The 81,254-nt window shown below is 57.2% G+C and carries 75 protein-coding genes and 4 tRNA genes (1 of these 79 only partly in view); 51 read left to right on the top strand and 28 right to left on the bottom strand.

Translation table 11 applies throughout. From position 1 onward, the window contains the following. Nucleotides 1-1,413: 1,413 nt before the first annotated feature. Nucleotides 1,414-2,700 (top strand): ATP-grasp domain-containing protein, encoded by a 1,287-nt coding sequence (locus BLT77_RS09770; protein ID WP_218126922.1) that lies wholly within the window; start codon nt 1,414-1,416, stop codon nt 2,698-2,700. A 34-nt stretch (nt 2,701-2,734) separates the two neighbouring features. Further along, nucleotides 2,735-4,744, top strand: a complete 2,010-nt coding sequence (locus BLT77_RS09765; protein ID WP_090365077.1) for a CocE/NonD family hydrolase — start codon at nt 2,735-2,737, stop codon at nt 4,742-4,744. Nucleotides 4,745-4,830: 86 nt separating this feature from the next. On the opposite strand, the gene BLT77_RS09760 is transcribed toward BLT77_RS09765, so the two are convergent. From BLT77_RS09760 to BLT77_RS09750, 3 genes are all read right to left on the bottom strand, one after another. After that, a complete protein-coding gene (locus tag BLT77_RS09760; RefSeq protein ID WP_090365076.1) occupies nt 4,831-6,033 on the bottom strand; it encodes a DEAD/DEAH box helicase in 1,203 nt (400 codons plus the stop codon). A 141-nt stretch (nt 6,034-6,174) separates the two neighbouring features. Then, nucleotides 6,175-7,173: a DUF2955 domain-containing protein gene (locus BLT77_RS09755; RefSeq protein ID WP_218126921.1), complete on the bottom strand. Its 999-nt coding sequence runs from the start codon at nt 7,171-7,173 to the stop codon at nt 6,175-6,177. Further along, complete coding sequence (locus tag BLT77_RS09750; protein WP_090365075.1) at nt 7,163-8,323, bottom strand: HlyD family secretion protein; 1,161 nt, start codon at nt 8,321-8,323, stop codon at nt 7,163-7,165. Before BLT77_RS09750 ends, BLT77_RS09755 begins: the two co-directional genes overlap by 11 nt. A 373-nt stretch (nt 8,324-8,696) precedes the next feature. Between BLT77_RS09750 and BLT77_RS09745 the strand changes: the two genes are divergently transcribed. After that, nucleotides 8,697-9,623: a C-GCAxxG-C-C family (seleno)protein gene (locus tag BLT77_RS09745; protein ID WP_090365087.1), complete on the top strand. Its 927-nt coding sequence runs from the start codon at nt 8,697-8,699 to the stop codon at nt 9,621-9,623. 9 nt (nt 9,624-9,632) lie between these two features. Continuing rightward, the gene (locus BLT77_RS09740; RefSeq protein WP_090365074.1) at nt 9,633-10,106 is read left to right on the top strand and encodes a hypothetical protein; all 474 of its coding nucleotides are present in this window, start codon (nt 9,633-9,635) and stop codon (nt 10,104-10,106) included. 103 nt (nt 10,107-10,209) lie between these two features. Here BLT77_RS09740 and BLT77_RS20275 read toward each other — a convergent pair whose 3' ends face one another. After that, nucleotides 10,210-10,365: a hypothetical protein gene (locus tag BLT77_RS20275; protein ID WP_176819266.1), complete on the bottom strand. Its 156-nt coding sequence runs from the start codon at nt 10,363-10,365 to the stop codon at nt 10,210-10,212. A 371-nt stretch (nt 10,366-10,736) separates the two neighbouring features. Between BLT77_RS20275 and BLT77_RS09735 the strand changes: the two genes are divergently transcribed. Together BLT77_RS09735 and BLT77_RS09730 are read left to right on the top strand one after the other, a co-directional pair. Then, nucleotides 10,737-11,024 (top strand): hypothetical protein, encoded by a 288-nt coding sequence (locus tag BLT77_RS09735; RefSeq protein ID WP_090365073.1) that lies wholly within the window; start codon nt 10,737-10,739, stop codon nt 11,022-11,024. A gap of 79 nt (nt 11,025-11,103) precedes the next feature. Next, nucleotides 11,104-12,117, top strand: coding sequence for a helix-turn-helix transcriptional regulator (locus BLT77_RS09730; protein WP_090365072.1), 1,014 nt, complete (start codon nt 11,104-11,106; stop codon nt 12,115-12,117). 89 nt (nt 12,118-12,206) lie between these two features. Here BLT77_RS09730 and BLT77_RS09725 read toward each other — a convergent pair whose 3' ends face one another. Both BLT77_RS09725 and BLT77_RS09720 read right to left on the bottom strand, forming a co-directional pair. Continuing rightward, the gene (locus BLT77_RS09725) at nt 12,207-13,481 is read right to left on the bottom strand and encodes a metal-dependent hydrolase family protein (RefSeq protein WP_090365071.1); all 1,275 of its coding nucleotides are present in this window, start codon (nt 13,479-13,481) and stop codon (nt 12,207-12,209) included. 26 nt (nt 13,482-13,507) lie between these two features. Next, complete coding sequence (locus BLT77_RS09720) at nt 13,508-14,968, bottom strand: pyridoxal phosphate-dependent decarboxylase family protein (protein WP_090365070.1); 1,461 nt, start codon at nt 14,966-14,968, stop codon at nt 13,508-13,510. 308 nt (nt 14,969-15,276) lie between these two features. Between BLT77_RS09720 and BLT77_RS09715 the strand changes: the two genes are divergently transcribed. Further along, on the top strand, nt 15,277-15,909 hold the full coding sequence (locus BLT77_RS09715; protein ID WP_090365069.1) for a trimeric intracellular cation channel family protein: 633 nt from the start codon (nt 15,277-15,279) through the stop codon (nt 15,907-15,909). A gap of 165 nt (nt 15,910-16,074) precedes the next feature. Here BLT77_RS09715 and BLT77_RS09710 read toward each other — a convergent pair whose 3' ends face one another. Together BLT77_RS09710 and BLT77_RS09705 are read right to left on the bottom strand one after the other, a co-directional pair. Beyond that, complete coding sequence (locus BLT77_RS09710) at nt 16,075-18,117, bottom strand: OPT family oligopeptide transporter (protein ID WP_090365068.1); 2,043 nt, start codon at nt 18,115-18,117, stop codon at nt 16,075-16,077. A 77-nt stretch (nt 18,118-18,194) separates the two neighbouring features. Further along, nucleotides 18,195-19,397: a cation:proton antiporter gene (locus tag BLT77_RS09705; protein WP_090365067.1), complete on the bottom strand. Its 1,203-nt coding sequence runs from the start codon at nt 19,395-19,397 to the stop codon at nt 18,195-18,197. A gap of 160 nt (nt 19,398-19,557) precedes the next feature. Here BLT77_RS09705 and BLT77_RS09700 point away from each other — a divergent pair, with 160 nt between their 5' ends. Further along, complete coding sequence (locus BLT77_RS09700) at nt 19,558-19,731, top strand: TRIC cation channel family protein (protein ID WP_090365066.1); 174 nt, start codon at nt 19,558-19,560, stop codon at nt 19,729-19,731. Here BLT77_RS09700 and BLT77_RS09695 read toward each other — a convergent pair. Continuing rightward, on the bottom strand, nt 19,668-20,669 hold the full coding sequence (locus BLT77_RS09695) for a ChaN family lipoprotein (RefSeq protein WP_176819265.1): 1,002 nt from the start codon (nt 20,667-20,669) through the stop codon (nt 19,668-19,670). The genes BLT77_RS09700 and BLT77_RS09695 overlap by 64 nt on opposite strands. Before the next feature lie 312 nt (nt 20,670-20,981). Between BLT77_RS09695 and BLT77_RS09690 the strand changes: the two genes are divergently transcribed. Continuing rightward, complete coding sequence (locus tag BLT77_RS09690; protein ID WP_090365064.1) at nt 20,982-23,453, top strand: cation:proton antiporter; 2,472 nt, start codon at nt 20,982-20,984, stop codon at nt 23,451-23,453. Here BLT77_RS09690 and trpB read toward each other — a convergent pair. Further along, nucleotides 23,450-24,646: a tryptophan synthase subunit beta gene (gene trpB, locus BLT77_RS09685; RefSeq protein WP_090365063.1), complete on the bottom strand. Its 1,197-nt coding sequence runs from the start codon at nt 24,644-24,646 to the stop codon at nt 23,450-23,452. The genes BLT77_RS09690 and trpB overlap by 4 nt on opposite strands. Before the next feature lie 302 nt (nt 24,647-24,948). Between trpB and BLT77_RS20270 the strand changes: the two genes are divergently transcribed. The 4 genes from BLT77_RS20270 (at nt 24,949) to BLT77_RS09670 (ending at nt 27,728) form a co-directional block, all read left to right on the top strand. Then, nucleotides 24,949-25,113, top strand: a complete 165-nt coding sequence (locus BLT77_RS20270) for a hypothetical protein (protein ID WP_176819264.1) — start codon at nt 24,949-24,951, stop codon at nt 25,111-25,113. Nucleotides 25,114-25,277: 164 nt separating this feature from the next. Further along, the gene (locus BLT77_RS09680) at nt 25,278-25,997 is read left to right on the top strand and encodes a YebC/PmpR family DNA-binding transcriptional regulator (protein ID WP_028112942.1); all 720 of its coding nucleotides are present in this window, start codon (nt 25,278-25,280) and stop codon (nt 25,995-25,997) included. A gap of 133 nt (nt 25,998-26,130) precedes the next feature. Next, nucleotides 26,131-27,105 carry a phosphotransferase gene (locus BLT77_RS09675; protein WP_090365062.1) on the top strand — a complete coding sequence of 325 codons (975 nt, stop codon included), beginning with the start codon at nt 26,131-26,133 and terminating at the stop codon, nt 27,103-27,105. Between the two features lie 101 nt (nt 27,106-27,206). Next, nucleotides 27,207-27,728 (top strand): cysteine hydrolase family protein, encoded by a 522-nt coding sequence (locus tag BLT77_RS09670; RefSeq protein WP_090365061.1) that lies wholly within the window; start codon nt 27,207-27,209, stop codon nt 27,726-27,728. 40 nt (nt 27,729-27,768) lie between these two features. On the opposite strand, the gene BLT77_RS09665 is transcribed toward BLT77_RS09670, so the two are convergent. Together BLT77_RS09665 and BLT77_RS09660 are read right to left on the bottom strand one after the other, a co-directional pair. After that, nucleotides 27,769-29,640, bottom strand: coding sequence for a methyl-accepting chemotaxis protein (locus BLT77_RS09665; protein WP_090365060.1), 1,872 nt, complete (start codon nt 29,638-29,640; stop codon nt 27,769-27,771). A gap of 411 nt (nt 29,641-30,051) precedes the next feature. Beyond that, nucleotides 30,052-31,923 (bottom strand): methyl-accepting chemotaxis protein, encoded by a 1,872-nt coding sequence (locus BLT77_RS09660; protein ID WP_090365059.1) that lies wholly within the window; start codon nt 31,921-31,923, stop codon nt 30,052-30,054. A gap of 562 nt (nt 31,924-32,485) precedes the next feature. On the opposite strand from BLT77_RS09660, the gene BLT77_RS09655 reads away from it, so the two are divergent. Next, nucleotides 32,486-33,124 carry a hypothetical protein gene (locus BLT77_RS09655; RefSeq protein WP_143026604.1) on the top strand — a complete coding sequence of 213 codons (639 nt, stop codon included), beginning with the start codon at nt 32,486-32,488 and terminating at the stop codon, nt 33,122-33,124. Nucleotides 33,125-33,133: 9 nt separating this feature from the next. Here the strand turns inward: BLT77_RS09655 and BLT77_RS09650 are convergent, their stop codons facing one another. Both BLT77_RS09650 and BLT77_RS20020 read right to left on the bottom strand, forming a co-directional pair. After that, nucleotides 33,134-34,111: a tyrosine-type recombinase/integrase gene (locus BLT77_RS09650; protein WP_143026603.1), complete on the bottom strand. Its 978-nt coding sequence runs from the start codon at nt 34,109-34,111 to the stop codon at nt 33,134-33,136. A gap of 212 nt (nt 34,112-34,323) precedes the next feature. Continuing rightward, nucleotides 34,324-34,740 carry a hypothetical protein gene (locus tag BLT77_RS20020; protein ID WP_143026602.1) on the bottom strand — a complete coding sequence of 139 codons (417 nt, stop codon included), beginning with the start codon at nt 34,738-34,740 and terminating at the stop codon, nt 34,324-34,326. A gap of 249 nt (nt 34,741-34,989) precedes the next feature. On the opposite strand from BLT77_RS20020, the gene ccoN reads away from it, so the two are divergent. The 12 genes from ccoN (at nt 34,990) to ttcA (ending at nt 46,267) form a co-directional block, all read left to right on the top strand. Then, a complete protein-coding gene (gene ccoN, locus BLT77_RS09645) occupies nt 34,990-36,447 on the top strand; it encodes a cytochrome-c oxidase, cbb3-type subunit I (RefSeq protein WP_090365056.1) in 1,458 nt (485 codons plus the stop codon). An 11-nt stretch (nt 36,448-36,458) separates the two neighbouring features. Continuing rightward, the gene (gene ccoO / locus BLT77_RS09640) at nt 36,459-37,070 is read left to right on the top strand and encodes a cytochrome-c oxidase, cbb3-type subunit II (RefSeq protein ID WP_090365055.1); all 612 of its coding nucleotides are present in this window, start codon (nt 36,459-36,461) and stop codon (nt 37,068-37,070) included. Nucleotides 37,071-37,080: 10 nt separating this feature from the next. After that, nucleotides 37,081-37,242: a CcoQ/FixQ family Cbb3-type cytochrome c oxidase assembly chaperone gene (locus BLT77_RS09635; RefSeq protein WP_028112932.1), complete on the top strand. Its 162-nt coding sequence runs from the start codon at nt 37,081-37,083 to the stop codon at nt 37,240-37,242. Between the two features lie 6 nt (nt 37,243-37,248). Further along, on the top strand, nt 37,249-38,211 hold the full coding sequence (ccoP, locus tag BLT77_RS09630) for a cytochrome-c oxidase, cbb3-type subunit III (protein ID WP_090365054.1): 963 nt from the start codon (nt 37,249-37,251) through the stop codon (nt 38,209-38,211). Nucleotides 38,212-38,375: 164 nt separating this feature from the next. Beyond that, nucleotides 38,376-38,852, top strand: coding sequence for a FixH family protein (locus BLT77_RS09625; protein WP_090365053.1), 477 nt, complete (start codon nt 38,376-38,378; stop codon nt 38,850-38,852). Nucleotides 38,853-38,863: 11 nt separating this feature from the next. Beyond that, entirely contained in the window at nt 38,864-41,230 is a 2,367-nt protein-coding gene (locus BLT77_RS09620) for a heavy metal translocating P-type ATPase (protein WP_176819263.1), read from the top strand. Continuing rightward, the gene (ccoS, locus tag BLT77_RS09615) at nt 41,227-41,385 is read left to right on the top strand and encodes a cbb3-type cytochrome oxidase assembly protein CcoS (protein ID WP_028112928.1); all 159 of its coding nucleotides are present in this window, start codon (nt 41,227-41,229) and stop codon (nt 41,383-41,385) included. The genes BLT77_RS09620 and ccoS overlap by 4 nt, the downstream gene beginning before the upstream one ends. Beyond that, nucleotides 41,378-42,067 (top strand): sulfite exporter TauE/SafE family protein, encoded by a 690-nt coding sequence (locus BLT77_RS09610; RefSeq protein WP_090365052.1) that lies wholly within the window; start codon nt 41,378-41,380, stop codon nt 42,065-42,067. The genes ccoS and BLT77_RS09610 overlap by 8 nt, the downstream gene beginning before the upstream one ends. A 61-nt stretch (nt 42,068-42,128) precedes the next feature. Beyond that, complete coding sequence (etrA, locus tag BLT77_RS09605) at nt 42,129-42,875, top strand: electron transport transcriptional regulator EtrA (RefSeq protein ID WP_176819262.1); 747 nt, start codon at nt 42,129-42,131, stop codon at nt 42,873-42,875. 155 nt (nt 42,876-43,030) lie between these two features. Further along, a complete protein-coding gene (uspE, locus tag BLT77_RS09600; protein WP_090365051.1) occupies nt 43,031-43,954 on the top strand; it encodes a universal stress protein UspE in 924 nt (307 codons plus the stop codon). 309 nt (nt 43,955-44,263) lie between these two features. Next, nucleotides 44,264-45,193, top strand: a complete 930-nt coding sequence (uspE, locus tag BLT77_RS09595; protein ID WP_425431731.1) for a universal stress protein UspE — start codon at nt 44,264-44,266, stop codon at nt 45,191-45,193. Nucleotides 45,194-45,340: 147 nt separating this feature from the next. Continuing rightward, nucleotides 45,341-46,267 (top strand): tRNA 2-thiocytidine(32) synthetase TtcA, encoded by a 927-nt coding sequence (gene ttcA, locus BLT77_RS09590; RefSeq protein ID WP_090365049.1) that lies wholly within the window; start codon nt 45,341-45,343, stop codon nt 46,265-46,267. Nucleotides 46,268-46,333: 66 nt separating this feature from the next. On the opposite strand, the gene BLT77_RS09585 is transcribed toward ttcA, so the two are convergent. Further along, nucleotides 46,334-47,089, bottom strand: coding sequence for a Nif3-like dinuclear metal center hexameric protein (locus BLT77_RS09585; RefSeq protein WP_090365048.1), 756 nt, complete (start codon nt 47,087-47,089; stop codon nt 46,334-46,336). A gap of 299 nt (nt 47,090-47,388) precedes the next feature. On the opposite strand from BLT77_RS09585, the gene BLT77_RS09580 reads away from it, so the two are divergent. Next, entirely contained in the window at nt 47,389-47,733 is a 345-nt protein-coding gene (locus BLT77_RS09580) for a hypothetical protein (RefSeq protein ID WP_090365047.1), read from the top strand. 139 nt (nt 47,734-47,872) lie between these two features. Here BLT77_RS09580 and rplT read toward each other — a convergent pair whose 3' ends face one another. From rplT to thrS, 4 genes are all read right to left on the bottom strand, one after another. Further along, nucleotides 47,873-48,232: a 50S ribosomal protein L20 gene (gene rplT / locus BLT77_RS09575; RefSeq protein WP_028108504.1), complete on the bottom strand. Its 360-nt coding sequence runs from the start codon at nt 48,230-48,232 to the stop codon at nt 47,873-47,875. A gap of 20 nt (nt 48,233-48,252) precedes the next feature. Continuing rightward, a complete protein-coding gene (gene rpmI / locus BLT77_RS09570; protein ID WP_028112920.1) occupies nt 48,253-48,450 on the bottom strand; it encodes a 50S ribosomal protein L35 in 198 nt (65 codons plus the stop codon). A 93-nt stretch (nt 48,451-48,543) separates the two neighbouring features. Continuing rightward, nucleotides 48,544-49,086: a translation initiation factor IF-3 gene (gene infC, locus BLT77_RS09565; RefSeq protein ID WP_084144414.1), complete on the bottom strand. Its 543-nt coding sequence runs from the start codon at nt 49,084-49,086 to the stop codon at nt 48,544-48,546. Nucleotides 49,087-49,089: 3 nt separating this feature from the next. Next, nucleotides 49,090-51,018 (bottom strand): threonine--tRNA ligase, encoded by a 1,929-nt coding sequence (gene thrS, locus BLT77_RS09560; RefSeq protein WP_090365046.1) that lies wholly within the window; start codon nt 51,016-51,018, stop codon nt 49,090-49,092. Nucleotides 51,019-51,340: 322 nt separating this feature from the next. On the opposite strand from thrS, the gene BLT77_RS09555 reads away from it, so the two are divergent. Further along, complete coding sequence (locus BLT77_RS09555) at nt 51,341-51,547, top strand: CPXCG motif-containing cysteine-rich protein (RefSeq protein ID WP_090365045.1); 207 nt, start codon at nt 51,341-51,343, stop codon at nt 51,545-51,547. A 6-nt stretch (nt 51,548-51,553) separates the two neighbouring features. Here the strand turns inward: BLT77_RS09555 and BLT77_RS09550 are convergent, their stop codons facing one another. Further along, nucleotides 51,554-52,168, bottom strand: coding sequence for a riboflavin synthase subunit alpha (locus BLT77_RS09550; protein ID WP_090365044.1), 615 nt, complete (start codon nt 52,166-52,168; stop codon nt 51,554-51,556). A 37-nt stretch (nt 52,169-52,205) separates the two neighbouring features. Between BLT77_RS09550 and BLT77_RS09545 the strand changes: the two genes are divergently transcribed. From BLT77_RS09545 to BLT77_RS09535, 3 genes are all read left to right on the top strand, one after another. Continuing rightward, nucleotides 52,206-53,570, top strand: coding sequence for an MATE family efflux transporter (locus tag BLT77_RS09545; protein WP_090365043.1), 1,365 nt, complete (start codon nt 52,206-52,208; stop codon nt 53,568-53,570). Nucleotides 53,571-53,682: 112 nt separating this feature from the next. Beyond that, nucleotides 53,683-53,759 (top strand) — tRNA-Val (locus tag BLT77_RS09540). A gap of 5 nt (nt 53,760-53,764) precedes the next feature. Beyond that, nucleotides 53,765-53,841, top strand: a tRNA-Val gene (locus BLT77_RS09535). A 46-nt stretch (nt 53,842-53,887) separates the two neighbouring features. Here the strand turns inward: BLT77_RS09535 and ccoG are convergent. Beyond that, nucleotides 53,888-55,258 carry a cytochrome c oxidase accessory protein CcoG gene (gene ccoG, locus BLT77_RS09530; protein ID WP_245709913.1) on the bottom strand — a complete coding sequence of 457 codons (1,371 nt, stop codon included), beginning with the start codon at nt 55,256-55,258 and terminating at the stop codon, nt 53,888-53,890. Between the two features lie 112 nt (nt 55,259-55,370). Between ccoG and BLT77_RS09525 the strand changes: the two genes are divergently transcribed. The 4 genes from BLT77_RS09525 (at nt 55,371) to BLT77_RS09510 (ending at nt 59,386) form a co-directional block, all read left to right on the top strand. Then, the gene (locus tag BLT77_RS09525) at nt 55,371-56,780 is read left to right on the top strand and encodes an aminotransferase-like domain-containing protein (RefSeq protein ID WP_090365041.1); all 1,410 of its coding nucleotides are present in this window, start codon (nt 55,371-55,373) and stop codon (nt 56,778-56,780) included. A gap of 159 nt (nt 56,781-56,939) precedes the next feature. Then, complete coding sequence (locus tag BLT77_RS09520) at nt 56,940-57,356, top strand: Hsp20/alpha crystallin family protein (protein WP_090365040.1); 417 nt, start codon at nt 56,940-56,942, stop codon at nt 57,354-57,356. 146 nt (nt 57,357-57,502) lie between these two features. Next, the gene (locus tag BLT77_RS20600; RefSeq protein ID WP_090365039.1) at nt 57,503-58,057 is read left to right on the top strand and encodes a type II secretion system protein; all 555 of its coding nucleotides are present in this window, start codon (nt 57,503-57,505) and stop codon (nt 58,055-58,057) included. 84 nt (nt 58,058-58,141) lie between these two features. Continuing rightward, the gene (locus BLT77_RS09510) at nt 58,142-59,386 is read left to right on the top strand and encodes a multiheme c-type cytochrome (protein WP_090365038.1); all 1,245 of its coding nucleotides are present in this window, start codon (nt 58,142-58,144) and stop codon (nt 59,384-59,386) included. 48 nt (nt 59,387-59,434) lie between these two features. On the opposite strand, the gene BLT77_RS20480 is transcribed toward BLT77_RS09510, so the two are convergent. Together BLT77_RS20480 and BLT77_RS20475 are read right to left on the bottom strand one after the other, a co-directional pair. Then, a complete protein-coding gene (locus tag BLT77_RS20480) occupies nt 59,435-59,869 on the bottom strand; it encodes an NAD(P)/FAD-dependent oxidoreductase (protein WP_245709912.1) in 435 nt (144 codons plus the stop codon). Next, the gene (locus BLT77_RS20475; protein WP_245709911.1) at nt 59,860-60,195 is read right to left on the bottom strand and encodes an NAD(P)-binding protein; all 336 of its coding nucleotides are present in this window, start codon (nt 60,193-60,195) and stop codon (nt 59,860-59,862) included. The genes BLT77_RS20480 and BLT77_RS20475 overlap by 10 nt, the downstream gene beginning before the upstream one ends. A gap of 142 nt (nt 60,196-60,337) precedes the next feature. On the opposite strand from BLT77_RS20475, the gene BLT77_RS09500 reads away from it, so the two are divergent. Then, a complete protein-coding gene (locus tag BLT77_RS09500) occupies nt 60,338-61,342 on the top strand; it encodes an AraC family transcriptional regulator (RefSeq protein ID WP_090365037.1) in 1,005 nt (334 codons plus the stop codon). Nucleotides 61,343-61,417: 75 nt separating this feature from the next. Here BLT77_RS09500 and BLT77_RS09495 read toward each other — a convergent pair whose 3' ends face one another. Next, nucleotides 61,418-62,416 (bottom strand): 2-hydroxyacid dehydrogenase, encoded by a 999-nt coding sequence (locus BLT77_RS09495; protein WP_090365036.1) that lies wholly within the window; start codon nt 62,414-62,416, stop codon nt 61,418-61,420. Nucleotides 62,417-62,586: 170 nt separating this feature from the next. On the opposite strand from BLT77_RS09495, the gene BLT77_RS09490 reads away from it, so the two are divergent. The 8 genes from BLT77_RS09490 (at nt 62,587) to BLT77_RS09455 (ending at nt 70,520) form a co-directional block, all read left to right on the top strand. Next, nucleotides 62,587-62,663 (top strand) — tRNA-Val (locus BLT77_RS09490). 5 nt (nt 62,664-62,668) lie between these two features. Continuing rightward, a tRNA-Val gene (locus tag BLT77_RS09485) sits at nt 62,669-62,745 on the top strand. 196 nt (nt 62,746-62,941) lie between these two features. Beyond that, nucleotides 62,942-65,047, top strand: a complete 2,106-nt coding sequence (ovoA, locus tag BLT77_RS09480) for a 5-histidylcysteine sulfoxide synthase (RefSeq protein ID WP_090365035.1) — start codon at nt 62,942-62,944, stop codon at nt 65,045-65,047. Between the two features lie 94 nt (nt 65,048-65,141). Further along, nucleotides 65,142-67,220 carry a UvrD-helicase domain-containing protein gene (locus BLT77_RS09475; protein ID WP_090365034.1) on the top strand — a complete coding sequence of 693 codons (2,079 nt, stop codon included), beginning with the start codon at nt 65,142-65,144 and terminating at the stop codon, nt 67,218-67,220. A gap of 70 nt (nt 67,221-67,290) precedes the next feature. Then, nucleotides 67,291-67,959: a 5-oxoprolinase subunit PxpB gene (gene pxpB, locus BLT77_RS09470; protein ID WP_090365033.1), complete on the top strand. Its 669-nt coding sequence runs from the start codon at nt 67,291-67,293 to the stop codon at nt 67,957-67,959. Beyond that, entirely contained in the window at nt 67,952-68,872 is a 921-nt protein-coding gene (locus BLT77_RS09465) for a 5-oxoprolinase subunit C family protein (RefSeq protein ID WP_090365032.1), read from the top strand. The genes pxpB and BLT77_RS09465 overlap by 8 nt, the downstream gene beginning before the upstream one ends. Continuing rightward, a complete protein-coding gene (gene pxpA / locus BLT77_RS09460; protein ID WP_090365031.1) occupies nt 68,862-69,599 on the top strand; it encodes a 5-oxoprolinase subunit PxpA in 738 nt (245 codons plus the stop codon). The genes BLT77_RS09465 and pxpA overlap by 11 nt, the downstream gene beginning before the upstream one ends. Nucleotides 69,600-69,659: 60 nt before the next feature. Then, the gene (locus BLT77_RS09455) at nt 69,660-70,520 is read left to right on the top strand and encodes a BrxR family helix-turn-helix transcriptional regulator (protein ID WP_090365030.1); all 861 of its coding nucleotides are present in this window, start codon (nt 69,660-69,662) and stop codon (nt 70,518-70,520) included. Here the strand turns inward: BLT77_RS09455 and dauA are convergent. The 3 genes from dauA to BLT77_RS09440 form a co-directional block, all read right to left on the bottom strand. Continuing rightward, the gene (gene dauA / locus BLT77_RS09450) at nt 70,480-72,243 is read right to left on the bottom strand and encodes a C4-dicarboxylic acid transporter DauA (protein ID WP_176819261.1); all 1,764 of its coding nucleotides are present in this window, start codon (nt 72,241-72,243) and stop codon (nt 70,480-70,482) included. The genes BLT77_RS09455 and dauA overlap by 41 nt on opposite strands. Nucleotides 72,244-72,482: 239 nt before the next feature. After that, the gene (locus BLT77_RS09445; protein WP_090365028.1) at nt 72,483-72,938 is read right to left on the bottom strand and encodes an EAL domain-containing protein; all 456 of its coding nucleotides are present in this window, start codon (nt 72,936-72,938) and stop codon (nt 72,483-72,485) included. A gap of 37 nt (nt 72,939-72,975) precedes the next feature. Further along, complete coding sequence (locus BLT77_RS09440) at nt 72,976-73,371, bottom strand: SWIM zinc finger family protein (protein WP_090365027.1); 396 nt, start codon at nt 73,369-73,371, stop codon at nt 72,976-72,978. 239 nt (nt 73,372-73,610) lie between these two features. Here BLT77_RS09440 and BLT77_RS09435 point away from each other — a divergent pair, with 239 nt between their 5' ends. From BLT77_RS09435 to BLT77_RS09420, 4 genes are all read left to right on the top strand, one after another. Continuing rightward, complete coding sequence (locus tag BLT77_RS09435) at nt 73,611-75,212, top strand: AAA family ATPase (RefSeq protein ID WP_090365026.1); 1,602 nt, start codon at nt 73,611-73,613, stop codon at nt 75,210-75,212. A 1-nt stretch (nt 75,213) separates the two neighbouring features. After that, entirely contained in the window at nt 75,214-76,698 is a 1,485-nt protein-coding gene (locus tag BLT77_RS09430) for a VWA domain-containing protein (RefSeq protein WP_090365025.1), read from the top strand. A 200-nt stretch (nt 76,699-76,898) separates the two neighbouring features. Beyond that, nucleotides 76,899-77,285 (top strand): DUF3069 domain-containing protein, encoded by a 387-nt coding sequence (locus BLT77_RS09425; protein WP_090365024.1) that lies wholly within the window; start codon nt 76,899-76,901, stop codon nt 77,283-77,285. A gap of 8 nt (nt 77,286-77,293) precedes the next feature. After that, complete coding sequence (locus tag BLT77_RS09420) at nt 77,294-77,644, top strand: DUF2750 domain-containing protein (protein WP_090365023.1); 351 nt, start codon at nt 77,294-77,296, stop codon at nt 77,642-77,644. 47 nt (nt 77,645-77,691) lie between these two features. Here the strand turns inward: BLT77_RS09420 and BLT77_RS09415 are convergent, their stop codons facing one another. Then, nucleotides 77,692-78,672 carry a cytochrome-c peroxidase gene (locus tag BLT77_RS09415; protein ID WP_245709910.1) on the bottom strand — a complete coding sequence of 327 codons (981 nt, stop codon included), beginning with the start codon at nt 78,670-78,672 and terminating at the stop codon, nt 77,692-77,694. A 297-nt stretch (nt 78,673-78,969) separates the two neighbouring features. Here BLT77_RS09415 and BLT77_RS09410 point away from each other — a divergent pair, with 297 nt between their 5' ends. The 3 genes from BLT77_RS09410 to BLT77_RS09400 all read left to right on the top strand — a co-directional run. Further along, nucleotides 78,970-79,581, top strand: a complete 612-nt coding sequence (locus BLT77_RS09410) for a LysE family translocator (protein ID WP_090365021.1) — start codon at nt 78,970-78,972, stop codon at nt 79,579-79,581. 268 nt (nt 79,582-79,849) lie between these two features. Then, nucleotides 79,850-80,698 (top strand): lipase family protein, encoded by an 849-nt coding sequence (locus tag BLT77_RS09405; protein ID WP_090365020.1) that lies wholly within the window; start codon nt 79,850-79,852, stop codon nt 80,696-80,698. A 9-nt stretch (nt 80,699-80,707) separates the two neighbouring features. After that, nucleotides 80,708-81,254: the beginning of a DUF4785 domain-containing protein gene (locus BLT77_RS09400; RefSeq protein WP_143026601.1), read on the top strand. 740 nt of this gene lie beyond the right edge of the window; only the first 547 of its 1,287 coding nucleotides appear in the window; it begins with the start codon at nt 80,708-80,710; the stop codon falls past the right edge of the window.

Below are 81,254 nucleotides of genomic sequence, written 5' to 3'. Positions count from 1 at the left end.
CAACGCTCAAGTCACTGTGCTCAAATTGCTTCTTGAGCCTCTTTATTCTAACAACTGAGTATTGCTTCATTGCGATTCCAATAGGCATATAACGCTTGTAACAGCGGGCCGGCCGTAGGCCGGTCCGGCGAGTGAAACGAGCATCCTGATTACTCTTGTTAGTGTGATGGTTCAAAGCCAGTCTCCTGTTACGGCCATGCCGCCAACAAACCAAGTCCACGCTAGGGCGAAGAGTGTCCATAGGTGCAGTAAAAGGAACATCTTAGATCCTCGAAATCGAAATAATGAGTAGAGCAGCGAGGCAATCGCGACCGTCAGGCAGACATACAGTGGGCCAATGTGCGCACTGCTCGTAAATCCAAGACGACCGACCAATAAAGAAGCGGCTAGTACACATAGAAGAAAGATTGAATGCAATGATACTGCTACCCGGTGCATCCACCCTGCATGTTCGACTCGCCAGAATACCAATGACACGACGATACTCATGCCTACATAAAATAAGGCAAATATGATTTCCTGTGGGTCGTTCAGATGTTCCATATCCGTTTCACACTAACAGCTTATTATGCGGCGAATCGCCGCCTTTCATACATGGTAAAAGTGCCGCCTATCATTCCCCACCCGGTTAGTGCGTTTCAGGACAAGTCTTTGAAATTTTGTGACTTATCCAGACTTGGCCCCCAGCTGGCAAAGCAGGAAAGGCGGAACTGGTACAACAAAAAGCGGCGCCACTCGCTAACTGTATAGATTTACAGTATGTATAGAGCAGCCCGATCGTTAGTAAACACAAACCGATAAGTTATTGAAACTATGAGGTAATGTTATTCACTCAATTGGATTTTGGCCGAGCTGCGCCATTATGAGAGTGCTGTTGCTCTCCCATTGACCACTAATTTGTGTATGTGACTGATTTTTATGGCCGTTAACGCTACACCCTTACGCAAAAATTTTAAAGGGTGAAATTATTGGTTCACAAGACGATCTCGAGATTCTCGCTTCTGCGTAGGCATTATCCTCTCGCCTCTATCACCTTACCGGACAAACAATCGACCGGGCGAAGCCGCCGCCTTACGGAACTTGCCCTTGTAAAAAATCTCGGCTGTTATTGCCAACAAGCTGGGTTTAGCCGCCCTGCCCCGCCAGCTCAATGACTCCCTTGCGCCGGGGCAACTCGCACGGTCTGGCGTGTCGTGCTCACGTGCGGCTCCACAGTCTTGTTCCAGGAGTTTTTACAACGGAAAAAACCTTATAAAACCAGAGCGATTCAAAGAGCCCGGCTCTTGAAGGCGTCACGGGTGGTGATTTCAGACTATTCTTAATCGCGGAGCAATTTAGACCTATGTTTCAGATATTGAAGGGTATTCGCTTCAGTTCTGATCAGGCATGATCGCTGAAAAATGAGGATTGGCTGTGAAGAATGTATTTGTTTTTGGCGCAGATGAATTCAATCTCTCCCTAATGCGCTCGTTAAAGCCGAGTCGTGATTGTGTTTTTCATACGCTCTACCATTACCGTGACGTTAAGGCGCGACAAGAGGTACCGGTAAAACAACTTTATAAAGGCGCCCTGGAACAACTCGAAGCCTTTCCTGGCACAGTCGATGCCATTGTCGGCTACTGGGATTTCCCCGTCAGCCTTATGCTGCCGCTGCTGCGCCACCCCTTCGGACTGACCTCGCCCAGTTTCGAGGCAACCCTGAAATGCGAGCATAAGCTTTGGAGCCGGCTGGAACAGCGCAAGGTGATTCCGGAGTACATTCCGGCCTTCTGCGACGTCGATCCTTTCGTCGATAACCCTCGTCAACAAGTCAGTCTCGATTATCCATTCTGGTTGAAGCCGGTGAAATCGGCCTCCTCCCACCTTGGTTTTATGATACGAAACGACCACGAGTTCGACGCTGCCATCACGGAGATCCGCAACAAAATCCATCGTTTTGCCGATCCCTTTAACTACCTGCTGCAGTTTGCACAACTGCCCGATGAGATTGCCGATGCCGATGGCTGCCACTGCATTGCCGAGTCGATAATCTCACAGGGGCGTCAGTGCACCCTCGAAGGCTATGTCTATGGGGGAACCGTTTCGGTTTACGGTGCGGTAGATTCCCTCCGCGAAGGCGAGCATGGCTCAAGCTTTTCCCGCTATCAGTATCCCTCATCAATCCCGTCCGCAACCCTGGATCGGATGACGGCGGTAACCGACCGTTTTCTGACTCATATTGGCTTCGATAACGGGCCCTTTAACATTGAGTTTTATTGGGATGCCGACCGCGACAGCATTCAATTGCTGGAGATCAATGCCCGCATATCCAAGTCTCACTGTCCGCTGTTTATGCATGTCGACGGCCTGTCCCATCACCAGGTGATGATCGATCTGGCTCTCGGGCAAAAACCCGACTTTCCCCACCGCCAGGGGGAGTACCGTTACGCGGCCAAGTTCATGTGGCGGGTGGGTTCCGATGCTAAAGTTAACAAGGTTCCCTCGGCCGATGAGCTTCAGGCGCTCAGTCGCCGCTTTGGCAGCACTGAAATTGAGCTGCATATTCGAGAAGGCATGAGGTTGTCAGAACTTCGCTATCAGGACAGCTACAGCTACGAGATCGCAGAGGTGTTTGTGGCCGGTAACAGTGAGCAGGAACTACTGCAAAAGTACCACGCCGTTCAGCAGGCACTGTCGATAGAGCTGCAACCCCTATCCTGAGTTCGGCTCGATAGCGATAACATGGGGAAGCACTATGGTCGTTACACAGTTCCCGCACAACATTCGTCATATCGAGCACTGCTGGATCCCGATGGCAGACGGAACCCGCCTGGCTGCCCGCATCTGGATGCCCGAAGGGGCCGACAGCATGCCGGTGCCGGCTATCTTCGAGTATATTCCCTACCGAAAACGCGATGGTGTGCGGTTACGCGACGAATCCATGCACCCCTATTTTGCCGGCCACGGTTACGCCAGTGTTCGGGTTGATATTCGCGGCAGCGGCGATTCGGAAGGAGTACTTACCGACGAATACCTGCAGCAGGAACTGGATGATGGCGTCACCATTATCGAGTGGCTCGCAAGCCAGCCATGGTGTGATGGCAATGTCGGCGTCATCGGCATCTCCTGGGGCGGTTTCAACGGGCTACAGATCGCGGCCATGCAACCTCCCCAGCTGAAAGCGGTGATCAGCGCCTGCTCTACCGATGACCGCTATGCCGACGATGTGCACTACATGGGGGGCTGCCTGTTGGGAGACAACCTGTCCTGGGCGTCGACCATGTTTGCCTATAACTCGCTGCCGCCCGACCCCGACATTGTCGGCGACAACTGGCGCGAGATGTGGTTCGAGCGCCTAAAAGGCAGCGGCTTATGGCTGGATACCTGGCTTCAGCACCAGCACCGTGATGAGTACTGGCAGCACGGCTCCATCTGTGAGGACTTCTCCCTGGTACAGACGCCGGTGATGGCGGTCAGTGGCTGGGCCGACGGCTACAGTAATGCGGTCTTTCGCCTGCTCAGTAATCTCAGCGGACCCAGGCTGGGCCTGATCGGCCCATGGAGCCACAAGTATCCGCATATCGGGGTACCCGGCCCGGCCATCGGCTTCCTGCAGGAGTGCCTGCGCTGGTGGGACAAATGGCTTAAGGGGATCGAGACCGGGATCATGAACGAGCCGATGTTAAGAGCCTGGATGCTGGACAGTATGCCGCCTTCCACATTTTACCATCAGCGCTATGGTCACTGGGTCAGCGAGCCCAGCTGGCCTTCACCCAATATCGTTAACCAGTCCCTCAAACTGGACAACCACCACCTGGTCGAGGAAGGCACGACGGTGCAACCGCAGGCGCTGTGCCTGCAGTCGCCGCTCAGCAACGGCTTGTTTGCCGGCAAATGGTGCTCCTACAGTGCCACTCCGGATCTACCCCATGACCAACGGGAAGAGGAAGGCGGCGCACTGGTGTTTACCACCGAACCGCTCGAGGCACCGCTGGAGATTCTCGGGGCGCCGGTGGTCGAGTTGGAGGTGGCGGCCGACAAACCGGGCGCCATGGTGGCGGTGCGCCTGTCGGACGTTCATCCAGACAACAAGAGTGCACGGGTCACCTATGGCCTGCTCAACCTGACCCACAGAGACAGCCATGCCCAACCCCAGCCACTGCAGCCGGGGCAGCATTACCGCGTGCAGGTAAAGCTTAATGATGTCGCCCAGATTTTTCCTGCCGGACACCGAATTCGTATCGCGATATCGTCGTCCTATTTCCCTTTGGCCTGGCCGCCCTGTGAATCCACCAAGTTGACCATCTTTACCGGCCACAGCCGGTTGCTGTTGCCCACCCGTACCCCCCGTAAAGAGACCCTGCACTTTGCACCGGTTGAGGCATCCGCCAGCGGCCCCAAGCAACAGCTGATCGAAGGCCACCATAACTGGCGGGTGATTCGAGAGCTGGACAAGGATCGATCCACCCTGGAAGTCATCAATGACAATGGCACTTACCGGCTTGAAGAGATTGATTTAATTGTTAATCGGCAGGCAAACGAATGGTACTCATACCAGTGCGACGACTTCCAGTCACCGAGAGGCAAAACCCTATGGCGCTGGGGGTTCCGCCGTGGCGACTGGTCGGTAGAAACCGTTACCCGTACCCTGCTGAGCTGCGATCAGGGCTATTTTTACCTTCACGCCGAGCTGGACGCTTATGAGGGTGGCGTGCGGGTGTACTCGCACAACTGGAACCTGCGAATTAAACGCAATTTGGTCTGACGGCAACCCGGGATCACCACACAGGGTGGCTCCCTTCGAAGCCACCCTGTGGTCACCGCCATAGCGCCGCCCGCCAGCGCGGGAGCCTACCGGGTTGGTTTATGGCCGTCGCGCTTGGCCTTGGGAACGTAATTGAGGATCGATACCGGCACCACTTTTCTGGGGGCAAACCCTTCCACTTCCCTGCGCTCAATCAGGTGGTTGAGCCGGCTTTCGATCATGCACAGGTTTTTAAAGTCATCCTTGGACACCAGAGACACCGCTTCGCCGCTGGCGCCGGCCCGGCCGGTTCGGCCGATGCGGTGCACATACTCGTCGGCCGGAAACGGCAGATCGTAGTTGACCACCCGCTCCAGGTTGTCGATGTCGATACCACGGGCGGCAACGCCGGTGGCCACCAGGTAGCGAATCTTGCCAGCTTTAAACTCCGCCAGTATCTGTTCACGCACCGCCTGGGTGCGGCCACTGTGGATGCACTCCGCATCGATGCCGCGCTTGGCCAACTGGCTCACCAGTTTGGCGGCGCCGTGTTTGGTTTCGATAAAGATCAGCGCCTGGTTCCAGGGAGTGGTTTGTATCAGATGGCTTAATAGTGCCGACTTCTTGTCTTTATCCACCGTGGTCAGCCATTGGCTGATGCTGGCTTTGCTGGCCTGGCTGGCGGTAATGCTGATCTCCACGGCGTCGACAACGGCGCTCTTGGCCAGTGCCCGCACCTTGTTGGACAGGGTGGCGGAAAACAGCAGCGACTGCCGCTGGGGGGGCAGCTTGGTCACAATGTCGTTGATGTCGTCGATAAAGCCCATGTCGAGCATCTTATCGGCCTCATCGAGCACCAGCACTTCCACTTCGTCGAAATGCACGGCGCGGCGGCTGTACATATCCAAAAGCCGGCCCGGGGTTGCCACCAGCACATCAATGCCATCCAGCAGCGCTTGTCGCTGGGGCTGAATGTCGACGCCGCCGTACATGGCCATGCAGGTCAGTGGCAGGTGGCGGGCATAACGCTCGACACTCTCGGCCACCTGCACCACCAACTCCCGGGTCGGCGCGATGATCAATGCCCGTACCCGCTTCTTGCGCCCCCGGCTGCCCTGACTCAGTTGCTGCAGAATCGGCAGCACAAAACTGGCGGTTTTGCCGGTGCCGGTTTGCGCGGCGGCGATCAGGTTATCGCCCCGCAGCACCACGGGAATCGCCTTGTGCTGAATCGAAGTAGGCTCGCTATAGCCGGCATCGGTAACGGCGTCGACAAGGGGGGCGGATAATCCTAGGCGGGAGAATGACATCGGTGGTCTCGGTTATCAAAGGAACGGATCGGTCGCCCTCATCACGATGAAGGCGTCTTTAATGGCCCGGGAGTATAACAGAGGCCACGGTGGCAACAAACGAGGGTGGCCCACAGGTTCCCCATTCGGGGCAGAAGCGGCTCACCCCTGGGCACTGCGATCGACCACGCCGGCCGCCAGTACCAGGTACAGGCCAGCCAGGGCAATCTGGCCGATTCTGGCGTAGAAGCTGATCCCCATCTGCTTATCGCCACTGGCAAGTACCGAACCCAGCACCACCAGCATGGCGGAAAAAATGGCGGCATACAGCGGTGCTTTGTCCGGCTCCGAGTAGAGCCGTCGGGACACCACGGCCGCAAACAGGGCCAGCAGAGCCAGCATGAACGGAAACCATGGCACGGTTACCAGCAGTTCGTAAGCCAATACGGCCAACAGGCCGCCAATGACATTGGTGAGCAGCAGAAACTGGCTCAGTTTTTTGCTCCCTGCCCGGGTCAGTTGCAGTGACAAAATGCCGATGAACGCCATGGTCAGCAGCGCACCACTGATCTGGAAATAGTAGAAATAGGCGATTACCGGAAAGCTGATGAACAGCGCATTGACGGCAATGGTCAACCGGGGGCCACTGTTCATTGTGACCCGGGGCGACGTTTCACCCTGTTCCGGCTCGGGGAACAGGCGATACATCAGCCAGTAGATGGCCACCGCACCAACACCCGAGACCATCAACCCTTCCCCCAGAAGCACCGGCAGTGCAGGATCAACCAGGCCCACGTAGGGGATCAGCAAAATGGCAATCATCAGGATCACGGCAAAAAAGTTCCAGGACGGGCTCTGGAACAGGTAATACGCCCACAGCATTACCAGGGCGATCAGCAACAACAGGATCACCGGGTACTGGGTAACGCCTTTGCTCACCACCAGTGCAATCACCACCGTTGCGGTCATGGCACACAACAGCTCTTTAACGGTGCCAGCGCCAGGCGTGGGCCGGTCGGCAAAAAACTTGGCCAAAAAGACCGGCATGACGTAAGACAGAGTCCAGTTCAAACCGTAGCTGATGGCTATGGCCAGAGTGATCCCCAGCGTAAACCTCAGCACCGGGTCGGGCCGATGGCATGAGACCGTGTTAACGCGCATAGGAAAGCCAGCTAAGCAGTCGAATCCAGAGCCGGCCCCAGGTCGCCATCAGTGACGCACCGTCTGTGTAAACGACGACGTCGGCCTGGCCCCCTACCCTTAGCAGGCCGGCGGGCAAGGGTTCATCGAAGCGCATCATCACCGGAAAGCGCTGACTTTGCCTCAGCCAACCGCTTTGATTGTCAACGGTGGCCAGTTGGCCGGAGGTTTGGGCAGACTGCCAGTTAACGCCGTAATCGATGCTGGCAACCCGGCCGCGAAACACCCGGCCCGGAGCATTATCCAGTGCAATCTCCACCGGGTCGTCGGCCTCAATGTTGCCGAGGCTGTTTTCCCGAAAGTACGCCTCTATCCAGACGGCCTCGCCGGAGACGAACGTCATCAAAGGGCGGCCTTTGCTGGCGTACACCCCTTCGTCCAGACGGAAGTTGGACACACCTCCCATGGCCGGAGCCCGAATGACGGTGCGACTCAGATCCAGTTGTGCCTTTTGCAGTTGCAGCAGCGCCGATTGAATCTCGCTATTCTGCTGGCCGCGTTTACCCAGCTGTTTCTTAGCCTGTTCCAATGCAGAGCGCGCAGTCTCGACCCCGGCATTGGCATGAGCAACGGCGGCACGGGTCTTGTCGGCATCGGCCTGGGTGACGATGCCCTGATCTGCCATGGCAAAGATGCGGCGGGCCTGACGCTCGACATTGTCCTGATTGACCAAGGCATCGGACAGTGCCACCTGCGCCGCTTGCACCGATGCCGTGTGAATTCCCACCTGCTTGCCGGCCTGCTCCAGTCCCTGCTCGGCCTGCTTTACCGCGATTAGATAGTCTGTCGGATCGATGTGAACCAGCGCCTTGCCCTGTTGCACCCGGTCGTTGGGGCGCACGCTCACGTCCACCACAGCCCCGGAGACCAGGGGAGTGATGGGAATCACGTTGCCTCTTACCCGCGCCATGTCGGTGCTGGGAATGACTCTGTCGGCAACCAGGTAAAACACAAACAGGCCCAGGCACAGACACAGCAGCGCCAGGGTCATGGCCGAGGGCGTTGCCGGCTTGCCTGTTGGGGACTCGGCGGGTTGGGCTCCGCCTTGCTGGCCGACTTTTGTCGTCGTCTCGGTGTGCCCTGTGCTCGACTGCGACCCGTTATTGCTCATACCCACCTCGTCAGATACTTGATCGCCACGTCACGGGCGAAAACAGGCGATTCTAACGATCAAACCCGATGAAAATTTGCCATTTTACGCCAAGGTTGATCAAACAATCGGGCCGGTTTCAAACGGCGGCATCCTCCATTAACCACCCAATTTTCCGGCACTAATGGGCAATGAGGCACTGGTGGATGAAAATAGGCATTCGTGAGGCCGGTTTAATTTTGAACAATGTGATCGTTGTCACGCCACTTTTATATTTTTGTTCTACCATCTGAATGGCAAATCGCTAAGTTATTGATTTACAAGGATTATGTAATTTAGGTTTGTGTATTCTGAAATGTTGAACTGCGTATTCTTATTTTGTGGAGAACTGATTATGAACGTGGATAGACGCCAGGCAATGGAAAAGATCGTAGGTTTCGCCGGCATGGCAGCCGGAGCCGCTGCGGTATCACCAGCTTTGCTTGCTTCGGATACCTGCCCAACCGATGGAGCCATTGGAATTGGCAGCGCAGGTGGTCAGGAACTTGGCAACAACCTACTCCAGTACGTCAACCTCGATCCAATGAGTGTCGCTAGGCGGGCTTATGCGGGCTATGGTCGAGGTGGTTGCATGTATGGTGTCTTTGACGCAATCATAAAGGAGCTTTCCATCCAGGGGCACGAAGATGCCTGCAATTTTGCGGCAATTCCCACCAATATCACCATTTATGGTGGTGGCGGCGTTAAAGGCTGGGGTTCCATCTGCGGGTGTGTGAATGCTGCGGCCATGGCTGTCAACATCCTGGGGGGGATCGAGCAGAGCGCAGTGGTCGATGCCATCAATCGCTACTACGAAAAAACCCCAATGCCCCGGGGCGATCAGGAATTCCTGACTGCCATTGGTGCGCCTACCCGTCAAACCGATGATGGCAGGCCCCTTAACGCTGAGTTAATTGGCCAATCAGTAGCTAAATCCATTCTCTGTCACACCTCAGTATCAAACTGGTCCAGCGTCAGCAAATTTGGTGCCGGGCATGCAGCCAAGCTGGAGCGCTGCGCCCAGGTCACCGCCGAAGTCGCATTTATCACCGTCGATTTTCTGAATCAATCACTCGCGGGCACGTTGACTGCGGAGCGTAAGGCAAGTACCAACACCGAGTGCGGCTCTTGTCATCAGCCCACAGCACGTGAACCCGAGCAGTACATTGGATCGGACGTTAATGCCAAGATGGAGTGTCAAACCTGCCACTCATCCCATGAACAGCTGGCTGCTATCCCGGATCACGCTGATAATGGAAGTTGTCAGAGTTGCCACAAGTAGGAGGAGAGGATGATGCGAAAACTGCTTATAGTCTCATCACTGTCTCTGCTGTTGATAGGGTGCAACTCCGATAACGATGATGCGGTTAAACCGGAGCCCAGTATTACTCTGGATCAGGCCTCTACCATCCAGTTGACCGTCGATTCTGTCGATCAGGATACGCTGGCCATTAGCTTTTCCCTGGCCGATGACCAGGGCCTGCCCATCACCGATGCCGGGACAAGCTATGAGGTGTTCTATCTGGGATTCCCCGGAGAGTACGATTCATCATTCGCGGTTCCCTGGCACCAGGCTAAACAGGTTTCCTGCAGCGCCGACTCAGAGGCCTGTGACGGAGAGATGGTCGAAGTAAGTCAGGGGGTGTACCTGTTTACCCCGAGCTCGTTACCAGAGTTCATCGAATCCATGGAAACGTTAAAATATGCCATTACGATTCATGGAGCATTAGCGAGCAACACAACCGAGATACATACCCTGCCATAACACTGGGGTCGCTTGTCAGTCAGGGTTCCCGGACCCTGACTGACTTTAAGTCCAGGCCGTAGCCAGCATGAAGGAACCGGCCTTTGATTGAATCATCGCTGTTTCATGACAATTTATTGAACGGTTGGCGCAACAAAACGATGCCCTGACCTGCCATGGCAAAGATGCGGCGGGCCTGACGCTCGACATTGTCCTGATTGACCGAGGCATCGGACAGCGCCACCTGCGCCGCTTGCACCGATGTCGTGTGAATTCCCACCTGCTTGCCTGCCTGCTCCAGTCCCTGCTCGGCCTGCTTTACCGCGATTGGATCGTTGGTCGGATCGATGTGAACCTGAGCCTTGCTGCCCGGCTTTCGACGGCGTCTCGGTGTGCCCTGTGCTTGACTGCGACCCGTTATTGCTCATACCCACCTCGTCAGATACTTGATCGCCACGTCACGGGCGAAAGCAGGCGATTCTAACGATCAAACCCGATGAAAATTTGCCATTTCACGCCAAGGTAGATCAAACAATCGGGCCGGTTTCAAACGGCGGCTTTCCTGCGACAGTGGCGCTAAATGGTAAATCCACCCTGGCGCATTTTTGTACATTAGCCGCCTCAATCAATCGAGATGACAGAGAGGATTCGATGAAAGTTGCCTGGATGAAAATGAAACAGTTCCTGCTAACCCCGTATGGAAAGGCCTACCTGGTGTTTATCACGCTCACCAAGTTGTACCTGGTCTACCGCTGGGCAATGGATTACGTTAAGCGCTGGGGCGGTGAACTGTTTGAATCGATGGGGGCACCAGCATCGTTGGGAGAGGACGTCAGCGCCCTGAGTTTTACCGCTCTCTGTCTGTACTACACCGTAAAGGCCATCATCGGCATCTTTCGTGGCCCGGCTAAAGCCGTTGAGCAGCCGGTTCAAGCCTAAGCGCACTCCCCGCTGCAGGGACGCAGCCCCCAACTCGGTTATACTATTCCGTGTCTGTCCCCCCTGCGGAGCGTAAGGAATGGCCCACGGCCAACTGGTCCCCCTCATCAAAACCATCCATGCCGAAACCCTGATCGAATTGCTGAAGCATTTCGAGGCAGACATCTACCCGCTGCTTGCGGCCGCCGGCCTGCCCGAGGACGTGCTCAATACCGGACACGAATACGTTCCCGAAGGCCCGGTGCGCAACCTGCTTGCCATGATTGCGGAGCGGGCCGAGCCGGAGTATTACGGGGATCTGCTGCGTACCGCGATACGGGAGTACTTCATTCCCCGAATGTTGAAATACCTGCGAGCCCCGGCCACGGTAGGCGATGCCCTCAGGCAGATGGAAACGGCGGTACTGCATGACTCTTCCGCTGCAAAAGTCAGCATCGGCGATTTCAACGGTACGCCCTGGTGTTGCCGCTACAAAGCCGGCGAGTTTACCTCCAGTTTTTTGTGGGCCGAGATCTTTGCGATCCTGTTTATCATCGAGTTTGTCCGCTTCATCAGCAACAGCCGCTGGCACCCGAACTGCGTCACCGTCCAGTCTCCGGATGCCGACAACCTGGTGGCCCTGCTTGAAGACCCGACGGTGGTGCTCTATACCAGCAGAAAACAGGCGGGCGTCGAGCTGTCTAATGAGGTCATGGCCCTTCCCGTCTGCCTGCCGTCCCGGTATACGGCGCCCGAGCACACTGCCAGTGAACCCAGCCCCAGAAGCTATGTCGAAACCCTCTACCTGGCGCTGGCGCCGTACCTGTCGAGGCAGAACTTACCGATTGAGCAGGCCGCCGCCCTGCTGGAGACCAGCCCCCGTACCCTGCAACGCCGGCTGGCGGCCGAAGGCACCAGTTTTCGCAGCGTCCGGGAAAACATCATGCTGGCGACGGCCTGCCAGTTGATGGAGAGCAAGAGTTATTCGTTAACGGACATCGCCTCCGAGCTCGGCTACTCCGACATCGCCCACTTTTCCCGCGCGTTTAAAAAGCTCACCGGATTCCCACCGAAAGAGTATCGGCGCCGATTTCTCCGGCCATCGCCCGGCTAGCGCGGCCTCGCTCAGCAACCCCCGTTCGGCCTTGCTTTCGGTATAAAAAAACCGCCCCTTCAAGGGCGGTTTTGCTCTTTGTGACAACATCAGAGGCTGCGGCGATCTTTAACGATCTCCCCGCCTTTGATCACCACCTTGATGTTATCGGGATCGGCAAGGATATCGAGATTCTCAACCGGGTTACCCGCCACCAGCAGCATGTCGGCCCAGGCGCCCCGGCGAAGTACGCCAATTTCGCCCTGGGGATAGGGATCCAGCAGGCCGGACAGTTTCAGCAGTTCGCCAGCGTCGGAGGTGGCTTGTTTGATGCCGCGGAATGATCCGAAGTATTTTTTACGGGCCGCCAGCTCAAGGTTTTGCTTGGCGTGCACCTCGGGTGTGCCGACAAGATCGGTACCAAAGGCGCACTTCAGACCGTACTTCTCTACCAGTTCAGCTTGTTTAAGCAGCCCTTTGCCGACCCGTTCGGTTTTTTGATACAGAATCTCGCTGCCAAGGGGGATCTGGCGGTTGGCAATCAGCTCGGCGGTCGCGTATTGAGGCACGACCCACACTTGGCTATCCAGGCATTGGCGAGCGATGTCGTCGTCCATGAAGGTGGCGTGTTCCAGGCAACGAACCCCCTCCTCAATGGCAATCTTCATTGCTGGGCCGGCGTGGATATGACTGCAGACGTAGGAGCCATAATTCGCCACGGTTTCGACAATGGCCCGCAACTCCTCCCGGGTGTACTGGATGGTCTCGAGCGGGTCAAACAGCGACGATGCGCCGCCACCGCCAAACACCTTGATCTGGGACGCACCCATGAAGATCTGGTCCCGAGTTCGCTTCAGGCACTCCGGAACGCCGTCGGCCAGAACCAGGTGGCCCTGACGCATGAAGCTCGAGTCCTCCACTCCCCGGGCAAAGTTGGACCGCTGCGCCCGGTTCTGGCGGTAATCCGCGTGACCACAGGTCTGGGAGATGGCACCGTAGCTCGGGTAGATACGGGGACCGGCAACAAAGCCGTCATCGATGCTTTGTTTCAGGCCGTAACAGTTGCTGCCAACGTCCCTTACGGTGGTAAAGCCCCGCTCCAGCATCTGCCGGGCGATCACCGTAGAGCGCACCGCCAGTTGCTCTGACGTCATGGCATCCATGGCGTCGAAGGTGTCGGAAAACGCGATATGGGTATGGGCGTCGATAAGCCCGGGGATAACGGTGTAACCGTGGGCGTCGATGGTGCGATCCACCTCTGCGGGGGTGGAGCTGGCATCGGTTATCGAAGTGATGATGCCGTCTTCAATAATGAGGGCACAATCCGACTGCAGGGTGTCGTTGATGCCATCAAACACAGAGGCATTTTTTACCAGTATTTTCATGGGTGTTCTCCATCGAGTAGTGACAATCAGTCACACAGGGCGGCGGTGGTTTCGGCGCGAAGCTGCGCCAGCTCATCGTTAAAGGTGCGAATGATCGCCTCGGCCGTGTCGTCGATGTCCTCGGTGGTGGTGTGGCAACTAAGAACAGAAAACAGCATGGTTTTCAGTCCCTTGTAGCCTGATGTCGACGGGTAACAGAAGCCGTCCTGTTGAAGGCGGTGCACCACTCTCTCGGTAAGACGGTTGCGGAACGCCTCATTGCCGTTGCCAAACTGGGCCGAGAAACGGTTACTGACCACATCGTTGAGGATGGTGATGCCCTCCACCTGTGACAGTGTTCCCGCCAGTCGCTGTGCCAGGGCGCAGCAATGGTCGAGGTGCGCTTCGATTCCCTGTTTTCCCAGTGCCTTGATGGCGGCATAAACCGGCACGCCTCGTGCGCGGCGGGAGGCCGAGATCCCGAAGTTGATGGCGTTACGATCCGGTTTGGCGATGGCGTCGGTGAGGTAGTCCCCCATGCTGCTGCCGCCCATGGCGGTTACCAACAACTTGGCATCGCGCACGATGACCATGCCGCTGTCGTAGGGCATGTTGAACCATTTGTGGCCATCGGTATCCCAGGAGTCGGCCAGCTCAATGCCTTTGAGCAGATGCCGCTGGCTGTCGCTGACCGCAGACCACAAGCCGATGGCGCCGTCGATGTGCAGCCAGGCGTTGGGGTGGCGCTTCACCTCTGCCGCCAGCGCCTCGAAGGGATCAAAGGCGCCGGAATCGATGCAACCGGCCTGGGCACAGACCAGTGTCGGGCCCTCGCACTGAGCCATTACGTCGGCGATGCTCTCTGGCAGGATGCGCAAGTTGGCGTCTGTTGGCAGGGTCTTGATCTGCTCGACACCGATGCCGATCATCGACAGTGCCCGTTTGATGGTGGAGTGAATCTGGTCACTGGCTACCACAGTGATGCGCGGGGCGTTGTACAGTCCCCGGGTGGCCACGTCCCAGCCGGCGTTATTCAGCAGGCTGTTGCGGGCTGTGATGAGGGCGGTGTAGATCCCCTCCTGGGCACCGGAAACAAAGCCGACGCCGGCGGTTTCAGGCAGCCCCAGCAACTCCAGCATCCACTCGGCAGCCGTCTCCTCGACCACCGAGGTGCCGGGACTGGCTACGTAATAGGGAACGTTCTGATCCCATGCGCTGACCAGCCAGTCCGCCGCCAGCGCAACGGGGAACGACCCTCCGATGGCGTAGCCAAAAAAGCGCGGTCCACCGGAGCCGATAAGGCCGGGTTCGACATTGGCGGCCAACTCCCCCAGTACCTGGGCGGGATCACTGGCCTGCATCGGCAGGCTTCCGCCGATGCTTTGGCGCAGCGATTCGGCACTGATCAGGTTGTCGACGGGGCGATCCGGCAGTGACTCCAGGTACTCCACGGCGTGGGTGAGCGACTGGTTCAGTAGCGGACGGTATTGGGTAAATTTGTGTGACATAAAGTTCCTCTTTAGGGTGATTAGGCTCTGCTGCCATAAACTAGAGAATCTCCCCGTTAAAATTTGCCATTTCGCGCCATGGTGCCGAACCGCCCCCTTAACGACGACGCATCGGCGACCGCCTGAATCCGATCGCGGTTGGCGTCACTGTTCACGCCTCACTCCTCCGGGTTACGGATGGACAGCGTTGTACTGAAACCCGGTTTTACATGAACTCGATTAATCCGAGCCTCGTGAAGTTTCAGTGTCTTAAGCCTGCCCGGTTTGCCACAATCCCGGGCCTGTTCTTCTGACCTCGACGCGATGACATGACTGAGATGCAACTGATTTCTGCCCTGTGGCTGGTGGGCGTATTAACCGAAGCGATCACCGGTGCACTGGCGGCCGGACGCCGCCGTATGGACCTGTTCGGGGTGGTGATGGTGGGATGCGCCACCGCCATCGGCGGCGGTACCGTGCGTGATGTGCTGCTGGGCAGCTATCCGCTGATCTGGGTGGAGCACGTGGAGTTTCTGGTGGCCATTGCGGCGACCTCGCTGTTGACGGTCGCATTTGCTCCCATCATGCGTTACCTGACCAAGCTGTTTCTGACCCTGGATGCCATCGGCCTGACGGTGTTTTCGGTCATCGGTGCCCAGAAAGCACTGACGCTGGGGTTCAATCCGCTGATTGCCGTGGTGGCCGGCGTGGTCACCGGGGTGTTTGGCGGCATCATTCGGGATCTGTTTTGCCAACAGATCCCGCTGGTGTTCAGAAAAGAGCTGTACGCGGTCGTGTCAATCATTACTGCCGGTCTGTACGTGCTGCTGACACTGGCCAACCTCGCCCCCTGGCTGGTTCTGGCGCTGTGTCTGCCGTTTGGTTTCGGGCTGCGGTTGCTGGCGATCAAATTCAACTGGTCAATGCCCACATTCGATTATCAGGAACAATCCGTTCACTGATCCCCCTGTTTTCCCTGGCCGGCGCCTCAGAAGCCGGCCGATTTTTTATAGGCGAACTCGATCTTGATGAAAAATACTCTGGCTTGTGAGTAGATGCTGTAGGTAGGGCAAACCGCACCTCGCTCTGCTTCGGGGCTGAAATCCAGCGGCCCGCTGATTTCTGTTTCAGGGTTTCGTTGCGATAGTTTGCCGATAGAGGTAGACGCAGATCAGCATTAACGACGCCACTCCCGCCAGGCCAGCATATTGCCAAGCCGTGCCCGGCTGGCCGATAAAGGCGACGTAGATAGCGATGACCACCCCCATCAAGGCCTCACCGGTGATCAAGCCGGATGCCAGCAGCACGCCGCGGTTGCTCCTGGCCTGGGCCTCGGTGGCGCCGACCTGGTTGGCGCCCCGCCGGATCGCATCGGCCAGCAGACCGCCGATGAAGATCGGTACCGACAGCCCCAGGGGCAGATAGATCCCCACGGCAACCGCCAATACCGGAAAGCGGAACTCGGCGCCCCTGCGCTCCTGTCTCCTATCCAGCAGGATCAACAGTACCGCCAGTGCACAGCCCATCAGGATGAAGTGCCATTCGATGCCACTGCCGAAGATACCTGTGGCCAGGGTCATCATCAGTCCGGCCTGGGGCGCCGCCAGAAACTTGGTGGGATCCCCGCCCGCTGCGGGTCGACCGATGCCGTAGCCCGCATCCAATACGTCGAGCACCAGAGGGATCAGCAGCGCGGCGGCAATCACCCCAATCACCTGGAACAGTTGCTGTCGCCACGGGGTCGCGCCCACCACGTGGCCGCACTTGAGATCCTGCATGTTATCGCCGGCGATGGCGGCCGATGAGCAGATCAACGCCGCCAGGTAGATCACCGCGATGGGTCCCAAAGTCGATGCGACGCCCTCCTTGCCCATGATGGTGACCAGAATCAGCGCCGAGGTGATCACCGTTGCTATGGTCACGCCGGAAATGGGGTTGTTGGAGCTGCCCACCAGGCCCGCCATATAACCGGCTACCGATGAAAAGATAAACCCCAGAACCAGCATCAACAGGGTCATCAGCGCCGACACCATCAGCTTGTGTTGATAGTCGCCCAGGGCCAGGTAGAAAATGAAAAACAGTGGAATGATCGATACCAGCGCGACCAGAATCACCAGTTGAAACGGGGTGTCGGTTTCGGTTCGGGACGGGGCCTTGGCCCCGTCCGTCTTGCTGGCCCGGTAAGCGGAAAGTGATGCCCGGATCCCGGACGCCAACGGCTTCGCCAGTGCCACCAGCGACCAGAGGCCGCCGACCATCATGGCGCCGACACCGATGTAGCGACACTTCTGCCAGGAGGCGGCGGCGATGGCTGCCCACTGCTGCGGGGTGAACGCCTCAAGTGCCAGGGTGCTGTCTATCCCGGCGGCCACCAGAATCGATTCACGGCTCAGCAGCCAGTTGACCGGTACGCCGATGAGGGTGCCGATCACCCCGCCGAGGAACACCAGCACGGCGATGTTTAGCCCGACGATGTAACCCACACCGATCAGCGCCGGGCTGAGGGTCATACCGCCACTGAATAGGTAGTGGCCACCCAACCCGCTTTTTACCGTGGTGACCCCGCCGGCAAGCAGGCCGAGGCCCGACTCCATCAGCTTGAACAGCCCCCCCAGGCCGGCGGCCTGGACCAGCAATCGGAAGCCCGAGGCGGCGCTCTGGTCCTGCGGCACCTCGGCCGAATTGCTTCTGTCGGTTTCTACCCCGCCGGTTTTCAGCACTTCGGCAGTCGCCACCCCCTCCGGGAATCGAAGCCTTGCTTCAACAATCAAAGCCCGTCGTAACGGTATGGTAAAGCTGACGCCGAGGACGCCGCCGACGATGGCGATGGCCACCATCGGCCAGTACAGGTATCCCTGCCAGGCACCCATCATTACCAATGCCGGAATGGTGAAGATGATGCCAGCCACTAACGACTCACCGGCAGAGGCGGCCGTCTGCACCATGTTGTTTTCCAGTATGTTGGAACGACGAAACAGCCTTAGCAGGCCCAAGGATACGGCGGCGGCGGGAATCGATGCGGACACGGTCATCCCCACCAGCAAGCCGATATAGGCGTTGGCGGCCGCCAGCAGCATCGCCAGTACGATGCCCAGAATCACCGCTTTGACGGTGATTTCCGGCAGGGAGCGTTCGGGGTCCACGACAGGGGGCGGCAAAGGTTGAGTCATAGGGACGGCTTTCTCTGATGCCTATTCACTCAAGCTAGCATAGAGTGCAAAAAACGCACGAATCTGCCCCGGTAAGACTACTTCAGTCGCTCAAGAAGGCGGGCGTTGCTGGTACCCTGCACCAGCAGGCTGAACAGCACCACACCGAACACCATCGCTTGAATGGTCCACCAATAGGGCAACTGCACCGGCAGAGATAACACCAGAGCGATGGCGATCGCCCCCCGCAAGCCTCCCCAGACCAGCAGAAGCTGCCACTTCAGGGTCAAGGTTCCACCGCGACGGCCACGGGTCAGCCAAGCGCAGCTGATCACCGCCAGCGTCCTGCCCACCAGGGCCGCGGCCACCGCAATCAACATCGCCAGCCAGCGCTCAACAAACATGTCCAGGGTGATCACCAGCCCCATGATCACAAACAGCACGCTGGTGAAGGCCAGCCCCAGCCACTCCCAGCCGGCGGAGGCGCCGGCGGCGATGGTGTGCTCAATGCCATTAAGGCTGATTCGGAATGCAATGGCGCAGGCCATCACCGCCAGAATGCCTGACCAGTGAAGCAGGTGCTCCGCCAGATAGAAGCTGCCGAAGGCGCTAAACAGCATCAACACCATGGTGACCGGCGCCGCGGCGCTATAACGGGCGAACCACGCGGCCATAACGCCCACTGCTCCTCCCGCCACCAGGCCACCAAAGAACATCTTGGCAAAGGTGGTTATGGCAGACAGAGACAGTGGCGACCCGCCGTCCAGGGCAAACCCTAGGATAAAGGAGAACAGCACCACGGCGCTGGCATCATTAAACAGGCTTTCGCCCTCAAACACCGTCGTCAGCCCCTGTGGGGCATCCAGTCGCCTGAGCTGGCTGACTACCGCGACCGGATCCGTTGCCGCCAGTATCGCCCCGGCCAACAGCGCCGCGACCCAGGGAAATCCCTGAGGATGATTGATGCCGAGGTAGAGCAGTGCCGCCGTGACCAGGCAACTGATGATGACCCCTAATGTGGCCAACAGCAGCACAGGCGCCAGCCATTGTTGCAACAATCCGGGTTTCAAATGCCAGGCCGCTTCAAAGATAAGCACCGGCAGCACGATGAAAAAGATCAGCTCTTTCAGATTGTGGGCGCGGATGCCGGTGTCGAAAGGCAGATAGGCCAGGCTGAGGCCGGCGACAAACCCCACCAACAGGCAGGCAAGAGTGCGCTCCAGGTGCAGCACCCGGCCGAGCAACAGCCCTGTGATCGCAAGGCCAACGAGAGCCAGCAGCTGGCCCAGGGTGGTGAGCATAGGCAGTGGTCCATGCAGGTTTTACTCCTGATAAACGTTAGACGATGAGACGCTCGGCCACGACGCCATGTGCCGTTATTTGAGATGAGGCAGATGAACCCTAACCGGTTTACCTCTCATTTCTACGTAGCTTAAGGCTCTGGCGGCCGGACGCAGCCGTATGGATCCGTTTGGTGTTGTGACGCGGGGATCTGTGACCGCCTTCGGCGCTGGCACGGTGCGCGACCGGCTGTTGGGGGGCTACCCACTGATCAAGGTGGCCAACCTCCACTACCTGGTCGCCATTGTGCTGTGTTTGCGAAACGCATCGCAGGGATCCTGCAGGGCGTCATGATGGCGCCCTTCGGTCACCCAGTAGATGCTGTGGGCCGGGGCAAACTGAACCTCACCCTGCTTCGGACCCGCTTCGGGACTGAAATCCAACTGCTCCGGCGTCTGGCCCTCGGCCAGGCCGATGTTCAGTTGCCTTAACCCGGGCTGACGGTGCGCCACCCTTTCCACTACGCCCATATCAAACTCGGTATGGCCCTTGCCCAGAATCACCACCACAGGTTGTGCCGCCGTCAGATCGGCACGCATCGCTACGATGGCGTCGGCCATCGCCTCATTACGCAACAAAAACGTGGTGTAGAGCCGCCGTAACGTCTCGTCATTGGCATGATGGCAATGGGCCTGATCCAGAGTCTTCAGCATCAGCTGCTGGTAGGCGTCGGAGTCCAGGTCGTTCGCCGGTAACAGTCGCCGCTCTACGCTAGAGAGCTGTTCAAAGTCGATGCGGCTCAAACGCAGACGCAGGCCGGTATCCAGATCGGCGCCAAACAGCGGCAGTTGATACTGGCGTGCCAGCCTCAACAACGGGGCGTAATAGTGCCACTGGGGCTTGTGAGTCCACCCGAGGCGTCGGCGCAGCGCCCGCTCATCTAGACCGTCCGTGTCAGGGCTCAGAGTTGAGCCCTGGCCGAGACTGTAATCCATCAACCAGCCGGTTTGTTGCTGGAAAAAGAACTCGAAACCGATGGCCGGCCTGATGCCGGCGTCCACCAGTTGGGTCAACGCCAGCAGCTGCATCTGGTGATGATGAGGGTTGTCGTGGGTCTCGCCCAGATAGATCACGTCACTGGCCTGCATTCGCGCCAGCAACTGCTCCGGGCTCAGGGGGGCCCCCTGTTGGCTCATCAGCCGATTAGCGGCCAGTGCCTCATCCTGGTGGGGATAGAAATCGGCGCCGGAGTCATTGCCACAACCACCGGTAACGACTGCCAATAGCGTCATTGTTGCTAAATATATAAATGAGAACACCCACTTCGCCATGGCACCGACCTGCGTCATCACTGTCTGATTCAGTGTAGGCGATACCACTGCGGGTTGACGGCGGATCAAAAAGGGCCGCTGCTGCGAGCGGCCCGAATTACGTCGGTTGTGAAGATCAGGGAAACCAGTCTGACAAGCTGAGACAAGACCTACTGACAATGAGCCAGTAACTAGCATGGCACTGGCCGAAAAGTGGCCTGGTTTTCCGTTTATAACGCAGAGGCGGCAAAACTTAGCACCTATAATTGGGGAGTTATCTGCGAGGTGCCCTCAATGGTTCACGAACCCGCCCTGCTTATTCTGGTTTTCATTATCCTGGCACTGCTGATCGGTGCCGCGGTCCGCCACGCCTTGAAGCAGCGGGGGCTGCCCTATACCGTGGCTTTGTTGGTGGTGGGGTTGGCCATCGGCCTGGCACATCGGGGGGAGCTGCTGATCACCTGGGCGCCGGTACTGGATGAGGCTTTTGAGCTGGTGGCAGAGATCACCCCGCACATCATTCTCTACGTGTTCCTGCCGACGCTGATATTCGAGAGCGCCTTCTCCATGGAGGCGCACCTATTCCGCCGCATGTTTCTGCAGATTGCCATACTGGCCATACCCGGATTGATGGTGGCGGCGGCGCTGACGGCCCTGCTGGTCAAGTGGGCGTTCCCCTGGGAGTGGAGCTGGGCGGTGTGTCTGCTGTTTGGCACCCTTATTAGCGCCACCGACCCGGTGGCAGTAGTGGCACTACTCAAGGAGGTCAGTTCGCGAAAACGGTTGGAAACCCTTATCGAAGGCGAGTCACTGCTCAACGACGGTACCGCCATCGTCCTGTTTTCACTGTTTTACGCCCTGGCCACCCTCGGTGGTCAAGACTCCGGCCCTTCGGCCCATGTGGTTCTCGAGTTCGGCCAGGTGGTGCTCGGGGGACTGGCGGTCGGGATTCTGGTGGGGGGGCTGGCGATCTGGTGGATCGGCCGGGTATTCAATGACCCCATCATCGAGATCACCCTGTCTGTGGTGGCGGCCTACCTGGTCTACTTTGTGGCCGAGCGGTTGCACGTCTCCGGGGTGGTGGCTCTGGTAAGCCTGGCATTGATGTTTGCCGGCAGCGGCCGTACGCGAATATCCCCCGAGGTCACCGGCTTCCTGCACCATTTTTGGGAGATGATGGCCCACATCGCCAATACCGTTATCTTCCTGGTGGTGGGGATACTGATCGCCACCCGGGTGCCCCTGGACCAGCCGGCGTTATGGCAGGCACTGGTGCTGCTCTACTTGAGCCTTATCGTCATCCGCGCTATCACCATCGGCTTGTTTCTGCCGCTGCTGCAAAAGGTCGGTACCCCCCTAAGCCGGGAAAAAGCACTGGTGTTGCTCTGGGGGGGACTGAGGGGGGCGGTGTCCCTGGCCCTGGCACTGACCATTGCCGCCGACGGCCTGCTGGATCGCCAGTTGGCGGATCAGATCCTGTTCCTGTGTGCCGGTATCGTGGTGCTGACCATCGTGGTCAATGGCGGCACCATGGGGCGCCTCCTCGGCTGGTTGAAGCTGGATCGGCTCCCCGAAGCCAAGCAGGCCACGGTGGACAGAGTCGTTACCGAAGTCACCAGAGAGCTCAACGAGATGCTCCCCGGCATGATGACCCACGAGTTTTTGAGCGGCTCCGATTGGAAAGCGGTGCGCCGTCAGGTGCGCCTGGAGGATCAACTGGCCGAGACCTCCAACACCGAGCTGCCAGCCCAGGAGCTGGAGGTGGCGTTCCGTCGAAGGCTGCTGGAAACCGAGCGGCGCAGCTACTGGCTGCAGTTTGAGCAGGGAACCTTGGGGCGCACCGCCACCGAGCAACTGGTCCACGTGGTCGAGCGTGCCCTGGACGGGCCGCCGGCTATTGGGCCTCGTGACGGATTGTCGACCGTATGGCGTACCCCGCCCTGGCTCGACTGGTTGAGGAGCATCGCCGGCGTTCGCCGGCTGGTCAATGCCTTGCTCTACCGCCGGTTGGCGCTCGGGTACGATCTGGCGCGGGGGTTTATTCAGGCTCAGGAGGAGTTGCGCTCCCACATCGATCCCCTGGCGCCCTCCCCAACTTCCGCCTGTGAGGTCCACCGCCAGGTGGATCTCAACTGCACCCTGGCCGCCGATTACATCACTCAGGTTCGCGACTGCCATCCGGAACTGATACAGGCACTCGAAACCCAGGCTGCCAGCCGGCTGTTGCTTAATCGAGAGCGGGCGGTGGTGCAGCAGCAGTTGCGGCTGGCGGTGTTGGACCAGCCGGAAGCCGCCAGGCTGCTATACGATGTCGAGCAACGGATGGTGGCACTGCAACGCAGTCCGCTGGCCCGTCACCCGGCGAAGATCGAACAGTGGCAGAGGCTGATGCCCTGGGCCCGAGAGTGCAGCGAAACCACCCGAGCCAAACTGGTCGACGCCCTGGAGCCGGAGCTGTGCAACCCGGGGGATCACCTCGTGAGTCAGGGAGAGCCGTTATCGGCACTGGGGGTGTTGATTGAAGGCAGCCTGCAGGTCGCTTATACCGGCGAGGAGCGACCGCGACACCGGCAACTGGGGCCAGGCGAGCCCTTTGCCGCCTTGGCCCTGCTGTCAGGTCATGCGCCGGCCAGTTACCAGGCATCGACACTGTGCCGCATAGGTTGGCTCAGTGGCGATACCCTCAGGGAGATGATGGCGGCGGACCCGCCGCTGGCACAGGCAGTGGCCGGTTTGGTCGCCGCCGAGATCAAGGATGAACGCTAGAGTCCCAGTTTTTCCGCCACATAATCGGCGTCCTTGTCACCCCGGCCAGACAGGTTAACCAGGATGGTTTGATCCGAAGGCAGGGTTTTGGCTTTCTTCATCGCCCAGGCCACGGCGTGAGCGCTTTCCAGTGCGGGAATGATCCCCTCCACCCGGGACAGGGTCATAAAGGCATCCAGACACTCGTCATCGGTCACCGACTGGTAGCTGACCCGCTCGATGTCTTTCAGGTAGCAATGCTGGGGGCCAACGCCGGGATAATCCAGACCGGAGGCGATGGAGTGGACCGGCAGGGGCTCGCCGGCGCTGTCCTGCAGCACATAGCACTTAAAGCCGTGCAGTTCGCCCGGCGTGCCCAGCGTCAGGGTGGCGGAATGCATGTCAGTGTCCAGGCCTTTACCGGCAGGCTCGACGCCGACGATGTTGACGCCCTTATCGCCCAGGAAGGCGGTAAACAGCCCCATGGCGTTGGAACCACCGCCAACACAGGCGGTAATGTAGTCCGGCAGGGTTTGATACTTGTCCTGAAACTGCTGGCGGGCCTCACGGCCGATGATGCTCTGGAAGTCGCGCACCATTTTCGGGAATGGATGGGGGCCCACCACCGAGCCGATGGCGTAGATGGTGTTCTGCGGGTCTTTCAGGTACTCCTCAAAGGCGCTGTCCACGGCGTCTTTGAGAGTGGCGGTACCTCGGGTCACCGGCACCAGTTTGCAGCCCAGAATCTTCATCTTGGTGACATTGGGGTGCTCTTTCTCGATGTCCACTTGGCCCATGTGAATTTCACACGGGATGCCGACCAGGGCGCAGGCGGTCGCCAGAGCCACACCGTGCTGGCCGGCGCCGGTTTCGGCAATCACCTTCTTCTTGCCCATAAATTTTGCCAGCAATGCTTCGCCCAGGCAGTGGTTAATCTTGTGGGCACCGGTGTGATTGAGATCTTCCCGTTTCAGGTAGATCTGGGCACCGCCCAGTTGCTCGCTCAGGCGGCTGGCATGGTAGATGGGGCTGGGACGGCCGACGTAATCCTGAAACAGTTGCATCAGTTCGTTCTGAAAGGCGTCGGTCTGCCGAATCTCTTCATAGGCGAGATCGATCTCCTGCATGACCTGCTGCAGCACCGGTGGCACGATCTGGCCGCCGTACTCGCCAAAAAAACCGTCCTTATCGGGCATGGGGGCAAATGTGGTCATTCAACTGATCTCCTGTTTACTGCGTAGGGCGTGGTGTTGCCGTCTGGGCTAAGTCATACCCATATGGGTACAAGCAATATACTGCTGTAACCTTATCTTTCCAAACAAATCATTAAGAACTGAGACTAAAGTATCGAAAAGGCGCCCCTTTCTGCCGATGCGGCACCAAGTGTAACGATATAATTACAGTCGGGGCGACCAGTGGCAATCTGGGTGTGCAGGCTGACAGCGACGCGCACTGCTAAATTTTCCCGGTTAAACCACGCCAGCGCTACCGATGTGGTTGAGCCGGTTTTACCGGCTTGATCATTCACAATGACGACGATGACGTTGCGCCAGCCTGGCACCCTCGTCCGGGTGCGGTGATCAACGACCACTACCGCAGGGATCACCCGGCTCCGCTGCAACGGTTACCACTTAACGACGCGCCGCTGTTGGTGGGTCTTCGCCACGGGCCGCATCAATGAAAGTTTCCTTTGATTCAGCGGTTTTGTGGTTAATTAGCCGACAACACCGGCGCAATTTCAGGCGGTTCCCCGCAAAATCTCCATTCGCCGTTTGAGCCCTTGGCGTAAGCTGTTAGAATCATCGGTTATTCATTTCTTTTGACTGATAAACAGAGCTGATCCTCATGGGAAGAAGTTTCGAAGTCCGCAAATTATCTATGGCCAAAACGGCTGCGGCAAAGACCAAGGTGTACTCCAAGTACGGTAAAGAGATCTACGTGTGTGCCAAAAACGGCAGCCCGGATCCGGAAACCAACCTGTCTCTGCGTCGCCTGATCGAAAAAGCAAAGAAAGATCAGGTTCCTGCTCACGTTATTGACAAGGCCATCGACAAAGCCAAAGGCGGCGCCGGTGAAGATTACTCGCCAGCGCGTTACGAAGGTTTCGGCCCCGGCGGTTGCATGGTGATCGTTGACTGTCTGACGGACAACGGTAACCGGACCTTCACCGAGGTACGTCAGTGCTTTGTGAAAACGGACTCGAAACTGGGCGCACCGGGTGCGGTTGCCCACATGTTCGATCACCAGGCTGTGTTCGCCTTCGCCGGCGACGACGAAGATGCGGTACTGGAAGTGCTGATGATGGCCGACATCGACGTCACCGATGTCGAGTGTGAAGACGGCGTTATCACCGTATTTGCTCCGCATACCGAGTTCTTCAAGGTAAAGACCGCCCTCAACGAAGCCTACCCGGACGTAAGCTTCAGCGCCGAAGAGATCACCTTCATTCCACAGACCTACGTCAATGTGGAAGGTGACGACGTGGCCACCTTTGAGAAGTTTATGGCGATGCTGGAAGACTGTGACGACGTTCAGGAAGTGTACCACAACGTGGAAAACCTCTGATTCGACGCTGTCATCGAGCATAACCCGGCCCATTGGCCGGGTTTTTTATTGTCGCAGCCTCGGCCGGTGGGCACTGGCTTTACAGCCCGGTTGAATCACGTATCCTGTGTAGTTTTTATAGTCCGAGCCCGCTATGGAACTCTCCTCTTTTGTCTGCGACCTGACACGGGCGCAGGCCGTTGACCACACTCAGCTACTGCAGAAACTGTGGAGCGACTACGGCGGACTCTACCGGTTGCAGCTGCGGGGAGCCGCCATGGCGTCGGTGATCGCCAAGCGCATTGACCTACTGCCACCGACGTCCCACCCCAGGGGCTGGCAGGGACAAATCGGCCACGCACGCAAGCAGCGCTCCTACCAGGTTGAACTCAACTGGTACCGGCACTATGCCGGCCTTACCTCATCATTGTGCCGGGTACCGGCCTATCTTGGCTGCCACCAGGGTGATGATGACTTGATTGTGGTGATGGAAGATCTGCAATCGACCGGGTTCGAACCGCTGGAGCCGCGGCTGACTGACGCCCACCTGCTGGCAACGTTACGCTGGCTGGCCGAGTTTCACGCCCGCTTTATGGCCGACAACGGCGACTGCCTGTGGCCCAGCGGGTGTTACTGGCACCTTGAGACCCGTCAACAGGAACTGGCTGCCATGGACGATGGCCCGCTTAAACAGGCCTCCGCAGCACTGGACGCCGCCCTGCAGGGGTGCCGCTACCAGACCCTGGTCCACGGCGATGCCAAAACCGCCAACTTCCTGGTCCAGCCCGACTCCGGCGACATTGCGGCGGTGGATTTTCAGTATGTGGGCAAGGGCGTCGGCGTGCGGGATCTGGCCTACCTGCTGGGCAGCGCCCTCGACGACGCAACGCTGCTTGCCAGCGGCGAACGCTGGTTGCAGCACTACCTGGACACACTCAGTAACGCGTTGCAACAGCGCTACCATTGGTCGCCGCAGGCCGCAATGGCTGTGTGCCAGCAATGGCAGCAACTCTACCCCCTGGCCTGGGCCGATTTTGAGCGGTTTTTGCAGGGTTGGAGCCCGGGCCACTGGAAGCTGGGCCGTTACAGCGCCCGGCAAACCGATCTGGCGTTGGCACAACTGACGTAAATTGTCAGAAAAGACCCGTTTTTTGTCAGATATGACTCCTGATGAGGTCGCAGTTTGCGGCCATACTGGGCCGGTTCGGCACAACACTCAGGAGAATGCCCATGGCCAACACGGCTGTCATTGTTATCGACCTTCAGAACGACTATTTCCCCGGCGGCGCCTACCCACAATGGCAGGCGCAACAAGTCACCGAGCGTACCCTTGGGCTTATTGAGCGGGCCCGGCAACAGGGGATGCCGGTGGTTCTGGTGCAGCACCTGGCTGACGTCTCGGCGGGCCTGGCGCCGTTTTTCAATCCCGGCACCCCGGGCGCCAAAATCCATGACTCGGTGCTGCAGGCGGCCGAGGACGCAGAGGTGGTGGTGAAGGGATTTGCCGATGGCTTTGAGGGCACCAATCTGGATGAGGTTCTGCAGCGCCTCGGCGTTGAGCGGATCCTGTTATGCGGCATGATGACTCAGAACTGCGTAACCCATACCGCGCTGTCTAAGGCGGCGGAGCGTTACCGGCCGGTGGTGTTAGCAGACTGCACCAGTTCGGTGGATGAAAGGATTCATCAGATTGCCCTGAATGCGCTGTCCATCCGGGTGCCTGTACTCAGCACGGAACGGGCGCTGGCATAAAAAAAGGAGCCCTTGGGCTCCTTTTTCATCTTAGTTGCGGTTACACCTTAAACTGGTTCAGCAACTGATCCTGCTGATTGACCGTCTCCAGCTGCTCGGTCATCGCCATGCTCGAGTCCCTGGCGGCTTCAGATACCTGCTGCGACAGCTCTTTGATGTTGAGTGTGCTCTTGTTGATGTCTTCCGCCACCAAGCTCTGCTCCTCGGCGGCCGACGCGATCTGCAGGTTCATGTCGGTGATGCGCTTGATGGCGTCGCGAATCCGTTGCAGCGCCTGGCTGGAAGTTTCGGAGATCTCCACCGTGGTGGCAGCCACTTTTTTACTCTGGCCCATGACCGTCACCGCCGAACGGGAACCGGCCGCCAGTTGGTCGATCATTTCGCGGATTTCAGAGGTCGACTGCTGGGTGCGGCTGGCCAGGGTACGCACTTCATCGGCCACCACCGCAAAGCCCCGTCCCTGCTCGCCCGCCCTGGCCGCTTCGATGGCAGCGTTAAGCGCCAGTAGGTTGGTCTGATCGGCGATGTCGTTGATCACCGCCAGGATCGACTCGATGTTGCTGGTGGCGTTAGACACCTCCCGCACGACCTCGACGGCGTGGTCAATCTGGCCACTCAGCTCCTCAATGGCGGAGGCGGTGCGGTCAACGGTAGTGACCCCCTCCTCCACCGAATTATCCGCTTCCTGCACCGCGGCGGACGCGCCCTGTGCATTGCGGGCCACCTCCATCGAGGTGGACGCCATCTCGTTCATGGCGGTCGCCAGCTGTTCCAGCTCCTCCAGTTGCCGCGCCATAGCCTGGGTGCTTTGTTTGGATCCTTCGGCGGTGATGCGGGTCCCCTCGGAGATGGTCTCGGCCAACAATTTGACCTTGGAGATCATCGCCCTCAGTTTACTGCTGAAGCCATTGAAACTGCCGGCCAGAGAGGCAAACTCGGCATCGGTATCGGTATCCATGGTCTGGGTGAGGTCGCCATCACCGCTGGCGATGTCTTCCATGGCGTCGTTAATGGTTTTCAGAGGAGTCATCAGACGGTTGATCAGCAGCGTCAGTGCCACAATGGCGATAACCAGGGCGATCAACGAGTACAGTATGGCGTCGTTGCGCAGCGAGGTTTCTGTCGCATGGATGGTTTCCGAGTCCAGTGCCACTCCCAGGGTCCACCCGATCTCGGACAACGGCAGGAAGCTCAGGTACAGTTCACGGCCATCCACCATGGTGGTTTGGCCCTTGCCGCTGAAGCTGATGTCGTTTCCAAACAGCGACTGCGCCGGTTTGCCGTGCCGCGCCTTGTCCGGATGGGTAATGAACTGGTTGTCCGGGGTCAGCAAGAACGCGTAGCCGGCATTAAACAGATTGACCTTATTGATGGTCTCGCCCAACTGTTTCAGGCTGACGTCCAGGAACATGGCGCCGATAAAGCGGCCGTTTTCGGTCATGGGAATGCCGATGGACACCAAAATCTCCCGAGTGACCGAATCCGGATAGGGCGCGGTGAAGATCACCTTGCCCTGGCGCTTGGCCTCTTTATACCAGGGGCGGGTGCGGGCGTCGTAATCGGCGCCGGCCTGCCAGTTATCGTCATTATCGATGAGGCGGCCGTCGGACTCAAAGCCCACCCCGGCCAGCATGAACTGTTGCTTAACGATGGATTTGGTAAACACACGGGCGATGTTGGCCTCGCTGATGTCGTCCTCGATGAGGCTCATCACGTAACGGCCGATGTCGGCCTTATTGGCCATGTTGCTTTCAACGGCATCGGCGATGCCGGAGGAGATTTCAGACACGCTGCTCTCTGTCAGGGCAAAGATGCTGTGTTTGGTGGTTAAATACTGATTGATAGACAGTGCAGACAAAGCTAACAGCAGAATAATGCACGAAGCAAAGACGATTCTAGTCTTAAATTTCATGATTCAAGTTGTCCTTCCGGTATTTCACGAGTAATCGGGAGCCCCATCAATTACTCGAGCAGCGTGATCTCAAGCGGCAAGCAAACCGCTCAAAAGGGCATAACAACGGTGGTCGCCAATGCGGACATCGTTATATTTCCATTTGACTAATATAGAATTATTTGTCGCATTCCAATGGTCACACAAGGTGTTACGGCGTTCAACCATGGGATATCCCGGTTATCGGCGATGTCGTCGCAGACTTTAATGAATGGCGCTTTGGCTGATCAGTTATTTATAGTAACAGACTGAATTACTGGGGTTTAAAATTTTACCGCAGCGGCAATTAAACTCTCTTATTTAAAAAACAAGCCACACATAATTCAGTGCGGCTTGTTTTTATTATTTACTTACAAAGAAGTTTGGGGGCATTCAGACTTTAAACTGCCCCAATAACTGCTCTTGTTTATTGGCATCGTGCAACTGCCGGTTGGACCCCTGTTCCTGGGACTCGGCAAGTTCGGAAATCTGATTGGATAAATCTTTGATATTCAAAGTGCTGCGATTGATGTCTTCGGCCACAAGGCTTTGCTCTTCCGCCGCCGACGCGATCTGCAGATTCATGTCGGTAATGCGCTTGATGGCATCGCGAATGCGACCCAGCGCGTCGTTGGACTGGGCCGATGTCTGCACCGTCGCCTGCGCCACCTGCTTGCTTTGCTCCATCACTTCCACCGCCGAGGTGGCTCCCTCCTGCAGTTGGTCGATCATCGACCGAATCTCCGAGGTGGATTGCTGGGTACGGCTGGCCAGGGTGCGCACCTCATCCGCAACCACGGCAAAGCCCCGCCCCTGCTCACCGGCCCTGGCCGCTTCGATGGCGGCATTCAGCGCCAGTAGGTTGGTTTGATCGGCAATGCCGTTGATGACCGCCAGTATCGACTCGATGTTGGCGGTAGCCTCGGACACGTGCCCCACCACCTGCACCGCTTGTTCAATCTGCTCGGACAGATTATCAATGGCACCGGCGGTGTCGGCGACGGTATCGACGCCTTGCACTACCGACAGATCCGCATCCTGAACGGCGGCGGCCGCCTCTTGGGCATGGTTGGCCACCTCCATGGAGGTCGATGCCATCTCATTCATCGCCGTAGCCAACTGCTCCAGCTCCCGCAGTTGAGTATCGATGGCGGTCTTGCTCTGGCGCGCGTCGCCGGCGTTGTTGGTGGAGGTGTCGGTCAGGGTGTTGGCCAATGTTTTCACCTCGGCGATTAGTCGGCACAATTTGTCACTAAATCCATTAAAATGAGCAGCAACATCGGCGAACTCCGGCTCTGAGTCGGTTGCCAGACGCTGGGTGAGATCCCCTTCGCCAGTGGAAATTTCCGCCATGGCCTCGTTAAGGCGATCCAGGGGCTTCATTAACAGGTTCATCAACATGGTCAGGGCGATGACCGCCACCAGCAGTGCCATTAGCGAATAGAGGATGGCGTCGGATTTGACTTTGGACTCCGCTGCCTCGATCACCTCGGCATCCAGATCGACACCCAGTGTCCAGCCCAGCGTCGGCATGGTGATGAACCGAAGCAGATGGGTCCGGCCGTCGATGTCGACACTTTGTTCGTTACTGGAGAAGTCGATTTGATCACCAAACCGCGCGGTGGCGGGGGTGCCGTTGAGCGTTTCATCCGGGTGGGAGATAAACAGATTATCCCGGTTCAGCAGGAACAGGTAGCCGGCGTCAAACAGGTTGATGTTATTGATGGTGGCACTGAGTTTGGACAGGCTTAAATCCAGAAACATCACCCCGCTAAACCGGCCCTGCTGCTGCATGGGCACGGTGATGGACACCAGGGTTTCGTTGGTCATGGTGTCCTGATAGGGCTGGGTGAAGGTCAGCCGGTTATTGGCCTTGGTCTCTTTGTACCAGGGCCGCTTGCGGGCGTCGTAACCCGCCGGAACCACCCAGTTTGGGTCATTATCCAGCAGGCTGCCATCGTCCTCAAAGCCGATACCGGCCAGCAAAAAGCCTTCCTTAATTGCGGTCTTGGTAAAGATTCGGTTGATGGAAGCGTCACTGGGATCATCCTCTATCAGGCTCATCATATAACGGGCCGTTTCGCCTTTTAAAGCCATCTCCTTTTCAATGGCACTGGCGACATTACGACATAATTCATCGACACTGTTCGCAGTAAGAGAGCTAATGGTATTTTTAACGGTAAAATATTGTTGGATGGACAGCGTGGACAGCGCTAACATCATAATCACGCAGGATGCCAGCACTATCTTTGTTTTAAATTTCATGAATGTTTGGCCTCATGAATAATAAAGAAAAACCTCCCGCCACGGTCACTGGCGATTGCTAATAGGGTCTCAGCATTTCACCGGCACGACAGTGATAGTTATCACAGATGATTTTGGTCTACCTAAGTAACTTATTGAAAATGCGTGGTTAAATTCTAACAGTCACAATTTGCAAATTGCGACCAGCGAAAGATACAACCTGGCTCAAGTTATTAGGCCCTGGCAGAGTGCGTCTGCTCAAGAAGATCGTGATGGAGATAAATTACGTTTTTTAATTAAGCCAACAACCTAATAGTTGGCAGGTCGATATATTCCGTCATTACGTTTTAAGTAAATACTATTTATTGTCGTGCACACACTGGCGCCTTTAGATGGGCATGAATAACATTTGACCCAGCCAGAGCCGTTGCCATGGTTGCTATAGAATTGGTGCAGTAAAGCGGCTATGATGGGTTAAGAATGATTGAATGGCTACAGGGAATGTAACATGAAAGCAATCTTCATATTAGTCGGGCTGTTGGTTTCAATAAACTCTGCCAATGCTGACAGTTTTGGCCGATATTTGCTACAAAGTGACTTTCGTTACTTTGAGCACTCCAGGCAATGCACTAACCTCAGCGAAACTCAGTTCTACACCGTTTACGACAACTGCCTGATGCAGGTGGACGGCAAAGGCAAGGATCTCTCCGCGCCCCAGGCCGAGATCATGATCGAGTCGTTGCGGTCCTGCCTGGTGGAGCATGGGATCAGCCGCCAAACCCAGCAGGAGTGCATCGCCCTGAACCGCAATAATCAGCAGATGGACCCCCTGCAGGCGTCTTCCCAATCCCGTGGCACCGACGCCATTACCCTGCCGCTGCCACCCAATGCCAAACTCGTGAATCACATGTTTCCGAATGAGATGGGCGGTAAACTCGGGGCCATTCCACTGACGTTGTCGGCAGCGGTGTTCACCACGCCAATGTCCATCAACGATGTCGCGGAATACTATCGGGTTCAGGTCGGTAGCTTCTATGAGTTTCGCCACGACAATGGTGACATCAGCTTTATCGAAGGCGTCGGTAACGAAGTCATCGATCCGGCGACACTGCTGGAAGCCCAGTTGACCAGGCCCAATGTGCAGATCATTCAGGCCATTGATCCCCTGACCGGCGAAAGCCTAAGCGGCGCCCAGGTGATGCTGTTTTATCAGCGCTTATGACCCCGGGAATTATTCCAGCAACGACACCGCCTGGCGCATCACCTCCTCACCGCGCATATCGTACTGGCGAGTGGTGTCGATACTGGCGTGCCCCATCAGCCTCTGTACCGTATGCAGATCGACGCCTTTCCCCAATAGCTGGGTAGCGAAAGTGCGTCTACCATCGTGGGGGCTGAAACTGGCCACTCTGGCCTGACGATTCCTGGCATCGATGATCACCTTCACCGCCTGGGGCGTCATTCTTCGGGATATCAAATCCCCCAGTTTGGTGATCGGTTGAAATAAGGGCCCGTCGGCGTCGCCCCTCAGGGTGTCGATGTACTCAATCAGCGCCGTCAAGGTGGACGGGTTCAGGTACAGCAACCGCTCCTTATTGCCTTTGCCGATCACTCGAACGGTGGCCTGATCGCGATCCAGGTGGGCCAGATCGATCCCCACCAACTCGGCACGACGCACCCCGGTGCCAAACAACAGACTCAACAGAGCGAAGTCCCGGCAGCCTTTGGGGCCACTGTCCTGGCGGCATTGTGTCAGCAGACTTTGAATCTCCGCCTTGCTGACCTCCCGGCCCTTGCTGACCCGGCTGCCCCGCAGCCGACGAATGGACTGAATCTGGCTGTAATGCCGATGTTCATACAGGCCCATTTCGTAGGCACGGCGGGCCACGCCTTTTATCAGTGCCAGATACAGGTTAACGGTATTGGGGCTGCGGCCCTGGTCCGAGGGTCGTCGCATCAGGGCGCCCCGCCTCAGTTGATCCAGCAGATACAGTACCTGGGGTTTACCTATCACAGCCCAGTCTATCTGGCGGTAATGGTCCAGATTCAACAATCTCGCGATCACATTCAGGTAGCTGATCATCTTCTGCCGCGACAGATCCGAGCCCAGCTCCTGCAGATACACTAGTGCCGGCGACAGGGACAGGAGTTCGGCGCTGGTGTCGCCGGGCATCAGCTGGCCCATGGCCACCGGGGATAATTGAGTCAATCTGTGGGTCTCGTGTTCTGTGATCGCTGGCGGATCATACCGGATCCCCGTTAGTTATGAAAATAGCTGTTTTCGAAACCTTGGATTATAAAATGGCAGACGCAAGGAAAGAGTTGGTATTGAAAAAGGAAAGGAGCCGGTAATTTGGCAAGGTGGTGCCGCATCAACAGCCGGTTACCGTCATGGTGACCGGCGTGCGCAAACCGGATCGATCAGTGATCGGCTAACCAGTTAAAGTCCACCCGCTGTTCGGTCCCCTCGGCATCGGTGAACCGCAATTGCAGTTGCCACACCATGTAACCGGAGGCGCAACTGCCATACATCAGCTGGCCGTGACCGTCGGCGTCAAAGTTGACCGGAATACGCCCCATGAACATATCGCGACCTTCCACTAATGCCGATTCCAGAATCCAGCTCTGCGGTGCAGACAAGGTTAATGCCAATGGCTGTTCACTAGGAGCATTAGCCGGATTCATGGTTAACGACAAAGTTTCACCGGAAATAGCAAATTGGCATGGGCCAGTTTCAAACTGACATAAGGTGGGATCGACCGGCTGATTGTTATTTTCCGAACAGCCCGCCAGGATTAACAATCCGCTGACGACTGTTGTCATTGTTCGAAACATCATTCAATACCACCTTGAATTAACAGGATTTTATTAACATAGATTACACATCGTTTCTTGATCCGGATCAAATTAACTGCGGGTGTTTGTGCTAGGTTTTTTGACCGACCTCAAGTATCATGACCTTGCCTTGATGCATATCACGCTTGAAGTGGTCAAATGTTATTCGTTTGCGTTAATTTGCATCGAAATGTGCGTTACTCCAACTTCGTTCGTGGAAGTTAACATGCAATTGCAGTGGAAGCTAAAAATATGAACCTGACTAATTCCAGCACTGATTACAACTATACAGTTGTCCGTCAGTTCGCTGTAGTAACCGTCATTTGGGGGATCGTTGGAATGCTGGTTGGCGTCTTTATCGCCGCACAGCTGATCTGGCCAGCTCTCAATTTTGATACCCCCTGGCTGACTTACAGCCGCCTTCGCCCGTTACACACTAACGCGGTAATTTTCGCCTTTGGCACCAGCGCACTGTTCGCGACCTCGTACTACGTGGTGCAGCGTACCTGTCAAGCTCGCCTGTTCGCGCCCAAGCTCGCCGCCTTCACTTTCTGGGGTTGGCAAGCGATCATCCTGGCCGCCGCCATCACCCTGCCTCTGGGCTACACCACCTCCAAGGAATACGCGGAGCTGGAATGGCCGATTGATATCGCCATCGCCGTTGTGTGGGTGTCGTACGCCATTGTATTCTTTGGCACTATCATGAAGCGTAAGGTTCAGCACATCTATGTGGCGAACTGGTTCTTCGGTGCCTTTATCATCACGGTTGCCGTGCTGCACATCGTCAACTCCCTGGCCGTGCCAGTGGTGGACGTCGAAAGTGGCCTGTGGACCATGAAATCCTATTCGGTGTACGCCGGAGCCGTCGATGCCATGGTGCAGTGGTGGTACGGTCACAACGCCGTTGGCTTCCTGCTGACCGCCGGTTTCCTGGGTATGATGTATTACTTCGTGCCTAAGCAAGCGGGTCGTCCGGTCTACTCCTACCGCCTCTCCATTGTCCACTTCTGGGCCTTGATTGCGCTGTACATCTGGGCCGGTCCGCATCACCTGCATTATACCGCCCTGCCCGACTGGACCCAGTCTCTGGGTATGGTGATGTCCCTGATTCTGTTCGCACCCTCCTGGGGCGGCATGATCAACGGCATCATGACCCTGTCCGGCGCCTGGCACAAACTGCGTACCGATCCGGTACTGCGATTCCTGGTGGTGTCCCTCTCCTTCTACGGTATGTCTACCTTCGAAGGTCCGATGATGTCCATTAAGACCGTCAACGCCCTGTCGCATTACACCGACTGGACCGTCGGCCACGTTCACTCCGGTGCACTGGGCTGGGTTGCCATGGTGTCCATCGGTTCGCTTTATCACCTGATCCCGAACCTGTTCGCCCAGGGCCGCATGTACTCCATCAAGCTGGTGAACGTGCACTTCTGGCTGGCAACCATCGGCACCGTGTTGTACATCGTGTCCATGTGGATCAGTGGTGTTATGCAAGGCCTGATGTGGCGTGCGGTTAACGCCGACGGCACCCTGACCTACAGCTTCGTTGAGTCTCTCGAGGCCTCGTATCCGTTCTACTTCGTTCGCTTCGTAGGTGGCTTGTTCTTCGTCACCGGTATGTTGCTGATGGCGTACAACGTATACCGCACCATCAAAGCGCCTGATGGCTCACTGCAGGACGAGGCAGAACTTCAGCCTCAAACTGCTTAAGGAGAAGCGCAATGAAATTCAAGCACGAGATTATTGAAAAGAACATCGGCCTGATGGCGATCTTCACCATCATTGCCATCAGCTTTGGTGGTCTGGTTCAGATCACGCCGCTGCTTTTCCAAAACGAAACCACCACTCCGGTGAAAGGGTTGACCCCTTACACGGCGTTACAGATGGAGGGCCGCGACGTGTACATCCGTGAAGGGTGCAACAACTGTCACAGCCAGATGATCCGTCCGTTCCGCAGTGAAACCGAGCGCTATGGTCACTACTCTGTTGCCGGTGAACACGTATGGGAACACCCCTTCCTGTGGGGCTCCAAGCGTACCGGGCCTGACCTGGCTCGAGTCGGCGGCCGCTTCTCTGACGATTGGCATCGCGTCCACCTGCGTGACCCACGTATCGTGGTACCCGAGTCCAACATGCCCGGTTTCCCCTGGCTGGATGAGAACACACTGGATGGTAAATCGACTCTGAAAAAACTTCAGATCTTCCGCGATAACTTCGGCGTACCTTATGGCAGCGACGAGGAACTGCAGAAGGACGTCGAGTCCATTAAGGGTAAAACCGAAATGGACGCCTTGGTTGCTTACCTGCAATCTCTGGGCACAGCTCTGAAATAAGGAGGCTTTGATGGACTACGGAACGTTTCAAGGCATTGTCACCCTCGTTTTATTGCTGATTTTTTTGGCCATCATCGGCTGGGCTTACAGCGCCAAGCGCAAGCCCGCATTCGATGAAGCGGCCAACCTCGTCTTTGACGACGAGAACACGCCTAAGGGATCTAAGGAGTAATCTAAGATGACCAGCTTTTGGAGTACATTTATTACCGTTATCACCCTCGGGGTGATCTTCGGTTGCCTTGCCATCCTCATCTGGTGCATTAAGGACAAGATGGGCGTTGAGGAAGGCGAAGGTATGGGGCACACTTTCGACGGCATTGAGGAGGTCAACAACCCTCTGCCGAAGTGGTGGTCCTACATGTTCGTGTTTACCATCGTGTTTGGCCTCGGCTACCTGGCTGCATACCCGGGCCTGGGTAACTGGAAAGGCTTTTTGGGCTGGACATCGTCCAACCAGAGCGTACTGTCTTTGGAAGATTCCAAATTGGCGGCCGATACGGCTCGCACCAGCCTGAATCAAGGTTACGTGCAGTACGATCGGGAAGTGGTTCAGGCCGATGCCCAGTATGGTCCTATCTTTAAGGGCTTTGCAGAGCAACCGGTAGAAGCTCTGGTGAGCAACGCCGACGCCCTGAAGATTGGCCAGCGTCTGTTCCTGCAGAACTGCTCCCAATGTCACGGCTCCGATGCCAAGGGTGGCCCCGGCTTCCCTAACCTGACCGACGGTGCCTGGCTGTGGGGCGGCGATCCGGCCACCATCAAGCTGACCATCATGAACGGTCGACGCGGTATGATGATGCCTAAAGGTGGCCTGCCCATTACCGACGAAGAGATCCCGGCCATTGCCGAGTACGTGTATGGCCTGGGCGGTCGTAAGCACGATGCCGAGCTGGCCGCCAAGGGTCAGGCCGGGTTCATGAAGGGCTGTTTCGCCTGTCATGGTATGGACGCCACCGGCAATCCGCTGCTGGGCGCGCCTAACCTGACCGACAACAACTGGTTGTACGGCGGCAGCCGTAAGGTGATCGAAGACACCATCCGTAACGGTCGTACCGGTGTGATGCCGGCGTGGAAAGACGTTCTGGGCGAGGATAAGGTTCACCTTATTACCGCTTACGTCTACAGCCTGAGCCAAGGCTAACCCCTACCCAGCCCCGTCTTTTGGCGGGGCTTTTTTTCCTTTGTTAACACTCCGGCACTGCCCTTTGCCAGCCCATGCGCAGACGGCGGATGTCATCACCATCGATTGGTTTCCCGCCCTGGAAACGCGTAAAATGGGGCCCAGTCCATTGGAAGGTAAATTAGATGAATGCAACTCCCTGGTACAAGCAGTTCTGGCCATGGTTTTTGATCCTGTTACCGGGATCCGTTGTGATAGCCGCCTTGATGACCATCAAGGTTGCCGTAGACAATCCCGTCGCCCTGGTCGCCGAGGATTACTACAAAAAAGGAAAAGGGATTAACCAGGACCTGTCCCGCATCACCCAGGCCCGCAACCTGGGCGTGGTGTTCGAGTTAACCCAACAGAATGACACCCTGTACCTGATTCAACATGGCGGCCCCAGCGACGGCGCGGCCATCGAAGTGGAATTCCACCACACCACCCTGCCCCGGCACGATCGCATTATGATGCTGACCCAGGACGCCAGTGGCCGTTACCCGGTACCGGCCGAGGAGCTGGTGAACGGCAACTGGCAAGTCATGATTGATGCCTTCGATCAAAGCTGGCGCCTGCAACAACGCATCGCCCTGCCGGTAGACCAGTCGGTCTGGTTTCGATAACAGGAGTCCGCGTGGATAAAGGGTGTTTCCACTGTGGACAGCTGGTACCGCTGTCCACCGATTACTGCGTCATCATTGACGCCCAGTCCCATCCCATGTGCTGCCCGGGCTGCGCCGCCGTCGCTCAGACCATCTGCGATGCCGGCTTGGGGGATTACTACCGCTACCGTACCGAAACCGGCAGTAAGCAGAACCTGGACGCCATCATGGCCCAGCTCGATGCCTACGATCTCGATGAGGTACAGCGAGACTTTGTGGCCAGCGACGGCAAGTTCAATTCGGTGGTGCTGTCGGTCGAGGGGATCAGTTGCGCCGCCTGTGCGTGGCTGATTGAACGTCACTTGAGAAAGTGCGACGGCATCGCCCGCATTACCGTCAATACCACCACCTTGCGTGCCACCGTCAGCTGGGATCCAGCCAAGATTAAGCTGTCGGAGATTCTCAATCAGATGGCGCTGGTGGGCTACCCGTCGACGCCGTTCCAACCGGACAGCAAAGAACAGACTTACGCCAAAAGCTCACAGCAGTTCCTGTTCCGCCTCGGGCTGGCCGGTATGGCCACCATGCAGGTGATGATGCTGGCCGTAGCCCTGTACATGGGCTATTTCACCGATCTGGATGAGGTGTACCGCGACTACTTCCGCTGGGTCTCACTGCTGTTTGCCACCCCCGTGGCCCTGTACTCGGCCCAGCCGTTCTACTTCAGTGCCCTGCGCTCATTAATGTCACTTCGGGTCAATATGGACGTGCCGGTGTCCATTGCCATTCTCGGTGCCTTCACCGCCAGTTGCATCGCCACCTTCAAGGGCACCGGCGAGGTGTACTTCGAGTCGGTATCGATGTTTACGTTTTTCCTGCTGCTGGGGCGATTCCTGGAACAGCGGGCCCGACGCAAAGCCGCCGAATCCAGCTCTAACCTGCACCGGCTGGTGCCGCTGACCGCCGAATTATGCCAACAGGCCGGCCACACCCAGGTCGCCGCGAAAACCCTGAAAATTGGTGACCGCTGCCTGGTACGTCCCGGGGAGCCGATTCCGGCGGATTCCGTGGTGGTATCCGGCCAAACCTCGGTGAATGAGTCCATGCTCACCGGTGAACAACAGCCGGTGAAAAAGACCGAGGGCGACGCCGTCTACGCTGGCAGCATCAACTTTGATCAGAGCATCGAAGTCGAGGTTGTTCAGATAGGCAGTAACCAACTGCTGCACACCATAGTGCGGCTGCAGGAGCAGGCCGCCGAAGAGAAACCGGAAATCGCCCGCCTGGCCGATAAGGTCGCCCGTTACTTTGTGCCCGGAGTGTTGATCATTGCCGCGCTCACCTACCTGGTGTGGCAGTTTATCGATCCCGCCCAGGCGTTCTGGATCACCCTGTCTGTGCTGGTGGCAACCTGCCCCTGTGCCCTGTCCCTGGCCACCCCGGCAGCCCTGACCTGCGGTGGCAACGCGTTGCGCCACCATGGCCTGCTGACCCGCAGTTCCCGGGTTCTGGAAGCTCTGCCTAAGGTGGACACCCTGCTGTTTGATAAAACCGGCACCCTCACCTACGGTCACTGGCAGTTGGCCGAGCATCAACTGGTGCCAGGTAGGGAGTCTGGTCTCAACCCGTTGATGGTCGCCGCCGCGCTGGAGCGGCGCAGCAGCCACCCGCTGGCCTCGGTGTTTAAGCCCTATGAGCGTAGTGATGTCACCGCAGAGTCAGTGGAGCACATCGCCGGCAGTGGCATCACCGGCCGGGTCAATGGACATCAATATCGAATCGGTCATGGTGAATTTGCCGGTCACGGCGTCAGTGACAACAAGATCTGGCTGGCCGATGCCCAGGGACCACTGGCCTGGTTCTCCCTGGCCGATCGCCTGCGAGAAGACGCCAAAGCCACCATTTCCGCCCTCAAGGCCATGGGACTACGCTGCGAGATGCTCTCCGGCGACCCCAGCCCCAATGCTGCCGTTGTAGCGACGGAGTTGGGATTGGATCATTGCACCCATGGCGTGAATCCGCAGCAGAAACACCACTATCTGAAACAGATACAGGCTCAGGGACAACGGGTAGCGATGTTTGGCGACGGCGTCAACGATGCGCCGGTATTGGCCGGGGCCGATATCTCCATCGCCATGGGCGCCGGTACCGAACTGGCCAAAAGCAGTGCCGATCTGGTGCTGCTGGGCGACAGTCTGGCACCGATCATCGATGGCATTGCGATCTCGAAAAAGACCGTTCGTGTTATCCGTCAAAATTTGCTTTGGGCCCTAGGGTACAATCTGTCCATTATGCCTCTGGCGGTGATGGGGTGGGTTCCCCCCTATGTGGCCGCCATCGGCATGTCAGCGAGCTCCCTCATCGTGGTGGGCAACAGCGTGAGACTATTAAAACTATGAGTATCATCTTTACCCTGATTCCGGTCGCCATTCTGTTTGTGATCATCGCCGTGGTGATCTTTTTCTGGGCAGTAAAATCGGACCAATTTGAAGATCTGGATCGTCAGGCGTCTAACATCCTGTTTGACGAAGACCGTAAAGATCGCCATGAATGAGCTCGATTTCTGGGCCGCGGTCACCATCGGCCTGCTGGGGTCGGCCCACTGTGTGGGAATGTGTGGCGGCATTATGGCGGCCCTGTCTCACGGTCTGCCCAGCCATCAACAGGCCAACCTGGCCAAGCGGTTTACCTTGCTCGGCGCCTACAACGGCGGCCGCATTGCCAGTTATGTGATGGCCGGCGCGATCCTGTCGACCCTGGCTGCCGGCATGAGTAGTCTGTTTAATGTCGATCATTGGCTGGCTGGGCTACGTCTTTTGGCCGGAGTACTGTTGGTCATGATGGGACTGTACCTGGCCAATCTTAACCGGTCACTGTTGTGGGTGGAGAAGCTGGGCAAACCGGTGTGGAATACCCTGGCGCCGGTAGCCCGCCGCCAGTTGCCGATCTCCAAACCCTCTAAAGCGGTTTTCGCCGGTTTGTTATGGGGTTGGCTGCCTTGCGGCCTGGTGTACTCAACCTTGATCTGGGCCCTGTCCCTTGGCAGCATCAGCAACACCATGGTCGCCATGCTGGCGTTTGGCCTGGGAACCCTGCCCAGTATGTTCCTTGTGGGGGCTGCCGCCGATGCCTTTAAAAAACTCCTTGTACATAAGGGGTTTAAACTTATCAGTTCAGTATTGCTAATCGCCTACGGAGTTCACACTCTTTTTATTGCTCTAGGTCAAATTTTGTAGCTAAAACGGCCTGATTTGGTTTACCATACCGTAGGAAGAAGCCAATCAGGTGTACAGAACCTTGGATAACAATCGAGCAAAACGGACGGCGTTCGGTGGATGTGCCATCCACTGTCATGATTGCAGCATGTCGGAACTCTGCATTCCTTTCACTCTTAATGCCAATGAGTTGGATAAACTCGACGCCATTATTGAGCGGAAAAAGCCGATACAAAAAGGTGAAATCCTCATCCAATCTGGTGAACCACTGAAAAGTCTGTTCGCCATTCGCTCCGGCACAATCAAATCCTATACCATCACAGAAAATGGCGACGAACAGATTACCGGGTTCCACCTCGCCGGCGATGTCATTGGATTTGATGGCATCCATTCAGAACAGCATCAAAGTTTCGCCCAGGCCCTTGAAACCGCCATGGTGTGTGAAATCCCTTATGAAACTCTGGATCAACTCAGTGGCGTCATGCCCAGACTCCGACAGCAGATCATGCGCCTGATGAGCAATGAAATCATGGGTGACCAAGAGATGATTCTGTTGCTGTCTAAGAAGAACGCCGAGGAGCGCCTGGCTGCCTTCATCAGCAACCTGGCCAAGCGATTCGGCAATCGAGGCTTTTCAAGCCGTGAATTCCGCCTGACTATGACTCGGGGAGACATCGGCAACTATCTGGGCCTGACCGTCGAAACCATCAGTCGCTTACTGGGCCGATTCCAGAAATCCGGCTTGATTGAAGTCAAAGGCAAGTACATTACTATTGTAGATCTCGAGCGACTCTCTGACCTGGCTGGAAATGCCAGAATCGCTCGATAACCCCTTGTTTCTGCGCCCACCTTTTGGTGGGCGTTGTCGCTCGCCCTCCTCCGCACATGTTTCTCTATTAGCGAAAGTGCCAGTTTTGTTCTAGAACAAAGAGTGGTTATTCCCATTTGACGGCAGAGTTCCGGCCCTGTCCGGAGGAAAACGCTATGAGCAGTGAACGACTCCTGGTCGTGATTGACCCTTCCCGAGAGCAACAACCCGCTTTAGACCGCGCCGCCCACCTGGCGCGTAAAACCGGCGCCCCCATGACGCTGTTTCTGACCATATTTAATTTCTCCTATGAGAAACGGGCGCTGCTGTCCGAGGAGGAGCGTGAATTGCTTCGGGCTGCACTGCTGGAAAAACATGAAGCCCACCTGAAACGGCTGGTGGCACCACTGCAGCAAGAGGGGTTGATTGTTGATTATGAGATTGACTGGAACGTGCGGGTGTTCGAAAGCATCATTCGCCACGTACTGGACAACGATGTGTCCTACATCGTCAAGAGCACCCAGGCCCACGACACGCTTAAGTCGGTGATCTTTACTCCAACCGACTGGCACCTTATCCGCAAGGCGCCAGTACCGGTACTGTTGGTTAAAGAGCATGACTGGCCGGCACAAGGGGTAATCATCGCTGCGGTGGATGTGGACTCAAAGGATCCGTTGCATCAGGAGCTCAATACCCGCATCGTTAATACCGCCAAGAACCTTGCCGAGCTCATCGACGGAGTGGTGCACCTGGTTAACGGTTACCCGGGATTACCGGAAAACATGTTTATCGAACAGCCCGCGCTGGATTCCTCCCGCTTTAACAAGTCGGTGCACCAGCATCACAAGGAGCACGTAGAAGCGCTCGGCGCCCAGTTCAACATCCTCCCTGAACGCTGCCATGTCAAAGAGGGGCTGCCTGAGGATGTGATCTCCGGCCAGGCAAAGCTGCTGGACGCCGAGCTTGTGGTCATGGGCACCATCGGGGAACAGGGGATCACCGCAACTCTGCTCGGTACCACCGCGGAGCAGGTGATCGATAATCTGCAGTGTGACCTGCTGGCGTTAAAGCCGGATCAGTTCCGCTCTCCTCTGGCGTAACAGTACCAGCCATCCTTTCTGACGGGGCATTTTGGCAGCAGCGGTCGGGAACCGGGCCGCTGTCATTCATGACCAACTTAATAACTCTTTGAATTTTAGCTACAAGTGGTACTCTATTTGATGTCCACCCAGTTCAGCTGAAAGGCGTCTCCCTTCAGTAAAACGGAGTTTCGGCGTCTGCACCTGGCAGACACGCATCAAGGGTTCGTCGCTGCACAGGACCGGCAACGACGCTATTGTTGATCTAAACAAAGGAATGTTCCTCAGCTCCATGCCACGATGGCGATGAGGGAGTCCAGTTAGGAGAGTATTATGAGCAGCGACAAACTACTTGTGGTAATCGACCCCAGCCGCGATGAACAACCGGCCCTGGCTCGTGCCGCACATCTGGCGCGCTGCGCCGGCACACGTTTGACCCTGTTTCTGAGCATTTTTGATTTCTCTTATGAGATGACCTCAATGTTGTCCCAGGAGGAGCGGGACGCGATGCGTAACGGCGTCGTCATGCAGCGACAAAAATGGCTGGAGCAGTTAGCAGAGCCCCTCAAGGCCGAGGGTATTGATGTGGATTTTGAAGTGGTCTGGCACAACCGGCCATTTGAAAGCATCATCAACCATGTGCTCAACAACGACATCGCTTACATCATCAAAAGCACTCACGCCCATGACAAGCTAAAATCGGTGATCTTTACCCCCACCGACTGGCACTTGCTGCGCAAGGCCCCGGTGCCGGTGTTGCTGGTTAAAGAGAATGACTGGCCTGCCAAAGGCAACATTTTGGCGGCCGTTAATGTCGCCGCCGATGATGAGGACCACAAAGAGCTCAATGAGCGCATCGTCAGCAAAGCGGTATCGCTTGCCAGCCTCATCGATGCCACGGTGCACCTGGTCAACGGCTATCCCGGTACGCCGGTGAACATCGCCATCGAACTGCCGGATTTTGACGCGCACGCCTACAACAAGTCCATCAAGCAGCACCACCAGGCGCGCATCGCCGAACTGGCCGCCAGGCACGACATCGATGAAGCCCATTGCCATGTACTTGAGGGGCTACCAGAAGATGTGATTCCCGACCTGGCCCGAGAACTGAACGCCGAATTGGTCATGCTGGGTACCGTGGGTCGCAGCGGCTTGTCGGCGGCGCTGATCGGCAACACCGCCGAACACGTGATTGACAGCCTGGAGTGCGACCTGGTGGCCTTCAAGCCCGCCAACTTCGTCTGCCCCCTGGCCGACTGAACCGGCTTAAAGGCGCCTTAGGGGGCTGAGCCGGCACAAACCCGTCAACGACGCGGCTTAGGCCGCGTTTTTTTCTGCCTGACCCTTTACCACCTTTACCGATGCTGGAATAATGCCAGCCCCATTTGTGGCATTTCGAGGTATTGAGTGGAACTGAGTCAGAAACAGAAAACCCGTCTGAATAAATTGCAGAAGCGTCTGCGACGCGAAGTGGGCTCTGCAATTGAAGATTACAAAATGATCGAAGACGGCGATGTTGTCATGGTTTGCCTGTCCGGCGGTAAAGACAGCTACACCATGCTGGACATTCTGTTGAATCTGCAGCACCGGGCACCAGTGGATTTCAAGCTGGTGGCGGTTAACCTGGACCAGAAGCAGCCAGGGTTCCCCGAAGAGATTCTGCCGGCCTACCTCGACAGCCTGGGCGTGGCATACCACATCCTGGAGAAAGACACCTACTCCATCGTCAAAGACAAGATTCCGGAAGGCAAAACCACCTGCTCTCTGTGCTCCCGATTGCGTCGTGGCACCCTGTATGGCTTTGCACAGCGCATCGGCGCCACCAAGATCGCCCTGGGCCACCACCGCGATGACATGGTGGAGACCCTGTTCCTGAATATGTTCTTTGGCGGCAAGCTCAAATCAATGCCCCCGAAACTGCGCTCCGACGATGGCGCCAACGTCGTCATTCGGCCACTGGCCTACGCCCGCGAAAAGGACATCGCCGAATACGCCAGCATGAAAGCCTTCCCCATTATCCCCTGTAACCTGTGTGGCTCTCAGGAGAACCTTAAGCGTAAACAGGTCAAGGAGATGCTCAATCAATGGGACAAGCAGTTCCCCGGGCGCATCGAGACCATCTTTACCGCCATGCAGAATGTGGCCCCGTCTCAACTGGTGGACAGACAGTTGTTTGATTTCCAAAGCCTGACTGCCGACCCGGATGCCAAGCCAAGTGGCGAAGTTGCCGAAGCAGATCTGCCGGCATTTGATTTCTTTGACAGCGCCAACAGTGGCCACATCGATCTGGATGAAGCCAGTCGCATCGATGTGGTAAACCTGTATCAGCCATGAGTTGACGGCTAAGACACAAAAAAAGGGCGCCCACAGGCGCCCTTTTTTGTTGCTCCGTTGTCGGTGTTAAACCGGATTGGCACTGTCGACGAAGCTGATCTGAAGATTAAACTCCTGGGCCAAATGATTGCCCAGTGCTTGAATCCCGCCCCGCTCAGTAGCGTGGTGGCCAGCGGCAAAATAGTCGATGCCCTGTTCGGTGGCACTGTAATAGGTACGCTCGGAGACCTCACCGGACAGGTAGCCATCCAGTCCGCGGGAAGCAGCCAGATCGATGTAGTCCTGAGCGCCGCCGCTGCAGATTCCCAGACTGCTGATGGGGCGATCGTGCCCTTTGATGTGGAGGGGCGGGCGTCCCAGTACCGCTTCGATGCGCCTGGCCAACTCCGCACCGTCGATGGGCGGATCCAGGCGGGCACACACCGCAACCGAATGCTCGTTATCCACCTCCATGGGGCCGGTGATGATCATGCCCAGGGCCTTGGCCAGCTGGGCGTTATTACCCAGGGTGGGGTGAATATCCAGCGGCAGGTGGTAGCCAACGAGGTTAATGTCGTTCACCAGCAACGCCCGCAGACGCTTGTGCTTCATGCCGGTGATCTGCGGCGCCTCGCCCTTCCAGAAATAACCGTGATGCACCAACACCATGTCGGCGTTCAGTTCAACCGCCCGGTCTATCACCGACTGACTGGCGGTCACCGCAGTCACAATATGCTGAATCTCATCCCGGCCTTCGACCTGAAGGCCGTTGGGAGCGTAATCTTTAACGTTCCAGGGTTGGAGTAAGCCTTCCAGGTGAGCCAGCAGTTGAGTGCGTTTCATGATATCTCTCGTTGAGTGTACGGGCAGTGGTACAGTGTAACCAGACTGGGTGGGATTTCCACTGTTTCGGCGACAGTAAAAATAGATTTGAGTCTGACCTGATAATAAGCACAGTTGAGCATGACAGTTTAGTTTTTTAAATGTCAGCCGCTCTTTTAACCAACGAGAGTAATAGACTGCTGCGCTCTCAGTTTTGATGCATTTTTCCAGCAAAAATTAGACAAGTAGCCGCAGAATCGGTATAAAGATTAGCTTTAATACCGGCCCGAGTCGGCTTAATGACAAAGGTTTAATAACACATGTCCAAATTAAACAAGGAAGAGGTACTGCAGCAATTTAACGATGCGTACCTTAAGAAACATGGCAAAGCCGCTACCATCGAGCAGAAAGGCAGCTGGTTCAAAGTTGATGGTGGCAAGTCACTGCGACTGGGCGACCTGGCTGATATGGTTCAGGAAATGAGCTCCGGCGCGACAGAAGCTGAAGTGGCTGCAGCGGCTGAGAAGCCAGTGACCAAGAAAGCCGCACCGAAAGCAAAAGCCAAAGCGGTAAAAAGTGGCAACGGCGGTTTGTCTCCCAAGCAACTTTGGGCACAAAAGCTGGCTGCAAATAAGGGTAACGCCCTGCCCCGCGGCCAACGCTAAAATAGCGATTTTGGTAAATAAAAAGGCCAGCTTATGCTGGCCTTTTTATTTGGCTGCATCGAGAGAAACCGGTTTCTCCTTGCCGCAGCCATTAAAAAAGGGACCCTGAGGTCCCTTTTTCCTGACACGTAAGCAATGCTTACTTAGCCAGAGCCTCTTTCGCTTTTTCTACCAGGGCAGTAAATACTACCTTGTCGAATACAGCGATATCGGCCAGGATCTTACGATCAATCTCAACAGACGCCTTCTTCAGACCGTTGATGAAACGGCTGTAAGACATGCCGTTCTGACGAGCAGCAGCGTTGATACGGGCGATCCACAGCTGACGGAACTGACGCTTTTTCTGGCGACGGTCACGGTAAGCGTATTGACCAGCCTTGGTAACAGCTTGAACTGCTACGCGATAGACACGACTGCGGGCACCGTAGTAGCCTTTAGCCTGCTTGAGTACTTTCTTGTGACGAGCACGAGCGGTAACACCGCGTTTTACACGAGCCATTTTTTAACTCTCCTTCCCAATTAAGCGTACGGCAGCATGGTTTTGATCTGAGCAACGTCAGACTTAGCAACCATCTGTTTGGAGCGCAAATGACGCTTACGCTTAGTAGACTTCTTGGTCAGGATGTGACGCAGGTGTGACTGCTTGCGCTTGAAACCGCCGGAGGCAGTTTTCTTAAAACGCTTAGCGGCACCCTTATTGGATTTCAGCTTAGGCATTTGAAACTCCGCATTGTTAATAAAAAAATAGAACTGCAAGGCGAACAAAATCAGCCCGGTCAGCGACCGAGCTGATTTAATTACTTGGAAGCCTTACTGTTTCTTCTTTGGTGCGAGGACCATCACCGCTTGACGACCTTCCACTTTAGGGAAAGCCTCGACCACTGCAATCTCTGCCAAATCGTCTTTAATACGGTTCAACAGTTTGATGCCGAGATCCTGGTGGGCCATTTCGCGACCACGGAAACGCAGCGTAACTTTCGCTTTGTCTCCATCTTCCAAGAAGCGAGTCAGGTTGCGTAGTTTTACCTGATAATCGCCATCATCGGTTCCAGGACGGAATTTGACTTCCTTAACCTGAATCCGCTTGGTCTTTTTACGCTGTTCCTTCTGGTTTTTAGCCTGTTCGTAAAGGAACTTACCGTAGTCCATAATCCGGCAAACCGGTGGCTCCGCGTTTGGACTGATCTCTACCAGATCCAAACCGGCTTCTTGTGCAAGTTCCGCGGCCTCACGACCTGAAACGATACCTGCTTGCTCACCATCAACACCAATCAGACGAACTTCACGAGCGCGAATTTCACCATTGATTCGAGTTTGGTCCTTGGCCGGACCTTGCTTCTTTCCGCCTTTTATAGCTTATTCCTCCAGCAATTGCAGACTACGGTCACTGACTTCATCTGTGATGCGGGCAATCAAGTCTTCGACTTTAAACTTACCCAGGTCAGCGCCATCGCGTGTACGCACTGCCACTTCGCCGTTTTCGACTTCTTTGTCACCAACGACCAATAAATAAGGCGTGCGCTTTAAAGTATGTTCGCGAATTTTAAAGCCAATCTTCTCGTTTCTCAAGTCTGCTTTCACTCTAATTCCAGCATTTTTGAGAGCTTCTGCGACTTTTTGAACATATTCTGATTGTTTGTCAGTAATGTTCATCACGACGGCTTGTGTCGGAGCCAGCCAGGTCGGGAATCGACCGGCGTACTCTTCAATCAAAATTCCGATGAAACGTTCCAGAGAGCCCAGAATGGCACGGTGAATCATCACCGGGGTTTTACGGCTGTTATCTTCAGCAACGTAACTGGCACCCAAACGCTCAGGAAGAGCGAAGTCTAACTGAATGGTGCCGCACTGCCAAGCTCTATCCAGACAATCGTGCAAAGTAAATTCGATCTTCGGACCGTAGAACGCCCCTTCGCCCGGCTGCAGTTCGTAGGCGATGTCGTTGGCCTTCAGCGCGTCCATCAGCCCCTGCTCGGCGCGATCCCACATCTCGTCAGTGCCCACCCGCTGTTCCGGACGGGTCGACAGCTTAACGGCGATGCTGGCGAATCCAAAGGTTTCGTAGGTGTCATACACCATACGAATGCAATCGGTCACCTCGGACTGCACCTGCTCTTCGGTACAGAAGATGTGGGCGTCATCCTGAGTGAAACCACGAACCCGCATCAGGCCGTGCAGCGCACCGGACGGTTCGTTACGGTGGCAACAGCCAAATTCCGCCATACGCAGCGGCAGATCACGGTAGGATTTCAGACCCTGGTTGAAGATCTGAACGTGACCGGGACAGTTCATCGGTTTGATGGCGTATTCACGCTTCTCAGACTCGGTGGTGAACATGTTGTCGGCGTACTTGTCCCAGTGGCCTGACTTCTCCCACAGCACCCGATCCATCATCAGCGGGCCTTTCACCTCCTGGTAGGTGAATTCGGACAGCTTGGTACGAACAAACTTCTCCAGCTCCAGGTACACGTTCCAGCCATCGTTGTGCCAGAACACCATACCCGGTGCTTCTTCCTGCCAATGGAACAGATCCAGCGCCTTACCGATTTTACGGTGATCACGCTTGGCGGCTTCTTCCAGACGGTTCAGGTGCGCTTTAAGCTGCTTCTTATCCGCCCAGGCGGTGCCATAGATGCGTTGCAGCATCTTGTTGTCGGAGTTACCGCGCCAGTAGGCACCGGCAACGTTCATCAGCTTAAAGTGGTGACAGTGCTTCATGTTGGGCACGTGAGGGCCACGGCACATGTCGATGTACTCTTCGTGATGGTAGAGTCCTGGCTTGTCATCACGGCTGACGTTTTCATCGAGAATCTCGATTTTATAAGTCTCGCCGCGAGCTTCAAAGGTGTCACGTGCTTCCTGCCAGCTGACTTTCTTCTTGATGACGTCGTAGTTGGTCTTTGCCAGGGTCTGCATCCGCTTCTCAAGCGCATCCAGATCTTCCTGGGTCAGTTTCTGTTCCAGATCGATGTCGTAGTAGAAGCCGTTGTCGATGGTGGGGCCGATGGCCATTTTGGCTTCAGGCCACACCTGCTTAATGGCGTGGCCAAGCAGGTGGGCGCAGGAGTGACGGATGATCTCCAGACCATCTTCATCCTTGGCGGTAATGATGGACAGCTCACTGTCTTGGGTCATTACTTCACAGGCATCGACGCGCTCGCCATTGATGCGACCAGCCACACAGGCTTTCGCCAGGCCAGGACCGATGTCCAGGGCCACATCCATAACAGAAACAGGGTTGTCGAATTGACGTTGACTACCGTCAGGCAGGGTAATTACAGGCATAGGACTCTCCACAGTGGTGATCCACACAAAAGATCACATGTTTGAATAGTAAAATTAGAGCGGCAAATCCGTGGGTTATCTGATGCGTCTGGTATCTACCTTACGGGGTAAACAGAGCAGCGCAGTGCAACCCAGGGCGCCGGCGAAAGCGTAGTATAGGAATCTGATGGTCGGTTTACAAACCCTTTAGCCTGGCAACCCTTTATTTACCAACAGTTTCATAGGCGGTGCCGGTAAATTAGGGGATCGAGGAGGCGATTGTGCGGTAGAGACCAGTGCTATGGCATACACTTGCTAAAGGAGCCACAGACCGGAGCTCGCCATGAGAACCGACGCCTTCTTTAAACGCATTCAATGTCCACACTGCGGGTCTCAGACCTCGGTGTCGGTGGACGCCAGCGGCGGCGATCAGGAGTATTACGAAGATTGCCAGGCCTGCTGTAATGCCATCCACCTGCAGTTGTGGGTCGATGAGCAAAAGCAGTCGTTAAAGCTGTTCGTCGATGGCGACGACGAACAGCTGTATTAGCCGCAATCAGGCCAGGCCGCGCTGGGAAAGCACCCGCTCAACGGTATCGACTATCGCCTGGGTCTGGCTGTCGATCTCGATATTGAGTTCATCGCCGACCCGGCGTTCGCCCAGGGTGGTGACCGCCAGGGTTTCCGGAATCAGATGAATTTCAAAGCCGTCCTCTCTGGTGCTACCAACCGTCAGGCTGCAGCCGTCGATGGCAACAAAGCCTTTATGGAGGATGTACTTCATCCAGGCCGGATCCACGGTCAGAGAAAAGGTGCAGTTGGTGTCGGTTTTATCGATGGCGTCGATGCGAGCCAGGGTGTGAACGTGACCGGACACCACATGGCCTCCGACCTCTTTACCAAATACCAGTGACCGCTCAATATTCACCTTGTCGCCGGCGCCGAGATCCTTAAGGTTGGTAACCCGCAGGGTCTCTTCCATTACATCAAAAAAGACTTTATCATCATCCAGTTCAGTAACGGTCAAACACACACCGTTGTGGGCCACGCTGGCGCCCACCACCAATTCCTTTCTGAAGGCCTCAGGTATCTGTACTGCAAAAGTACGTAGTCTATCCTTCTCAGTAATGGCCGCTACTCGCGCTTTGGTCTGAACAATTCCAGTAAACATATAACTCCAATAATTCAGTCGTACCGGACCGTACAATATGCACAGCCGCCTCTATCAGGTAAAAAACCTCATACGCCTCGCCCTACCCGTTCTCGCCGCTCAACTGGCTCAGACCATGATGGGCTTTATCGATACCGTGATGGCCGGAAGGGTCAGTGCCACCGACATGGCCGCCGTGGCCATCGGCACCAGCATCTGGTTACCGACCATCCTGTTCTTTGCCGGTATCTTAATGGCATTGACCCCTATGGTGGCGCATCTGCATGGCGCCAGGCAAGAAGATAAAATTCGGCCCCTGGTGCACCAGGGGATCTACATGGCACTGCTGTGCGGTGTGGTGGCGATGGGGGTTTTCAGCCAGGCAAACTGGGTTTTAGCACAGATGGATCTGGATCCGCAGCTGTTTGCGCTCAGTCAGGGCTACATTGAGGCAGTTTTGTGGGGTGCCCCGCCCTTTTTGCTGTTCCAGGTGTTGAGAAATTTCAGCGAAGGCCTCTCCTGGACCCTGCCCTCGATGATCATCGGCTTCATAGGCCTGGCGGTGAATATCCCTGCCAACTACATCATGATATACGGTCACCTGGGCTTTCCCGCCATGGGCGGTGCCGGCTGTGGCGTGGCGACGGCCATCGTATTCTGGGCCATGTTCCTGTCGATGGCTGCCTATGTGTTGTGGGCGAAAAAGTTCCGCCACATGAAGATCTTCAGCCATTGGGGCAAGGTAGACAGTGAGACCCAAAAAGGGATTTTCGGCCTGGGGTTACCCATCGCCCTGGCACTGTTCTTCGAGGTGACCCTGTTTGCCATTGTCGCCGTGGCCATCGCGCCCCTGGGGGCCGTCACCGTTGCCGGCCATCAGGTGGCGGCGAACTTCTCCGGGCTGATCTTCATGCTGCCACTGGCACTCGGGATGGCGGTGACCATTCGTGTAGGCTACTACCTGGGACAGGACAAACCGGAAACCGCCGCCATGGTGGCCAAACTCGGCCTGCAGGTCGGTCTGGTGATCGCGGTCATCACCGCCAGCTTCACTGTCCTCGCCCGCGATACCATTGCACAGCTGTACAGCTCGGACCCCCAAGTGCTGCTGCTGGCCGGACAGTTGATGTTCCTGTGCGCCATCTATCAGTTCTCCGATACCGTACAGGTAGTGGCTGCCGCCAGCCTGCGCGGCTACAAAGACACGACGGCCCTGTTATGGATCTCACTGTTTTCCTATTGGGGAGTGGGCTTGTCCACCGGCCTGGTGTTGGGCCTGACCGATTGGCTGGCAGCCCCGATGGGGGCGGCCGGATTCTGGATCGGCTTTATCAGCGGTCTGTCCACAGCGGCGCTGCTGCTGAAGTGGCGACTGGTGGTGATTCAACGGCGGCTGCGGCTGACCACAGAGTTGCCACAATGATGCAAAATCCACCTGCTGAGGACAATGTTTAGTCAAACAGACACTTAACCTGAACATTGGGGTTGTCAATGACGGCGTCAGCCCCTAGTATCTAGCCATCGCTTAGCGAGACGCGTCTGTAACTCAGCTGGTTAGAGTGTCACCTTGACATGGTGGAAGTCGGTGGTTCGAGTCCACTCAGACGCACCAGCGATACAACCGTAGCTCAGTTGGTTAGAGCACTACCTTGACATGGTAGGGGTCGGTGGTTCAAATCCACTCGGTTGTACCACATTCCGAAAGCCCGCACAGAGATGTGCGGGCTTTTTTGTTGGCCTCTATCCGGCGGTGCCGGCGTAAAAAGTAGACTGGCGGAACAGGTGCTCACCGGTGTTCACATCCACCACCACGAAGCGTATCGGTGTCTGTGTCTCCCGGGCGTCTTCCGTCAGTGCTACCGTCAGGACATGGGTCTGGTGCTCCCCCGGTGCCACGGTCATGTAGGCATCACCTTCGATAGCCAGGCTGTAAACCCCCTGGACGATGATGCCGTAGGTTCGCGGCTGCTGAGTCTTGTTGAGCGCCTTAAATTTGAAGGTATTTTCTGCAAAGCCAGCGCTGTTGACCCGGTACAGGGCCTGACGATCACGAATCACGTTCACCTCAAAGCTGGTTCGAGCATTGGACCAGGCCATGATGGCCAGGATTGTCAGCAGCACCCCTACCCCATACCCCAGATAACCGGTGGCCGAGCGCCCGCCCTGTCGCGATGAAGTGAAACGGATCAAGCCTTTCGAATAATTGAAGCGATCCATGGTCTGGTCACAGGCGTCGATGCACAGGCCGCAACTGATACAGGGATACTGGAGTCCGTCGCGGATGTCGATGCCCACCGGACAGACCTGGACGCACAAATCGCAATCCACGCAGTCCCCCAACTGAGACGAGAGATTCTGACCGCGTTTCCGTGGCCCCCTGGATTCCCCCCGGGCGGCATCGTAACCAAGAAGGCGGGTGGTATCATCGAACATTACCGACTGGAACCGGGCATAGGGGCAGATGTGCTGGCACACCTTCTCCCGCAGCCATCCGGCGTTCACATAGGTGCAGAGGGTAAAAAACCACACCCAGGCCTGCACCGTCAGCGAGGCGTGCCCTTGGAAAAATGCCGGATACAGCTTTGCTACGGGAACAAAATAGGACACGAAGGTCAGGCCGGAAGCCAGTGACAACGCCAACCATAAACCATGTTTAAGCCCCTTTTGGACGATCTTGTTGCCACTCCAGGGCTGAGCATCCAAAGCCCGGCTGTGGCTATGGGAGCCCTCGATACGGCGTTCCAGCCAGTTAAACATCAGGGTCCACACCGTTTGCGGGCAGCTGAAACCACACCAGATGCGACCGTACAACTTGGTGACGGTAAACAGCACAAAGGCAGCCAGGATAAACAGCAGAGCCACAATCATCAGGTCCTGGGGGAACAGCGACAGCGAAAACAGATCCAGTCGCTGCTGCCCCAGGTCGAAAAGGATCGCCTGGTGGCCCTGGTAACGCAGCAGAGGCAGCAGCAGGAACAGCCCGACCAGACCGAAATTCAGGCCGCGCCGAATCCGTTGCAGCCTGCCACTCTGTTCCCTGATGTAGATTTTGCCTTCGGAGACGCCACTCCTGAAAACAACCCTTTGATTAGACGCGGATACGGGTTTCACGATAACTCCAGAAAGTGCTGAACCTTTCGAGAGTGTACGGGCCCCACCTGTCATTCATAGATACAATAAAATAAATTATAATAGGGACAGATAAAAGCCTCGAGGCAGCACCATGTCGAAATTCCTGTACCAGCAGTTGGCGGATTCTCTGAGTGACCGCATCCAGTCCGATGTGTGGTTGCCCGGTGATCGGCTGCCGTCGATCCGCCAGCTCAGTGAGCAGCACCGGGTAGCCAAGATCTCCGTGCAAAAGGCGCTGCACGCACTGGAGGCCGCCGGCCTGGTGGAAGCCCGCCCCCGGTCCGGCTATTTTGTCGCCCGGCGCAAGCCGGTCGACACCCCGCCTCAAACCAATTTTGTGCAAAAGCCACCCCAACTGATCCAGGTGCCGGAGATATTTCACGAAATCATGGCCCGCAGTGCGGCATTTGACCTCTGCCCCTGGGCACCGCTTCCCGAGCCCCAACCGAGCTTGGAGCGGCTCAATCGTCACCTGGGACGCGCCATGCGCCAGCAAACTAAACAGAAGGCATTTTATTACACCGGCCCTGAGGGCAACCTGGCATTGAGACAGCAGATCCAGAGCCATTACCGCAGTCGCCAATGCTCCCTGGATGCGAACGACATCTGCATTACCTCCGGGTGCCAGAATAGCCTGTTCCTGGCGTTGATGAGCTGTTGCCAGCCCGGTGATGTGGTGGCGGTGGAGAGCCCGGCATTTTATGGCGTGTTGCAACTGCTTCAGCAGTTAAAGTTAAAAGTAGTTGAAGTGCCGGCCTCGCCAACCCGGGGGCTCAGTGCCGATGCACTGCAACAGGTACTGGAGCAGTGGGACGTACGAGCCTGTGTGGTGACCCCCAACTACGCCACCCCGACCGGCGCCTGCATGCCGGCCTCTGAGAAGCGGCGACTGGTCGAGTTGACCCGCAGTCACGACTTTATCCTGATAGAGGACGACATCTACGGCGACCTGGGCTTTCACTTTCAGCCGGAGCCGCTGAAGCGATATGACCGGGATGGACGAGTCATTCTGTGCAGCTCATTTTCCAAGTCCCTGTCCCGGGATCTGCGCATTGGCTGGATCTGTGGCGGCCGCTACCATGACCGCATCGTCCACCTAAAGCTGATTAATCAACTGGCCAGTGGCCAGGCGCTGCAGGAAGGGCTGGCCAGTTTTATGGCCGAAGGACACTTTAAGCGGCATCTGGTGCATCAACGCCAGCAGTTAAAGCACAATCGTGATCGGCTGCTTCAGGTGTTGAACCAACAGTGGCAGGTGCCGTTTCACTGCACCGTTCCTGAAGGCGGCCTGTCGTTGTGGATTGAGCTGGCGCGCAACCAGGACACCAAGGCCCATTACCAGAGCCTGCTGGCCAATAACATCGTCATCGCCCCCGGCGCCCTGTTCTCCGCCGGTGGCCAGTACGATCACTATCTAAGACTGAGCTTTGCCCATCCGCCTATCGGTCCCCGCTACGATGCTCTGATGCTGCTAGACCGGGCGTTTTCAGCATCAGGCTGAGAAGATGGTTCGACGGACGGTGCGCCGTTGATCGCGATCAATGACACACAATTTATTTTGCCCCCCCCGCCGAAGTGGGCATAAAATAAACAGTGAGAATTCACAGAGGCGGTGTGCCATTCCCCACGGCATCTGCCCATGGACTGACAGGAGGAAAATATGAATCTGTTTCCCCGTGAATCTCTGTTTGACTTCTGGCCACTGATGGAACGCCGGCGCGAACACGGCGACGAAGCATCAGCTTCTCTGGGGATGCCACGCATCGACATCGTTGAAGAGCAGGATCACTATCTGCTCAGTGCCGATCTGCCCGGCGTCAACAAAGAGGACGTGGCCATTACCCTGGCCGACGGCGTGCTGCGCATTGAAGCCCGGCGTCACCAGGAACAGAAGGTGCAAGAGAAGCACTTTATCCGTAAGGAGCGCCATGAAGGGGTCTTCATCCGTAACATCGAGGTAGGCGACCAGCTCAACGTCGATGACATCGATGCTCACTTCGATAACGGCGTACTGACACTGACCCTGCCGAAACTGGAACCAAAAGCTGCGGTACCGGATCGGGTTGAAGTGCACTAGCAATGACCACTACACAAGAGCTGCTCCGGCAGCTCTTTCTTCTGGTATCGATGAATTAAACAGTGATCAGCCAGGGTGACAACAGCCACAATTCGCCTTAAAATTCGAGTCCTTACTCTAAAATCGAATGTCTGTTTGAGGCGCCAATGTTAGTCCGCCGTCCCTGCCGCGGTTTTACCCTGATCGAACTGGTGGCAGTCATCATCGTTGTGGCCATATTGGCCGCCACAGCCCTTCCCCGCTTTACCAGCTTGGCTCCGGAAGCCCACCAGGCGGTGTATCAAGCAGCCTTTTCCGATTTCCGGTCGGCCGTAGGGCTGTATCACAGTGGCTGGCTGGCCAACGGCAGCCAGGGCGCCGTTACCGATCTCGCCAGCTTTGGCGAAGGTAACGTCGACAGCAACGAGCAGGGCTTCCCCGCCGGCATCAACTATAACGGTACCCTGACCGGCACCAACTGCGGCGAATTGTGGACCGGTCTGCTGAACTCGGATCTGACCACCAGAACCGCCACCGACGGCAGTTTTGACGGCAACACCAGCACCCCGATCAAATACTGGTATCGTTCCGATCCGTCCGCCTGCTACTACATCTACGTCGGTGAGAAAAACGACACCGGCGTCGACCTGCCTACGTTGACCTATACGCTGGAAACCGGCCAGACCGAGATCAACATGGCCTCCTACAGCAACGGCAGCTAGAAAGGCCGATTAATTACCCCCACCATTTGCAGGGTCAACTAAGCTGAGTAGGGTTTAGTTGGCCCTTTTGCTTTGGAGGCGGGTATGCGCACCCTGATCGCCCTTGTTTTTTTGCTATTGACCGGCCAGGTTCTGGCGCAGGAAAGTTGTGACTCCTGTCATGCCAAGGTGACGCCGCTTATCGTTGAAGACTGGAAGAACAGCCGCCATTTTGACAACGAAATCGGCTGCGATATGTGCCACGAAGGCGAACACAGCAGTGCCGAGGACGTGGGCAACCTTAGCACCATTACCGCCGAGACCTGTGGCGCCTGTCACGGTGAACGGCTGGAACAGTTTTCCAAAGGCAAGCACGCCCTGTCCTGGGCGTCGGTCAATGCCATGCCCACCACCCATGCGCTTCCCATGGCGCTTAATCAGGGCATGAAAGGCTGCACCGGCTGTCACAAGCTGGGCCTGAAGAGTGACGAGGAGATTGCCGCCCTGAAGCAGGCCGGCAGCCAGTTCGGCCACGCCTCCTGCGATGCCTGCCATACCCGCCACACCTTCTCGGTGAAAGAAGCCCGGGAGCCCCAGGCTTGCCAAACCTGCCATATGGGGTTTGATCATCCGCAGTGGGAGATGTGGTCGTCGTCCAAGCACGGGGTTCGCTATCTGCTGAAACAAAACGGCACCCTGCCGGAGTCTACCCCCGCGCCGACCTGCCAGACTTGTCATATGGTCGATGGCGACCACGAGGTACGCACCGCCTGGGGTTTCCTGGCCGTTCGTCTGCCGTTATCGGATGACCCGCAGTGGAAGGCCGATCAGGTCACCATCTTGCAGGCATTGGGCGTGCTGGACAGCAAGGGCGAGCCGACGCCGCGCCTTGAGGTGATCAAAGCCGCCGATGTGGCCAGGCTAACCAAGGAAGACTTCGACCGTGAGCGCAACAAGATGCTGAAAGTCTGCGGCGACTGCCACTCCGCCAATTTTGCCAAAGCGGAACTGGATAAGGCCGATGCGCTGATTCGGGATCTGGATCATCTGCTGGCCGAGGGGATTCGCGAGATCGCCGCCCTGTATCAGGAAGGGGTACTGACCAAGCCCGAGTCCTACGCCGAGGCGTTCCCGGACCTGCTGACCTTCCATGATGCCCCCACCAGCATCGAACAAACGCTGTTTGAGATGCACCTGAAGCACCGAATGCGCGGCTTCCAAGGGGCCTTCCATGCCAACCCGGATTACGCGCTGTGGTACGGCTGGAGCGAAATGGTCCGGGATCTGCAGGAGATCAAGGAGAAAGCCGAAGAGATGCGCCGCAGCCACAGCCAGGCCAAGGCCCACTAATCGAACCCATGCCCGGTGGCTGCGCCTCAATGCAGTGGCCGGGCCTGTTTAGATCGGCTCATTACTGTATTGGTGCAGTCTAAGGTGGGCCATCTGCGGCGCTGCCACTTCATCGACCCAACGTTGCCAACTGAATGGCCAGATGGCCGGGTCTCCGTCCGGGTCCAGGTACCAGCTTTGACAAACTCCCAACCAGACCGTGTCTTTCATAGCGGTTTTAAGTGTATGGTTAAACGCCTCCATGGCACTGGTGCGGGCGCTGACGGCATCAAAATGGCGTTGCTGCCACTGCTGAATCAACTGCAGCAGGTAATCCATCTGGACTTCACTCATGGCGATGACCGAGAAGTTGCCTATGGGGGTATTGGGCCCCAGCATCAGGAACAGATTCGGAAAGCCGGGAATCAACATCGAACGATACGCCTGGACCTTGTGGCGCCATTGCTGCTCTATGGTCCCCCCCTCCTCGCCGATTACGACCATCGGCCGCATAAACTCAAGTGGAACACCCGCTCAAAGTAGGCCTGAATCTCTTCGCCGCCAGCGAAACGGCGGCGCCAATCCGGGTTAGGTGCAAAGGAGTAGCTGTAAAAATGCGACGGCACATCGCACGCCACCCCGGGGTAGCGGTTTTCACGCCAGGCGCCCCCCAGGCCGGCGCGTTTTTCCAGGATCACCAGGTCGGTGATCCTTGCCTGCCTGAGCTTAATGGCGGTCAGAATCCCGGTCATGCCCGCACCGGCAATCACCACCCGAGGCTGTCGTCGTATGGCATTGCTGTGCGGTAGTTTGGCGCCTAGAGTCATCATTGTCCCCTGTGAGTGGCGCGCGCTCCGAGCATCAGGTGGTTACCAAAACTAACCGCCGGACGCCGATTTTGGAATGGCCGTAGCGGTCGGCCATTGTGATTCTCGGCCAAAGCCACTAGGGTAATGGTCTCAAGGAGGACACATGGACAGTGTTAAAGTGATTCGGAACGCCATCGGCGCCGTTGCTCCCCTGGGGCTGAATGTTGGCCAAATGCTGCGCCGCGTTGGCCTGACGACCAGGGACTTGGAGAATGACGCCAGCCCCATCTCCCGGTGGCAACACGTCGATTTTTACCGTCAACTGGCAGAGCAGAGCAAAGACCCGGGCATCGGCCTGAGGCTGGGGCAAGGGTTTCGTATCGAAAGCTACGGGGTACTGGGTTACGCCATATTGGCCGCTCCGGATTTTCGCGCCGCCCTCGATGTAGTCTGCAAATACGCCAACCTGACCTTTACCCTGTTTGATTTCGATTACCTCATCGATGAGCAAGGGGTCAAACTGCGCCTTGGTGGCCAGCCACTCAGTGAGGCTCGGCTGCATCAGGTGTTCTCCGATCGGGACCTGGCCGCCATCAAGCAGGTGGGTGACTCCCTGTTCGGGCCTGAATTTTCGCCTGTTGCGCTAAAACTCAATCACCGCGGAAGCGATAACATCGACTATCAAGCCCATTTTGGCTGCCCGGTGGAGTTTGGTCACGATTGCAACGAGATCTGGTTCAGCCCGGTATGGCTGGATCGGCCCATGCCGGATCGGGATCAGGCCGCTTTTGCCCATTGCCTGACTCGTTGCGAAGCCCGGAGCCTGGCGCTGACCCACAATGATCTTGCGGCCCGGATCGACGCTCACTTAAAGCGTCAACCGTTTCTGATGCCGACATCGTCGCAGATGGCTGCGCTACTGGGCATCGCCGAGCGCACCATGCGCCGCAGACTGGCGCAGCACAAGCTAAGCTACCGCCAACTGCTGAGCCGGCACCGCATCAGCCAAGCCAGAGAGATGTTAAGACAAGGAGAGCGGGTCGACGACATTGCCGACTGGCTGGGGTACAGCGAAACGGCGAATTTCTCCAACGCCTTTAAGCGCTATACCGGCGAAAGCCCGACCCATTATCGTCAGCGCCATTGTCCGGCCCGGCCCTTGCGATAAACCGATAAGGCACCATAAAAAGTCAGGCAAAAAAAAGCGAGGCATCAAGCCTCGCTTTTTGGGAATCGCTCCGGCTTAAAACACCTCGTTGCCGGTTTTCTCCCCCTTCATGTACGCCTTGATGTTCCCCAGTGTGGTCTCGGCAATCTGATCCAACGCCAGATCGGTAAAGTAGCCCTGGTGGCCGGTAACCAGCACGTTCGGGTAGCTCAGCAGCAGACCAAACACGTCATCGTGAATCACCTGTCCGGACAGATCGCGGAAGAACAGGTCCCCCTCCAACTCGTACACATCCAGGCCCAGATAACCCAGCTTACCGCTTTTCAGTGCCTCAATGGCGTCGGAGGCGTTCACCAATGCGCCCCTAGAGGTGTTGATCAGCATTACGCCAGACTTCATCTTGGCGAAGGCATCGCGATTGATCATATGGTTGCTTTCCGGTGTCAGCGGACAGTGCAGGCTGATGACATCGGATTGCTGATACAGGGTATCCAGATCCACATAGGTGGCCCCCAATTCGGTGACCACATCGTTCGGGTAAGGGTCGTGGCACAGGATCTTACAACCAAAGCCACTCAGGGCACGAATGGTGGCCTGGCCAATTTTACCGGTTCCGATGATGCCGACGGTTTTACTGGACAGGTTGAACCCCAGCAGCCCTTCCAGGTTAAAGTTGTGTTCACGAATTCGAGAGTAAGCCTTGTGCAGCTTCCGGTTAAGGCACAGCAACATGGCTACCGCGTGCTCGGCAACGGATTCCGGTGAATAGCCCGGTACCCGGCTGACCACAAAACCACGGCGCTTGGCTTCATCCAGATCGATGTTGTTAAAGCCGGCGCAGCGCAGGGCGATCATTTTAATGTTGGCTTTGTCCAGTTGCGACAGCACATCAACATCAACCATGTCGTTAACGAAGCAGGAGATCGCATCGTAGCCCTCCACCAACTTGGCGGTGTTAGCCGTTAACTGGGTTTTGTAAAAATCCAGCTCGAAGCCATACTTGCTGTTGGCGGCGTTCATGGAATCCTTGTCGTAGGATTTACTGCTGAACACGGCAATACGGGCTTTGGTCATTTTAGGGTCCTCGCGTGGAATGGAATACGCTTATTATGGCCCATATTGCACCGTCTCAGTGCGCAGGGATTAAGCGGTCAGCCATTTCGGTTTTAATTTTACTTGCCATGCTACCCTGCTCTCATTAGTATTACGACCCGTTCGGTACTGCTTGGTCAGTATTTAACTATACACCTGTAGCTCAGCTGGTTAGAGCACCACCTTGACATGGTGGGGGTCGGTGGTTCGAGTCCACTCAGGTGTACCAATTTCGCGTCTGTAACTCAGCTGGTTAGAGTGTCACCTTGACATGGTGGAAGTCGGTGGTTCGAGTCCACTCAGACGCACCAAATTGCAAAAGCCCGTCCTTCGTGACGGGCTTTTTGCGTTTTTCACGCCGTTTTTCTCATCCAGAGGCCGTTTTCCCCTTCCACCCTGCCTGGCCGATGTCATAGCGATGTCTCATCTCGCAGCCATAATCGGTACCGGGTCATCCCCTCGACTTTGGCTACACTGAATTGACTACAAAAGAACAACGGACTGCCAATGATAAAACGGAACGCTCAGACTCTGTCCCTTTCCGGTACCGACACCGCCAGCAAACGCCGGGAGCTCACCGATTACTTCCGTACCACCTGGGAGTTGTACGAATCCCTGTTTGAGGTGATCAACAACGATGAGGCGTTTTTCCTGAAGCCCGAGCCGCTGAGGCACCCGCTGGTGTTCTACTTCGGCCACACGGCCACCTTTTTTATCAACAAATTGACTCTGGCGAAATGGCTGCCGCAGCGGATTAACCCCAGGTTTGAGTCAATGTTTGCCGTGGGCGTAGATGAGATGTCCTGGGACGATCTGGATGACACTCACTACCAGTGGCCCCGAATAGACGAGGTTCGACAATACCGGGATCAGGTTAAAGAGGCTCTGCTGCATGTCATCGACACCATGCCTTTAACCCTGCCCATTACGCCGGACTCTCCGGCCTGGGTGATCCTGATGGGCATTGAACACGAACGCATCCACCTGGAAACTTCGTCGGTGATCATTCGACAGTTGCCCCTGGAGCACATAAGCCCTCACCCTCAATGGCCCGCCTGCCCCCTAACCGGCATCGCCCCCGACAATGATCTGGTGAGAGTCGAAGGCGGCCCCCTGACTCAGGGGCGGTGCCCAGACCGAGACAGTTATGGCTGGGACAATGAGTATGGTCGCCAACAGGTGCAGTTGGAGTCGTTTCAGGTGTCCCGCTTTCTGGTTTCCAACCAGGAGTTTCTGGAATTCGTCCAGTCCGGTGGTTACCAGCAGCACCGCCACTGGTGCGACGAAGGCCAGGCCTGGCTAAAGTTCACCGGAGCACGCCACCCTAGATTCTGGCAGCCCCGGGACGACCTATGGTTGCAGCGCAATCTGACCGAACTGGTGCCCTTGCCCATGAACTGGCCGGTGGAGGTCAACCAGCTGGAAGCCAAGGCGTTTTGCAACTGGAAGGCGGCCCGGATCAAACAACCTTTGCGCCTGCCCACCGAAGCGGAGTGGCAGAAACTGCGACAAAGAGTTGAGGACAACAACCCCGACTGGGCATCCATACCCGGCAATCTGTTGCTGGATAAATGGGCCTCCTCCTGCCCGGTTGACCAATTCGACCACAACGGCATTTTCGATGTAGTGGGGAATGTCTGGCAGTGGACCGAAACCGCCATCGACGGATTCAGTGGCTTCGAAGTCCATCCGCTCTACGACGATTTTTCAACCCCGACCTTCGACGGCAAACATACTCTGATGAAAGGCGGTTCCTGGATCTCCACCGGCAACGAAGCCCTGGCCGATTCCCGTTACGCGTTTCGTCGTCACTTTTATCAACACGCGGGGTTCCGCTACGTGATCTCTCATCAACCGGTGGCTGACACTCAGTACACCAACACCTACGAAACCGACGCACTCATCGCCCAGTATCTGGAGTTTCATTACGGCCCCAGCTACTTTGAGGTGGCAAACTTTCCAAAGGCCGTGGTCAATCTCATCACCCCTCATATTCGCCAACAATGCCGGGCTCTGGACATCGGCTGCTCTGTGGGCCGGGCCAGCCTGGAGCTGTCCCGTCGGTTCGAACAGGTCGATGGCATCGACTTTTCGGCCCGGTTTATTCAACAGGCCTATGAGTTACTGCAGCGGGGTGAGAAGCGCTACACCGTCACCAGTGAAGGGGATCTGGTGGATTACAAGCAGGTCACCCTGAGTCAACTGGACTTTCCCGAGCCGCCGACCAACGTGCGCTTTGTTCAGGGCGACGCCTGCAATCTCAAACCCCAGTTTGATGGCTATGATCTGGTGCTGGCGTCCAACCTTATTGATCGTCTGGCCAACCCGAGGCTGTTTCTCAATACCATTCCGGCGCGCATCAACGACGACGGTCTGCTGGTGATCGTCAGCCCCTACACTTGGCTGGAGGAGTTTACTCCCAGGGAACACTGGTTGGGCGGGCTGAAGGTGAATGGCGAAACCTACACCACCGATCAGGCATTGCAGGAGATCCTCGGCAGCCAGTTTGAACTGGTGCAGCAACACCAGGTGCCGTTCGTCATTCGGGAGACCGCCAGAAAATTTCAGCATACCCTGGCTCAAATGAGTATCTGGAGAAAAATTAACAACTAACTGGAGAGTTTGTCGGCAGTCGCCCGAGCGGGCATTGCACCCTGACAAAGGTTAGGGTGTAATTCCTCCCCCTGTTCACGACTGCCTGGCTGCCATGCACCCTCTCAAACGTACGCTTTTCGGACGCCTGCTGTCGCTGTCCTCTCTGGAGATCCTCGCCGATGTGAACGGACTGACTCTGATTCGGGGCAAAGCGGTACAACAGCTGGAGTGGCATCGAGTGTCCGCCCCGTTGCAGCTCGACAGTGGCTTGCTGTTTACCAGCATCAGCATTGCTGCTGACAGCGTCGAACAGCGCCATTTTTGGCTATCCAAGCCTCAATCCGGTGCCTGGCTTACTGCGGCCAATGCCCTGTGGTTGTCCGCCCGGGCACCGCTGTTAACGCAACAGGCCGCTACCCTGACCGCATCACTTCGACTGGGCTACATGCCCTCCTCCCGCTGGCAACAGTTGACCAAAGACGCCGCACAGATGCGGGCCATGTGGCCAGACTCCCTTAGCTGTGGTGATCTTCCGCAGCGGTACCACAGCGATTTTAACATTATCCAGCAGTTGTCAGAGGCCAACCCGGCGACATTGCGGGCACTTCGCCAGCACAGCGTCGAGACCGAATGTCAGCGCTACCGAGCATTGTTTGATTCCATCGAATCCAACCCCCTGACTGAAAAACAGCGCATCGCCTGCGTCACCAACAATGATCATAACCTGGTGATCGCCGGCGCCGGCAGCGGCAAAACCTCTACCCTGATTGGCCGGGTTGCCTACCTGCTGAAAAGCGGCCAGGCCCAAGCCGACGAGGTACTGGTTCTGGCCTACGGTAAACAGGCGGCCGATGAGCTGTCCCAACGCCTTCGACAGCGTCTTGGCCAACAGGCTTTGGCAGTCACCTGCACCACCTTCCATGCGTTGGGGTTGGCCATCATCCGTCAGACTTGCGATAGCCCGCCCCGGTCGTCGGCCCTGGCCGGTGACGACAAGCTAAGGCAAACCTTTGTCTCCGATCAGATAAGCAACCGATTGAAACAGGTTGAATTTAAGCGCGCTGTGGTGAAAGTCCTGGAGTCCGACCCCAGTCTGCACCCAACTGCCAAGGTGCTGCCTTTGTATCGCCAACTCAAGTCCCGCGGGTTGGATCTCAACGCCCGCTTTCTTTTCTGGCAACAACAAGGGGCGGTAAAACGGTTGCTGGGCCTGTTGACCGACCTGCTGCTGGAGTTTAAGAGCCACCGTGCCCGGCTGGGCTCGGTGCAACAGCGGGAACTCAGCCTGCTGACCCCGCTGCTGATCCCGCTGCTGGAGGCCTATAACCGTCAGCTGCGGCTCAACAATGAGATCGATTACATCGACATGATTGATCACGCCCAGCGTGCGGTACGAAGCGGACGCTTCCCCTGTCGATGGCGCCATCTGTTGGTGGATGAGTTTCAGGATATCTCCCGGCCACGGGCGATGTTACTGCGCAGCCTCAGCCGCGACGCCCGCAGCCTGTTTGCCGTCGGCGATGACTGGCAGTCCATCTACCGTTTCAGCGGCAGTGACGTCAGCCTGATGACCGGCTTCAGCGACTTTTTCGGCCCCACATCCACCACCTTACTGGACAAGACATTTCGCTTTGACGATCAGCTCAATCGACTGGCCTCCGCCTTTATCAGTAAAAATCCGGCCCAGTTGCCAAAAACCATGACCACCCACAAGCTCTCGGCCACGCCGTCACTGACCCTGGTCACGGATCGTCAGCCGCTGACGGAGCTGGTTGCGGCCATCGCCTCGCGGGCCAAGCCGGGTCAGACGGTCTACTTCCTGGCGCGATTCAAATTTCAGCTGCCCGATGCCCAAACCCTCGACGCCCTGGCGAAGCAGTTTCCACAGCTGTCGTTCAGCAGCGACAGTGTCCATGCCAGCAAGGGCAAGCAAGCCGGGATTGTGGTGCTACTGATTCCGGCCGGCGAGCGGCATGGCTTTCCGCCGGAACGGCGCAGCCATCCGGCCAAAGAGGCGATGCTATCTGAAGCGGAATCCTACCCTCATGCCGAAGAGCGCCGACTGTTCTACGTCGCCCTGACCCGGGCCTGCGATCACCTGTATCTGGTCACCGATCCGGACAACCCGGGCCCCTTTGTGTCTGAACTCCGGGCGTTGCAGGAAGATGCGCCGAAAACCCCGCCCAATTGACCAAAAATTAGACATCTCTCCTGGGCGTTGATAGGGTCATGATAAGCCTCTCTCAATCGGATTGCTGCCCATGGAACGGTTTGACGACAGCCTGACAATCGAACAACTCAGTGAACTGCACCTGCTGATTCGATGGGCGCAACCGGTGGCTGCGGCCCACCTACGCCGCTGTCAATTGGGGCTCATCACCCTGGCCGATGCACTGCGGGCGTTTCCGTGGGTCGCCGAGGCGGTTCCCGGCGATCTGACCCTGGCCATCGAGTGTACCGTCCCCGGTTGTCTCCACCGTCTGCAACGCTGTCTGGCCGTCGGTTTGCCCCCCTCTTCGGCGCACGCGCCACGGCAACACACCATCGCGGTCCGCTATGGTGGCGAATTTGGCCCGGATCTGGGCTGGGTGGCCAAGCAGTGTGGCTGTGACGAACAAACGGTAATTCGCCGCCACACCCAGGGTAAGTACTGGGCGGCGTTTGTGGGCTTTCAGCCTGGCTTTGCCTACCTGGAAGGGCTGCCTCCTGAATTGCATCTGCCCAGACGCGCCACCCCGAGGCTGCGGGTGGAACCTGGCAGTGTCGCCCTGGCCAGCCATTACGGCGCCATCTACCCGGCGGCGTCACCGGGAGGCTGGCACATCATCGGTCACACCGATCTGGCGCTGTTCTCACCGTCACGGACGCCACCGGCACTGATTCAACCGGGTGACGAGGTACAGTTCGTCGAGGAAAGCCGTCATGATTAACATCATCAAAGCCGGGCCGCTGATCACCATTCAAGATGGCGGCCGCCACGGCCTGCGGCACCTGGGAGTCACCACGGCCGGCGCCATGGATACCACCGCCTTCGAAGCGGCCAATGCGGTGGCCGGAAACCGGCAGTCGCTGGCTGCATTGGAGATACCGCCGGTTTCTCTGGAGTTGACGACGGACACCCAGGTGGATCTCGCCTACAGTGGCCCGGCCCACGTCATCCACTGTGACAGCCAGGGCCAGTCACAGCCATGGTATCCGAACTGGCGCCACTCACTCAGGCCCGGACAACGGCTCAAGCTATCGCCCACCGGCCAGGGAATGTACGGCTACCTTGCCGTGGCCGGCGGGGTTGAGATTGCCCCCCAACTTGGCAGCGCCGCCACCGATCTGCAGGCCGGCATCGGCGGCATCCACGGGCTGGCGCTGCAGGCCGGCGATCAACTGCCGGTCGGATCCCCACCGACGCACCCACCGCGCCATCGAGGCGTTCGGGTTCCCGACTATGGGACAGCGCTGAGATTTATTGCCGCCACCGCGTTTCGGGGTGAGGTGCCGGCCCATTTCGATTGCCAACTTTCCTCCGATGTCAGTCGCATGGGTGTACGTCTGCGGTGCCCTGACGGCCTGCCCCAGGGCCACAGCAGTTCCTCGGTAGGGGTTTTTGCCGGTGCCATTCAACTGCCACCGGATGGTACGGCCATCATATTGACCGCCGACTGTCAGACTACCGGTGGCTACCCGCTGCTTGGATACCTGGCCCGGGCGGATCTGCCCAAGCTGGTGCAACTGGTTCCCGGCCAACGCTGCCGTCTTTACGCCGTCACTCCGGCACAGGCGGCCACCGCGCTGAAGGAGCACCAATACTGGCGCTATCAGATAGAAAGGGGGTTGTATGCGTCTTGATATCAATGTCGACATTGGCGAAGGCTTTCCTTTCGACGAATCCCTACTGCCCTGGGTCAGCTCTGCCAGCATTGCCTGCGGCGGCCACGCCGGAAACCGGGACAGCATGGAGGAAACGGTGCGACTGTGTGTCAAACACCGCATCCGCATCGGCGCTCACCCGGCCTTTCCCGATCGGGCCCATTTCGGGCGCCAGCCCATGGCCATCGACGCCACAAAACTTCAGCGCAGCTTGTCGCAACAGATCGACCAACTGGAGCAGATCTGTCGCGGTTACCAGGTGGCATTGCATTACGTTAAACCCCATGGTGCCCTGTACAACCTGGCAGCTTTTGATGATGAGCTCGCAGGTGTGCTGTGCCGGGCCATCATCGACGGCAACCGTCCGCTGACCCTGATGGGATTATCCGGAAGCCGGTTGCTGACCGAGGCCAGGCGCTTTGGCTTGCCGACTCTGGCAGAGGCCTTTATTGACCGTCGTTACCTGGATGACGGTACTCTGGTAAGCCGCCGCCAGGACAACGCCATCCTGTCTGACCCCGATGAGATCATCGCCCAGCTTGAGCAGTTGGCGCTGCGCGGACAGGTCCAGTCCCAGTCCGGCCGGCTGATCCCGATCCAGGTGGACAGCCTGTGCCTGCACGGCGACGATCCGGATGCGTTGAATCACGCCATGCTGGCTCACAATCATCTGAGGGGGTTGGGGTTTTCAATAGCTTGTGATTGATCTTTAGCATGTGTCGCCTTTATAGTCATATCAATCAACAGGCCTTATTGAATCAATACGATGGACCGACAACAAATAAAATGGGATCAGCAACTTCGATTTCGCCACATCGAGATCATCGCCCTGTGGGAGGGCCGTCTGACCACCAAACACCTGTGCCAGAGTTTTGGCATGGGCCGGCAACAAGCCTCCCGTGACATTAATCGCTACCTGAGTCTGGCGCCCACCGCCCTGAAATACGACACCCGACTGAAAGGTTACAAACCCAGTGCCTATTTCAAACCCAGATTCAGCCAGGGGGAATTCAGTGAGTACCTGCAGTTATTGGCCGAGCAGCAGCAACTGCAGCGCAGTGGTTTTGAGCTACTGGAACTGAACCGGGCCGCCACCGAACTGGTGGCCATTCCCGAGCGCTACGTGGATCCCGCCGTGGTTCGGCTGCTGCTAACGGCAGCAAAAGGGGCGACCCGTGTCAAAGTCCAGTACGCCTCCATCGCCACCGGCCAGATCAATGAGCGCTTGTTTGTGCCCCACACCCTGGTTCATGACGGTTTTCGCTGGCACCTTCGTGGCTATTGCGAACACCACAAACGCTATCTGGATCTGGTGCTGAGCCGCATTCGGGGCCTGCCCAAGCTGTTGTATCGCAGCGATCACAGCCAGGGCTGTGATCTGGACTGGAATCAGTGGCTCGAGCTGACCATAGTGCCCAACCCCATCTTCTCCGCAGCCCAGCAAGAGGTAATCGCCATCGATTACGGCATGGAAGCGGGCAGCCTGAGTATTACCTGTCGTAAAGCCCTGGCGGACTATCACCTGCGTCGGCTGCAGATTTCTACCCCAATCCAGGCGTTTGAACCCAACAGCCAGTTACTGGTGGTCAGTGAGCGCCGGTCGGTGATGGCGCCGGCATCCCGCTAAAGCAACCCTGGGAGGCGCGAGCGGCATCAACCGCGTCGGACAACACCGGCATAAAGGTCAGCACCCCGTCGATGGGGGTCACCCCGGCCTTGGCCAGTGCCTTCATCGGTTGAAACTGCAGGTCGGTGATCACCAGCCGGGTGCCGCTGGAGCGGCACTCCTCAACCAGCCGGTTCAGAGCCGACAAGCCACCGGCATCGAGTACCGACACGCCATTCATAAACAGAATCACGCCGGATTTGCCCCGGGACTGCAGCCGAATCTCGGCAAAGATGCGGTCGGCCGCCGCGAAAAACAGCGGCCCGTTGATTTTCAGGGCGATCCAATCGCCCGGCAAGGGCTGCTCCACGTAGCGACGGTTGTCACTCAGATCATGCAGTCGGGTCATCTCGGCAATCTCTTTCATAAACAGCAGCGCCGCCAATACCATACCGGCGCTGATGGCCACCACCATGTCAAAGGCCACCGTCAGGAAGAAGCAGCACAGCAGCACCAGAACGTCGCTGCCCGGAGCCCGGCGCAGCAGTGCCAACGCCTTTGGGGCTTCACTCATGTTCCAGGCCACCACCAGCAGCAGCGCCGCCATCGCCGGCATTGGCAAGTAGGACAGCGCCCCGGACAACCACAGCAGGGCCAGCAGCACCAGCAGGCTGTGTACCACCGCCGACACTGGACTGATGGCGCCGGCTTTCACATTGGCTGCGGAGCGCGCGATGGCGGCGGTGGCCGGAATACCGCCAAACAGCGGCGCCACCAGATTACCGATCCCCTGCCCCAGTAATTCACTGTTGGCACTGTGACGGCTGTTGGTCATGCCGTCTACCACCACGGCGCACAACAACGATTCGATGGCACCCAACATGGCGATGGCCATGGCTGAAGGCAGCAGCGACTGAATCAGCGACCAACTGATGGTGCTCTCTTCGCCCCCGCGGCTCCAGGGCCAGGACAGGCTCGGTGGTAAAGAGGGTATGCCCTGCCCGAGGCTGCCATCGGCGTTAAGGTATTGGAAGCGGCTGCCAATGGTTTCGATGCCCATTCCAGACTGATTCAGCCACCAGCACACCAAGGTCGCCAGCAGCACCGCCGGCAGGTGTGCCGGTACCGGCAACTTCAACTTGGGCCACACCAACATCACTGCCAGCGTCAAGCCACCGACAGACAGGCTTGGCAGGTGCAGTTGGGGTAACGCCGCCGCCAGCGCCACCAGTTTATGACCGAAACTGTGGGGCAATTCGCTCAGGTTGAGGCCAAAGAAATCATTCAACTGCAGCGTCGCGATGACTACGGCAATGCCTGAGGTAAAACCCAGGGTCACGGATTCAGGAATGTACTGAATCAACCGTCCCAGCCGCAGCAGCGCCATGATGATCAAAATCAGCCCGGACATCATGGTAGCCACCAATAAGCCAGTGAGGCCATGTTGCTGTGAGATGGGCGCCAGCAACACCACAAACGCCGCCGTCGGCCCACTGATGCTGTAGCGGCAACCACCGGCAAGCGCGATGACAATGCCGGCAACAATGGCGGTATACAGACCGTACTGGGGTGCCACCCCACTGGCGATGGCCAGAGCCATGGAGAGGGGAATGGCGATAATGCCGACGGTGAGTCCAGCCAGCAGATCGCGGCTGATTTGGCGCCGCCCATAGGGGGAAGAGACACAGGCATCCATAAACGCATGCCCCAGCCTGAGAGAGAACAGGTGAGTTCGATGTGACACAGCAGTTTCCATTGAAGGAACCCGTAGACCCTTTGCGACCGCAGCGGTCATGACGGCGTGGCGATGGCAAAGCAACGGGTGAAGTACCAGAAAGGCCGACTAGTGTATTCCTTGGAGCGACACGCCATTGTGATGCCCTGCACAGATTTGCATGCCGCGTGCTCAGGCTCGGATTTATGCCGTTGATGTGATCCCGGTGCAATGATGGCTCCTGGCGTTGCCGCGGCCGTCTACCGCCGCTAGAACACCCCTAGGCGGCTTACCGCAACTTCAGCTGACGAAGGGGGCGGGGCAATGCCAAACCCCTGAGCGTAGTTGACGCCGATCACCTTCGGCAGCGTCTCCGAATCCTCCTCTACGCACTCGACCACCGCAGCCATGCCCATGGCGCAGCCGATGTTGTGAATCGCCACTACCAAGACACGATCCTGGGGATCGGTGCCGATGTCACGAACAACGTCGCCATCAGTCTTCAGGTAATCCACCTGCAGCGCTTTGATATAGCCAAAGGAGGAGATGCCGGAGCCGAAATCATCCAGTGTAAATCTCACCCCTTTGGCCCATAATAACTCACTGGCTTTGGTCAGATGCGCCACGGCGGCAGTTACCGTTATCTCTACACAGAGTTGCTGCGGCTCCACCCTGGAGCGATTAAGGCGGTCACACAGCAACACGGTGAAGGCCGGGTCGTTAATGGATTGACCAACAGCGGACGTTCATGGCCTATATACCCTATCCCGAAGTATGGACCCGCTTCTGCCACGCCTGCAATTTGCGGCTGTCGGCAGAAATCTCATTGATCAGCGCCTGGATCAACTGCTCCTTTTTCAGCCGTTTCAAGTGAGAAATCAACCATTTTGGTGCCTGTTCCTGAGCAGACAGTGCCAAGGCCACAGCGACGCAGTGCTTACAAAACTCACTGTGCTCCGATGCCGGGCAGGAGCACTCGCCGTCGATGGAATCCTGTACCAGGCTCAGGGTCACCGAGTAGCGCTGTCGCCCTTCAACCACACCGACGACCTGATCACCAATTCGAGTGACCTGGGTCACCCGACCCTCATTAAAGTAGTTCTGGCCTCGAACCGCACTGCGATGACCGGCCAACTGTTCCAAAATAGTAAAGTCCATATCTCCTCCTTGTTCAGCTAATTAAACCAAAAATCCGCCGTTAAGGCCCGCGTTCGCCAACCGGGAGGACTCGACACAGGTGGTGATCCCAGATGGACTAACGAAACAACAGTGGGCTGAATCCCGCTCGGCAATTAGTGATGCGCTTCACAACAACCATGACCGAGACTAAGTTTACCCCTGGCCCGCGGGTATGATGACGGTATAACTACCATGGCGTTTAACCGGGAGTTCCCTCGATGCCAGAGCGTAAACGACAACGAATTCAATCACTCATCGATACTCTGAGTCAGGGTTTACAGGAAAGGGAACAGACGGTGGCCATCGCCCTGCTCGGTGCGCTGACCGGCCAGAACACCTTCCTGTACGGTCCCCCCGGCACCGCCAAGAGCCTGTTGGCCCGGCGCATCGCCTCGGCGTTCAGTCACGACGCCTACTTTGAATGTTTGATGAACCGCTTCTCCACCCCGGAAGAGGTCTTCGGCCCAGTGTCGATTCAGGCCCTGAAGCAGGATCAGTATCACCGAAAGACTCAGGGCTACCTGCCGACGGTGGATTTTGCCTTTCTGGATGAGATCTGGAAATCCAGCCCGGCCATCCTCAACACCCTGCTGACCCTGATCAACGAACGTCTTTTCAGAAACGGCGACGACATCCAATCCGTGCCTCTCAAAGCGCTGATCGCCGCCTCCAACGAGGTGCCCGAACCGGATCAGGGACTCGACGCCCTTTACGACCGATTTTTGATTCGGCTGATGGCGCAGCCGACGGCACAGTGGGACAACTTTGCCTCACTACTGCAAAGTCGGCCGGTATCGGCAGAAGTTGCCATCGAGCCGACGCTTAAAGTCGGCAATGCCGAATGGCTCAGCTGGCAACAGCAGCTTCACGACGTCCGCCTGTCCGATGACTGTCTGGGGGTGATTAAACTCCTCAAGCAGCAACTGCAGGAACAGGCTGAAGCTCTGGGATTGTATGTCTCGGACCGTCGCTGGCAACGGGCCGCCATGCTGCTTAAGGCCTCGGCGTTCTTTAACGACCGGGACCACACCAACCTCAGCGATGCCCTGCTGCTCAAGCACTGCCTGTGGGCACAGGAGGGGGATCACCCCAAAGCGGTGAAGTTGGTACACGACGCGATTTTTGCCATCGGCTGCCCACAAGCCGCCGCCGTCAGCGCTCTGTACCAACAGATCGATGACTGGGAAACCGATCTGCATACCCTGCTGTTCCACCAGGAGGATGTGTACGAGACCGTGGATTTCTACCCGCAGCAGTATTTCTTTGGCGGCAGTGAAGAGCGGCAAAGAAAGAACCAGTCTAACTTCTTCTACGTCAAGGCCATGGCCACCTACCAGCACGGGCTGGCACGACGGGAGCCGGTATACCTGGATTTTTACGTCCACCAGGAACAGATGAAATCGCCGCGGCCGTTCCACCCCATGGATACCCTGGGCAAGGCGATGGAAACCGTCCAGTGCCGTTTCGACGAGCACGGTGCCATGGACATCAAATACAACGATAATGGCAACTTCGACAGCAACGCCTATGTGGTCAACCGGTTCAAACCGACGGTGAAATTCCGCCAGGGCGAACGCCGGGAAAAAGTAGACCAGGCCTCACTGAACCAGTTGCTGAGCGATCTGGACAGCAGTCACAAACTGTTGACCCACACCCTGTCTGAAGTCACCGAGTTTCAGAAACGTTATCAGCAGCATCATCTGTCGCCATTTGTTACAGATGAGGAGACCGACGTTGTTCACAGCGGGCTACTGCAACAGCTGGGTGATCTGGAGTTGAACATCATGAAGTGCCAGCAGTTGCAAGAGTTGAGCCGCTGATATGATCACCGAAGCGCTGCAGCAGAGCATTGAACACAGCTACGCCAGCATCCTGGCGGCCTCGCCGACCCTCAATGCCCAGCTGGCGGCCACCCTGGATCAACTGGAAGCCAACGCCCGCCAAACCCTGGAGGAGGAATCCCCCTACGGCCCGTTCTATCAGCAACTTCAACAAGCCGAAGCCCAGCTGGACCGAAACGACAACACCGTCGCCGCGCTGCAGCAGGACTGGCAGGCCTATCGTGACTGCTTAGCCAGCCTGAAACTGCCGACTAATCAAGGCTTCTGGCAGGGGCAGATGCGCCGCGCCGTTCAACAACCGGACAGCGTCCACCTGATTCGACGCCTGTTGCTGCGGGACTGGCGCAAACAACTGGAACGCAGTGAAGCCAAATGGGAGTTGGATCGGCTGGCTCTGTTGCGAACGGAGATGCTGGCTCAGTTAAAAGCCTGGCTCGACACCCTGATCGAGCTGAGCCGCAATTTCGAGCGCCTGGGACTGGAGCCGGGCTTTCTGGTGGATTTCAGTGCCGGTCAGCTGAGTCAGGATGACGTCGAGACATTAAAGCGTTGGTGCGACTATCTGGCCGACAACCCCGGCGTACTGGATCTGTGCCACCGCATCGGCAAGCAGAGGAAACCCAGCTACTCCACCCACTACGAGACGGTCAGTGTCCGCCGGTTGCGGGAGGTCAACTGTCCCAACGCACCGGCCAAGGAGGAGCTGGTAGGGCTGAGACTGGATCAGCAACTGAGCCATACCCTGCCTTCGGAGCTGGCGTTGTTGGGGGATGAAGACACCGCACTGCTGTTTGACCTCAAATACCTTGAGCGGCAACTGCAAACCTTCGAGATGCGCGGCTGGCAGCCGGAACGCACCTGGGTCAATGTGGATGAGCTCAAGCCGGTGTCTACCGAAGACAATCTGGGGCCCATGGTAATCTGCGTCGACAGCAGCCTGTCGATGCAGGGTCAACCGGAAAAGGTGGCCAAGGCGTTGGCGCTGTTTCTGGCCGCCACCGGCCGCTCGGGACAAAGAAAGTGCTTCCTGATCAACTTCTCTACCGACATCGAAACCCTGAACCTGTCCGATGATGGCGCCCTGCCGAAACTGCTCGGCTTTCTGACCCGCTCCTTCCACGGCGGCACCGATGTTGCTCCCGCCATCGATGTGGCGCTGGAGGTGCTCGGTCAGGATGACTACCGCAATGCCGATATGGTGGTGGTCTCGGACTTTGTACTCGCGGATCTGCCCGCTGTCACACTCAACGCCATGGGCGAACAGCGCCGCTGCGGCAACCGGTTCTACTCGGTGGTGATCGGTGAACAGCTGAACCAATCCCACTTCCAGACCCTGTTTGACTGCCAGTGGCAGTACCTGGCAGATCAGGGGGACATCATCGAGCGGCTGCGAGACAGCCACGCCGATGCCGAAATGGATCACGACATCGCCATGGCCCTCACCGCCATCCAGGGCTCCGCCTGACTCAGGCCTCCGCCAGCGCTTGTTTACGCCGGTTGTCGGCGGTGGCGCCCGCCGAAGCGGTCTACCCCGGCAACTGCCTGAAAGCGCACGGTCTACCGTAAAACCAGCCTAAGAGCCGGTTTTCTTATGGTTAATAGGGGAATGCTGCTACAATTGGCGTTTTTACCGACCCCGGTTTCCCGGTACCTTAGGATATTCCCATGAGCGACACCCCAACCCTGGCCCCAGAGCTGCAGACCATTGCCGATTTCTACCAACTGGAACCAGAAGGTCATGCCGGCCTGGCGTCCATTTATGAGGCGATTGAAGCGCCCCTCAGGGAAGATTTCGAGCGACTGCCCGCCAGTGCCCAAAACATCATGGGCAGCTTCGAGCAGCTGCATGCCTCGGTGACCTACAACCTGCTGGGCGCCACCGCAGAAGCGCTGCGCATGACCCAGGACGCCGACATCACCGAAGAGCAAAAAGCCAGCCATCTGGAAAGTGTATTGGGCCACGGCATCAAATTGATGCTGAAGAATCTTAAGGCTGCGCGTCGTAACCCCGTGTTAAAACGTCAGCTCAATGCGCCATTTGCCAACTCATAGAGGCCAGCATGATCAACATGAATACCGTATCCGACACCGTAAAGCGTTTTGTGGATGCCACCTTTGAAGGCCGTGGATTCTGGGGGCTGACCAAGGGCGACGAGTGGGTCATCTGTGATTCCGCCCAGTTTGAAAACGCCGATGTCCTGCCGCTGTGGTCCAGCGAGAGCGCCGCCCGCGAACACTGTGTTGAAGAGTGGGAAGAGTATGAAGTGGCGATGATTCCACTGGAGGATTTTTTCGAGATCTGGCTCAATGAGCTGAATCAAGACGGTGTCCTCATCGGCTGCGACTGGCAGCTGTCACTGGATGGTGAAGAGATCGACGCCATGGAACTGGCAAAGCTTTACCAGGCCTGATCCTTACCCGGACAAAAAGGGCGCCCTATGGCGCCCTTTTTTTGTGGTTACTTAAACGGCGCCGGCTGAGGCGTAGTAGCGGTCGACGGAGGCAGAATCGGTAGGGTAATCCGTGGTTGGTCGCCGGTCAGGGTTTTCAGGAATGCGGTGATGCTGGCCGCATCCTCATCGCGGATTTGCCGTCCCAATTGAACCCGCTGCATGGTAATCACCGCCTGCTTCAGATCGTAGGTGGAGCCATCGTGGAAATAGGGGTACGTCAACTCGATGTTTCTCAATGTCGGCACCTTAAACACCATCCGGTCCCCTTCCCGACCGGTTACCTCCACCCGCCCCTGGGCCGGATTGTCGGTAACAAAGGGCTGCATCAGCCCCATCTTCTGATACATGGTCCCTCCGGCGGCCGGACCATTGTGACAGGTCGCACAGCCATTAGCCTTAAACAGGCTATATCCCTGCTTCTCAACCGTCGACAGCGCCTCCTTATCTCCCTTAAGCCAGAGATCAAAGCGGCTGTTGGGGGTCACCAGCGTCTCTTCGAATGCGGCGATCGCGTCGGTGACTCTCTCCAGGTTGATGCCGGCCGAGCCATAGACCGCCTTAAACTCAGACTGATATTCCGGAATGGATTCCAGTACCTCGAGGGCAATCGCGTGCTCCAGAGCCATCTCCTTCGGGTTGGCGATGGGGCCGGCAGCCTGCTCCTGCAAATTGGCCGCCCGTCCGTCCCAGAACTGGGCCAGCATGTACTTGGCATTCAACACCGTCGGCGCGTTGATGGGCCCCTGTTGCCAGTTATGACCGATAGAGGTAGGAAGAATGTCGACCCCACCCATAGCCAGGTTGTGACAGCTGTTGCAAGACAGAAAGCCGGACCTGGACAACCTTGGCTCAAAAAACAGCCGTTCCCCCAGAGCCACTTTCTCCGGCTGAGTGATTACGGCAGGCTCAATAACCTGAATCGGTTCGATGGCAAAGGCACATCCGGCAATCGATGCAGTGGCTATCGCCAGGGCTAAGGGTTTCATGGTTATCCTCATTAAGTAGTGGCTGATTATCGGGTTAAATACTACTGACCAGGAACCATCGAAAAAATCGCAATAATGCGATTGCGGCCATCGCTCAATAAAGGCTACTTATTTGATTTAAAACAAAGAACTACCAATAGATATCGGGCTGCAATAATGGGCCTTCGTTAGCCCCAGTCCGTCAACAGACGGTTTTAATATAACCAACGTGATTCCCCATAACGCTACTGGCCTCGACCGTTAGTTTGACGTACCCTTATCCGCCGTTTACTGCCACCCCATTAAGACGCGATTACCATGCCTGACTGGTCCACCCTATTGATTTTTTTACCCACCTTCTTTGCCGTCTCCATCACACCGGGACTGTGCATGCTGCTGGCCCTAAGCCTGGGCATGACCATCGGACTGAAACGAACTCTGCCGATGATGGCCGGTGAGTTGGTCGGCGTTGCCATCGTCGCCATCTCAGCGCTGCTCGGGGTCTCTGCTCTGTTGCTGGCCCAACCGTCGCTGCTGTTGCTGCTTCAAGGGGTCGGTGGCGGCTACCTGATCTACCTGGGACTGAGTGCCTGGCGCCGCAGCGGGCAGTTGGATGCCGGCGATTGCGTGACCGAGGTATCACCCCGGCAGCTGTTTGTCCGTGGCCTGACCACCGCCCTGGCCAACCCCAAGGGGTGGGCCTTTATGGTGTCTCTGCTGCCGCCCTTTATCGATCACCAGCGACCGTTGCTGCCACAGCTGGGCCTGTTGCTGGCGATCATCTTGTGCTGCGAGTTGGTGTGCATGGCCCTGTACGCCACCGGAGGCAGCCGTCTGCGGAGACTACTGCGCCAGGACAACGTCAGACGCCTGCACCGACTCTCCGGCTCGGTAATGCTGGTATTGGGAGTATGGTTGTGGCTTTCCTGATCGGCCCGTGACAGCGTAAGCGATTGCCACCCAGTCAATGGCGGTAATCTCTGAAATTCAAACATCTGCCATCAAGCCTTCTCCGCCCTGCCCCCCGCCGGTGCCTGATCCGGTCACCATTGAGCGGCGTTTTGTTTCCGGCGCTTCACTGTCCGGCCCTTCTGTGCCCCCTTGATCCCGCTCCGGGCCTGCCTTAGCTTCGGCACCAGGTCAGATCTGTGGCGTACTGGCTGAAACAGCAACAGATCATCTAACCGGAGAGTGTCAAATGACCTATCTCAAGATCCTTGTGTGCCTGCTGGTGGCCAGCCCGGCCGTCGCCACCACCGGAGTGGCCTTTGTCCATGGCACCGGCAAGCAAACCAACGCGCTGGATGACTACTGGACCGCAGAGTTCGTCGACTCCGTTCGCCAGGGCATCGATAACCCGGACAACACCACCGTCATCAACTGCGACTTCGATCAGTACATGTGGGCCGAAGGCGCTGCCGGCTGTCTGGCGGGACAGTTGACCTATTTTATCGCCAACAACAATGTCGACGATCTGATTCTGATCACCCATTCCAACGGTGGCAATGTGGTTCGGTGGGTGTTATCAAATCCCACCTGGGATGGCCGCTACCCCGCCATCATCGATGCCACCTCCCGGGTTATCGCGTTGGCCCCCTCGAGTGCCGGCACCCCTCTGGCTGATGCCGTCACCAATGGCAATGTGTTTGAGTCAAGCCTTGGCTGGCTGTTGGGCTACGACAGCGACGCGGTAAAGATGCAGCAGGAGAGCTGGATGGCCAACTACAACGCCAGCTGGCTGTATGGTACCGCCGGACGCCCCTCCCTGCCGAGCCTGTTTGAATCCGTAGTGGGCTCCGACGTGGACTCTGCCATCTGGGACAGCGACAGCTATTGCGGCGGCTACCAGTATCAGTTGGGCCTGGAAACCACCCAAAACTGGCTGGATGACTGCTCCGATGGCTTTCTGGAATGCAGCTCCCAGCGCGCCGCCGGCCAGGAGTGGTTCACCGACACGACCCAGACCCGCGGCCGCGAGCCGCTCAGTCATCACCAGAGCCGCCGAGCCTGCTTTAATCTCGACAGCCTGCTTCGCAATCACCTCTAGGAGAGTGCCATGACCCCCTATTCCCACCTTGCGTTAATGGCGGCCCTGTTGTTGCTCAGTGGCTGCGGCGAAAGCAGTGATGTGCCGACCCAAAGTCTCAGCGCCGATCGCGGCCCCACGGCCACGGCTCTGCCCACCACGGCGCCACCGGTGCAAAGCAGCGAATTCACTCCGGTCAACGCCAATACCGAAACCGTCAGCTACATCAGTGACATCGATCAAGCCTCTATCGCCGTGCCCGGCGGTCAGCAAAGTCGCAACAGCGACGAATACTGGCACGAGGTCAGCGGCCGTCAACTGAACCAGGGCGTCGACCTGACCCTGAGCCAAGCCGGCGGCCTGGTGCGCCTGGCACCACGAGCCGATCTGCGTAGCGGTACCCTGATTCACGGTGACGCCATTGATCCTGGCACCGTGCAGCTTCGCCAGGCGGTTCAGGGGGCCAATCAGGCCCCCCGTCGGGACAGCGAACCACTGATTCGATCGGCCACCGATGCCATGATCCTGGCCAGTGCCGGCATCAACGACGACTCCAGCGCCTTGCTGTTATCCAACA

This window comes from Ferrimonas sediminum, from assembly GCF_900100175.1.
In the GTDB taxonomy this organism is placed as follows: Bacteria; Pseudomonadota; Gammaproteobacteria; order Enterobacterales; family Shewanellaceae; genus Ferrimonas; species Ferrimonas sediminum.
Note: the sequence above shows the minus strand (reverse complement) of the source record. Positions and strands in the feature narration are given on the sequence as shown.

Bases quoted from the DNA above. Each gene is read 5' to 3' on its own strand.
- BLT77_RS09430 (WP_090365025.1), top strand. From the start codon at position 75,214: ATGATCACCGAAGCGCTGCAGCAGAGCATTGAACACAGCTACGCCAGC.
- ccoP (WP_090365054.1), top strand. From the start codon at position 37,249: ATGACCAGCTTTTGGAGTACATTTATTACCGTTATCACCCTCGGGGTG.
- BLT77_RS09625 (WP_090365053.1), top strand. From the start codon at position 38,376: ATGAATGCAACTCCCTGGTACAAGCAGTTCTGGCCATGGTTTTTGATC.
- BLT77_RS20475 (WP_245709911.1), bottom strand. From the start codon at position 60,195: ATGATGACTCTAGGCGCCAAACTACCGCACAGCAATGCCATACGACGA.
- BLT77_RS09435 (WP_090365026.1), top strand. From the start codon at position 73,611: ATGCCAGAGCGTAAACGACAACGAATTCAATCACTCATCGATACTCTG.
- BLT77_RS09585 (WP_090365048.1), bottom strand. From the start codon at position 47,089: ATGAAACGCACTCAACTGCTGGCTCACCTGGAAGGCTTACTCCAACCC.
- BLT77_RS09700 (WP_090365066.1), top strand. From the start codon at position 19,558: ATGGATCCGTTTGGTGTTGTGACGCGGGGATCTGTGACCGCCTTCGGC.
- BLT77_RS09580 (WP_090365047.1), top strand. From the start codon at position 47,389: ATGTCCAAATTAAACAAGGAAGAGGTACTGCAGCAATTTAACGATGCG.
- BLT77_RS09720 (WP_090365070.1), bottom strand. From the start codon at position 14,968: ATGTCACACAAATTTACCCAATACCGTCCGCTACTGAACCAGTCGCTC.
- trpB (WP_090365063.1), bottom strand. From the start codon at position 24,646: ATGACCACATTTGCCCCCATGCCCGATAAGGACGGTTTTTTTGGCGAG.
- BLT77_RS09710 (WP_090365068.1), bottom strand. From the start codon at position 18,117: ATGACTCAACCTTTGCCGCCCCCTGTCGTGGACCCCGAACGCTCCCTG.
- BLT77_RS09680 (WP_028112942.1), top strand. From the start codon at position 25,278: ATGGGAAGAAGTTTCGAAGTCCGCAAATTATCTATGGCCAAAACGGCT.
- BLT77_RS09745 (WP_090365087.1), top strand. From the start codon at position 8,697: ATGAACGTGGATAGACGCCAGGCAATGGAAAAGATCGTAGGTTTCGCC.
- BLT77_RS09675 (WP_090365062.1), top strand. From the start codon at position 26,131: ATGGAACTCTCCTCTTTTGTCTGCGACCTGACACGGGCGCAGGCCGTT.
- BLT77_RS09415 (WP_245709910.1), bottom strand. From the start codon at position 78,672: ATGAAACCCTTAGCCCTGGCGATAGCCACTGCATCGATTGCCGGATGT.
- ccoS (WP_028112928.1), top strand. From the start codon at position 41,227: ATGAGTATCATCTTTACCCTGATTCCGGTCGCCATTCTGTTTGTGATC.
- BLT77_RS09405 (WP_090365020.1), top strand. From the start codon at position 79,850: ATGACCTATCTCAAGATCCTTGTGTGCCTGCTGGTGGCCAGCCCGGCC.
- BLT77_RS09500 (WP_090365037.1), top strand. From the start codon at position 60,338: ATGGACAGTGTTAAAGTGATTCGGAACGCCATCGGCGCCGTTGCTCCC.
- BLT77_RS09610 (WP_090365052.1), top strand. From the start codon at position 41,378: ATGAATGAGCTCGATTTCTGGGCCGCGGTCACCATCGGCCTGCTGGGG.
- BLT77_RS09495 (WP_090365036.1), bottom strand. From the start codon at position 62,416: ATGACCAAAGCCCGTATTGCCGTGTTCAGCAGTAAATCCTACGACAAG.
- BLT77_RS09740 (WP_090365074.1), top strand. From the start codon at position 9,633: ATGATGCGAAAACTGCTTATAGTCTCATCACTGTCTCTGCTGTTGATA.
- BLT77_RS09760 (WP_090365076.1), bottom strand. From the start codon at position 6,033: ATGTCATTCTCCCGCCTAGGATTATCCGCCCCCCTTGTCGACGCCGTT.
- ccoO (WP_090365055.1), top strand. From the start codon at position 36,459: ATGAAATTCAAGCACGAGATTATTGAAAAGAACATCGGCCTGATGGCG.
- BLT77_RS09665 (WP_090365060.1), bottom strand. From the start codon at position 29,640: ATGAAATTTAAGACTAGAATCGTCTTTGCTTCGTGCATTATTCTGCTG.
- BLT77_RS09410 (WP_090365021.1), top strand. From the start codon at position 78,970: ATGCCTGACTGGTCCACCCTATTGATTTTTTTACCCACCTTCTTTGCC.
- pxpA (WP_090365031.1), top strand. From the start codon at position 68,862: ATGCGTCTTGATATCAATGTCGACATTGGCGAAGGCTTTCCTTTCGAC.
- BLT77_RS09420 (WP_090365023.1), top strand. From the start codon at position 77,294: ATGATCAACATGAATACCGTATCCGACACCGTAAAGCGTTTTGTGGAT.
- BLT77_RS09455 (WP_090365030.1), top strand. From the start codon at position 69,660: ATGGACCGACAACAAATAAAATGGGATCAGCAACTTCGATTTCGCCAC.
- BLT77_RS09440 (WP_090365027.1), bottom strand. From the start codon at position 73,371: ATGGACTTTACTATTTTGGAACAGTTGGCCGGTCATCGCAGTGCGGTT.
- BLT77_RS09545 (WP_090365043.1), top strand. From the start codon at position 52,206: ATGCACAGCCGCCTCTATCAGGTAAAAAACCTCATACGCCTCGCCCTA.
- BLT77_RS09725 (WP_090365071.1), bottom strand. From the start codon at position 13,481: ATGAAAATACTGGTAAAAAATGCCTCTGTGTTTGATGGCATCAACGAC.
- BLT77_RS20600 (WP_090365039.1), top strand. From the start codon at position 57,503: ATGTTAGTCCGCCGTCCCTGCCGCGGTTTTACCCTGATCGAACTGGTG.
- BLT77_RS09555 (WP_090365045.1), top strand. From the start codon at position 51,341: ATGAGAACCGACGCCTTCTTTAAACGCATTCAATGTCCACACTGCGGG.
- BLT77_RS09730 (WP_090365072.1), top strand. From the start codon at position 11,104: ATGGCCCACGGCCAACTGGTCCCCCTCATCAAAACCATCCATGCCGAA.
- ovoA (WP_090365035.1), top strand. From the start codon at position 62,942: ATGATAAAACGGAACGCTCAGACTCTGTCCCTTTCCGGTACCGACACC.
- BLT77_RS09690 (WP_090365064.1), top strand. From the start codon at position 20,982: ATGGTTCACGAACCCGCCCTGCTTATTCTGGTTTTCATTATCCTGGCA.
- BLT77_RS20020 (WP_143026602.1), bottom strand. From the start codon at position 34,740: ATGATGTTTCGAACAATGACAACAGTCGTCAGCGGATTGTTAATCCTG.
- thrS (WP_090365046.1), bottom strand. From the start codon at position 51,018: ATGCCTGTAATTACCCTGCCTGACGGTAGTCAACGTCAATTCGACAAC.
- BLT77_RS09750 (WP_090365075.1), bottom strand. From the start codon at position 8,323: ATGAGCAATAACGGGTCGCAGTCGAGCACAGGGCACACCGAGACGACG.
- pxpB (WP_090365033.1), top strand. From the start codon at position 67,291: ATGGAACGGTTTGACGACAGCCTGACAATCGAACAACTCAGTGAACTG.
- BLT77_RS09715 (WP_090365069.1), top strand. From the start codon at position 15,277: ATGACTGAGATGCAACTGATTTCTGCCCTGTGGCTGGTGGGCGTATTA.
- BLT77_RS09550 (WP_090365044.1), bottom strand. From the start codon at position 52,168: ATGTTTACTGGAATTGTTCAGACCAAAGCGCGAGTAGCGGCCATTACT.
- BLT77_RS09635 (WP_028112932.1), top strand. From the start codon at position 37,081: ATGGACTACGGAACGTTTCAAGGCATTGTCACCCTCGTTTTATTGCTG.
- BLT77_RS09660 (WP_090365059.1), bottom strand. From the start codon at position 31,923: ATGAAATTTAAAACAAAGATAGTGCTGGCATCCTGCGTGATTATGATG.
- rplT (WP_028108504.1), bottom strand. From the start codon at position 48,232: ATGGCTCGTGTAAAACGCGGTGTTACCGCTCGTGCTCGTCACAAGAAA.
- BLT77_RS09525 (WP_090365041.1), top strand. From the start codon at position 55,371: ATGTCGAAATTCCTGTACCAGCAGTTGGCGGATTCTCTGAGTGACCGC.
- rpmI (WP_028112920.1), bottom strand. From the start codon at position 48,450: ATGCCTAAGCTGAAATCCAATAAGGGTGCCGCTAAGCGTTTTAAGAAA.
- BLT77_RS20480 (WP_245709912.1), bottom strand. From the start codon at position 59,869: ATGGTCGTAATCGGCGAGGAGGGGGGGACCATAGAGCAGCAATGGCGC.
- BLT77_RS09670 (WP_090365061.1), top strand. From the start codon at position 27,207: ATGGCCAACACGGCTGTCATTGTTATCGACCTTCAGAACGACTATTTC.
- BLT77_RS09510 (WP_090365038.1), top strand. From the start codon at position 58,142: ATGCGCACCCTGATCGCCCTTGTTTTTTTGCTATTGACCGGCCAGGTT.
- BLT77_RS09425 (WP_090365024.1), top strand. From the start codon at position 76,899: ATGAGCGACACCCCAACCCTGGCCCCAGAGCTGCAGACCATTGCCGAT.
- BLT77_RS09755 (WP_218126921.1), bottom strand. From the start codon at position 7,173: ATGCGCGTTAACACGGTCTCATGCCATCGGCCCGACCCGGTGCTGAGG.
- BLT77_RS09520 (WP_090365040.1), top strand. From the start codon at position 56,940: ATGAATCTGTTTCCCCGTGAATCTCTGTTTGACTTCTGGCCACTGATG.
- BLT77_RS09765 (WP_090365077.1), top strand. From the start codon at position 2,735: ATGGTCGTTACACAGTTCCCGCACAACATTCGTCATATCGAGCACTGC.
- BLT77_RS09735 (WP_090365073.1), top strand. From the start codon at position 10,737: ATGAAAGTTGCCTGGATGAAAATGAAACAGTTCCTGCTAACCCCGTAT.
- uspE (WP_090365051.1), top strand. From the start codon at position 43,031: ATGAGCAGTGAACGACTCCTGGTCGTGATTGACCCTTCCCGAGAGCAA.
- BLT77_RS09695 (WP_176819265.1), bottom strand. From the start codon at position 20,669: ATGACGCTATTGGCAGTCGTTACCGGTGGTTGTGGCAATGACTCCGGC.
- BLT77_RS09705 (WP_090365067.1), bottom strand. From the start codon at position 19,397: ATGCTCACCACCCTGGGCCAGCTGCTGGCTCTCGTTGGCCTTGCGATC.
- BLT77_RS09465 (WP_090365032.1), top strand. From the start codon at position 67,952: ATGATTAACATCATCAAAGCCGGGCCGCTGATCACCATTCAAGATGGC.
- ccoN (WP_090365056.1), top strand. From the start codon at position 34,990: ATGAACCTGACTAATTCCAGCACTGATTACAACTATACAGTTGTCCGT.
- BLT77_RS09475 (WP_090365034.1), top strand. From the start codon at position 65,142: ATGCACCCTCTCAAACGTACGCTTTTCGGACGCCTGCTGTCGCTGTCC.